This window comes from Cryobacterium sp. PH29-G1, assembly GCF_030063365.1.
Lineage (GTDB): Bacteria > Actinomycetota > Actinomycetes > Actinomycetales > Microbacteriaceae > Cryobacterium.
In genome coordinates, this window is the sequence record NZ_JASISY010000007.1 from 1 (window position 1) to 115,343 (window position 115,343).

General features: G+C 65.7%; 96 protein-coding genes and 1 tRNA gene (1 of these 97 running past the window's edge). 44 read left to right on the forward strand and 53 right to left on the reverse strand.

The window, feature by feature from the left end; all coding sequences use genetic code 11:
* Positions 1-3: 3 nt before the first annotated feature.
* Positions 4-777 (reverse strand): nucleoside triphosphate pyrophosphohydrolase, encoded by a 774-nt coding sequence (locus tag QMK22_RS10545; protein ID WP_283497601.1) that lies wholly within the window; start codon positions 775-777, stop codon positions 4-6.
* Between the two features lie 167 nt (positions 778-944).
* Between QMK22_RS10545 and nhaA the strand changes: the two genes are divergently transcribed.
* Positions 945-2,318, forward strand: coding sequence for a Na+/H+ antiporter NhaA (gene nhaA / locus QMK22_RS10550; RefSeq protein WP_283497602.1), 1,374 nt, complete (start codon positions 945-947; stop codon positions 2,316-2,318).
* Positions 2,319-2,394: 76 nt separating this feature from the next.
* Here the strand turns inward: nhaA and mfd are convergent, their stop codons facing one another.
* The 11 genes from mfd to QMK22_RS10605 form a co-directional block, all read right to left on the reverse strand.
* Positions 2,395-6,024: a transcription-repair coupling factor gene (gene mfd, locus QMK22_RS10555; RefSeq protein ID WP_283497603.1), complete on the reverse strand. Its 3,630-nt coding sequence runs from the start codon at positions 6,022-6,024 to the stop codon at positions 2,395-2,397.
* Between the two features lie 71 nt (positions 6,025-6,095).
* On the reverse strand, positions 6,096-6,680 hold the full coding sequence (pth, locus tag QMK22_RS10560) for an aminoacyl-tRNA hydrolase (protein WP_283497727.1): 585 nt from the start codon (positions 6,678-6,680) through the stop codon (positions 6,096-6,098).
* A 44-nt stretch (positions 6,681-6,724) separates the two neighbouring features.
* A complete protein-coding gene (locus tag QMK22_RS10565) occupies positions 6,725-7,336 on the reverse strand; it encodes a 50S ribosomal protein L25/general stress protein Ctc (protein ID WP_283497604.1) in 612 nt (203 codons plus the stop codon).
* A 247-nt stretch (positions 7,337-7,583) separates the two neighbouring features.
* Positions 7,584-8,813 (reverse strand): D-mannonate dehydratase ManD, encoded by a 1,230-nt coding sequence (manD, locus tag QMK22_RS10570; RefSeq protein WP_283497605.1) that lies wholly within the window; start codon positions 8,811-8,813, stop codon positions 7,584-7,586.
* A gap of 64 nt (positions 8,814-8,877) precedes the next feature.
* A complete protein-coding gene (locus tag QMK22_RS10575; RefSeq protein WP_283497606.1) occupies positions 8,878-9,852 on the reverse strand; it encodes a sugar kinase in 975 nt (324 codons plus the stop codon).
* Positions 9,849-10,502, reverse strand: coding sequence for a bifunctional 4-hydroxy-2-oxoglutarate aldolase/2-dehydro-3-deoxy-phosphogluconate aldolase (locus tag QMK22_RS10580; protein WP_283497607.1), 654 nt, complete (start codon positions 10,500-10,502; stop codon positions 9,849-9,851). The genes QMK22_RS10575 and QMK22_RS10580 overlap by 4 nt, the downstream gene beginning before the upstream one ends.
* Before the next feature lie 5 nt (positions 10,503-10,507).
* Positions 10,508-11,656 carry a galactonate dehydratase gene (gene dgoD / locus QMK22_RS10585; protein WP_283497608.1) on the reverse strand — a complete coding sequence of 383 codons (1,149 nt, stop codon included), beginning with the start codon at positions 11,654-11,656 and terminating at the stop codon, positions 10,508-10,510.
* Positions 11,634-12,176: a gluconokinase gene (locus QMK22_RS10590; RefSeq protein WP_283497609.1), complete on the reverse strand. Its 543-nt coding sequence runs from the start codon at positions 12,174-12,176 to the stop codon at positions 11,634-11,636. The genes dgoD and QMK22_RS10590 overlap by 23 nt, the downstream gene beginning before the upstream one ends.
* 2 nt (positions 12,177-12,178) lie before the next feature.
* Positions 12,179-13,060 carry a carbohydrate ABC transporter permease gene (locus QMK22_RS10595; RefSeq protein ID WP_283497610.1) on the reverse strand — a complete coding sequence of 294 codons (882 nt, stop codon included), beginning with the start codon at positions 13,058-13,060 and terminating at the stop codon, positions 12,179-12,181.
* Positions 13,057-13,980: a carbohydrate ABC transporter permease gene (locus tag QMK22_RS10600; protein WP_283497611.1), complete on the reverse strand. Its 924-nt coding sequence runs from the start codon at positions 13,978-13,980 to the stop codon at positions 13,057-13,059. Before QMK22_RS10600 ends, QMK22_RS10595 begins: the two co-directional genes overlap by 4 nt.
* A 95-nt stretch (positions 13,981-14,075) precedes the next feature.
* A complete protein-coding gene (locus QMK22_RS10605) occupies positions 14,076-15,368 on the reverse strand; it encodes an ABC transporter substrate-binding protein (protein WP_283497612.1) in 1,293 nt (430 codons plus the stop codon).
* Between the two features lie 137 nt (positions 15,369-15,505).
* Here QMK22_RS10605 and QMK22_RS10610 point away from each other — a divergent pair, with 137 nt between their 5' ends.
* Positions 15,506-16,297, forward strand: coding sequence for a FadR/GntR family transcriptional regulator (locus QMK22_RS10610; protein WP_283497613.1), 792 nt, complete (start codon positions 15,506-15,508; stop codon positions 16,295-16,297).
* Between the two features lie 7 nt (positions 16,298-16,304).
* On the opposite strand, the gene QMK22_RS10615 is transcribed toward QMK22_RS10610, so the two are convergent.
* Positions 16,305-17,705: a GntP family permease gene (locus QMK22_RS10615; protein ID WP_283497614.1), complete on the reverse strand. Its 1,401-nt coding sequence runs from the start codon at positions 17,703-17,705 to the stop codon at positions 16,305-16,307.
* Positions 17,702-18,280: a gluconokinase gene (locus QMK22_RS10620; RefSeq protein ID WP_283497615.1), complete on the reverse strand. Its 579-nt coding sequence runs from the start codon at positions 18,278-18,280 to the stop codon at positions 17,702-17,704. Before QMK22_RS10620 ends, QMK22_RS10615 begins: the two co-directional genes overlap by 4 nt.
* A 196-nt stretch (positions 18,281-18,476) precedes the next feature.
* On the opposite strand from QMK22_RS10620, the gene gnd reads away from it, so the two are divergent.
* Both gnd and QMK22_RS10630 read left to right on the forward strand, forming a co-directional pair.
* On the forward strand, positions 18,477-19,934 hold the full coding sequence (gene gnd, locus QMK22_RS10625) for an NADP-dependent phosphogluconate dehydrogenase (RefSeq protein WP_283497616.1): 1,458 nt from the start codon (positions 18,477-18,479) through the stop codon (positions 19,932-19,934).
* A gap of 68 nt (positions 19,935-20,002) precedes the next feature.
* A complete protein-coding gene (locus tag QMK22_RS10630) occupies positions 20,003-20,368 on the forward strand; it encodes a hypothetical protein (protein ID WP_283497617.1) in 366 nt (121 codons plus the stop codon).
* Between the two features lie 259 nt (positions 20,369-20,627).
* Here QMK22_RS10630 and QMK22_RS10635 read toward each other — a convergent pair whose 3' ends face one another.
* The 3 genes from QMK22_RS10635 to QMK22_RS10645 form a co-directional block, all read right to left on the reverse strand.
* Positions 20,628-21,605 (reverse strand): ribose-phosphate diphosphokinase, encoded by a 978-nt coding sequence (locus tag QMK22_RS10635; protein WP_283497618.1) that lies wholly within the window; start codon positions 21,603-21,605, stop codon positions 20,628-20,630.
* The gene (glmU, locus tag QMK22_RS10640) at positions 21,606-23,066 is read right to left on the reverse strand and encodes a bifunctional UDP-N-acetylglucosamine diphosphorylase/glucosamine-1-phosphate N-acetyltransferase GlmU (protein WP_283497619.1); all 1,461 of its coding nucleotides are present in this window, start codon (positions 23,064-23,066) and stop codon (positions 21,606-21,608) included.
* 49 nt (positions 23,067-23,115) lie between these two features.
* Positions 23,116-23,187 (reverse strand) — tRNA-Gln (locus QMK22_RS10645).
* A gap of 122 nt (positions 23,188-23,309) precedes the next feature.
* On the opposite strand from QMK22_RS10645, the gene QMK22_RS10650 reads away from it, so the two are divergent.
* A complete protein-coding gene (locus tag QMK22_RS10650) occupies positions 23,310-23,801 on the forward strand; it encodes a MarR family winged helix-turn-helix transcriptional regulator (protein WP_283497620.1) in 492 nt (163 codons plus the stop codon).
* 84 nt (positions 23,802-23,885) lie between these two features.
* On the opposite strand, the gene QMK22_RS10655 is transcribed toward QMK22_RS10650, so the two are convergent.
* The 9 genes from QMK22_RS10655 to rsmI all read right to left on the reverse strand — a co-directional run bounded on the left by QMK22_RS10655 (position 23,886) and on the right by rsmI (position 34,210).
* Positions 23,886-24,545, reverse strand: a complete 660-nt coding sequence (locus tag QMK22_RS10655; protein WP_283497621.1) for a methionine ABC transporter permease — start codon at positions 24,543-24,545, stop codon at positions 23,886-23,888.
* A 1-nt stretch (position 24,546) separates the two neighbouring features.
* Positions 24,547-25,575, reverse strand: a complete 1,029-nt coding sequence (locus QMK22_RS10660) for a methionine ABC transporter ATP-binding protein (RefSeq protein WP_283497622.1) — start codon at positions 25,573-25,575, stop codon at positions 24,547-24,549.
* Between the two features lie 99 nt (positions 25,576-25,674).
* Positions 25,675-26,565 (reverse strand): MetQ/NlpA family ABC transporter substrate-binding protein, encoded by an 891-nt coding sequence (locus tag QMK22_RS10665; protein WP_283497623.1) that lies wholly within the window; start codon positions 26,563-26,565, stop codon positions 25,675-25,677.
* Between the two features lie 252 nt (positions 26,566-26,817).
* Entirely contained in the window at positions 26,818-28,611 is a 1,794-nt protein-coding gene (locus QMK22_RS10670) for an ABC-F family ATP-binding cassette domain-containing protein (protein WP_283497624.1), read from the reverse strand.
* 130 nt (positions 28,612-28,741) lie between these two features.
* Complete coding sequence (locus tag QMK22_RS10675; RefSeq protein ID WP_283497728.1) at positions 28,742-29,674, reverse strand: 4-(cytidine 5'-diphospho)-2-C-methyl-D-erythritol kinase; 933 nt, start codon at positions 29,672-29,674, stop codon at positions 28,742-28,744.
* A gap of 50 nt (positions 29,675-29,724) precedes the next feature.
* Positions 29,725-30,522 (reverse strand): 16S rRNA (adenine(1518)-N(6)/adenine(1519)-N(6))-dimethyltransferase RsmA, encoded by a 798-nt coding sequence (rsmA, locus tag QMK22_RS10680; RefSeq protein ID WP_283497729.1) that lies wholly within the window; start codon positions 30,520-30,522, stop codon positions 29,725-29,727.
* A 170-nt stretch (positions 30,523-30,692) separates the two neighbouring features.
* The gene (locus QMK22_RS10685; protein WP_283497625.1) at positions 30,693-31,676 is read right to left on the reverse strand and encodes a TatD family hydrolase; all 984 of its coding nucleotides are present in this window, start codon (positions 31,674-31,676) and stop codon (positions 30,693-30,695) included.
* Positions 31,669-33,255 carry a methionine--tRNA ligase gene (gene metG, locus QMK22_RS10690; protein ID WP_283497626.1) on the reverse strand — a complete coding sequence of 529 codons (1,587 nt, stop codon included), beginning with the start codon at positions 33,253-33,255 and terminating at the stop codon, positions 31,669-31,671. Before metG ends, QMK22_RS10685 begins: the two co-directional genes overlap by 8 nt.
* Before the next feature lie 91 nt (positions 33,256-33,346).
* Positions 33,347-34,210, reverse strand: coding sequence for a 16S rRNA (cytidine(1402)-2'-O)-methyltransferase (gene rsmI, locus QMK22_RS10695; protein ID WP_283497627.1), 864 nt, complete (start codon positions 34,208-34,210; stop codon positions 33,347-33,349).
* Between the two features lie 60 nt (positions 34,211-34,270).
* Between rsmI and QMK22_RS10700 the strand changes: the two genes are divergently transcribed.
* From QMK22_RS10700 to QMK22_RS10740, 9 genes are all read left to right on the forward strand, one after another.
* On the forward strand, positions 34,271-35,827 hold the full coding sequence (locus QMK22_RS10700) for a dolichyl-phosphate-mannose--protein mannosyltransferase (RefSeq protein WP_283497628.1): 1,557 nt from the start codon (positions 34,271-34,273) through the stop codon (positions 35,825-35,827).
* Positions 35,828-35,982: 155 nt separating this feature from the next.
* Positions 35,983-37,083: a fatty acid desaturase family protein gene (locus tag QMK22_RS10705; RefSeq protein ID WP_283497629.1), complete on the forward strand. Its 1,101-nt coding sequence runs from the start codon at positions 35,983-35,985 to the stop codon at positions 37,081-37,083.
* Between the two features lie 130 nt (positions 37,084-37,213).
* A complete protein-coding gene (locus QMK22_RS10710; RefSeq protein ID WP_283497630.1) occupies positions 37,214-37,843 on the forward strand; it encodes a WxL domain-containing protein in 630 nt (209 codons plus the stop codon).
* Between the two features lie 209 nt (positions 37,844-38,052).
* Complete coding sequence (locus tag QMK22_RS10715; RefSeq protein ID WP_283497631.1) at positions 38,053-39,255, forward strand: WxL protein peptidoglycan domain-containing protein; 1,203 nt, start codon at positions 38,053-38,055, stop codon at positions 39,253-39,255.
* An 89-nt stretch (positions 39,256-39,344) separates the two neighbouring features.
* Positions 39,345-41,684: an ice-binding family protein gene (locus QMK22_RS10720; protein WP_283497632.1), complete on the forward strand. Its 2,340-nt coding sequence runs from the start codon at positions 39,345-39,347 to the stop codon at positions 41,682-41,684.
* A 262-nt stretch (positions 41,685-41,946) separates the two neighbouring features.
* Positions 41,947-42,534 (forward strand): WxL domain-containing protein, encoded by a 588-nt coding sequence (locus QMK22_RS10725; protein WP_283497633.1) that lies wholly within the window; start codon positions 41,947-41,949, stop codon positions 42,532-42,534.
* A 137-nt stretch (positions 42,535-42,671) separates the two neighbouring features.
* A complete protein-coding gene (locus QMK22_RS10730) occupies positions 42,672-44,057 on the forward strand; it encodes an L-serine ammonia-lyase (protein ID WP_283497634.1) in 1,386 nt (461 codons plus the stop codon).
* A 172-nt stretch (positions 44,058-44,229) separates the two neighbouring features.
* The gene (locus QMK22_RS10735; protein WP_283497635.1) at positions 44,230-44,679 is read left to right on the forward strand and encodes a LysM peptidoglycan-binding domain-containing protein; all 450 of its coding nucleotides are present in this window, start codon (positions 44,230-44,232) and stop codon (positions 44,677-44,679) included.
* 247 nt (positions 44,680-44,926) lie between these two features.
* On the forward strand, positions 44,927-45,808 hold the full coding sequence (locus QMK22_RS10740; protein ID WP_283497636.1) for a sulfurtransferase: 882 nt from the start codon (positions 44,927-44,929) through the stop codon (positions 45,806-45,808).
* 17 nt (positions 45,809-45,825) lie between these two features.
* Here the strand turns inward: QMK22_RS10740 and QMK22_RS10745 are convergent, their stop codons facing one another.
* On the reverse strand, positions 45,826-48,324 hold the full coding sequence (locus QMK22_RS10745; protein ID WP_283497637.1) for a DEAD/DEAH box helicase: 2,499 nt from the start codon (positions 48,322-48,324) through the stop codon (positions 45,826-45,828).
* A 161-nt stretch (positions 48,325-48,485) separates the two neighbouring features.
* Between QMK22_RS10745 and QMK22_RS10750 the strand changes: the two genes are divergently transcribed.
* Positions 48,486-50,063, forward strand: a complete 1,578-nt coding sequence (locus QMK22_RS10750; protein ID WP_283497638.1) for a molybdopterin-dependent oxidoreductase — start codon at positions 48,486-48,488, stop codon at positions 50,061-50,063.
* An 89-nt stretch (positions 50,064-50,152) separates the two neighbouring features.
* Here QMK22_RS10750 and QMK22_RS10755 read toward each other — a convergent pair whose 3' ends face one another.
* The 5 genes from QMK22_RS10755 to QMK22_RS10775 all read right to left on the reverse strand — a co-directional run bounded on the left by QMK22_RS10755 (position 50,153) and on the right by QMK22_RS10775 (position 57,719).
* On the reverse strand, positions 50,153-50,308 hold the full coding sequence (locus QMK22_RS10755; RefSeq protein WP_283497639.1) for a hypothetical protein: 156 nt from the start codon (positions 50,306-50,308) through the stop codon (positions 50,153-50,155).
* A 4-nt stretch (positions 50,309-50,312) separates the two neighbouring features.
* Positions 50,313-51,995: an HNH endonuclease signature motif containing protein gene (locus QMK22_RS10760; RefSeq protein ID WP_283497640.1), complete on the reverse strand. Its 1,683-nt coding sequence runs from the start codon at positions 51,993-51,995 to the stop codon at positions 50,313-50,315.
* A gap of 529 nt (positions 51,996-52,524) precedes the next feature.
* The gene (locus tag QMK22_RS10765) at positions 52,525-54,156 is read right to left on the reverse strand and encodes an FAD-dependent oxidoreductase (protein WP_283497641.1); all 1,632 of its coding nucleotides are present in this window, start codon (positions 54,154-54,156) and stop codon (positions 52,525-52,527) included.
* Positions 54,149-56,287 carry a molybdopterin oxidoreductase family protein gene (locus QMK22_RS10770; protein WP_283497642.1) on the reverse strand — a complete coding sequence of 713 codons (2,139 nt, stop codon included), beginning with the start codon at positions 56,285-56,287 and terminating at the stop codon, positions 54,149-54,151. The genes QMK22_RS10765 and QMK22_RS10770 overlap by 8 nt, the downstream gene beginning before the upstream one ends.
* Positions 56,288-56,294: 7 nt before the next feature.
* Positions 56,295-57,719, reverse strand: coding sequence for an MFS transporter (locus QMK22_RS10775; RefSeq protein ID WP_283497643.1), 1,425 nt, complete (start codon positions 57,717-57,719; stop codon positions 56,295-56,297).
* A 295-nt stretch (positions 57,720-58,014) separates the two neighbouring features.
* Between QMK22_RS10775 and QMK22_RS10780 the strand changes: the two genes are divergently transcribed.
* Complete coding sequence (locus QMK22_RS10780) at positions 58,015-58,833, forward strand: RNase H family protein (RefSeq protein ID WP_283497644.1); 819 nt, start codon at positions 58,015-58,017, stop codon at positions 58,831-58,833.
* A 90-nt stretch (positions 58,834-58,923) separates the two neighbouring features.
* Here the strand turns inward: QMK22_RS10780 and QMK22_RS10785 are convergent, their stop codons facing one another.
* On the reverse strand, positions 58,924-60,168 hold the full coding sequence (locus tag QMK22_RS10785) for an exonuclease domain-containing protein (protein WP_283497645.1): 1,245 nt from the start codon (positions 60,166-60,168) through the stop codon (positions 58,924-58,926).
* A 178-nt stretch (positions 60,169-60,346) separates the two neighbouring features.
* On the opposite strand from QMK22_RS10785, the gene QMK22_RS10790 reads away from it, so the two are divergent.
* Positions 60,347-61,267, forward strand: coding sequence for an oxygenase MpaB family protein (locus QMK22_RS10790; protein ID WP_283497646.1), 921 nt, complete (start codon positions 60,347-60,349; stop codon positions 61,265-61,267).
* Between the two features lie 171 nt (positions 61,268-61,438).
* Here the strand turns inward: QMK22_RS10790 and QMK22_RS10795 are convergent, their stop codons facing one another.
* On the reverse strand, positions 61,439-62,770 hold the full coding sequence (locus tag QMK22_RS10795; protein WP_283497647.1) for a M18 family aminopeptidase: 1,332 nt from the start codon (positions 62,768-62,770) through the stop codon (positions 61,439-61,441).
* A gap of 42 nt (positions 62,771-62,812) precedes the next feature.
* A complete protein-coding gene (locus QMK22_RS10800; RefSeq protein WP_283497648.1) occupies positions 62,813-63,550 on the reverse strand; it encodes a hypothetical protein in 738 nt (245 codons plus the stop codon).
* A 217-nt stretch (positions 63,551-63,767) separates the two neighbouring features.
* Between QMK22_RS10800 and QMK22_RS10805 the strand changes: the two genes are divergently transcribed.
* The 4 genes from QMK22_RS10805 to QMK22_RS10820 all read left to right on the forward strand — a co-directional run bounded on the left by QMK22_RS10805 (position 63,768) and on the right by QMK22_RS10820 (position 68,449).
* Complete coding sequence (locus QMK22_RS10805) at positions 63,768-65,915, forward strand: RecQ family ATP-dependent DNA helicase (protein WP_283497649.1); 2,148 nt, start codon at positions 63,768-63,770, stop codon at positions 65,913-65,915.
* A 215-nt stretch (positions 65,916-66,130) separates the two neighbouring features.
* A complete protein-coding gene (locus tag QMK22_RS10810) occupies positions 66,131-66,940 on the forward strand; it encodes an amino acid ABC transporter substrate-binding protein (RefSeq protein WP_283497650.1) in 810 nt (269 codons plus the stop codon).
* 11 nt (positions 66,941-66,951) lie between these two features.
* Positions 66,952-67,620, forward strand: coding sequence for an amino acid ABC transporter permease (locus QMK22_RS10815; RefSeq protein WP_283497651.1), 669 nt, complete (start codon positions 66,952-66,954; stop codon positions 67,618-67,620).
* The gene (locus QMK22_RS10820) at positions 67,607-68,449 is read left to right on the forward strand and encodes an amino acid ABC transporter ATP-binding protein (protein ID WP_283497652.1); all 843 of its coding nucleotides are present in this window, start codon (positions 67,607-67,609) and stop codon (positions 68,447-68,449) included. Before QMK22_RS10815 ends, QMK22_RS10820 begins: the two co-directional genes overlap by 14 nt.
* Positions 68,450-68,493: 44 nt before the next feature.
* Here the strand turns inward: QMK22_RS10820 and QMK22_RS10825 are convergent, their stop codons facing one another.
* From QMK22_RS10825 to QMK22_RS10840, 4 genes are all read right to left on the reverse strand, one after another.
* Positions 68,494-68,790 (reverse strand): hypothetical protein, encoded by a 297-nt coding sequence (locus QMK22_RS10825; RefSeq protein WP_283497653.1) that lies wholly within the window; start codon positions 68,788-68,790, stop codon positions 68,494-68,496.
* Positions 68,787-69,086, reverse strand: coding sequence for a hypothetical protein (locus tag QMK22_RS10830; protein WP_283497654.1), 300 nt, complete (start codon positions 69,084-69,086; stop codon positions 68,787-68,789). The genes QMK22_RS10825 and QMK22_RS10830 overlap by 4 nt, the downstream gene beginning before the upstream one ends.
* 445 nt (positions 69,087-69,531) lie before the next feature.
* Entirely contained in the window at positions 69,532-72,537 is a 3,006-nt protein-coding gene (locus QMK22_RS10835) for an AAA family ATPase (protein WP_283497655.1), read from the reverse strand.
* Positions 72,534-73,700, reverse strand: a complete 1,167-nt coding sequence (locus QMK22_RS10840; protein WP_283497656.1) for an exonuclease SbcCD subunit D — start codon at positions 73,698-73,700, stop codon at positions 72,534-72,536. The genes QMK22_RS10835 and QMK22_RS10840 overlap by 4 nt, the downstream gene beginning before the upstream one ends.
* Before the next feature lie 209 nt (positions 73,701-73,909).
* Between QMK22_RS10840 and QMK22_RS10845 the strand changes: the two genes are divergently transcribed.
* The 7 genes from QMK22_RS10845 (at position 73,910) to QMK22_RS10875 (ending at position 81,409) form a co-directional block, all read left to right on the forward strand.
* Complete coding sequence (locus tag QMK22_RS10845) at positions 73,910-74,698, forward strand: DeoR/GlpR family DNA-binding transcription regulator (RefSeq protein WP_283497657.1); 789 nt, start codon at positions 73,910-73,912, stop codon at positions 74,696-74,698.
* Positions 74,695-75,696, forward strand: coding sequence for a 1-phosphofructokinase family hexose kinase (locus QMK22_RS10850; RefSeq protein WP_283497658.1), 1,002 nt, complete (start codon positions 74,695-74,697; stop codon positions 75,694-75,696). Before QMK22_RS10845 ends, QMK22_RS10850 begins: the two co-directional genes overlap by 4 nt.
* On the forward strand, positions 75,693-77,729 hold the full coding sequence (locus QMK22_RS10855; protein ID WP_283497659.1) for a PTS fructose transporter subunit IIABC: 2,037 nt from the start codon (positions 75,693-75,695) through the stop codon (positions 77,727-77,729). The genes QMK22_RS10850 and QMK22_RS10855 overlap by 4 nt, the downstream gene beginning before the upstream one ends.
* Before the next feature lie 121 nt (positions 77,730-77,850).
* Positions 77,851-79,578, forward strand: coding sequence for a phosphoenolpyruvate--protein phosphotransferase (gene ptsP / locus QMK22_RS10860; RefSeq protein ID WP_283497660.1), 1,728 nt, complete (start codon positions 77,851-77,853; stop codon positions 79,576-79,578).
* A gap of 84 nt (positions 79,579-79,662) precedes the next feature.
* Positions 79,663-79,941, forward strand: coding sequence for an HPr family phosphocarrier protein (locus QMK22_RS10865; protein WP_283497661.1), 279 nt, complete (start codon positions 79,663-79,665; stop codon positions 79,939-79,941).
* 146 nt (positions 79,942-80,087) lie between these two features.
* Positions 80,088-80,360 (forward strand): hypothetical protein, encoded by a 273-nt coding sequence (locus QMK22_RS10870; protein WP_283497662.1) that lies wholly within the window; start codon positions 80,088-80,090, stop codon positions 80,358-80,360.
* A gap of 116 nt (positions 80,361-80,476) precedes the next feature.
* The gene (locus QMK22_RS10875; protein WP_283497663.1) at positions 80,477-81,409 is read left to right on the forward strand and encodes an FHA domain-containing protein; all 933 of its coding nucleotides are present in this window, start codon (positions 80,477-80,479) and stop codon (positions 81,407-81,409) included.
* Positions 81,410-81,475: 66 nt separating this feature from the next.
* Here the strand turns inward: QMK22_RS10875 and QMK22_RS10880 are convergent, their stop codons facing one another.
* The gene (locus QMK22_RS10880; RefSeq protein WP_283497664.1) at positions 81,476-82,285 is read right to left on the reverse strand and encodes a TspO-related membrane protein; all 810 of its coding nucleotides are present in this window, start codon (positions 82,283-82,285) and stop codon (positions 81,476-81,478) included.
* A 106-nt stretch (positions 82,286-82,391) separates the two neighbouring features.
* On the opposite strand from QMK22_RS10880, the gene QMK22_RS10885 reads away from it, so the two are divergent.
* The gene (locus QMK22_RS10885) at positions 82,392-84,248 is read left to right on the forward strand and encodes a gamma-glutamyltransferase family protein (RefSeq protein ID WP_283497665.1); all 1,857 of its coding nucleotides are present in this window, start codon (positions 82,392-82,394) and stop codon (positions 84,246-84,248) included.
* A 770-nt stretch (positions 84,249-85,018) separates the two neighbouring features.
* Here the strand turns inward: QMK22_RS10885 and QMK22_RS10890 are convergent.
* On the reverse strand, positions 85,019-85,798 hold the full coding sequence (locus tag QMK22_RS10890; protein WP_283497666.1) for a gamma-glutamyl-gamma-aminobutyrate hydrolase family protein: 780 nt from the start codon (positions 85,796-85,798) through the stop codon (positions 85,019-85,021).
* A 221-nt stretch (positions 85,799-86,019) separates the two neighbouring features.
* Here QMK22_RS10890 and QMK22_RS10895 point away from each other — a divergent pair, with 221 nt between their 5' ends.
* From QMK22_RS10895 to QMK22_RS10915, 5 genes are all read left to right on the forward strand, one after another.
* Positions 86,020-86,751 (forward strand): PspA/IM30 family protein, encoded by a 732-nt coding sequence (locus QMK22_RS10895; RefSeq protein WP_283497667.1) that lies wholly within the window; start codon positions 86,020-86,022, stop codon positions 86,749-86,751.
* Between the two features lie 161 nt (positions 86,752-86,912).
* Complete coding sequence (locus tag QMK22_RS10900) at positions 86,913-87,689, forward strand: arginase family protein (RefSeq protein ID WP_283497668.1); 777 nt, start codon at positions 86,913-86,915, stop codon at positions 87,687-87,689.
* 226 nt (positions 87,690-87,915) lie between these two features.
* Positions 87,916-88,704 carry a crotonase/enoyl-CoA hydratase family protein gene (locus QMK22_RS10905; protein WP_283497669.1) on the forward strand — a complete coding sequence of 263 codons (789 nt, stop codon included), beginning with the start codon at positions 87,916-87,918 and terminating at the stop codon, positions 88,702-88,704.
* A gap of 130 nt (positions 88,705-88,834) precedes the next feature.
* A complete protein-coding gene (locus tag QMK22_RS10910) occupies positions 88,835-90,298 on the forward strand; it encodes a dihydrolipoyl dehydrogenase family protein (protein WP_283497670.1) in 1,464 nt (487 codons plus the stop codon).
* 3 nt (positions 90,299-90,301) lie between these two features.
* Positions 90,302-90,661 (forward strand): Fe-S oxidoreductase, encoded by a 360-nt coding sequence (locus QMK22_RS10915; RefSeq protein WP_283497671.1) that lies wholly within the window; start codon positions 90,302-90,304, stop codon positions 90,659-90,661.
* 70 nt (positions 90,662-90,731) lie between these two features.
* On the opposite strand, the gene QMK22_RS10920 is transcribed toward QMK22_RS10915, so the two are convergent.
* Complete coding sequence (locus QMK22_RS10920; RefSeq protein ID WP_283497672.1) at positions 90,732-92,222, reverse strand: catalase; 1,491 nt, start codon at positions 92,220-92,222, stop codon at positions 90,732-90,734.
* Between the two features lie 46 nt (positions 92,223-92,268).
* Positions 92,269-92,769, reverse strand: coding sequence for a Fur family transcriptional regulator (locus QMK22_RS10925; RefSeq protein ID WP_283497673.1), 501 nt, complete (start codon positions 92,767-92,769; stop codon positions 92,269-92,271).
* Positions 92,770-92,869: 100 nt separating this feature from the next.
* On the opposite strand from QMK22_RS10925, the gene QMK22_RS10930 reads away from it, so the two are divergent.
* On the forward strand, positions 92,870-94,936 hold the full coding sequence (locus QMK22_RS10930; protein ID WP_283497674.1) for an MMPL family transporter: 2,067 nt from the start codon (positions 92,870-92,872) through the stop codon (positions 94,934-94,936).
* 60 nt (positions 94,937-94,996) lie between these two features.
* Here the strand turns inward: QMK22_RS10930 and QMK22_RS10935 are convergent, their stop codons facing one another.
* Positions 94,997-96,427 (reverse strand): amidase, encoded by a 1,431-nt coding sequence (locus tag QMK22_RS10935; protein WP_283497675.1) that lies wholly within the window; start codon positions 96,425-96,427, stop codon positions 94,997-94,999.
* Positions 96,428-96,504: 77 nt separating this feature from the next.
* Here QMK22_RS10935 and QMK22_RS10940 point away from each other — a divergent pair, with 77 nt between their 5' ends.
* On the forward strand, positions 96,505-97,329 hold the full coding sequence (locus tag QMK22_RS10940; RefSeq protein WP_283497676.1) for an SDR family NAD(P)-dependent oxidoreductase: 825 nt from the start codon (positions 96,505-96,507) through the stop codon (positions 97,327-97,329).
* 222 nt (positions 97,330-97,551) lie between these two features.
* On the opposite strand, the gene QMK22_RS10945 is transcribed toward QMK22_RS10940, so the two are convergent.
* The 8 genes from QMK22_RS10945 to QMK22_RS10980 form a co-directional block, all read right to left on the reverse strand.
* Positions 97,552-98,130 (reverse strand): GNAT family N-acetyltransferase, encoded by a 579-nt coding sequence (locus tag QMK22_RS10945; protein ID WP_283497677.1) that lies wholly within the window; start codon positions 98,128-98,130, stop codon positions 97,552-97,554.
* Positions 98,123-98,845: a uracil-DNA glycosylase gene (locus QMK22_RS10950; RefSeq protein ID WP_283497678.1), complete on the reverse strand. Its 723-nt coding sequence runs from the start codon at positions 98,843-98,845 to the stop codon at positions 98,123-98,125. The genes QMK22_RS10945 and QMK22_RS10950 overlap by 8 nt, the downstream gene beginning before the upstream one ends.
* 102 nt (positions 98,846-98,947) lie before the next feature.
* Positions 98,948-99,655: a Type 1 glutamine amidotransferase-like domain-containing protein gene (locus QMK22_RS10955; protein WP_283497679.1), complete on the reverse strand. Its 708-nt coding sequence runs from the start codon at positions 99,653-99,655 to the stop codon at positions 98,948-98,950.
* On the reverse strand, positions 99,652-100,230 hold the full coding sequence (locus QMK22_RS10960) for a phosphoribosyltransferase (protein ID WP_283497680.1): 579 nt from the start codon (positions 100,228-100,230) through the stop codon (positions 99,652-99,654). Before QMK22_RS10960 ends, QMK22_RS10955 begins: the two co-directional genes overlap by 4 nt.
* A gap of 140 nt (positions 100,231-100,370) precedes the next feature.
* Complete coding sequence (locus QMK22_RS10965) at positions 100,371-101,522, reverse strand: bifunctional 2-methylcitrate synthase/citrate synthase (protein WP_283497681.1); 1,152 nt, start codon at positions 101,520-101,522, stop codon at positions 100,371-100,373.
* A 9-nt stretch (positions 101,523-101,531) separates the two neighbouring features.
* Positions 101,532-102,461, reverse strand: coding sequence for a methylisocitrate lyase (gene prpB / locus QMK22_RS10970; protein ID WP_283497682.1), 930 nt, complete (start codon positions 102,459-102,461; stop codon positions 101,532-101,534).
* Positions 102,461-103,996: an MmgE/PrpD family protein gene (locus QMK22_RS10975; protein WP_283497683.1), complete on the reverse strand. Its 1,536-nt coding sequence runs from the start codon at positions 103,994-103,996 to the stop codon at positions 102,461-102,463. Before QMK22_RS10975 ends, prpB begins: the two co-directional genes overlap by 1 nt.
* 39 nt (positions 103,997-104,035) lie before the next feature.
* Positions 104,036-104,725: a GntR family transcriptional regulator gene (locus QMK22_RS10980; RefSeq protein WP_502857518.1), complete on the reverse strand. Its 690-nt coding sequence runs from the start codon at positions 104,723-104,725 to the stop codon at positions 104,036-104,038.
* A gap of 88 nt (positions 104,726-104,813) precedes the next feature.
* On the opposite strand from QMK22_RS10980, the gene QMK22_RS10985 reads away from it, so the two are divergent.
* The 3 genes from QMK22_RS10985 to QMK22_RS10995 all read left to right on the forward strand — a co-directional run bounded on the left by QMK22_RS10985 (position 104,814) and on the right by QMK22_RS10995 (position 108,793).
* Positions 104,814-106,739 (forward strand): AMP-binding protein, encoded by a 1,926-nt coding sequence (locus tag QMK22_RS10985; protein ID WP_283497685.1) that lies wholly within the window; start codon positions 104,814-104,816, stop codon positions 106,737-106,739.
* 87 nt (positions 106,740-106,826) lie between these two features.
* Positions 106,827-107,174, forward strand: a complete 348-nt coding sequence (locus QMK22_RS10990; RefSeq protein ID WP_283497686.1) for a DUF485 domain-containing protein — start codon at positions 106,827-106,829, stop codon at positions 107,172-107,174.
* A complete protein-coding gene (locus QMK22_RS10995; protein WP_283497687.1) occupies positions 107,171-108,793 on the forward strand; it encodes a monocarboxylic acid transporter in 1,623 nt (540 codons plus the stop codon). Before QMK22_RS10990 ends, QMK22_RS10995 begins: the two co-directional genes overlap by 4 nt.
* 188 nt (positions 108,794-108,981) lie before the next feature.
* Here the strand turns inward: QMK22_RS10995 and QMK22_RS11000 are convergent, their stop codons facing one another.
* Positions 108,982-109,761 carry an SDR family NAD(P)-dependent oxidoreductase gene (locus QMK22_RS11000; protein ID WP_283497688.1) on the reverse strand — a complete coding sequence of 260 codons (780 nt, stop codon included), beginning with the start codon at positions 109,759-109,761 and terminating at the stop codon, positions 108,982-108,984.
* 29 nt (positions 109,762-109,790) lie between these two features.
* Between QMK22_RS11000 and QMK22_RS11005 the strand changes: the two genes are divergently transcribed.
* The 5 genes from QMK22_RS11005 to QMK22_RS11025 form a co-directional block, all read left to right on the forward strand.
* Positions 109,791-110,891, forward strand: a complete 1,101-nt coding sequence (locus QMK22_RS11005; RefSeq protein ID WP_283497689.1) for an acyltransferase family protein — start codon at positions 109,791-109,793, stop codon at positions 110,889-110,891.
* A 126-nt stretch (positions 110,892-111,017) separates the two neighbouring features.
* Positions 111,018-112,349: a bifunctional o-acetylhomoserine/o-acetylserine sulfhydrylase gene (locus QMK22_RS11010; RefSeq protein ID WP_283497690.1), complete on the forward strand. Its 1,332-nt coding sequence runs from the start codon at positions 111,018-111,020 to the stop codon at positions 112,347-112,349.
* Between the two features lie 118 nt (positions 112,350-112,467).
* On the forward strand, positions 112,468-113,670 hold the full coding sequence (metX, locus tag QMK22_RS11015; RefSeq protein ID WP_283497691.1) for a homoserine O-acetyltransferase MetX: 1,203 nt from the start codon (positions 112,468-112,470) through the stop codon (positions 113,668-113,670).
* A gap of 131 nt (positions 113,671-113,801) precedes the next feature.
* On the forward strand, positions 113,802-114,911 hold the full coding sequence (locus QMK22_RS11020) for a sensor histidine kinase (protein WP_283497692.1): 1,110 nt from the start codon (positions 113,802-113,804) through the stop codon (positions 114,909-114,911).
* Positions 114,908-115,343: the 5' portion of a hypothetical protein gene (locus QMK22_RS11025; RefSeq protein ID WP_283497693.1), read on the forward strand. 902 nt of this gene lie beyond the right edge of the window; only the first 436 of its 1,338 coding nucleotides appear in the window; its start codon is at positions 114,908-114,910; its stop codon lies off the right edge, out of view. The genes QMK22_RS11020 and QMK22_RS11025 overlap by 4 nt, the downstream gene beginning before the upstream one ends.

The following is a 115,343-nucleotide window of genomic DNA, read 5'->3' on the forward strand; positions in this document are numbered from 1 at the left end:
GGGTTAGGAGGGGAGGGCTATTATTCCGGCGTCGAAGGCGTCTTCGCCCGGCTCGGCCCGGGAAACCTCGGCCAGGGAAACCTCAGCCCGGGAGACCTCAGCTCCGCGAATCTCGGTCTGCAGGTCGCGCACGGCGGTGCGCAGCGCCCGCTCGGCGTCAAGTCCCTGGGCCCGGGCCGAGGACACAATGGCCAACAAAAGCGGGCCGAGGTCAGCTTCGGATTCAATCGGCAGCGGGAACCCGGCATCCGCTTCGAGCAGGCCGATCTTCTCGGCCCGACCGAGCACCTTGTCGGCAAGGGCGAGCGCCGGCATTCCCGCCGGAATACCGTCGAGCACGCTCGTGCGACCGGGCTTCTCTGCGGCTTTGAAACCGTCCCAGGCTGCCGACACTTCGGCCGCAGTGTCGAGCGTGACATCGCCGAACACGTGCGGGTGCCGCCCGACCATCTTCTCGGTCAGCCGCGCCGCGACGTCCTGAATATCAAAGTTCTCCTCGGGCGTGTGCGCGGCCAGATCGGCGTGGAAGAGCACCTGGTAGAGCACGTCGCCGAGCTCTTCGAGCAGGTCATCGCGGCTGCCGGCTTCAATCGCTTCGATTAGTTCGTGGGTCTCCTCGACCAAGTGGCGCACGAGCGAGGCGTGCGTCTGGTCGGCGTCCCACGGGCATCCGCCCGGCGCTCGCAGCCGAGCGACGGTTGCCATGAGGGTGTCGAGCGCGGTCTCCGGTCGGCGGGGTGATCCGTCGTGAGCGGATGAAAACAGCGGATTCGTCATGGTCTGCACTCCTGGATCGGTTCCATCGTCGGTTCTATCGTAGGCGGGCCTTCCGAGGCCGGTTCAGACACCTCGTGTATTCTGGGTTGCGGTGAGCCGGGAAGTCTGGTCGGCACAGATATGTGCGCGCCCGAAGATGCGTGCCCACAAGACCAGAGGATTTTTTAATGACCGAACCGTCCCACGCACCGACTCCCCCGACCGGCCCCGTCTCGACCCGCACAATTCTCCGCCGCGGTACCTACCGCGAATTTATTCGCGTGTCCGCCATTCTGCGCAAGGAAACCGTCGGCGGCGCGATTCTGCTCGCCGCGACCGTGGCCGCACTGATCATGGCCAATTCCGGCTTCTCCGACAGCTACTACGCCTTTCGCGATTTTGAGTTCGGCTATGAGCCCTGGCATCTCAAGCTGAGCCTGGGCACCTGGGCTGCCGACGGGCTGCTCGCCCTGTTCTTCTTCCTGGCCGGACTCGAACTCAAGCGTGAGTTCGTCGCGGGCGATTTGCGCAGCGTCAACCGGGCCATCGTGCCGGTGGCCGCCGCCGTCGGCGGTGTCATCATCCCCGCGGTCATCTTCGTGCTGATCAATCTCCAGTCCGGCTCCGAAACGCTGCGCGGCTGGGCTATCCCCACTGCAACCGATATCGCCTTCGCCCTGGCCGTGCTCGCCGTGATCGGGTCGAAGCTGCCGCCCGCCCTGCGCATCTTTCTGCTGACCCTCGCCGTTGTCGATGACCTGCTCGCCATCGCGATCATCGCGTTCTTCTATACCTCCGACATCTCCTTCCCGCCGCTGCTGATCGCGATCATTCCCCTGGCCCTGTACTGGTTCGTGGCACACAAGTACTCCCATTTCTTCAAGAACCAGACCTGGGCGGCGTGGGTCATCCTGCTCCCCATCGGCTTCACGACCTGGGCACTCCTGCACAGCTCAGGGGTGCACGCCACCGTCGCCGGTGTGCTCCTCGGATTTGCCGTGCCGGTGCTGCGCAGCCAGCGCAGCGGAGGCCCCGAGGCTGGGCCCGGCCTCGCCGAGATCCTCGAGCACCGCCTGCGCCCGCTCTCCAGCGGATTCGCCATTCCGATCTTCGCGTTCTTCTCCGCCGGCGTCACCCTCGGCGGCGCGGAGGGGCTGCTCAATGCGCTCACCGACCCGGTGGCCGTCGGCATCGTCGTCGCCCTCGTCATCGGCAAGCCAATCGGTGTGCTGCTGGCCACGTTCATCGTGACCAAGACCACCAAAGCCACCCTCGACCCCGACCTGGCCTGGATCGACGTCATCGGAGTCTCACTGCTCGCCGGTGTCGGCTTCACAGTGTCGCTGTTGATCAGCGAACTCGCGTTCGGGCAGGACAGCCCGCACGACGACCACGCCAAGGTTGCCATCCTGGTCGGTTCGCTCCTGGCTGCGCTGCTCGCTACGGCGGTTCTGCGCGGACGCAACCGTCACTACGGGCGCATCGCTGATCGCGAGGCCGTGGACAGCGACGAAGACGGTATTCCGGATGTGTACCAGAGCAACGAGGCGTCGAAGAACTAAGCGCAGCATCCGCTGCCCCGAGCCGAGGCGCGCAGCACCGTTGCCGTTTACGCGACGGTGCTGCGCGCTTTAACGACTATTTCGCCGGCAGCGCACTCGGCACCGCCGGCGGGAAAATCGCCGCGAGCAGCGTCTTGGTCCACTCGATCAGGGCCTTGTCGCCCAGTGCTTCGCCGTTCGGCCGCGGCATCGGCACGCTGAGCGCTCCGGTGGACGAGACATAACGCGAGCCGGGATACATCCGCTGCAAACGCACCTGAATGGAATCGGCCAAATCGGCTGGAGCCACGCGCAAATTCGAGCCCATGGCCACGACCTCGCCGAGCCCCGCTTGCTGCGCCTGCCAGCGCAGCCGCGACACGGCCACGAGGTTCTGCACCGGTTCGGGCGGTTCGCCATAACGATCGGTGAGTTCCTCCACCACGAGGTCGATCTGATCGTCGGTCGCGGTGGGCGAGCTCGCGCTGGACAGCTTCTGGTACGCCTCGAGGCGCAACCGTTCACTGTCAACGAAGTCGTGCGGAATGTGCGCATCAACGGGCAGTTCGAGCCGAAGCTCGGTCTGCCCCTCGGCCACATCGCCGCGGAACGCACTGACGGCTTCACCGATCATGCGCAGGTACAGGTCGAAGCCGACGCCCGCGATGTGCCCGGCTTGCTCACCACCGAGAAGGTTGCCGGCGCCGCGAATTTCGAGGTCCTTCAGCGCCACCTGCATACCGGCACCGAGCTCGTTATTGGCCGCGATGGTGGCCAACCGGTCGTGCGCGGTTTCTGACAGAGGCTTGTTTTCGTCGTACAGGAAATAGGCGTAGGCACGTTCCCGCCCGCGACCGACCCGACCGCGCAGCTGGTGCAGCTGGCTCAAACCGAATCTGTCGGCGCGATCGATGATGATGGTGTTGGCGTTGTTGATATCGAGCCCGGTCTCAATGATCGTGGTGCAGACCAGGATGTCGAATTTACGCTCCCAGAAATCCCCCACGACCTGTTCCAGCTGCGCCTCCGGCAGCTGACCGTGTGCGATCGCGATACGGGCCTCCGGCACCAGCTCAGCCAGCTGCGACGCTATCCGGTTGATGCTCGTGACCCGGTTGTGCACGAAAAAAATCTGCCCCTCCCGCAACAGCTCCCGCCGGATAGCCGCGGCCACCTGACGCTGCGAGTATGGTCCGACGAAGGTCAAAATGGGGTGGCGATCTTCGGGTGGCGTGGCGAGAGTCGACATTTCGCGGATGCCGGTGACCGCCATCTCGAGGGATCGCGGGATGGGCGTGGCGCTCATCGCGAGAATGTCGACGTTGGTTTTGAGCTTCTTCAGAGCGTCTTTGTGCTCAACACCGAACCGCTGTTCCTCGTCGATGATGACGAGGCCGAGGTCCTTGAAAATGATCGACGGCGACAGCAGTCGGTGCGTGCCGATGACGACGTCCACGGTACCGTCGAGCATGCCGGCGATCGTCTCCCGCGCCTCCTTGTCGGTCTGAAACCGCGACAGCGCACGCAGGTGGATCGGGAATCCGGCGAAACGTTCCTTGAACGTTTCCATGTGCTGGCTGACCAACAGGGTGGTAGGAACGAGCATCGCCACCTGCTTGCCGTCTTGCACGGCCTTGAACGCCGCGCGAATGGCGACCTCGGTCTTACCGAAACCGACGTCGCCACTGAGCAGCCGGTCCATCGGGATGGGCCGCTCCATATCGGCCTTGACCTCGTCGATGGTGGTGAGCTGGTCGGGGGTCTCGACGAACGGAAACGCCTCCTCGAGCTCGTGCTGCCACGGGGTGTCCGGCCCGAAGGCGTGCCCCTTGCTGGCCATGCGCGCCGAATACAGCTTGACCAGTTCAACGGCAATGTCACGCACCGCCTTGCGCGCCTTGGTCTTGGCGCTCGACCAGTCACTGCCGCCCATCTTGCTCAGGGCAGGTGCTTCACCACCGACATAACGGGTGACGAGGTCAAGCTGATCGGTCGGCACGTACAACCGGTCACCGGCGTGCCCGCGCTTCGACGGGGCGTATTCCAACACCAGATACTCGCGGGTGGTCTTCACCGGGTTGCGGCCGCCGCTGGACACCTCCCGCTGCGTCAGTTCCAGAAAACGGCCAATACCGTGCGTCTGATGCACGACGTGGTCGCCGGCCACGAGCTGCAACGGGTCAACGACATTCTTCCGGCGGCTGGCGAGTTTTTTGATCTGCCGCGCGTCATAGCCAACCGTGCGGCCGTAGAACTCCGATTCGCTGATCAGCGTGAGTTTGGCCTGCGGCAGTTCAAAACCGTGATCGACGGATGCCTTCAGCAGGTAGGCAATACCCGGTTCCGGCGCCAGCGGCCAAACGTCCACCACCCGCACCGGCAGCTCGCGCTCGGCGAGTACCTGCGCGGCCCGCTCGACCAAACCGGCTCCCTGGGCGACGATTCCCACCACCCAGCCGTCGTGCAGCCGGGAGGCGACGTGACCCACCGCACCGTCGACATTGCCCGCGAAGGTGGGAACGGCATCCGCTTCGATGCGAATGGTGAGCAGTTCGTCGAGCTCGAGGTCTTCGGGCAATACGGGCAGATCGGTCGGCGCCGCCTGAAAGGTGCTGAGCGTCCACCAGTTGTGTGCGCTGGCCGGCGCACCCGGAGCGGAGTATTTCACGCTGTCCCGGAGGTGCCCCAGCGTGAGAAAATCGCCGGATTCCAGGTCGATCGGCGCATCGGCACCCGCCGTGGCCGCGCTCCAGGCCGCACCGAGAAACTCCCGGTTGGTCTCGGCGAGGCTGATCGCGCGACTGGCCACGCGTTCCGGTGAGATGACGGCGACGGCCGCATTGGTCGGTAGATAGTGTGTGACGGGTACCAGCCGGTCGACCAGAGCGGGCGCCAGGCTTTCCATTCCCTCCACCGGAATGCCCTCGGCGACCTTCGCGAGCAGATCGGACAGGCTCGGAAATTCGTGCTGCATTTCGCGGGCGCGCTGCCGTACGGCGGGACTCAGCAACAGTTCCCGGCTCGGTGGCAGGCTGACGCTCGTGATGACCTCGGGCAGGGACCTCTGGTCAGCGACGCTGAACAGGCGAATCTGCTCGACCTCGTCGCCGAAGAATTCCACCCGGTACGGGTGCGAGGCGACCGGGGGGAACACGTCGAGAATTCCGCCGCGCACGGCGAATTCGCCGCGCCGGGTGACCATGTCGACGCGAGCGTAGGCAATATTGACCAGTTGCAGCACGATCGCCGAGAGGTCGTGGCCGCGCCCGCCGACGGCGAGCTCGATCGGTTCGAAGTCGGTGAGGTTGTCAGCGACCGGCTGCAAGGCGGCGCGCACCGAGGCGACGACGATGAGCGGATGCCGGGTGCTCGGGTCGGATTCCTGCCACTCACGCATGCGGCGTAGCGCGTGCAGCCGTCTGCCGACGATCTCCGCGCTCGGGCTGAGACGTTCGTGCGGCAGCGTTTCCCAGGCCGGAAAGTCAATGATCTCGGCATCCGTCGCGAAGCAGCCGAGGTTGTCGCGCAGGGCTTCAGATTCGCGGCCGGTGGCCGTGATGACAAACAGCATCTGGGCGTCATCGCGGCGCAAATCGAGCAACGCGGCGAGCAGCGGGGCGCGGAGGCCCTCGGTGAGCGAGAAATCAGCGTCCCGGCTGGCATAGGCGAGGGCATTATCGAACGTGGAGGCGCGCGCGAGCGCTGCGATTAAGCCCTGAAGGATCACTGGACGAGTCTACGCACTGGTACCGACAGCACCGAACCGGGTTCAGCCCCACTCGGTGGGTCCAAGGAGCCTTAGGACGGCGCGTGAAACTTCTGCTGCGCTGCCACGACGCCGTCGGAGGCGATCAGTTCGATCGCGTCGGCGGCATCCGCTATCAGATTGGGCAGAATGCTGCGTTCGGCGGCAACGAAGTCATGCAGCACGAAGTCGGCCGGGCTCTGTCGCCCGGGCGGACGGCCGATGCCCATTCGAATGCGAACGAACTCGTTCGTTCCGGTGGCGGCGATAATGTCGCGCAGTCCGTTGTGGCCGCCGTGCCCACCACCGACCTTGATCTTCAGCGTGTCAAACGGTAGGTCCAGGTCATCGTGCACCACGATGAGCCGGGAGACCGGCAGGGAATAGAAGCGCAACAGTGCGGCCACCGGGCTGCCGGAAACGTTCATGAACGTGGTCGGTTTGGCCAGCACGAGTTTCGGCCCGCCCGGGGCGATCCGCCCCTCGGCGACCAGCGCGGCCGTCTTGTGCCGCTTGAAATTGCTCGACAGACGGCCGGCGAGCTGCGCGAGAACCATCTGCCCCACGTTGTGCCGGTTGCCGGCGTAGTCGGGCCCGGGGTTACCGAGCCCGACTACGAGCCAGAGGTTCGTATCCAGGGGAAGCCTCCGTCTGAACGAGAACCAGCTGATGAGGGTTGCTACTACTCGGCGGGCGTGGCGGCGGGCGTGCCAGCGGTGATGACCTCGGTCTCGTCGTCTTCTTCAGCCTCGCCACGCGGCGTGTGCACGTAGACGACGAGGGTGTCAGGGTCGGAGATGAGCTCGGCACCGGCCGGAAGCGTGACGTCGGCGGCGTGGATTTGGGCGCCTTCTTCGAGGCCCTCGACGGAAACTTCGAGGTTCTCGGGGATGTCGGTGGCTTCAACCTCAAGCAGGAGCGACTTGGTGTCGAAGGCGGCCATCGTGCCGGCGAAAGACTCGCCGGTCATGTGCACGGGAACCTCAACTTGAACCTTTTCGCCCTTGCGCACGACGATGAGGTCGATGTGCTCGATGATGTACTTCACCGGGTCCTTCTGCACGTCCTTGACCAGAACGAGCTGCTTCTTGCCGGCGATGTCCAGTTCGAGGATCATGTTGGTGCGACGCAGCAGCAGGCCGATGCGGTGCGACGGCAGCGACACGTGCACCGGCTCGGTGCCGTGGCCGTAGATGACGGCCGGGATCATGCCCAGCACGCGCAGCTTGCGGGCCGCGCCCTTGCCGAAGCTCTCGCGGAGTTCAGCGGTAACGGCGTTTACTTCTTTAGCCATGGTGTTTCTCCTTGCGGGGCGGGGAGCCCAGGTAGTTGTCCGCGTGCCGAAGCCCGCGGTGATGGGGTACTGATTCAACTCGAACGCATGTCAGCGTGAGGAAAAGCCCAAAGTCTCGTCCGCCGCGTCGATAACGGATTCCGCCGGTCCAATAGTCTGGCCCGGCGCTATCCCTCGCCGAAGTTCGAATCTCAAGCTTACACAGTTTGAGTGCCCCCGGCAGCCCGGGCGTGTCGCGCCCCGCCGCTCACCAGTCGTGCACGGTACCGTCGGCGAGCCGATTGAACGGCAAATACGCCGTCTGGTACGGGTACTTCCCGGCCTCATCAACGTTGAGCGTCACACCCAGGCCCGGCTTGTTACCCGGGTGCAGGTAGCCGTCGGCAAAGCTGAACGACTGCTCGAAAACGCGGTTGGTGGCCTCACCGTGCTGCATGTACTCCTGAATACCGAAGTTATGAATGGCCAGGTCGAGGTGCAGGGCGGCCGCCATGCCGACCGGGGAGATATCCGTCGGTCCGTGGATGCCGGATTTGATCTGATACTGCGCGGCGTAGTCCAGAATTTTCTTCATCGGCGAGATGCCGCCGGTGTGGGTGACGGCCGATCGCACGTAGTCGATCAGCTGGTCCTTGATCAGGGTCTGGTAGTCCCACACGGTGTTGAATACCTCGCCGATGGCGAGCGGTGTGGTGGTGTGCGAGCGCACCAGGCGCAGGGCATCCTGGTTTTCGGCCGGAGTGCAGTCCTCCAGCCAGAACAGGTCGTAGGGCTCGAGCGATTTACCGAGTTTCGCGGCCTGGATCGGCGTCATCCGGTGGTGTCCGTCATGCAGCAGGGGCAGCTCGGTGCCGAACTCGGCCCGCACGCCTTCGAACACCGTGGGGAGGTGCTGGAGATAGGCGCGAGTGTCCCAGTCTTCTTCAGCGGGGCGGGCCGCGCGCTGGGCCGGCTCGTAGTCGTAGCGTTTGCCGCTGGTTTGGGTTTGGGCCGCGACGCCGTAGACCGCCTTGAGGCCAGGAACGGCCGTCTGCACCCGGATGGCCCGATAGCCGAGGGCCTGGTGCTTACGAATGGAGTCGAACAGTTCCGGCAGGTCACGACCGGAAGCATGGCCATAGGCCAGGATCTTGTCGCGACTGGCACCGCCGAGCAGCTGGTACAGGGGCAAGCCGGCCGCCTGCGCTTTGAGATCCCACAGGGCAACGTCCACGGCGGCGATCGCGGCCATGGTGACCGGTCCCCGACGCCAGTAGGCGCTGCGGTACAGAAACTGCCAGGTGTCTTCGATGCGGTGCGCGTCGGCACCGAGCAGCAGCGGAACGACATGCTCCTGCAAGTAGGCCACAACCGCGAGCTCGCGGCCGTTCAGGGTGGCGTCGCCGAGTCCGACGAGACCGTCGTCGGTGGTGAGCCGGAGGGTCACAAAATTGCGATCCGGGCTGGTGACGATGACTTCTGCTCTGTCGATCTTCATGATTCTCCTTGGTTGTGCGCGTCGTAGGGTGGTGGGGTCGTGCCGGTGCGAGAGCGAGTGCCCGCTATCGCAGTGTCAGTCCGGCGGGAGCAGCCAGCAGGGCGAGTTCGGCACGGTTGGGCGCTCCCTCCCAGTCGCCCAGAGCGCCAACGGCGAAGGCGCCCGTGACCGTGCCACGGTAGAGCGCCTCGGCGGCGCTCCGTCCGTCCAGCACGGCCGACAGGTATCCCGCGGTGAAGGCGTCGCCGGCACCGATGGTGTCCCGCACGGTCACCGGAATCGCCGGGGCATGCGCCACCGTGCCGGCGAAGTAGACGCTCGCCCCGCTCGCGCCGCGTTTGACCACGAGCGTGCCGACACCGGATGCCGCGAGCTCGGCCGCGGCGGCCGCCTCTCGATCCGGTGTGGTTGCGCCTTGCACAACCAGCGGGAGTTCATCGTCGGAGGCGATCACGATGTCCGCGCTGCGGGCCAGGATTGACAGGCTCTCCCGCGCCGCGTCAACGCCCCACAACTTTGATCGATAGTTCACGTCAACGCTCACCAGGGCCCCGGCGGCGCGCGCCAGCTGCACGGCCTCGGTAATGGCCTCCGCGGCCGAGGGAGACAGCGCCGGGGTGATGCCGGAGACGTGCAGGAGCCGCGGCGGCACCGCGAGGCACGCGGCGGCATCCGCTGGGCAGAGCGCCGAGCCGGCAGAATTGCTGCGGTAGTAGGTCACTCGCGACAGGTCGTTGATGCGGCGTTCGGCCAGCATGAGACCGGTCGCCCGGTCGGGGTCGATCGCGACAGTGTCAACGAGCACTGATTCTGCGCGCAGGGTGCGCAATAGGTACTCCCCCGCTTCGTCGCGGCCGACGCGACCACCCCACCGTACGGAGTGGCCGAGCCGGGCCAGTCCGATGGCGACGTTTGATTCGGCGCCGGCCATGGTCATCTGCAGGGTGCCGCCCAGGCGCACCGGTGTTCCGGTGCGCAGGCTGACCATGGTCTCGCCGAGGGTGACAACGTCCGGCCCGGTCAAGAGATTGCCGGTCATGTGCGTGCCGGTCGGTTCGCTTCATCGCGAACCAGCAGGAAGGCGGCAACCCGGGCCTGCAGATCGTCCAGGTTTCCCCCGCGCGCGGCATCCCCCAGCAGCGGGCTGCCAATGCCCACGCCGACGGCGCCGGCCGCGAAGTATTCCCGGGCCAGCCCGGCATCGACACCGCCCACGGGTATGAACGGCACGTCGGGTAGCGGATCGCGCAGCGCCTTCAGATAGGCCGGGCCGCCGAACGATCCGGGAAAGAGCTTGACCACGGTGGCGCCCGCGCGCCGGGCCGCCACGACTTCCGTCGGCGTCAGCGCTCCCGCGCAGACCGGCAGCCCCAGGCGCGCCGATTCGTCGATGGCCTCCGTCACGGCCGGCGTCACCATGAAGGTCGCACCGGCGGCGGCCGAGCGGTGCACGTCGTCGATGGTGAGCACGGTTCCGGCACCGACGACACAGTCGCGTGGGGCGAGCCGGGCCAGTTCGGCGATGATGGCCAGCGCATCCGTTGTTACCAGCGACACTTCGAGAAAGCGGATGCCGCCGGCGAAGAGTGTCAGCGACGCGGCCAGAGCCGCCTCCGGGTTGTCGCCGCGAACGATAGCCAGTAGGCGTTCCCGGTGGAGTCGCGCGAGGAATTCGGTCGGGGTCGTCATGGCCGTCACCACTCCGCCAGCGCGCCGTCGGCGTGGCGCCAGACCGGTGACCGCCAGGTGTGCCCGCGAGAATCGGCGGCTCGTACGGCTGCCTCATCGACCTCAATTCCCAGTCCCGGGCCCGTCAGTAGCTCAATGTTGCCGTTCACGAATTTCAATGGCTCCTTGTCGAGCACGTAGTCGAGTACCTCGGCGCCCTGGTTGTAGTGAATTCCGATGCTCTGCTCCTGAATGAGGTAGTTGGGCGTTGCAAAACCCACCTGCAGACAGGCTGCGAGCGCGATCGGGCCGAGCGGGCAGTGTGGCGCCAGTTGCACGTCATACACCTCGGCCATCGCGGCGATGCGGCGCACCTCGGAGATGCCACCGGCGTGCGACAGGTCGGGCTGCGCCACGGCGATACCGGCACCAAAGACCGGGAGAAAATCCTGCCGCGTGTAGAGCCGCTCCCCGGTCGCGATCGGTATGGACGTAGCCTGGGCGAGTTGTCCGATCAAGTGAGAGTTCTCCGGAACGACCGGCTCCTCGATGAAGAACGGTCGCAGCGGTTCGAGCAGCGGGGCGATCCGGCGGGCATTGGCGAGCGTGAATCGACCGTGAAAGTCCACGGCCACATCCCGGTCGGGGCCGAGGGCGGCACGGGCTGCGGCGACCCGCTCCAGCACGCCGTCAATTTCGGCGACGGTGCCGACGCGGCTCATGATGCCGGAGGCATTCATCTTCACTGCCGTCAGTCCTACCTCTATTTGCGCCGCAATAGCGTCGCTGATGCCGCTCGGATCATCCCCGCCGACCCAGCCGTACATGCGGATGCGATCGCGCACGGCGCCACCGAGCAGCTGGTACACGGGCACTCCGAGGGACTTGCCCTTGATGTCCCAGAGCGCCTGGTCGATACCGGAGACGGCACTGCCGAACACCGGACCACCCCGGTAGAAACCACTCTTGGTCAGGACCTGCCAGTGATCTTCAATGCGATCGGGGTCGGCACCGACGAGGTATTCGGCGAACTGTTCGACGACCGTGCGCACGGCATCGGAGTGCCCCTCCAGGCTGGCCTCGCCCCAGCCGACGATGCCATCGCTGGTCTCAAGCCGCACAAACAACCAGCGCGGTGCGACGAGAAAAGTTTCAACGCGGGTGATTATCGACACTGTCGACCTCATGACCTTCTGTTTCAGCGGCCAGGGCCGCGAGGATCCGTTCGACGATGACGCCGGGCGATTCGACGATGTCGACGGTCACGCCGCGTTCATCGTCGGTTCGTACTTCGAGGGTGTCGTACTGCGACTGCAGCAACGCCGGTGGCATGAACTCATGGGTGCGGGCGCGCAGTCGGGCCGCGATCACCTCGATCGCACCTTCCGGATCGACGATGAACAGGTCGGCGGCATGGGTGCGTAGGAGGTCGCGATAGCTGAGCTTGAGCGCCGAGCAGGCGATCACGATGCCCTCACTCTGGCCCAGGGCCAGTTGTCGCCCGACCTCGTGCAGCCATGGCATCCGGTGTTCATCCTGCAGCGCCTGCCCGGCGGCCATGACGGCTTTGTTGGCGGCGGGGTGCAGGGCATCACCGTCGAGAAACCGGGTACCGAGCTGCTCGGCCAACAGTTCGCCGATGGTGGATTTGCCCGAGCCCTGCACGCCCATGACGACGATCGGTGGGAAGCGCACTGCTACCCCTTGGTCGCCCCGGCGGTCAGGCCGGACACGATGTATTTCTGGGTGAACAGGGCAATCACCATGATGGGAACGGTCACGACAACGGCCGCGGCCATCAGGCTGCCCCAGTCAATGCTCGCGTACGAGACGAAGTTGAAGATTGCCACCGGCAGGGTCTTGGTGTTCGCTCCGGAGAGTACGAGCGCAAACATGAAGTTGTTCCACGAAAAGATGAACGAGAGGATGCCTGCGGTGGCGAGTCCGGGAACCGACAGCGGAAGCGTGATCCGCAGGAACGCGCCGATGTGGGTGAGCCCGTCAACCTGGGCCTGTTCCTCCAATTCGAGCGGAGTCGAGTCGAAGTAGCTGATCATGATGTACACGATGAGCGGCAGGGCAACGAACATATGCGAGAGGATCAGCACGCCGAAGCCGCCGACCATGCGCATGTTGGCGAAGATGAAGTACCACGGTACGAGCAGGCTGACGCCCGGGATGATGCGTGCCATGAGCACGACCAGCGCGGAACGATGCATGGCGAACCGACTCATCGCATAGGCAGCAGGAACACCGATGAGCAGGGAGAACAGGGTGGACAGCAACGCAACCCAGAAACTATTGAAGATGAAGATCAGATAGTTGTTGCGGCTGAGCACATTGTCGTAGTTGTCGAGGGTCGGTGTAAAGAACAGCGTCTTGCTCGCGTCGAAGATGTCAACGTTGGATTTGAGCGACGCAATCAGCATCCAGGCCAGGGGCGCGATGAACAAGAGCACGGTCAGCGTGAGCGCGACCACCCGGAAGGTCTTGTAGGCGCGCGGTTTGCGGCGCCGCGGTGCAGATGCAACCGGGGTCGGTGTCTTTGCTGCGGAACGAGTTGGCAGTGTCGTGGTCATGACCGGTTCGCCTTTCTGCGGTAGGTGAGTACCCACATGATCGCGATGATGAGCAGGAAGAACAGGACCAGCACGGTGGAGGCGATCCCGTAGTCGTTGTAGTCGAAACTCAAGCCGAAGGCATAGATATTGAGTGTCTCGACCTCGTGGAACGAGCCACCACCCTTACCCTTCGTGGCATACAGAATGTCGAAGGTCTTCAGGGCATCGATGCCGCGCAGCACGACGGTGACAATGACGGTGGCCCGCATCAAAGGCAGCGTGACAAACCAGAAACGCTGCCACGAGTTGGCACCGTCAATGCGGGCCGCTTCGTCGGGTTCGTCGGAGAGCGAGGTGAGGCCGGCGAGCAGCATCAGCACCACCATCGGCGTCCACTGCCAAATGTCCACGAACATCAGTGTGGGCAGCGCGGTGTACTGGCCGGAAAGCCACGGCTGGGCCGGTATACCGATCCAGCTCAAAACCTGGTTGGCGAAGCCGATGTTCGGATCGAAGATAAGGCGCCACATCATTCCCACGGCGACGGGGGTTGCCACCAGTGGCAGCAGGATCGCCACGCGCACCCATTTCTCGCCGCGGAACGGACGCCAGAGCAGCAGGGCAATGCACATGCCCAGGACCAGTTCGACCGCGAGGGCTCCACCGGTGAACACGAAGGTGCGCATCACTGCCGGCCAAAAGCGGTCCGTGTCGGTGAGAACCTCAAAGTAGTTACTGAGCCCGACCAGGTTGGACGCAGCGCGAACCGACCCCTCGGAATCGGTCACGCTGAGATACAGGGTCCAGCCCAGTGGCACAGCAATCAGCAGTCCAACAAATATCATCGCGGGAGCGGCGAAAAGCCACTTGCGATACCGGTTTGCCCACGTGGAGTAATTCGTCCACATCGAGGGCTTGGTGGTGACCATCGTGGTCATCGTTCACCTCACACTTGGTGTTACGCCTTCAGAAAATGGTGGGTCCGTGGGGCGGACGATCCACATGATCGTCCGCCCCACGTGCGTGCTGCTGACTATTCGTCGTCGAGGATGCCCTGGAAGGCATCGCTCGCGGCATCCGCTGCAGCGTCGGAGTCTCCGCCGGTGATGGCAATGACGATCGGGTCGCCGACGATCTCGCGTGCCTCGGGCACCTTGATCACGAGCGGCCGGTCATGACCGACACCGTTCTTCGTGCTCGTGGCGATCGCTGCGGCCAGATCGGCCGGGTAGTTCGAGGTGCCGGCTGGGTCTTCCCAGACCGACTGACGTGCGCCGGGAACGCCGTCCTGCTGCACCGCCAGGGTGAGGTCCTCACTGGTGGCCCATTCAATGAATTTCCACGCCTCGGCCGAGTTCTTCGATTCGGCATTGATGCCGAGCGCCCAGGACGGCACGTTGTAGGCGACGGAGCCGCCGGGGCCGGCGGGCATCGGCGCGAAACCGACGGTGTCAGAAACCTTGGAGGTCTCGGGGTCGGTCGCGTTCTTGTAGAGGCTGTCAGCCTCGGTGTAGAAGCCGGCCTGGCCCTGCGTGAAGATGGCCATGGCCTCGGGCCAGCTCATGTCGGTGCTGACGTTTTCGGGCCCGTACTCGCGAATGAGTTTGCCGTAGAAAGCGTAGGCTTCCTTCGCTTCAGGGCTGGCGACTCCCGACTTACCGTCCTTGTCGATGAAGTCACCGCCGAAGCTGTACAGAAAGCTGGAGAACTGCGTGACGGCGGCAGACTTGCCGGTGCGGGCGACGAATCCGGCAACGCCCGGGTTCTGTTCCTTGACGGCCTGTGCCGCGGCTTCGAGTTCGTCCATCGTTGTGGGAACTTCGAGTCCGGCTGCGGCCAGCAGGTCCTTGCGGTAGTAGAGCACTTCCTGCTCGGTGATGATCGGTACCCCCACCACGTTGCCGTCGTAGGTCGTTGATCCGACCGGACCGGATTGGAAGTCGCTCCAGTTCCAATCGGCATTGGACTCAACGTCGTCGCTCAGATCAGCGAGATAGCCGTTCTTGGCGAACAGCTTGCCCTCCTGGAGCGGGCGATACATCATCACGTCGATCTCGTCGGTGCCCGCATTGAGCTTGACGTTGTACTGATCGGACAGCTGGTCTTCGCCATACTGGCTGAGCTCGACCTTGAGGCCGGTGGCCGCCTCGAATTCGGGCAGCTTCGCCTTGATGGTGTCGGTCCAGACGTGGTTGGCCAGAGTGACCCGAAGAGTCTTCGAGCCCCCGTCGTCGCTGGAACCGGTGCTGCAGGCGCTGAGCGTTCCCGCCGCGATAATTGTCGCTGCGGCGATAGCCGCAACACGAATAACTGAATGACGCTTCACTGTGTCTCCAATTCGCAAACCCGTGCATCGTCACACAGATCCCCGACCGATGCATCTTTACATCTGTCTCGTTGGAAGACATTACAGAATAAAACATACTTATTCAACCCTGAGATCAAAACGATATGATGTGTGGCATGACGGATAACGTAAACGCAGTGACGCGGGCGACGGAGCCCGACTCACTGGAAGCCCTTCCCCGGGCGCTCGACGAAAACTCCGCCCTGCACGGCCTGCACGCTCAGATTCTCGATCTGCTCGGCCTCGCGATCTGCGCCGGAGAGCTGCCCACCAAATCCGTCTTTCGGATCGAGGAACTCGAGGAACGCTACGGCGTCTCCCGTTCCGTCGTGCGCGAGGCCATCCGGGTACTCGCCTCGATGGGCATGATCGCCTCACGTCGTCGCGTGGGCGTGCAGATTCTTCCGGAATCCGACTGGAACCTCTACGATCCCCAGGTCATCCGTTGGCGCCTGGCCTCCCCCGCCCGAATCAGTCAGCTGCGCTCACTGACCGAGCTGCGCACCGCGATCGAACCAGAGGCAGCACGTCTGGCGGCCACCAGGGCCCCGCTGGCCGATGCGAGCGAGCTCATGGGCCTGGCCGGCAAGCTGTGGGCGGCGGGACAGGCCGACGACCCGGCCGAATTCCTCATTCTGGACATTGAGTTTCACCGCCTGGTGCTCGCGAGCTCGGGCAACGAGATGTTCGCCAAGCTCAACTCGCTCGTGGCCGAAGTTCTGACCGGCCGCACAAACTACGGGCTGATGCCGGAGCATCCGCACAACGATGCCCTACAACTGCACGTTGATGTCGCCAGCGCCATTCAGCGCGGTGACGCCGCCGCCGCCCAGACCGCCATGCTCGGCATCATGGAACGAGCCTTCGACGAGATGAGTTCGATCTGGGCGGACGGCGAGCCGGGCTAGGTTCTATCTAGAACAGCCCCGCAACGATGTAGATCGCCAGGGCGATGGCGAAGCCGATGACCCCGACGAGGGCCTGGCCGACCGTCCAGGTTTTCAGCGTGGTCTTGGTGTCCATTCCGAAAAACCGGCTGACCAACCAGAAGCCCGAGTCATTGACGTGACCGGCGAACACCGATCCGGCGGCGAGTGCGAGAACGATCGCGGCCAACTCCACCGGGTTGAAACTCGCATTGCCCATCACGACCGGCTGCAACAGGGCAGCGGATGTCGTCAGCGCGACGGTCGCCGAACCCTGCGCGATGCGCACCACAGCGGCAATGACGAACCCGGCGATGATGACCGGAAGCCCGACGGCGTCGAGCGACTCGGCAATCGCGTTGCCGATGCCGCTGGCCCGTAGCACTCCGCCGAACATGCCACCGGCGCCCGTGATGAGAATGACGGACGACACCGGACCGAGGGCACTGTCGACAACAGCTTCCACGAGGTTGGCGGACTTGCGCTTCTTCCAGCCGAGCAAAATCATGCCGAGCAGCACGGTGATGAGCAGGGCAACCGGGGTCTCACCCAGGGTGCGCAGAATCTGCACCCAGGTGCTGTCGAGCGAGACCAGGTCAGCGCTGGCGGCCATGTTGAGGCCGGTGTTGAGAAAGATCAAACCGATCGGAAGCAGCAGCAGCGTGAGCACGGTTCCGACCTTGGGTGTCGATTCGAACTCGGCGAAGTTTCCGGTGCTGCCGCTCAGGATCGAGGGAACGGGAATGTCGTACTTGCGTCCCACGTACCGACCGAAGAGATAGCCCACGAAGTACCAGGTGGGCAAGGCAACGATCAGTCCGAAAATCAGCACGAGCCCGACATCAGCACCCAGAAGCCCGGTGGCCGCGACGGGCCCGGGGTGCGGCGGTACGAAGATGTGCATCACCGAGAAGGCGATGGCCGAGGGCAGCGCGTAGCCGAGGAACGACCCGCCCAGGCGACGGGCGACCGCGAAGATAATGGGCAGCATGACGACGAGGCCAGCGTCGAAGAAAATCGGGAATCCGAGCATCAGCGAGGCCACGGCAAGGGCGAGCGGGGCTCGCTTCTCACCGAACCGGGTGATCAGGGCATCGGTGAGCACCTTCGCGCCCCCACTGGTTTCCAGCATTCGGCCCAGCATGGCGCCGAGACCGACGAGCAGGGCAACGCTCGCGAGCGTTCCGCCGAACCCGTCGAGCAGCGTCGCCATCAGTCTGGCCGTCGGGATTCCGGTGCCCACTGCGGTGAGCAGGCTCACGATAATCAAGGAGAGAAAGGCATGCACCTTGAACTTCATGATCAAGACGAGCAGGAGCGCGATGGCGCCGGCGGCAACGCCCAGCAGAGCGGGTGTCGACAACACCCAATTCATTTCAAGATCGGTCATGCGTCGGCTATCTCTTTCTTATCGGGGAATCGTGTGTGCTGCAGAAACTCAACGGCGAGTTCAACGATTTCGTCGGGAGTATTCATGAGGTTGATGCGAAGACCGGCCTCGTCGCGCGCAAGCGGCTCGAGGGCGGCAAACTGCGAGTCGAGCAGCGCGGCGGGCATGTACTCGTGGTTGCGATGGGTCAACCGCTCGGCGATGAGCGCCTGGTCACCGAACAGCTCGATAAACACCAGCGTCGGAGCGATGCTGCGCAGCAGATCGCGGTAGCTGCGCTTGAGCGCCGAGCAGGCCACCACGATGGGCTCGCCGTGCTCAAGGGACGCGGCAATCGTTTCGGCGATGCGGGTGAGCCACGGGATCCGGTCGGCGTCGGTGAGCGGATGCCCGGCCGCCATTTTGGCGCGGGCCTCGAGGCTGTGCAGGTCGTCGCCGTCGGTGAACCGCAGTCCCAGGGCGTTGCCCAGGCCGCGGCCGACCGTCGATTTGCCGCATCCCTGCACTCCCATTACCACGATCGGTTTTTCGGGAGAGGAAATACGGGGTGTACGGTTCAGGATTTCATCAGTCATTGACGCTCCACTCCATGGGCCGTTGCTTCATTACATCGGATCATTTCGCAATATACGCGCAATAAATCTGATTACATTGATCAAGCGTACCCGTAATGCTCATCGCATTCAACGACCGATCGTGCGAGGTGCGCGTCACGCAGGCACCGACTAATCTGGAGATTGGTCTGGAGATAACAGCCCCAAAGGAGAAAACGTGTCAGAGTCCGGTTCAGCACAGGCAAATATTGGCGTCGTCGGTTTGGCGGTGATGGGCTCGAATCTCGCCCGCAACCTCGCCGGCCGCGAGGGAAACACCGTGGCGGTCTACAACCGCTCCCCCGAACGCACACGCCTGCTCACGACCGAGCACCCCGAGGCGAACTTCGTTGCTTCCGAGAGCATCGCCGACTTCGTCGCCTCGCTCACGAAGCCCCGCACCGCCATCATCATGGTGCAGGCCGGCCGCGGAACCGACGCCGTTATCTCGCAGCTCTCGGAGTTGTTTGAGCCCGGCGATATCATCGTCGACGGTGGCAACGCCGAATTCACCGACACCATCCGTCGCGAAAAGGAACAGAGCGCCAAGGGCCTCAACTTTGTCGGTGCCGGCATCTCCGGTGGCGAAGAGGGCGCCCTCAACGGCCCGAGCATCATGCCCGGTGGCTCGGTGGAGGCGTACAAGACCCTCGGCCCCATTCTCGAATCCATCGCCGCCGTTGTCGACGGCGTGCCCTGCGTTACCCACATCGGCACCGACGGCGCCGGCCACTTCGTCAAGATGATCCACAACGGCATCGAGTACGCCGACATGCAGCTCATTGCCGAGGCCTACGACCTGCTCCGCAAGGTTGGCGGCCACTCCCCCGAGGCCATCGCCGACGTGTTCACCGACTGGAACGGCGGGGAGCTCAACAGCTACCTGATCGAAATCACGGCGGAGATTCTGCGCCAGGTCGACGCGAAGACCGGCAAGCCGTTCATCGACGTGGTGCTCGACGAGGCCGGTTCCAAGGGCACCGGCGTGTGGACCGTGCAGAACGCGCTCGACCTCGGGGTTCCCGTCGGCGGAATCGCCGAGGCTGTCTTCGCCCGCGCCGTCTCGAGCCACCCGGAACAGCGCGGACCGGTGCGCGCCACCATCACGGCTCGCCCCGAAATTGCCGTGGTCGGCCACACGTTCCAGGAAGACGTTCGCCAGGCGCTCTACGCGTCGAAGATCGTGGCCTACGCGCAGGGTTTCGACGCCATCATCGCCGGTGCGGCCAAATACAACTGGAACATCGACAAGGGCGCCATCGCCACCATCTGGCGCGGCGGCTGCATCATTCGGGCGCAGTTCCTCAACCGCATCGTCGACGCGTACGCCAACGACCCGTCGATCCCGTCCCTTCTCGTTGACCCGTACTTCGCCCAGGCCGTGGCCGACGGCGAGTCGGCCTGGCGCCGCGTGGTGTCGACGGCGACGCTGTCGGGCATCCCGGTTCCCGGATTCGCGTCAGCCTTGAGCTACTTCGACTCGCTCGCCAGCGAACGACTGCCGGCGGCCCTGGTACAGGGACAGCGGGACTTCTTCGGCGCCCACACCTACCACCGGGTCGACCTGCCCGGAACGTTCCACACCCTGTGGTCGGGCGACCGCACGGAAATCGTGACCGAGGCATCCACGCACTAGCCACCCGCCGGCCTGTTCTGTACTCAACCCGTCACTTCACACCCGGGTCTGGAACAATGGGGTCACCCATGACTGATAACCACCCCGAACTCTCCGGCTACGAACCCAACGACGACTACCGTCCACTCCGCGGGAAACACTTTACGTCGATCCTGCGCGTCGTGGTGGTGCTCGGCATTCTCGCCCTCGTCGTACCGGGCGTGCTCACGACGATGCGCGTAGCTTCCGACACCGCCGCCAATGCCTGCGTGAGCGCGGTGGCTCGGTATTACCCCTCCGCGGTCAACTTTGATGCCCGCTTCGAGCTCACCGGAGCGGGCGGGTTCGGCTGGCAGTGTTACGCGATCGACCAGAACGAGCGGGAGACCTTTGTGACGCCACTCGGCGTCATCCCGTCGGCGCCACGCCAACTCGCCCCCGGCACACCCACCTAGCGAGCACGCCGCCGAGCCGTGAGTTTCGTCGGACCCGCGCCGCCGAGCCGTGAGTCTCGCCCCGAAAACGGCCCGAAACGGGCTTAACCTCACGTCTCAGCGATTGAAACTCACGTCTCGGCGAGAACGCGAGAACGCGAGAACGTTTGCGTAACGCGCAAGCGCAGCATCCATTCTTGGCGCCGTTAAAGAAGCGGAGGCGGCGGCCATAGCCACCGCCTCCGAAATCAGCCCCGTGCGCGGCTGAGCAACCTACCTGTTACGCGGCGCCGTCAAACATTGAGGTGACCGAACCCTCGTCGAAGACCTCGTGGATGGCGCGGGCCAGAAGCGGCGCGATCGGCAGCACGGTAAGGGTCGGGAAGCGCTTCTCCGGCGGAATCGGCAGGGTGTCGGTGACGACGACGGCGCTGATGGCTGGGTTCTGCAGCATGTCCACGGCCGGGTCGCTGAACACGGCGTGGGTGGCGGCGACGACAACGCCGATGGCGCCGGCCTCACGCAGAGCTTCGGCGGCGAGGGCGATCGTGCGGCCGGTGTCGATCATGTCGTCGACCAGCAGGCAGACGCGGCCGCGAACCTGGCCGACAATCTCGTGCACGGAGACCCGGTTCGGCACGAGCGGGTCGCGACGCTTGTGGATGATGGCCAGCGGCACGCCGAGGCGGTCGCTCCAGATGTCGGCGACACGCACGCGACCCATGTCGGGCGAAACCACGGTGAGGGTAGCGGGGTCAAGCTTTTCGCGGAAGTGCTCGAGCAGCACCGGCATCGCGAACAGGTGGTCGACGGGCCCGTCGAAGAAACCCTGAATCTGGGCGGCGTGCAGGTCGATCGACATGATGCGATCGGCGCCGGCGACCTTGAACAGGTCGGCCACGAGGCGGGCCGAGATCGGCTCGCGGCCGCGACCCTTTTTGTCCTGTCGGGCGTAGGGATAGAACGGGGCCACCACCGTGATGCGCTTGGCCGAGGCCCGCTTGAGCGCGTCAACCATGATGAGCTGTTCCATCAGCCATTCGTTGATCGGCGCGGTGTGGGACTGGATGACGAAAGCATCCGAGCCACGCACGCTCTCGTCGAACCGGGCATACAGCTCGCCGTTGGCGAAGGTGCGTGCGTCGGTGTGGAGCAGCTCTGAACCAAGCTCCGTTGCGATATCGAGCGCGAGCTGCGGGTGTGCTCGCCCCGAAACCAGTACTAGTCGTTTATCGCCGCTGGTCTTGATTTCCGACACCTATTCTCCAGTCTTCGTGCTGTCCACGCGTTCTGTGTTGCTCAGGCTGGCGGCCGCGGCGGTCGCCGCGGCTGTACCCGGACGGTTGGCGTGAACCCAGCCGTCCATATTGCGTTGCGGGGCCACGTTGATGGCCAATGCGCCGGCCGGCACGCTCTTGCGAACGACCGTGCCTGCGCCCGTGTACGCTCCGTCTCCAATTGTAATCGGCGCGACGAACACGTTGTGCGACCCGGTGCGCACGTGCGACCCGATCGCCGAGTGGTGCTTGGCCACGCCGTCGTAGTTGGCGAAGATTGTTCCCGCGCCGATATTCGATCCGACGCCCACGGTGGCATCGCCCACATAGCTCAGGTGCGGCACCTTGCTGCCTGCGCCGATCTGGGCGTTCTTGGTCTCGACGAAGGCGCCGATCTTGCCGTCAGCACCGAGCACGGTATTGGGACGCAAGTAGGAGAACGGGCCAACGGATGCCCCGGATTCGATCACCGCGAGGGTCGCGTCGGTGCGATTCACGCGGGCACCCTGGCCAATCTCGCAGTCGCGCAGGGTGCTATCCGGGCCGATGATGGCGCCGGTGGCCACCACGGTGGCCCCCACGATCTGGGTGCCCGGCAGCACGGTGACATCGGCCGCGAGCACCGCCTTCAGATCGATCCAGGTCGTGGCCGGGTCTTGCACGGTCACGCCGGCGAGCTGCCAGCCGCGCACGATCAGTGCGTTGAGCTTCTGCGCGGTGTCACCGAGCTGGGCGCGGTCGTTGATGCCGGCGACGATCCAGGCGTCTGCGACGGGAACGGCGCTCACCTCCGAACCGGCCCGGCGCAGCAGCTGCACCACATCAGTGAGGTATTTCTCACCCTGAGCGTTGGCGGTGGTGAGCTGGGCGAGCTGCTCGCGCAGGGCACTCAACCCGAACAGGTACACGCCGGCGTTGATCTCGGTGACGGCCAACTCGGCATCCGTTGCATCCTTCTGCTCAACGATGCGGTCAAAAACACCCTCGACCGAGCGGATGATGCGGCCATAGCCGGTCGCGTCGTCCGGGTAGGCGGAGAGAACGGTACCGGCGGCGGCTCCCTTGCGGTGGGAGGCGATAAAGGAGGTGAGGGTGGCCGCGTTCAGGAGCGGCACGTCACCGTTGATGACGAGTACGTCACCGTCGAAATCGGCCGGCAGCGCGGCGACGGCCTGCTCGACGGCCCGGCCGGTGCCCGGAATCTCGTCCTGATCGACGATCGTGCTCTCCGGCAGGTCTTCCGCCACGACGGCGGCGAGCAGGTCACGTTCGTGGCGCACAACCGTGACGACGTGTGCGGCGTCCAGTGCGCGCGCGGTGGCCAGCACATGGCTGACGATCGGAACTCCAGCGAGCGGATGCAGCAGCTTCGGCAGGCTGGATTTCATACGGGTACCCTGACCGGCGGCTAATACGATGATGGCGAGGCGGGCATCTGTCACAGTATTCCTAACGCTGGGATGAGAGAGAGAAGCGCGCAACGAGTGCGTGCTCCGCCACCAGGATTCGAACCTGGACCGAACAGCTCCAAAGGCTGCCGTGCTGCCGTTACACTATGGCGGAACGTTCCGGCCGAGGCCAGTAACTAGTCAAGTGTGCCAGATTCCAGCGGCCCCCGGCACCGCCGACGCCGTCGCAGCGGTCTGCGGGCGAAGAAACCCCCCGGTAAGCGCGATAATGGAGCAATGCCTGGCAATGATGAAGTCGACCGAATCGTCGATTCGTGGCTGCGTGAACGGCCCGATCTAGATTTTGCGCCGCTGCAAGTACTCAGCCGGGTGGCCCGATTGTCCAAGCACCTCGACCGGGCCCGTCGCACGGCGTTCTCCCGCTCGGAACTCGCGTCGTGGGAGTTCGACGTGCTCTCGGCCCTGCGCCGGGCTGGCACGCCCTACGAGCTCAGCCCTAAGGCTCTGTTGCTGCAGACGCTCGTCTCCAGCGGCACCATGACGAACCGCATCGACGGGCTCGTTGACCGCGGGCTGGTCAAACGCCGCTCCGCACCCAACGATGGCCGCGGCATCCTGGTGGGCATGACGCCCGCCGGCCTCACCCGAGTGGATGCCGCCATCACCCGGCTGGTCGACGCCGAAGCTGATCTGCTCGACACCCTCTCAGCGGGCGACCAGGAGCGATTGGCCGGTCTGCTGCGCAAGCTCAGCTTGGACTTCGACTGAGATTTCGCTGAGCTCGAGACGCCGGCGTGTTTCGACAGCCTCAACAACCGGCGTGCCGGCTCCTCGACCAGCGCGGCACGCCAACTACCGGCGCAGGGCCTTGCGGGCGAGGTAGTTGCCGAAGAACTGCACGAATTGCACGAGCACAATGATCAACAGCACCGCAGCCCAGGTCACGATCGGGTTGAACTGACGGTAGCCATATTGCAGGGCGAAGTTACCCAGGCCGCCGCCGCCGACATAGCCGGCGACCGCTGACATATCCACGAGCGCGACAAAGATAAAGGTATAGCCCAGAATCAGCGGTCCGAGCGCTTCGGGCAGCAATACCGTGGCAATGATGCGAATCGGTCCGGCACCGACGCTGCGCGCCGCGTCGATCACGCCGGGTGTCACGGTGAGCAGGTTCTGTTCCACGATACGGGCCATCGCGAAGGACGCCGCGAGGGCGATCGTGAAGACGATGGCGTTGTTGCCGATGCCGCTGCCGGTGACCGCTCGGGCGAGTGGTTGCGCCGCCGCGAGAAAAATAATGAACGGAATAGGACGAACGAAATTGACCAGCAGGTTGAGCACGAAGAACAGCGGCTTGTTCTCGAGAATGCTGCCGGCTCGGGTGAGGTAGAGCCCGAGGCCCACCAGCAGGCCGCCGAGTCCGCCGAAGAACAGGGTGAGCGCCACGATGTACAGGGTCTCGTAGGCGGCCGTCCAGAGTTCGGGCAGCAGATCGATGAGTGCATCCATGTCAGCGCACCTCCGTAACTGTCGTGAGCGTTCGAATGTGCTCGAGTACCCGGTCGATGACCGGGTCGGCGCCAGTCAGGGCGAGTGTGAGGTGCCCGAACGGGCGCCCCTGAATTTCATTGATACCGCCGTAGACGACCTCGAAGGTCACCCCGGCCGCCGACAACTCGCCGAAGACCTCCTTCTGATCGACCGCGCTGTCACGAAAAGCCAGCGTGACGATGCGCCCGGCGTGCCGAAGGCGCAGCACGGCGAGTTCCGCGGGCGAGGGAACCCCCTTGACCACGGTCGAAACGAAACGAGCGGATGCCGCGCATTGCGGGTTCGAGAAGACGTCGAAGACGGGTCCGCGTTCGATGACCCGGCCCTGATCCATCACGGCGACCTTGGTCGCGATGGTCTGGATGACATCCATCTCGTGCGTGATCACGATGATGGTGACACCAAATTCCGCATTGACCCGCTTGAGCAGCGCGAGTACCTCATGGGTGGTTTCGGGGTCAAGGGCGCTCGTCGCCTCATCGGCGAGCAGGATGCTCGGCTGGGTGGCGAGGGCGCGGGCGATGCCCACCCGTTGCTTTTGCCCGCCGGAGAGCTGGTCGGGAAAGGACCCGGCCTTGTCTGCCAGGCCGACGAAATCAAGTAGTTCGGCCACGCGGGCGGCACGCTGCTCCTTGGGGTACCCGGCGACTTCAAGCGGATAGGCCACGTTGCGGGCGACCGAGCGGGAGCCGAGCAGGTTGAACTGCTGAAAGATCATGCCGATACCGAGGCGTACCTGGCGCAGGTCGCGCTCAGGCAGGGGAGCGATGTCTTGCCCGTTCACCCAGATCTCACCGGAAGTGGTGCGTTCCAGCGCGTTGACGAGCCGCACCAGGGTGCTCTTGCCGGCACCCGAGTAGCCGATGATGCCGTAAATGTCACCGGCCTCGACGTCGAGGCTCACGCCGTCGATCGCCGTGACGCTCGCGCCGTCCTTGGTCGTGGGCGGGTACACCTTGCCCACATTTCGCAGACTGACTACAGCCATCCGTTTGCCTCGCTCTTCTTCTCGCCGATTACTGCCGGACACAACAGCGCAGTCCGGGGCGGTGCTTCCCCCGGACTGCGCTGTGCGTGACGCGGATGTTTACTGGGCGGCCTTGATCTCGGTCTGAATCCCGGCCAGGGACTTCTCGAGGTCGGCCACCGGGGTGCTCAGCAGCACAGCGGTGTCGCCGGACACTGCATACACGCCGTCCTGAACGGCCGGCGTATTTTGGAAGATCTGCACGAGCTTCTGGAAGGTCGTGTTCGTTTTGTCTTCGTCGCGTGAGACGAAGATGTTCGCGTAGGGCAGGGCCTTGGGGTCGGTCGCGTCGTCGGTGGCGATGGCCTCGTCAAACCTGAGTCCGGCTTTCTCGGCGAAGTCGTTGTTGATGATCGCGGCTGCAACGTCGGGCAGGGAGCTCGCGGTGATCGAGGCCTCTAGCGCCGTGACCTTGACCTTCGACGCGTCTTCGTCGATATCGGCGAGGCTCGAGTAAATGGTGCCGCCATCGGTCAGCTTGATCAGTCCGTTGGACTGCAGGATGACGAGCGCACGGGCCTGGTTGCTGTCGTCGTTGGGTACGGCGATGGTATCGCCCTTGACGATGTCGTCGATGTTGCTGTACTCAGTGGAATACAGGCCGAGCGGGTAGATCGCCGTGGCACCGATCGGGGCCAGGTCTTCACCGCTGGCCTCGTTGTATTCGGCGAGGTAAACGATGTGCTGAAACTGGGAAAGGTCAATCTCACCGGCGGTGAGGGCGGGGTTCACCTGCTCGTACTTCGCGAAGTCGACGATCTCGATCTCGATGCCCTCATCCGCGGCGGCCTCCGTGAAAACGTCCCAATAGGGGTCGCTGGCACCGACGACGCCGATTTTGATGGCGTCACCGTCGGTGCCGGTGGCGGGCTGGGTGGAGGCTCCGGCGCAGCCGGCCAGCAAGGCGACGAGGGGGACGACCGCGAGGGCGGCGAGCAGGTTCTTCTTCACGGGAGTTCCTTCGGAAAGTGGCAGTTGGGAGTATCGGTTCGGTCTCGGCGGGCGCAACGCAGCGAGATGATTCCGTCAACGGCGTGACGAAATGCACCGACGCTGTACCGGCGCGAAAGAATGACCGGTCAGACTACGAGGCTGGCCCACGAGAGGCTGGGTACCGCGGCTGCGCGGATACCCGTTAACGATACGTGCCGAAGCTGCAACGCGTGGCCGACTTCGACACACTACGTCACAGCTTCTGCGATGCTAGCCCTCGATCAACTCAGTAAGTTCGACCCAACGGGTTTCGAGCGTGGCGATGGTCTCTTCGAGCTCGGTCAGCTTCACCCCGAGCGCACCCAGACCGGCGAAGTCGGACTGGTCGTGCGCGGCCAACTTCTCGTGCTTGAGCGCGATGCGTTCCTGCAGCTTGACCACCTTGCGGTCGATCGAGCCAAGCTCCTTCTGGGCGTTGCGCAGTTCGGCGCCACCCAGGTTCGGGATCTTTTTGGCCGGGCCGGACGCATCCGCTGGTGAACCGGATGCCGGCCCTGAGACAGCCTTACGACGCACCTCGAGGTACTGATCGACGCCGCCCGGCAGGTGTCGAAAGCCGCCGTCCATGACCGCGTACTGGTTGTCGGTGACGCGCTCGATCAGGTACCGGTCGTGCGAGACGACGAGCAGGGTGCCGGGGAAGGAGTCGAGCAGGTCTTCCATAGCCGCCAGCATGTCGGTGTCGAGGTCGTTAGTGGGCTCATCGAGGATGAGCACGTTCGGCTCGCTCAGCACAATGAGCAGCAACTGCAATCGGCGCTTCTGGCCACCGGAGAGTTCTTTGACCCGGGTGGAGAGCTGGGCGCTCAGAAACCCCATGCGCTCGAGCATCTGGCCGGGTGTGATCTCTTTACCGCCGGCCATGTAGCTGGTCTTCTGACGCCCGATGACCTCGCTCACCTTGTCGTTGGCGATGTCTTCAAGTTCGAAAAGCTGCTGGGTGAGCACGGCCACCTTGATGGTCTTGCCGCGCTTGACCGTGCCGGTCGTTGGCTGCAACACGCCGGCCACGAGGTTCAGCAGGGTGGACTTGCCGGCACCGTTGACGCCCATGATGCCGGTGCGCTCCCCCGGCGCGATGCGCCAGGTGATGTCGTTGAGCACGGTCTTGTCGCCGAACTTCACGCCGATGTCGATGAGGTCGACAACGTCCTTGCCGAGGCGCTGCATCGCCATGGACTGCATCGTGACGGTGTCGCGGGGCGGCGGCTCGTTTTCGATCAACTCGTTGGCGGCGTCGATGCGGAATTTGGGCTTGGCGGTACGGGCCGGGGCGCCGCGGCGCAGCCAGGCGAGTTCTTTCTTCATGAGGTTCTGGCGCTTGGCCTCGACCACCGAGCCCATCCGGTCGCGCTCAACGCGTTGCAGGATGTAGGCGGCATAGCCACCCTCGAAGGGTTCGATCAGACGGTCGTGCACCTCCCAGGTGATGTTGCAGACCTCATCGAGGAACCACCGGTCGTGGGTGACCACCACGAGGCCACCGCTCTGGGCCGCCCAGCGGGTCTTGAGGTGCCCGGCGAGCCAGGAAATGCCCTCCACGTCGAGGTGGTTAGTGGGCTCGTCGAGAAAGATGACGTCGTAGTCGCCGATGAGCACGGCGGCGAGGGCCACCCGACGGCGCTGGCCACCGGAGAGGTCGTCGACCAGGGCATCCCACGGGATATCACGCACCAGGCCGCCGATAACGTCGCGCACCTTGGCGTCGCCCGCCCAGACGTGTTCTTCGATGCCGCCAACGATGGTGTGGCCAACGGTTTGACCGGATGCGAGGTCATCAGCCTGATCCAGCATGCCGATGGTGACGCCGCGACGGCGGGTGACGCGGCCCTCGTCGGGCTCCATCCGACCGGCCAGCAGGCGCATGAGGGTGGACTTGCCGTCGCCGTTCTTGCCGACGACGCCGATGCGGTCGCCTTCGTTGAGGCCGGCGGTGACGCTGTCGAAGATGACGCGGGTGGGAAATTCGAGGTGCAGGGACTCAGCCCCGAGAAGATGTGCCATAACCTCCGAGTTTACGGCACGCCCTAGCCCCCCGCCGATCCTCCCCTATCTGCCCGGGCCCGGACACTGGGGGCGCTCGGGCAGGGGAGCTCGGGCAGAGGCGCTCGGGCAGAAGTGCTCGGACGGGGCGCTAGTCGTGGATGAGGCGGGCGCCGTGCACCGGGCCGGTGACGCGCACGACGCGCAGCCGGGAGGCGGAGAGCGCGACCTGCAATTCGAGCGCGCTGTCGGCATCCGCTACCAAAAAGGCCACGGTGGGGCCGGAGCCAGAGAGGATGCCGGCGAGGGCGCCGTTCTCTTCGCCCAGTTGCAGCACCTTGCCGAGGCCGGGTGCGAGGTGCAGTGCGGGGGCCTGCAGGTCGTTGTGCAGCACGTCGGCGAGCATGTGCGGGTCGCCGGCCCGCAGCGCCTGCAGCACGTTCGCGTCAACGGAGGGCTGATGCTGGGCCGGAAAAATGTCTTGCGCATGACGATCGCGGTGCCGGTCCAGCTCCTGGTACACGCCGGGCGTTGACATGCCGAAGTCGGCGAGGGCGAGCACCCATTGAAATTTGCCCTTGGCCAGGGCCGGGCTGAGCTGGTCGCCACGGCCGGTGCCGATGGCGGTGCCACCGGTGAAGGAGAAGGGCACATCGGCGCCGAGCTGGGCGGCAATGGCGAGCAACTCGTCTTTGGAGGCGTTGGTGCCCCAGAGCGCGTCGCAGGCGAGCAGGGTGGCCGCCGCATCTGCCGAGCCGCCGCCCATTCCGCCGGCGATCGGCACGTTCTTTTCAATTTCGAGGTGAACGCCGCCGCGATAGCCGGCCTTGCGGGCAAGGGCCTGGGCGGCCTTGATCGCGAGGTTGCTGCCATCGGTGACGAGGTCGGACGTATCGATGCTGCCGCTGAACTCGACCGAGAAGTCACTCGCCGCGCTGGCCCGCACCTCTTCGAACAGTGAGACAGCCTGATAGGCGGTCGCGAGGTCGTGGTATCCGTCTTCCATGACGGCGCCGACCTTGAGAAAGACGTTGATTTTACCGGGCGCCCGCGCGTGCACAACGGTGGTGGCGGCGCTCGTCATCATGCTTTTAACTTAGCCCAGCCTGTCGGCCGCACCGACCGCCGGTCTCGCTACGCCGGCGTCCAGACCCGCGCTATGGCGAGAAAGTCGTGCACGGTGAGCTGCTCTCCACGCGTTGTCGGGTCGATTCCGGCGGTCGTCATAACAGCGGATGCTGTCGCCGAATCTCCGAGAACGGCCGACAAAGACTGCCGCAGCATCTTGCGGCGCTGCTGAAAAGCGGCGTCGACGAGCGCGAAGGTCTTGAGACGCAGCTCTTCGGATTCCAGCGGCGCGGCACGGCGTTCGAAGGCGATCAGGATCGAATCGACGTTCGGAACCGGCCAGAACACTTGGCGGCTGACCTTGCCCGCGGTGCGAAAATCGCCGTACCAGGCGGCCTTGACGCTCGGGCTGCCATAGATTTTATTGCCGGGCGGGGCAGCGAGGCGCTCCCCCACCTCGGCCTGCACCATGACTACACCGGCGCGAATCGACGCGAAGTGTTCGAGCAGGTAGAGCAACACCGGAACGGAGACGTTGTAGGGCAGGTTGGCGACGAGCCGGGTGGGGTCGCCGGGCAGTTCGGTGATCTTGAGCGCGTCAGCGCGGATGACCGTGAGGCGGGCGCCGGGCTGCATCAGTTCAACGGTCAGCGGAAGCTGCTCAGCGAGACGATCGTCGATCTCGACGGCGACGACGGCCGCGCCGATTTCGAGCATGCCGAGGGTGAGGGAGCCGAGCCCCGGGCCGACTTCGACCACGGTATCGCCGGGCGCGACGCGGGCGACCTTGACGATACGCCGCACGGTGTTGCCGTCGATGACGAAGTTCTGGCCGAGCTTCTTGGTGGGGTTGACGCCGAGCATCTCGGCGAGGTCGCGGATCTCGGCGGGGCCGAGAAGAGTCTTGACGGCAGCAGCAGTCGCGGCGGGCTCGCCCAGCTCAGCGGGCTCGCCCAGCTCAACGGCCTCGCCCAGCTCAACGGTCTCACTCGGCTCAACGGGAGCACCCGGCTCGTCGGCACTGTGTCGGCCGGTCATGCCAGGCCTCCGCGAGGCGTCAGGTCGTGACGCGGCTCATCGTGAGCGGCGGTGACGGGCTCGGCGTCCCAGCGGCCGTAGACCAGCTCGGTGTTGGCGGTGATTTGTGCGGAGAGCAGGGAGATATCCGTTTCGAGGTGAGCGGCCATGCCGCGCAGTGTGTTCGGCAGCAGGTACGGCGCGTTGGGCCGGCCGCGGTAGGGCAGGGGGGTGAGGAACGGGGCATCCGTTTCAACCAACAGCAGGTTGCGCGGGGCAGCAGCGAGGGCCTCCCGCAAGTTGCCGGCATTTTTGAACGTGACATTACCGGCGAAGGACATGTACCACCCGTGTTCGGCGCAGAGCCTGGCCATGTCGGCGTCGCCGGAGAAACAGTGAAAGACGGTGCGTTCGGGGGCACCGACCCGCAGCAGCGTCTCAATCACGGCCTCGTGGGCGTCGCGATCGTGAATCTGCAGTGCGAGGTTGTGCTCCTTGGCGATACGAATGTGGGCCTCGAAGGAGCGAAACTGGGCGGCACGGCCGTCTTCGGAGGTGCGAAAGAAGTCGAGGCCGGTTTCGCCGACCGCGACCACGCGGCTCTGCCCGGCAAGTTCGTTGATCACGGCGAGGGCGTCGTCGAGGGTGCCAGCCGTTTCCAGCGCGGGTGCCTCATTGGGGTGGATAGCCACGGCGGCGAGCATGCGCGGCTCGATCAGCGCCGCGGCGGCCGACCAACGTGACGTTTCCACGTCGCCGCCAACCTGAATCACCCCGCGCACGCCCACGCTCGAGGCGCGGTCGAGTTGTTCCCGATAGTCGAGCGGATGTTCTCCGTCGGCGATTTCCAGATGGGTGTGGTTGTCGTAGACGGGAACCGTGAGCGGCTCGGGCAGCGGTGGGTAGCTCAGGTCGCGGCCTTTCGTGTTGTCGCGGCGGCGAATGGCACTGCCGTATCCGTCGATGCCGCCGTCCAAGCCCACCAGCGAGTCGCTAGCCATCGGTCGGCTCCACGATCGATTCGATGCGCGGGAACAGCGGTTCCAGAGCGCTCACCTGCGCGCCGCCGGTCCACTCCCAAGCGCGGTCGACGCGCTGATCGACGAGAGCACCGTCGCCGCCGAGGGCGGTCCACAGTTTGCCGGTGGCAATGGGAATGACCGGGGAGAGCAGCACGGCGAGGGTGCCCAGTCCGCGCACTGCGGTGTGCAGCACGGTGCCGAGGCGTTCGCGGCTTTCCGGATTCTTGGCCAGCGCCCACGGTTCCTGCAACGTGATGTAGCCGTTGAGCTCGTCGACGAGTTCCCACACCGTGGCGAGGGCGTCGTGGATGGCGAGTTTGTCGATGGCGGCGGCCGCGGCATCCGTCACCCGCCGTTCGGTGGCCGCAATGGCCAGATCCTCGGCCGTGAACGCGCCGGCGGTGCCGGCAGAGAGCGCGGGCACTACGCCGTCGCAGTAGCGCACGACCATGGCGATCACGCGGGAGGCGAGGTTGCCGAAGCCGTTGGCGAGCTCCGACTGGTAGCGCGCCGACAGGTCTTCCCAGCTGAAACTGCCGTCCTGGCCGAAGCTGATGGCACGCATGAAGTAGTACCGGAAGGCGTCCGAGCCGAAGGTGTCGGTGATCTGGCTCGGGGCGATACCGGTGAGCTTGGACTTGCTCATCTTTTCGCCGCCGACCAGCAGCCAGCCGTGCCCGAAGACCTGCTTGGGTACCTCGATGCCGGCGGCCATGAGCATGGCCGGCCAGATGACGGCGTGAAAACGCAGAATGTCTTTGCCGACGATGTGGGTGGCGGGCCAGCGGCTCGCGAATTCCTCATCGTTCTGGCCGTAGCCGGCCGCGGTGATGTAGTTCAGCAGCGCGTCGAACCAGACATAGACGACGTGCGATTCGTCCCACGGCACCTTGATGCCCCAGTCGAAGCTCGACCGGGAGATCGATAGGTCGCTCAGGCCACGCTTGACGAAGGACATGACCTCGTTGCGGGCCGCTTCCGGCTGCACAAAGTTGGGGTTTTCTTCGTACAGGGCCAGCAGGCGGTCGGCGAACGCGCTCATCTTGAAGAAGTAGTTCTTCTCGTGCAGCAGTTCGACCGGCTTGGAGTGGATCGCGCAGACCAGTTGGCCGGCGTAGTCACCGGTACCGTCGACGAGGTCGCTGGTCTGCTTGTATTCCTCGCACCCGACGCAGTAGTAACCCTCGTACTCGCCGGTATAGATGTGGCCCTCGTCGTGCAGGTGCTGCAGAAACTTCTGCGCGTTCACCTCGTGACGTTCGTCGGTGGTGCGAATGAAGTCGTCGTTGGCGATATTGACGGTCTCCAGCAGCGGCTTCCAGGCGGTCTCGACCAGACGGTCGGCCCATTCCTTCGGCGTCACACCGTTGGCGATCGCCGTGCGCAGAATCTTCTGGCCGTGTTCATCGGTGCCGGTAAGCAGCCAGGCGTCATCGCCCGACTGCCGGTGCCAGCGCGCGAGCACGTCGGCGGCCACCTCCGTATAGGCGTGGCCGATGTGCGGCACATCATTCACGTAGAAAATGGGCGTGGTGATGTAAAAAGAGCCAGCGGACATGCGTTCATCTTATGCGGCGAGCGCTCGGCGCCTTGCCGAGTTACGCCCGGCGCGTGCCGATCAGCCCCAGATCAACCGAGATCGACCCGGATCAACCCAGCGGAAAGGCCGACCGGTCGGGTTTCGGCGCCGGCACCCCGGTCTTGGCCTGCAACGCGTGCTCGTAGAGTTCGCGCTTGCCGAGCCCGCTCGCCGCCGAGACGTCGGCCGCAGCGTCCTTCAAGCGGATGCCGCCGGCCACCAGATCGAGAACCTCGGCCACTCCCATGGCCAGGTCCAGTACGCGCACTTCGGCGCCGGCCACGACGACACAGATTTCGCCGCGCACTCCGGCCGCCGCCCACTCGGCCAGTTCAGTCGCCGTACCGCGCTTGACCTCCTCAAAGAATTTGGTCAGTTCCCGGCACACCACGACCCGACGGTCAGCGCCGAGCGTTGCGGCCAGGTCGAGCAGCGAATCGGCCAGACGATTGGGCGATTCAAAGAACACCATGGTGCGGCGTTCGGCGGCGAGGTCACGCAGCAGCTTGACCCGTTCGCCGTGCTTACGCGGCAGAAAACCCTCGAAGGTGAACCGGTCGGTCGGCAGTCCGGAGACGGCGAGGGCGGTGAGTACGGCGGACGGGCCGGGCAGGGCGGTAACCTGCACGCCGGCCGCCACCGCGGCATCCACTAAATGAAAGCCGGGATCGGAAACTGTGGGCATTCCGGCGTCACTGAGCACGAGAATGTCCGTGTCGCGGGCCAGTTCAACGAGCTCAGCCGCCTTACCGCGCTCATTGTGATCGTGCAGTGCGATGAGCTTGGGGCGGTTTTCAATACCGAGGGCTTTGAGCAGGTGCACGGTGACACGGGTGTCTTCGGCGGCCACGATAGTGATGGTCGTCAGGGTCTCGATCAGGCGCCGGGAGGCGTCACCGAGGTTTCCGATCGGGGTGGCAGCAAGGATGATCATGGTTCAATTCTCGCAGTCCGCGCCACCGAGCGGTCGACGGACGCTCGGTACGATGGTCAGGTGCTCGCAACTAGTCGATGGGTTCGTTGGGGCGCGCCCCTCGCTGTGGTCCTACTGGCCGCTGGCTTGCGCTTGTGGAACCTCGGCGCGCCACACGCGCTCGTGTTCGACGAAACCTTCTATGTGAAGGATGCCTGGACGCTGTTCAACAACGGCTACGAGTCCACCTGGCCGGCCGATGCCAATCCCCAGTTCGAAGCCGGCCAGACCGAGATTTTCACGACGGATCCCTCGTTTGTGGTGCATCCGCCGCTCGGCAAGTGGCTCATCGCCCTCGGCATGAATCTGCTCGGGCCCGGCAACCCGTGGGGCTGGCGCCTGGCGACGGTGGTCGTCGGTGTGTTGGCGGTCGTGCTCATCATGCTGATCGCTCGAAAACTGTTTCAGTCACGGGTCCTGACCTTGATCGCCGGTTTTCTGCTCGCCATCGACGGTCACGCCATCGTGATGAGCCGGGTGGCTCTGCTGGACAACTTCGTCATGTTCTTTGCCCTGCTCGGCGTCGGCGCAATACTGATGGACCGGCAGTGGCACGCGACGCGATTGGCCGGGCGGCTGGCTACACTGCCGGATACCGGCTGGGGCCCGGCCCTGTGGTGGCGGCCCTGGTTGCTCGCGGCGGGCCTCGCCTTCGGTCTGACCAGCTCGGTGAAATGGTCGGGACTGTACTTTCTGGCTGCCTTCGGAATCTATCTGGTCGTCGTCGACGCGCTCGCCCGGCGCCGGAACGGCGTGACGTTCTGGATCAGTGCGGCGATCCTTAAACAGGCTCCGGCCACTTTTCTGCTGCTGGTGCCGATCGCGGTGACGACGTTCATGGTGTCCTGGACGGGGTGGTTTGTCACTCGCGGCGGCTACTACCGCGAGTGGGCCGACGGGGTGGGTGCCGCTTGGACCGGGCCGCTCGCCTGGGTTCCCCACAGCCTGCAAAGTTTCTGGCACTACCAGGCAGCGGCGTATACCTACCATGTGGGCCTGGCCACTCCGCACCCCTACCAGGCCAACCCGTTGACCTGGCTGTTCATGATTCGCCCGACCAGCATGTACTACCGCGGGTCGAGCGCGGGCGAATTCGGCTGTCAGTTTCAGACCTGTTCGGAGGCCGTCACTTCGGTGGGCAATCCCCTGATCTGGTGGGCGGCCACGGCCGCCCTGTTCTACCTGGTCTACCGGCTGGCCCGGTATCGGGAATGGCGGGTCGGTTTCATCATGATGGGCATGGTCGCCGGTTACCTGCCGTGGCTGATGTACCTGAACCGCACGGTCTTCCAGTTTTATACCATCGCCTTCGAGCCCTATCTCCTGCTGGGGCTCACGTTCGTCATCGGTATGGTGCTCAAGCAAATTCCCGAGCTGTCCCGGCCGCAACACAGGCTCTCAGCACATTCTCAGGTACCGGAATACGACCCCCGCCCGCATGCCGGAGCCCCCACTGCGGTGGCCGTCGGCCTAGGATTCACGCTCCTGCTCACGGTATTTTTCTTCCCCGTGTGGACCGGAATGCAGACTCCGTTCGCGTTTTGGCAGCTTCATATATGGATGCCAAGTTGGCGATAGATCGGTCAGATACATTCCATTTTTGGCATATAATCACTGGGAAACCCGTGTGAATTACGAGCCAAACGGGCATTCAGAAACGTAGACTGACGGCTATCTGCACCACGAGTAATTGCTCACGTCCCGGCTGAGAAGTCCCGAACCACTAAGGCCTCATGTCGGAAGCACTAGCCGCACCCTCGGTCCGCATCATCAGGACCCGGCCGGGTGGAGATAACAAGAACCCCACAACCGAATATTCGGCGCTCCTGCACACCGTGCGCAATCTCGGCCTTCTCGGCCGTCGCACCGGCTTCTACTGGATGGTCTTTTCCATACTCGTCGTGGCCACCCTGGGCGCTGCTGCCGGTTTCGTTTTGCTCGGTGACACCTGGTACCAGTTGATCATCGCCGCCGCTCTGGGCCTCATCTTCACCCAGTTCGCTTTTCTGGCCCACGAGGCCTCGCACCGCGCCGTCTTTACCTCTGGTAAGGCGAACGACCGCGCCGGCCGCATCCTGGCCAACCTCTTCGTCGGCATCAGCTACGCCTGGTGGATGACGAAGCACAGCCGTCACCACGCCCAGCCGAACGTCATCGGCAAGGACCCCGATATTGAACCCGACTTCATCGTGTTCACCGAGAAGGATGCGAAGGAAGTCAGCCGTCTCGGTGCATTCGTCACGCGCAAGCAGGGTTACCTGTTCTTTCCCCTGCTCATGTTCGAAGGCATCAACCTGCACATCCAGGGCTTCAAGACCGTCTTCGGTAAGGACAAGGTCAAGGAACGTTGGGTGGAGATCACGATGCTCGTCACCCGCATCGTCGCCTACTTCGCCGTTATCTTCTACTTTCTGCCGCTCGGCATGGCGTTCGCCTTCGTCGGCGTGCAGATGGCCGTGTTCGGCGTCTACATGGGTGCGTCCTTCGCTCCCAACCACAAGGGGATGCCCCAGCTTCCGGCCGAGAGCAAGGTCGACTTTCTGCGCCGCCAGGTGCTCACCAGCCGCAACATTCGCGGTGGCACCTTCATCGACACCTACATGGGTGGACTCAACTACCAGATCGAGCACCACCTGTTTCCGAACATGGCCCGCCCGCACCTGCGCAAGGCGCAGGAAATCGCCAAAGAATATTGCAACTCGCACAACATCAAATACACCGAAACCGGCGTCTTTGAGAGCTACAGCATCGTGATCGCCTACCTCAACAAGGTCGGCTTGGCCGCACGCGACCCGTTCGATTGCCCGATGGTGCAGCGCTTTCGCACCCACTGATACCAGGCAGCAGGAGCCAGGCCGTTTCCCTCCGGGGAAGCGGCCTGTTTCTCGTTTTATGGGTATCTGGGTATTGGTACCCAAGGCCGAGCCGGGCTTGTTAGGATAAAAATCCAAATGGGGGATGGTCATGGCCGGTAGCAGTGTTCACCCGCATGTCCGCGCGGTTCGCGCTGCCCTATTCGGGTTGACGAGCCTCGCCCTCGCCGTGGGCCTGGGTGCCGCGCTCTCGCCGATGGCGACCGCCGACACCTCGTCCGATACGATCAGCGCTGCCATACTCGGCGGATCGCTCTCGGCCGTCGTCTCGGCACCCACGCAGATGTCTCCCGTCATTATCGACGGCCTCTCCAGCCAAGCATCCGTCGGACGCCCGGCCGAGTGGACCATCACGAACGCTCGCGGTTCCAGCGCAGCCTGGAGCCTCTCGGTCAGCGCCACGGACTTCGTCAGCGCCCCCGGAACGCTCGACACGATGTCGCGCACGGTCGCCGCGGAAAACCTCACCATCACACCGGGAATCGTGTCGGCCCGCACCAGTGAAGGCGCCGACGCTGCCCCCACAACCGATCCGGTCATCGTTTCCGCCCGACCGCAGTCGCTGGTCTGGACGGACACGCTTGGCAAAGGCACCTTCACCCTGACTCCCGAGTTCAGCCTGAGTGTTCCCGCGAACGCCTACCGGTCAAATTTTTCGGGGGCCATCGATGGGTCCGCCGTGAACCCCTTCGTCTCGACCCTGACGTTCACGATCGCCTAGTTACGATCGCCTCGTTCACGATCGCCTCGTTCACGATCGCCTCGTTCACGATCGCCTAGCTACGATCGTCTCGTTGCGATCGTCCGGGGGCGCTGCGCGAACCTTGAGCCAACGCTGATCTCCTCGTTGGCCCGATTCGTCAGCTCCCGTGTGAGAATAGCGGTATCGCCTCTTTCGGGGGTCATGCCGAATACCAGCTAGGGCGCCCCATGTCATACCGCACCACCGCACCAGCACCTCGCACGCAACACGACACCGCACCGCGCCGATTCGCACCACACCGCACGGCACCACACCGCACGGCACCACGCCGCACTGCACTGCACCGCATCGCCCTCCTCGTGGCCGCCGCCGTGTTGGCCCCGGTGTTGGCCACCCTCGTCGTCGCCGCACCGGCGTCGGCCATCGACGATGGCACCCTCGGCATCCGCCCGGAACTGGAATCGGATTTCTTTCACATTGATCTTGCTCCCGGAGCCGCGATCGAAGCCAACGCGATCGTCAGCAACCATTCGGACGCCGCGGTCACTCTGCTGAACTACGCCGTCGACGGCCAGAGCACCGAGCAGGGCGCCTTTGCCCTCGCCGCGCAGGCCGACGTGCAGACGGCCGTGGGCAGTTGGGTCACACTCGATGCCGAATCGATCACCGTCCCCGCCAATTCCGACCTCACCGTGCCGTTCCGGTTGAGCGTTCCCCTCACCGCTACTCCGGGCGACTACGCCGGCGGACTGATCATCCAGAGTCCGCCCGTCGAGGGTGAAACAACGACTTCAGACGGCGATGCTGCGTTGCGCCTGGACGTCATCCAGCGCCAGGGCGTGCGCATCTACCTCACCGTTGCCGGCACCGCAACGACCGCGCTGGGCCATGGCGACCTCAGCTGGGAACGCTCGGGTGACGCGGTCACGTTCACCCTGCCCATCGAGAACACCGGCAATACCATCCTGTATCCGACGGCCGACCTGAGCTTGAACAGCGCGATCGGGGTCACCACGACGCTGCAATTTGACGCACCGGAGAGCATTCTTCCCGGCGCCACGCTCAATCTGGAGGCAACACTGCCCCAAGCAGCGTTCATCCAGTTCGGCAGCGCCGACGCCGAGCTGGTCTCGGCCGCCGGCACCGAGCAGGTCAGCGCCACCTTCACCTACGTGCCGTGGTGGATCCTGCTGATCGTGCTGCTGCTGGTTGTGGCGATCGCCTTCGGAGTCTGGCGCACCACCCTGTTTGTGCGCCGCGCCCGTCGAGCGCTGGCCCAGGTGGCCGGTTCTGCAATGCCAGCAGTGCCAGCCACGTCAGCCACGTCAGCCACCACTACCCCCGACGCCGCTACGCTCACCCACACGCCCGATACCGATACCCCCGACACCGACGACAGCGACGCCCCCCTCCGTCGACCCCGCAGGTGAGCCGCACGCCACCACCCCGCAGCCGCGCACGGTGGCCCGGGGGTCGCCGAACACACCTCCTTGCCCTGCCAACGCTCACAATTCTGGTGTTGCTGTCCGGTTTGCTCGTGCCGGCGACTCCGGCGCAGGCCGCGACCTCCACCGTCGCCCTCAAGACCGCCGGAAGCTACTCCGTGCTGGCCACCAACGCCATTGCGAGTATCGGCAATACTGCGCTGAGCGGCAACGCCGGAACCAGCCCGGGCACGGCCATTACCGGATTCCCTTCGGGAATCCTCACCGGCAGCATCCATGCCGGTGACAGCCATGCCCTGGCAGCCCAGACCGACCTCGTCGCCGCCTCCCTCGATGCCGCCGGCCGCGTGCCGACCGGCACCCTCGCCGGCGATCTGGCCGGACGCACACTCACCGCGGGCGTCTACCAGTCCACGGCTGCCCTCGCCGTGAGCACCACGCTCACCCTCGATGCGCAGAACGACCCCACCGCCGTATTCATCTTTCAGATCAACGCGGCCTTCAACACGGCGGCGGCGAGCACCATCGTGCTCGCCAACGGCGCCCAGGCGTCGAACGTGTTCTGGCACGTCGTCGGGGCGGTCTCGCTCGGGGCCGCTTCGTCGTTCACCGGAAATATTCTCGGCCGGGCCGCCATCTCCGTCGGTGCCGGCACGAGCGTCACCGGCCGGGCGCTGACCTCGAACGGCGCGATCGCCCTGGCCGGCAACATCTTCCTGACCGAACCCCCGGTAGCCCTGAAAACCGCCGGAAGCTACTCGGTGCTGGCCGGGGCATCCGTGGTCAATTCAGGCGGAACCACCCTGAGCGGCAGCCTGGGCGTGAGCCCCGGCACGAGCGCGACCGGTTTTCCCCCCGGCCTGGTCACCGGCAGTACCCAGATCGGCACCGCTGCGAGCGCCCAGGCCCAGCTCGACCTGCAGACCGCCATCAATGATGCGGCAGCGCGCACGCCCACCGCGACGCTAAGCGGTAATCTGGCCGGTCAGACTTACAACGCCGGCGTCTACGCCGCACCGGGACCGCTGAGTCTCAGTTCCTCGGTCACCCTCGACGGGCAGGGCAACCCGAACGCCGTCTTCATTTTTCAGATTGACGGAGGCCTCACCACGAGCGTCGGCAGCGCCGTGCGCCTGATCAACGGTGCACAAGCTTCCCGGGTGTTCTGGCAGATCGACGGCGTCGTGCAACTCGGTGCGTCGTCATCGTTCTCGGGAATCGTCCTCGGCCAGGTCGCAATCACGATGGGCACCAACTCCAGCTTCCTGGGCCGTGCCCTCACCCGCAGCGGAACGATCACCCTCTCCAGCACGACCTTCACCACCGAACCTCCCGTTGATCTAGGCAGCGCGAGCACCTACGCGATCCTCGCGACCACCTCGGTGGCCAACACATCCAACTCATCTTTCGATGGCAATATCGGCGTGAGCCCGGGAACAGCGGTCACCGGGTTTCCGGCGGGAACGCTCACGGGCACCATCCACGCCGGCGACGCCGCCGCTGCCGCCGCGCAGGTCGACCTCACCGCTGCCTACAAGGATGCCGCGGCTCGGCCCGCGACCGCCGCCATCGCCGGCGACCTCGCCGGTCGCACCCTCACCTCCGGGGTCTACAAATCGGCCGCGGCCCTCGCCATCAGCACCACCCTCACCCTCGACGGCCAGGGCAACCCGAACGCCATCTTCATCATTCAAGTGGATGCTGCCTTCAACACGGCGGCCGGCAGTAGCGTCGTTCTGGCCAATGGCGCGCAGGCCTCGCGGGTTTTCTGGCAGGTCGCCGGGGCGGTATCGCTGGGGGCGTCATCCGCTTTCACCGGCACGATCATCGGCATGGCGGCGATCTCGATTGGTCAAAAAGCCAGCTATGTGGGCCGCGCTCTCACCGCGAACGGCGCTGTCAGCATGAGCAAGGTCACGTCCACCAGCCCGTCGCCGGTCACCGGTGACCTCAGCGCCATAACCAGCGGGGCGCTACTGCCCATGGTCACCCTGCTGGGCACTCAGACGCAGTTCGCGACCGGTGTCTCAAACCAGTGGTCGATCACCGACTCGCGCGGTACCGGTGCGGCCTGGAGCCTATCGGTGAGCGCCACCGAACCCACCAGCGCGGCCGGCACGGTCGAAACCACCACCCGGGTTCTGCCCGTACAGAACCTGAGCATCACCCCGGGCACCATCACGGTGGGCGCAAATACCGACAGTGCGAGTGGGATCACGGCGCCGAAGCTGTCTCTGTCGACGACCCCGCAAACACTCCTGAATGCGCCGGGACCGAACCGGGGCACCTACCTGCTGACGCCGACATTCAGTCTGATGATCCCGGCCAATGCGTACCGGTCGAACTATTCGGGAGCCATCGACAACTCGCCGATGAACCCCTACGTCACGGTTCTCACGTTCACCATTTCGTAGCGGGCGCGGCGCTTCCCGGCGTGAAGCCCAACCCCCATTCTGGGCATTGCGCCAACCTTGAGCTAACGCTGATTCAACCCTGCGCGACGAACCCACACTTTGAGCGCGGCCCGTGTCAGGATTGATTTATCGCCACCGGAACTTAGTTTTCAGCGGATAACGAGTTCGGTCACACCCTGCGACATCCGTTTCACCCACACTTCCCGTGGACACGCTATTTGGCGTGCCCGCACCCACCAGTACCAATCAGAGGACATCCACCATGCACGCTTTCACCAAGACTGCCGGAATCATCATCACCACCGGCATCCTGTTCGGCGTGGCCCTCTCCCCGGCTCAGGCGGTTGACAACACCGACACGATCAACGCTACGGTCAGTGCGGGCAACCTCACCGCCAACCCGACCGCACCCACCGCCATGACCGCGGTCGTTCTCGACGGCATCAACGCGAAGACGTCGACCGGAACCGCCGCGACCTGGACCATCACCAATGCCCGCGGCACCAACACGGCCTGGTCGCTCTCGGCCAGCGCCACCGACTTCGTCAGCGCTGCCGGAACCGTCGATACCACCGCACGCGTGCTGCCCGCCTCCAACCTCGTCATCACGCCGGGCGTCATCGTCGCCGGTGCGGGCTCCGACGTTGCGCCCACGGCTTCGGCCCTCACCATGAGCAATGTCGCGCAGTCGCTCGTGTACACCACGACCCTCGGCAAGGGCTCTTTCGCGCTCTCCCCCGCCTTCAAACTGAACGTGCCGGCCAACGCCTACCGCTCCAACTACTCGGCCGCGGTCGGCACCACCGCCGTCAACCCCTACGTGTCGACCATCACGTTCACCATCGCGTAGCCAACGCGCTTCGGTCTTGGGGCTGCCCCGGTAGACTCCGGCCGGCTCCGCTCAACACCGCTCAACAATGCCTCGCACCCTATGGTGCGGGGCATTGGTTCGTTACTCCCCGCATCGCGTGGCGTAGCATGTTGACCGTGACAGCGTACGTCTCAGCCCTGGACCTGTTTTCCATTGGAATCGGCCCCTCCAGTTCCCACACGGTGGGTCCCATGCGTGCTGCCCGCGTGTTTGCCGAAAACCTCTTGGCGACCGGCCGGCTGAGCGAGGTGAGACGCATCCGCTGCTCACTCTTTGGATCGTTGGGGTCAACCGGCCTCGGCCACGGCACGCCGGATGCTGTTCTCGCCGGCCTCACCGGCCTGCGACCAGAAACCTGCGACCCCGACGCGGTGCGCGCCGCGTGGTCGGGGCTCACCGACGGCGCCACGCTCACCCTGCTCGGCGGGCACAGCATTTCGATCAGCCCCACGGACGTACGATTCGAACCGCGCACCCGACTGCCGGGACACCCCAACGCGCTCACGCTCACCGCCTGGACAACCGACACCGAAGCGGATGCCGCTGTGCTGCTCGAGGAGACGTTCTACTCAATCGGCGGCGGGTTCATTCGCCGGGGCACCGAAGCTTCGAGCGCCCAGGCCCGCATCGCCCAGCCACTCCCCTACGATTCCAGCGCCGAACTCCTCGCCCTCTGCGATTCCCACGATCTGACGATCTGCGAGGTCGCTCGCCGCAACGAAGAAGCCATTCACGGTGCCAAAGCGCTGAATGCGGGACTCGACGCGATCTGGGACGCCATGCACAGCTGCGTGGAGGCCGGACTCGCCGCGACCGGGCTGTTACCCGGCGGCCTCAAAGTCAAACGCCGGGCAGCCGCGGTCCGAATCCGTCTGGAGGAGTATGACGTTCTGCCGCTGCGCGACCGCGACACCTCCACCGAATGGCTGCATGCCTTCGCGCTCGCGGTGAACGAGGAGAACGCCGCCGGCGGGCGCGTCGTCACCGCGCCGACCAATGGCGCGGCCGGCATCATCCCCGCCGTCGGCCACTACTATCTGCGATTCGTTCCCGGAGCGGATGCTGCCGGCATCCGTCGCTATCTACTCACGGCCGTCGCCATCGGTTCCCTGGTCAAGGCCAACGCGTCGATCTCCGGCGCCGAGGGAGGTTGCCAGGCCGAGGTCGGCGCCGCGTGTGCCATGGCGTCGGGTGCGCTGTGCGCCGTGCTCGGCGGCACGCCCCGACAGGTCGAGAACGCCGCCGAGATCGCGATGGAACACCACCTCGGCCTGACCTGCGACCCGGTCGGCGGACTCGTGCAGGTGCCCTGCATCGAACGCAACGCGATCGCTTCCTCCACGGCGGTGTCAGCGGCCCGCCTGGCGCTGCACGGCGACGGCACCCACCTGGTCTCGCTCGACACGGTCATCGAAACCATGCGGCAGACCGGCCTGGACATGATGACGAAGTACAAGGAAACCAGCGAGGGCGGACTGGCTGTGAACGTCATCGAATGCTGAACGGGCACCCGAACAGGGGCCGTCGACGCCGTCGTTGCGCTACGGTGACAGCCTAAGCTGGCTGAACGCGCGCGCATCGTCGAGAAGACAGCGCGATCAGGAAAAGGGGTGAATCATCCGCAGCATACGCTCACGCCGCTCGTGGGGCATCAGTGTCGCCGCAGTTCTGCTCGTGACCGTGGCGGGCTGCGCCGGCGAACCGGCACCGGCCGTTACGGTGACCATTACGCCGACGGTTTCCCCCACGCTCACGCCTACTCCCACACCCACGCCCTCGCCCTCGCCCTCGCCCTCGCCCTCGCCGACGGTCGCCCCGGAAGCGGCACTCATTCCCAATCCCGAGGTTCCCGAAATCGTTCCCAATGCCGAACCCGTGCCGCTGCCGCAGGGACCGGCCGTTGACCTCGGTAGCACGCCGGGGGCCCGCGGCACCACAACGGCGGATGGTGCGGGAGCGTTGCTCACCTACACCGTCATCGAGGGCGACGCCTTTTTCGATATCGCCCAGAGATTCAATATTCCGGTACAACTACTCCTCACCATGAACCCCTCCGTGCCCGGGATCGGCGAGAACATCTATATCAAACAGATCATCAACCTGGACTGGACGACGACTCGCTAGCCTTCGGCGGCGTATTTCGCCGGTACTGTATCTCGCAGGCACTGTATGTCGCCGGCACTGTATGTCGCCGGCACTGTATGTCGCCGGCACTGTATGTCGCCGGCACTGTATGTCAGGCACTGTATGTCAGGCACTGTATGTCAGGCACTGTATGTCAGGCACTGTATGTCAGGCACTGTATGTCGCCGGATGACCCGGCAGCCTACCGCGTTCAGCCAGTGTCAGCGGCCCCCGCTAGCCTTGCAGCATGAGTTCACCCGTTCCGTCTTCGCCCGTCGTCTCGACCCAGTGGCTAGCCGACCACCTCGGTTCCGACAACCTGGTCATTCTCGACGCCACCGTGTTCGCCCTGGCGCCGTCCGAGGAGGGGCCCCGCTACCTCAGCGGACGGGACGACTATCTCACCAAGGGCCACATTCCGGGCGCCGTGTTCGCCGACCTGTTCGATGTGTTCTCCGACCCGGCCGGTGCCTTCGATTTCTCCCGACCGAGCGCCGAACAATTTGAGGCGGCCGCAGCATCCGTCGGCATCGACAACGGCACGACCGTTGTCGTCTACGACGCCGTCGTCGGCCAGTGGGCTGCGCGCATCTGGTGGCTGTTCCGTGCCTTCGGCTACGACGATGTCGCGGTGCTCGATGGCGGCCTCACCAAATGGCACGCCGAAACGCGCCCGTTCAGCACCGGCGGGGTGCGCCCGAAAAGTGTCGCCGGCTTCACCGCGCAGTCTCGTCCCGAGCTGTGGGTCGACAAAAGTTTCGTCGAGTCAATCGTCGCGGGCGTTGCGGATGCCGCCCTCGTCTGCTCTCTGCCGCCCGCTGAATTCGACGGTACGGCGGGGTCCCGTCCGCGCGCCGGGCACATTCCCGGCAGCCTCAGCCTGCCCGCCGCGCAGCTGGTCGACCCGGCCACCAATGCGTTCCTGCGCGGCGATCGGCTCGACGAGACGGTCGCCGCGGCCGTCGCGGCGTCCGAGCACCTGGTCACGTACTGCGGCGGCGGTATCGCTGCGGCTGCCAGCGCCCTCGCGCTGACCCGCGCTGGCAACGACCACGTCTCGATCTACGACGGTTCGCTCAATGAGTGGGCCGCCGATGCCGATGCTCCCTTGCAGGCCCCGGGCGCTTAGCGGCCCGGTGATCCGCACTACAGCCGGTTGACGCCGGTCACGCGCACAACGGCCGCGCCGAGGTCGTCGGAGTCGGCGAGGTTCACGCTCGCGCTGATCCCCCAGTCGTGGTCCCCGGCCGGATCGTCAAGAATCTGGCGCACGGTCCACTCGTTGGTACCCTCTTCGATCAGGAGCAGGTCGGAGCTGCGCGCGTTGCCGCCGGTGAGCACCTCGTCGTGCTCGGCGAAGTAGCCGTCCATCGCATCGGCCCAGACATCGCTCGAATAGCCGTGTTCCCGGTCGAGTTCGCCGAGCTCGTCGTAGTGCTCCAGTGCGGCCAGCTGCACCCGGCGGAACAGTTCGTTGCGCACCAGAATGCGAAAGGCACGCACGTTGGTGGTGAGCCGCCGCGGTGGCGGCGGCAAGAGAGCGTGCGCCTCAGCCTCGTGCGCGGCGAGATCGGGATGGAGCAGCTCTTCCCACTCGTCGAGCAGGCTGGAGTCCACTTGGCGCACGAGCTCGCCGAGCCACTCGATGAGGTCGAGCAGGTCTTCATTCTTGGCTTCGTCGGGAATGGTCTGCCGGGCGGCCCGGTAGGCATCGGAGAGGTACCGCAGCACCACTCCCTCACTGCGGGCCAGTTTGTAGAACGCAATGAACTCGCCGAATGACATCGCTCGCTCATACATGTCCCGCACAACGGCCTTGGGTCGCAGCTCGAAGTCCGCTATCCACGGCTGAGAGGCCTTGTAGGTGTCGAACGTGTAGTTGAGCAGCTCTTCGAGCGGCTTGGGATGCGTGATTTCCTCGAGCAGCGCCATCCGCTCGTCATATTCGATGCCCTCACGCTTCATCGCATTCACGGCCTCACCACGGGCCGCGAACTGCTGCCCCATCAGCACCGGCCGCGGGTCGTCGAGGGTCGACTCCAGAATCGAAATCATGTCCAGCGAGTAGGTGGGCGATTCCGGGTCGAGCAGTTCGAACGCGGCCAGGGCGAACGGGGAGAGCGGCTGGTTGAGCGCGAAGTTCGCTTGCAGGTCAACCGTCAAGCGGATGGTGCCACTCGCGCTCTGCTCCACAATGCCGGCTTCGCGCAGGGTCTTGTAAATACCCAGAGCCCGTCGAGCCAACACCAACTGGCGCCGCCACGGTTCGTGATTGTCGAAGACGAGCGAATACACGTGGGCAAACGCGTCGCCACCGCGTCCGATCACGTTGATGAGCATTGCCGCGGTCATCTGCATGCTCGACGTGAGAGTTTCGGGCTCCGCATCGACCAGCCGGCGAAAGCTCGGTTCGCCCCACGACACGAAGCCGTCCGGCGCCTTCTTACGCACAATCTTGCGCTTCTTCTTCGGGTCGTCGCCGGCCTTCTCCACGGCCTTGAGATTTTCGGTCTCGTGCTCCGGCGCCTGAATGACGACGGTCCCGGCCGTGTCGTAGCCGGCCCGCCCGGCCCGCCCGGCGATCTGGTGAAATTCGCGCACGTTCACTTGGCGCATTTTCACACCGTCGTACTTGGTGAGGGCCGTGAACAACACGGTACGAATAGGAACGTTGATGCCCACACCGAGCGTGTCGGTGCCACAAATCACACGCAGGTAGCCGCGCTGGGCAAGTTGCTCCACCAGCCGACGGTACTTGGGCAGCATGCCGGCGTGGTGCACGCCGATCCCCATGCGAATCAGCCGGGACAGCGTTTTGCCGAAGCTGGTGGTGAACCGAAACTCACCAATCAGCTCGGCGATCACGTCGCGCTGTTCACGGGTGGCGACCTTGGCACTCGCGAGCGCCTGAGCCCGTTCGAGGGCCGCTGCCTGGGAGAAGTGCACGATGTAGACCGGTGCTTTGTCGGTGTGCAGCAGCTCCTCGACGGTCTCGTGCACGGGAGTCTGCTCGTAGTAATAGCTGAGCGGAACCGGGCGTTCCACCCCGGTGACGACGGCCGTGGGCCGGCCGGTGCGCCGAGTGAGGTCGTCGCTGATGAACTTCACGTCGCCGAGCGTGGCCGACATGAGAATGAACTGCACGCGCGGCAACAGCAGCAACGGAACCTGCCACGCCCACCCGCGTTCCGGGTCGCCGTAGAAGTGAAACTCGTCCATCACGACGAGGTCGACCTCGGTGTCTTCACCGTTGCGCAAGGCGAGGTTGGCCAGAATTTCGGCGGTGCAGCAAATGATCGGGGCGTCGGCGTTGACGGAGGAGTCTCCGGTCATCATGCCGACGTTCTCCGCCCCAAACGTTTCGACCAGCGAGAAGAATTTCTCGCTCACCAGGGCCTTGATCGGCGCCGTGTAGAAGCTGCGCTTGCCGGCCGACAATGCCGCGAAGTGCGCGCCGACGGCCACGAGCGACTTACCGGTTCCGGTCGGCGTGCTCAGGATCAGGTTGGCGCCGGAGACGATCTCAATGACCGCTTCCTCCTGCGCCGGGTAGAGCGTGAGGCCCTGCTCGGTGGCCCAGGTTTCGAACGCCTCGAAGAGAACGTCGGGGTCGGTTTCGTTTTCGAGGCGCGCAAGCAGAGACATAGTCCCTCAAGACTGCACTACTTGAGCTGCTCCCGCCTGCCGAACGGGCCCGCGGGGGCCTGCGGGGGCCTGCGGGGGGCTAAATATAACGGATGTCTGACGAAATCGCGCCGGAGCCTCGGTGGGGTGGTAATCACAGCCGCTCGTTCTAGGCTGACGATATGGCCTCCCCCGACACCTTGAGCCCCCCGACTCGGCCGAGCCCTCTCCCGGTGCTGGGGTTCTGGCGCCCGGCCGCCGCGGGAGTCGCCGCCGCACTGGCCGGTCTCGGTCTGGCCGAGTTGACCGCGGCGTGGATTGCCCCCGGCGCAAGCCCGGTGCTGTCTGTCGGCGCGCTCGTCATCGATATTGTTCCCGCCGGTGTCAAAGAACTCGTCATCGGCCTGTTCGGCACCGCAGACAAAATCGTGCTCATCGTGACCATCATTCTCGTGCTGATCGTGATCGCGGCCCTCGCCGGCGTTCTGGAGAGTCGTCGACCGCCGTATGGTCGCGTGCTCGTTGTACTTATCGGTGCAATCGCCCTTTTTGCCGCTCTATCCCGGTCCAGCGCCTCCACCTTCGACGCGGTGCCCGCCGTTGTCGCCATGGGAGTCTCAGCCATCGCTCTGACCTTTCTCACTACCCGACTACCGTTGGGTGTTTCGGCAGCGGTCGAGTCGGACGGGCCCGACCGCCGCCGCTTTCTGGTGTACACCGGTGCCACCGCCGGCGTCGGTTTGCTCGCACTCATCGGCGGCCAACTCAAGGCAGCGGCGACCCGGGCAGCGGATACCGCGCGCGCGCTCTTCACACTGCCGGCAGCATCCGTACCGGCGGCCGCCATTCCGGCCGGAGCGAGCTTCGATGTCGCCGGCATCACCCCGCTGATCACGCCGAACGCCGATTTCTACCGCATCGACACCGCTCTGAGCGTGCCACGCATCGACCCGAACACGTGGCGGCTGAAAATTACCGGCATGGTCGAAAATGAGGTGGAACTGAACTTTGCCGAGCTGCTGGCCCTGCCGCTCGAGGAGAGCACGACCACCCTGGCCTGCGTGTCGAACTACGTGGGCGGCGACCTGATCGGCAATGCCACCTGGTTGGGCTATCCGATTCGCGAGCTGCTGGCTCGGGCGAAACCCACGAGCGGCGCCGACATGGTTCTCTCCACCAGTCAGGACGGATTCACCGCAAGCACCCCGATCGAGGCATTGACCGACGAGCGCAACGCTATTCTCGCCGTGGGCATGAATGGTGAGCCGCTGCCGCTCGAGCACGGCTACCCCGTGCGCATGGTGGTTCCCGGGCTGTACGGCTACGTCTCAGCGACGAAGTGGGTTGTCGAGCTCAAGCTCACTCGCTTTGATCAGGAGCAGGGATACTGGACTCCGCGCGGCTGGTCCGAGCGAGGACCGGTCAAGCTCTCCTCCCGCATCGACGTGCCCCGCGCGGGATCATCCGTGCCGGCCGGACCCGTCGTGATCGCCGGCGTTGCATGGTCCCAGCACGTGGGAGTGAGCGCTGTCGCCGTGCAGATCGATGACGGCCCGTGGCAGGACGCTACTCTGGCCGATGCGATCTCGGTCGACACCTGGCGCCAGTGGGCCTTCACCTGGACGGATGCGACCGCCGGCCAGCATTCGGTTCGGGTGCGGGCCACCGACTCAGACGGCCTCGTACAGACCTCGGTCAGTGCCGATGTCGCCCCCGACGGTGCCACCGGTCTGCACGAGGTCTCCGTGACGGTCTCGTAGAAGACGTCTCGACTACGGGCAGAAAAGTGCAGGATACGGCCCTCGTCATGGGAACCGTTCATATTGTGACTCGAATGAATCTTTTCGTTTCATACCCGATCCTGCTCGTACAGTACGTGCTCCTGAGCTCGCTGTTCGTGCTCTAACCCGCTGTGCTCGAGGTCGCTGTGCTCGACGTCGCTGTGCTCGACGTCGCTGTGCTCGACGTCGCTGTGCTCGACGTCGCTGTGCTCGACGTCGCGCAACCATCTAGAACGGAACGTCGTCAGTGTCGGGGTTGGGGTCGTTCCCGTTGGGGTCGTTCCCGTTGGGGTCGTTCCAGTTGGGGTCGTTCCAGTTGGGGTCGATGAGGTTGTTCCAGATGTCGATGGGGCGTTGTGCGGTGTTGCTCGGTCCGGGGTCGGGGCCTGGTTCGCTCGCCGTGGTGGTGGGGTGGGGGCTGAGGCGGGTGGCGGGGTGGGTGGCGTAGTGTTTGCCGGCGGGGCTGGTCCAGTTCATGGTGCCGTCGGGGGTTTGGGTGACGGTCCAGCCGGTTTCGGTTTTGAGTCGGTGGCTGCGTTTGCAGAGGTGGGCGAGGTTGTCCCAGCGGGTTTGGCCGTTGTATTGCCAGTCGTGGGTGTGGTCGATGTCGCTGTGTCTGGCTTGTCGGGTGCAGCCGGGGAATCGGCAGGTGCCGTCGCGAATTTCGAGCCATTTCTTGAGGTCGGCGGGGACGGTGTAGCGGGTGGTGCCGACGCTGAGCACGGTGCTGGTCTCGGGGTGGATGAGGATTCGGGTGAAGCTTTTTGCGGTGGCGGCGACGCGGCGGGCGGTGTCGGCGTCGAGGGGGCCGAAGCCGTCGAGGGTGCCGGGTTGCTCGCTGAGGCCCATCAGGGTGAGGACGGGCACGGTGACGTTGACCAGTCCCTGCACTCCGGCACCGAGGCCGGTTTCGGTCACTCCGGTGAGGAGGAGGTCGACGGCCACGTCGAGGCGTTGCTGGCCGAGGGTGCGGGTGTCGACGGGCTCGGCGGCGGCGGCGTTGTGCAGGCTGCGGGCGAGGGTGTCGACGCGGTCGTTGATCGCGGCGGCGTCTTCCTGGGTGAGGATGAGTTCGAGGCAGGCCATGCCGTCGCGGTTGGGCATGACGGCGAAGCTGCGCGCGTTCAACGCGCTGCGGTGGCGGGTGAGGATGGATTCGGGGTGGGAGAGTTCGCGCACGGTGCTGGCGCGTTTCTTCAGCTGGTTCACGGTGAGGTCGTCCGCGCCGGTCAGCGCTTCGGCTTCAAACGCTGCTCGGGCCGTTTCGGGTAGGGAGAGGGCGTTGTTGACGATGACTTCTGCGTGGCGGTAGCTGATGGAGCCGGTGGCGAGGAGGGCGCGGGTGGCGGGCAGTTCGTGTTGCAGCATCGCGCTGACGCAGAGCAGGTTGCGGGCGGTGTTTTCGTGCACCCGCAGCAAACAGCCCAGCTCGGCGACGAGGCCCTCGGTGGCGGCTTGTTTCTCGGACCAGCGCTGCAACGGGCGGCACTCTTCGCCGGTGTCTTGCGCGTGCTGGGTGAGGAGCGCCCGGGGTAGGGGCCGGCCGGTTTCGGCGGTGCTGGCCACCCAGCGGGCGACGTCATCGATCGCGGCCGCCCGTGCGGCATGGGCCCGATTGATGGCCAGGTCGCATTCCCGCACCGCGTCAAGCAGCCGGACCTGCTCCGCATCGACGGGTCGTTTCTTCCAGTCATCGAGCGAGGCCGCGACCACATAATCGAGCGCCTGCACCCCGGAGATCGCTTTCGTGCCCGCTGAACGGTGCGTCGGCGCCGGCTTACCCGGCCGGATACCCGCCGCCGCCATCTCCGCCACATACGCAGCAGTCGCAGCAGTCGCGGCGGCCTCCACAGCATCAGCAGCCCGAGCTCGCTCAGACTCAGCCGCCGTTTCAGCCGCAGCCTCAGCCACCGCAGTCTCAGATTCAGACGCAGACGCAAACGCAAACGCAGCCTCAGCCACCGCAGTCTCAGATTCAGACGCAGATGCCGTTTCAGCCTCAGCCGCAGACGCTGCAGTCTCAGATTCAAACGTAGCCGCCGCAGTCTCAGATTCAGACGCAGTCTCAGATTCAGCCGGAGTCTCAGATTCAGCCGCCACAGCCTCGCCGCGACTCGCCTGCGGGGGCTCAGAGGGTGGAGGTGGATCGTCGTGGATCGCCATGCATCCATTATCTCATGAATAGAACACAAAGTCGAGACTGGCTCAGGTTTTCATGGCTTGAAGAGTCCCGAGATTAGTAGTCAAATACTAAAAATCTGTAGCTTCTGGCCGAGCCCCGCCGAGCCTGACCCCACCGGTCCGAGCCCTGCCGAGCCTGACCCTGCCTGGCCTGACCCTGTCGTATCGGGGTGGTCCCGGGCGATCTCGCTCTTGAAAATTTTCATCGACTGGCCGAGACTCCGAGCGAGCCCCGCCTATTTCGGCTGAGTGCATCCGCCTACCCGGCAGATCCGGTGGCGGGTTCGGTCGCCCCGAAGCGCTCGAGAACCTCCCCGATTCGCGCTTTGCAGCCGCCGCATCCGGTGCCGGCTCGGGTGGCCGTTCCGATGCAGGCGACGCTCGTGTTGCCGGCCGCTGCGGAGTCGGCGATGGCGCCGACGGTGACGCCGTTGCACCAGCACACCGTGGCGCCATGGTCCAACGCGCTTCCGGCCGCGGGTTCGTAGTCCGGTCCGTCATAGCGCAGCAAAACCGAGCGGTCGGCCGGCAGTTCGCTGCCGCGCTCAAACAATAAGGTCAGTTCGGCGGCCGTACGGGGCATGCCGACACAGACGAAACCCTCGAGAATGCCGTCGCGGGTCACCATTTTCACGTACCGGCCGTGTTCGGGATCGGCCCACTGCGCCACCCGCAGCGGGGCGGATGCGCACCCCGCCGTATGGTTGTCGGTCGCCAGATCCCACGGGTCCGCCCCGGTGTCGCCGACCGACACCACGTCGATGCCCTCGGCCTTGAGCATGACCACGGCAGAACCGGAAGCCGGGAGTTGCCCGGTCTCGCCCAGGCCCAGTATTTCGTTGCGGAACCGCGCGGCCAGCCAATCGGCCTGGCGCCAACCCGGCCCGATCAGGCCGCTCGGCCCACCCGCCGGCAACACCGTGGAATCGCCGACGCGCGGCGCTGGCGCCACATGCGCGCAGTCACCGATCGCGTAAATGCGCGGGTCGGCCCAACTCTGCAGATTGTCATCAACGAGGATTCCGGTGGACACCGGCAGACCGGCCAGCTGGGCCAGTTCGGTGCGAGCACCGACACCGCACGAGAGCAACAGCAGATCACCGTGAATCTGTTTGCCGTCGGCGCAGATGAGAGCATCGAAGCGGTCGACCCCGTCGTCGTCCTGGTGAAAGAGCAGGCTCTCGGCGCGGGAGTGATTGACCATCGTGACGCCGGCACGCCGAGCGCTCTGCGCGAGCACAGTGCCGCCGCCGCGGTCGAGGTTTCGCGCCATGGGAATCTCACCGTGGTACACCACGCAGGTCTGGCTCCCGGCGGCGGCCGCGGCGAGCGCGATCTCCATACCGAGCACGCCGGCGCCGAGCACGACAATGCGAGCCCCGATCATCACGGCCGCGAGCACCCGTTCCGCATCATCAAGGTCCCGCAGCACGGTGACCCCGCGCGGAAGCGGAGCGTCGCCGCTGTCGAGGGTCGCGGCATCCGCTGCCGGCAGCTTTCGGTCGCGACGCACCCGAGTGACACCGTCGAGCGTGGGCACGTTGGCGCGTGCGCCGGTCGCGAGCACGAGCCGGTCGTAGGGCAGCACGGTGCCATCGCTGAGCGATACCGCACGGCGGCTGCGCAGAATGGCCGTGACGCTCACGCCGCGGTGCAGGTGAACGCCGGCCTCGCGCGCGGCGAACGTGTCGGTGATCTCGAGGCTGTCCCGATCGACGTGACCGACGGCGTATTCGGCGATGAGCACCCGGTTGTAGGCGTCAGCACTTTCGGCCCCGATTACGGTCAACGTCGCCGCCCCTTGACGCACGAGCGGCAGCAGTTCTTCCACAAATCGAGCACCGACCGGGCCGTAGCCGACTACAACGATGCGTTGGGGTCGCTCAGACACGGGCGCCTGCTTTCACGAGTGCACGCACTCGAACGGTCGTTTTCTTGAATTCGGGCATGCCGCTGATCGGATCGGTTTCGTCGTCGGTCAGCAGGTTGGCTCGCTGATCCGCGGCGAAGTGAAACGGCAAAAACACCGTATCCAGGCGGATGTCGGTACTCACCGTGGCCCGGCAGCGCACCGCACCGCGGTCGTTGCTGACCTCGACCCAGGTCTCATCGGCAATGCCGAGCTGCTCGGCGGTAGCCGGGTGCAGTTGCAGCCGGGCGTCGGGCTGGGCGTCGGAGAGCTCCCGCACCCGACGGGTCTGGTTGCCGCTCTGGTAATGCTCGAGCAGGCGGCCGGTGATCAGGGTGAGGGTGCCGCCGACCTGTGCCGGGGCATCGAGGCGCCGCACCGTGACGGGCACCAGCCGGGCCAGACCGTCGGGGTGGGCGAACCGCTCCAGAAATAGACGTGGCGTTCCGGCCGACCCCTGCGGGTAGGGCCAGAAGGCCGGTTCTTCGGAGTCAAGCAGGGCATAGCTCAGGCCGGAATAGTCGGCCAGCCCACCCGCCGAGGTCCGGCAGAGTTCATCAAACACCTCGGAGGCCTGCGCGCTGTAGTCTCCGGCCGAGTCGAGCCGGCGCGCAAGTTCCTGCCAGATCCATAATTCACTGCGCACACCGGCGGGTGCGTCGACGGCGCGACGGCGGCGGATGACACGCCCCTCAAGCGAGGTCATCGTGCCGTCCTCTTCCGCCCACTGGGTCACCGGCAACACGATGTCGGCGAGCACCGCGGTTTCGGAGAAGAAGAAATCGGCCACGACCAGAAAATCAAGGGTTTTCAGGGCTGCGCGCACCCGGTCGGCGTTCGGTGCCGAGACAACGGGGTTGGAGCCGTGCACGAGCAGGCAACGGATGCCGCCCGGCTCACCGAGCGTCGCCAACAGCTCCACCGCGGGCAGGCCTACGCCCGGGAGGCTGTCGGGGTCGACGCCCCAGACCCCGGCAACGTGCGCGCGAGCGGCGGGATCGGTGATCTTGCGGTAGCCGGGCAGCTGGTCGCACTTCTGCCCGTGTTCGCGCCCACCCTGCCCATTGCCCTGGCCGGTCAGGGTTCCGTAGCCGGAATGGGTGGTGCCGACGAGGCCGAGTATCAAGCTGAGGTTGATGGCCGCGGTGGCAGTGTCGGTGCCGTCCGCGTGCTGTTCCACTCCGCGCCCGGTGAGAATGTAGGTGCCACTGCCCGTTGCAGCCCCGCGCGCGGCTCCGGCGGCCAGGCGCCGGGCCAGTTCGCGCAGCTGCCAAACCGGAACGCCGGTCTGTTCCTGCACTCGGGTCGGCCACCACGCACTCACGCTGCGCCGCAGGGCATCGAAACCCGCGGTGCGCGAGCGCAGATAGTCGAGGTCGGCGAGTTTTTCGGCGATGATGATTTGGGTCAGTCCGAGCAACAGCACGAGGTCGCTGCCCGGGGTGGGCTGCACGTGCATGCCGGCGCCATCGTCGGTGAGCCGAGCGGTCGCCGTGCGTCGAGGATCGACGACCACGAGACCGCCAGCGGCCCGGGCGCCCTCCAAATGGCCGATGAAGGGTGGCATGGTCTGCGCCACGTTGGAACCGAGAATCAGAATGGTGTCGGCGTCGTCGAGCTCGTCGACCCGAAACGGCAGCCCGCGGTCGAGGCCGAACGCCCGGTTGCCGGCCGCTGCGGCACTGGACATGCAGAACCGGCCGTTGTAGTCGATGCGGCTGGAGCCGAGCGCCACCCGGGTGAATTTGCCGAGCTGGTAGGCCTTTTCGTTGGTGAGCCCGCCTCCGCCGAAGGCGCCGACCGCGTCGGACCCGTGCGCGGCTCGAATCCCGCGCAGCTTGCCGGCGACGTGGTCGAGCGCCTCCGTCCAAGTCACCGCCTCGAAGGTGCCGTCGGCCTGCCGCAGCAGCGGTTCGAGAATGCGATCCGGCGACACGAGCAGTTCGGCGGAGGTCCAGCCCTTTGTGCACAGACCGCCACGGTTGGTCGGGAATTCGCGCCCGGTGACCGTCACCGCGCCGGACGGAGTGGATTCGGCATCCGCTGTACCCGGGGTCAGTGTCATGGCGCACTGCAGGGCGCAGTACGGGCAGTGCGTTCGGGTGCCGGTCATGTCAGGCCTAGATCTTCTGACCGGCGACGGACGACCCGCGGCGCAGGTAGACGAAGGCGGTGACACACATCATCACGACGTAGGCGATGGCGAAGGCGTAGATCGCGCTCGAGTAGTCACCGGTCGAGGTCTTCGAGAAGCCGAGCACCTGCGGGATGATGAATCCGCCGTACGCACCGACGGCCGAGATGAGGCCGAGCGCCGCGGCGCTTTTGCGCTGTGTGGTGACGTCTCCAGAATTCCGGTGGGCGTCTTTCACCCCGCTGCGGGCCGAGAACACGCTCGGAATCATTCGGTAGGTCGAGCCATTGCCGATTCCGGTGGCGATGAAAATCACCAGGAAGCTGGCCAAAAAGGCCCAGAAATTGCCGAGGGGCAGAACAGCCACGACGGCGAGGGCACCGACAGCCATAACGCCGAAAGCGGCGACGGTGACGGATGCCCCACCGAAGCGGTCAGCGAGGCGTCCGCCGGCCGGCCGGGCCAGCGAACCCACGAGCGCACCGATGAAGGCGAGGGAGAGCGAGGCGGAGGCCACCTGGAAGGTGGAGTAGGCCGGAAACTGGTCGGCGATGAGCTTGGGGAATACGCTCGCGAAGCCGATGAACGAGCCGAAGGTGCCGATGTAGAGCACGGCCAGAATCCAGAAGTGCGGTTCGCGCACTGCGGCGATCGAGCCGGCGAAGTCGGCCTTGGCGTTGCTGAGGTTGTCCATATACTTCCAGGCGCCCCACATGGCGACCAGAATCAGTGGCACCCAGAACCAACCGGCGAGTCGGATATTGAGCGTCCCGACGGCGCCGAGGGTGATCACGATCGGAACGATCAGCTGGGCCATGGAGGCGCCGAGGTTACCGCCGGCAGCGTTGAGACCGAGGGCGTAACCCTTCTGACTCTGCGGGTAGAAGTAGGTGATGTTCGACATCGAGCTGGCGAAGTTGCCTCCGCCGAAACCGGCGAGCGCGGCCACGAACAGCATCACGCCGAAGGGGGTGTCCGGGTGGCCGACGCAGAAGCCGAGGGCGATAGCGGGGATGAGCAACAGACCGGCCGAGATGATGGTCCAGTTTCGGCCGCCGAATTTGGGCACCATGAAGGTGTACGGAAACCGCAGGGTCGCTCCGACCAGGCTCGGCATCGAGATCAGCCAGAAGACCTCGGTGGTGGAGAAGGTGAAACCGGCCGCCGGCAGCGAGACCACCACGATGCTCCACAGCTGCCAGACTACGAAGCCGAGGAACTCGGCGACGATCGACCACTTGAGGTTGCGGGCGGCGATGAGCTTGCCGCCCCGTTCCCACTGGTTCGCGTCCTCAGGATTCCAATTGTCGATCCATCGCCCCGCACGGTGCACGAGCACCGCCTCGTCGGCGATCGTTGCTGCAGTGCCTATGGTCGTGCCGGCTGCTGATTCGACGGTGCTGAATGTCATGGCGTCCCCCTCGGGAATGGAATGGCGGTGCGACGATTTGCAGGCAGCCCGGTCGGCTTCCTGCTTCGACGTTAGCCAGCGCGTGTTTCCGGCAACCGTGGCACCCGTTACCTTTCGATCACCGGATGATCACAGGTCGGTGGAGCAGGTGTTGGGGCGCTGTTACATGACGGACACAATGGCACTCGCACCGTGGCGGGCGCTGCCACGGTACCGGGGACACGGGCAATAGATGCCGAGGTGGCAAAATGGTAGGACCTGCGCCCGCGCGCCACCCTGTTTGAAAGGCCTACCCATGACGATCACCGCCGCCGCCGACGGTTCTGCCCTTGGAAACCCCGGACCAGCCGGCTGGGCCTGGTACGTCGATGACACCTGCTGGGCGGCCGGCGGCTGGAAGCACGCCACCAACAACCAGGGCGAGCTCAAGGCCGTACTCGAATTGTTTCGAGCGACCGCGCACATCGACGACGACCTGCTCGTACTGTGCGACAGCCAGTACGTGATCAACTCGGTCACGAAGTGGATGAAGGGGTGGAAGGCGAAGGGCTGGCGCAAGGGCGACGGCAAACCGGTCATGAACCTCGATCTGCTCAAGGAGATCGACGAGGCCATCGCCGGGCGTCGGTACCGGTTTGAATGGGTCAAGGGGCACGTCGGGCATCCGCTGAATGAGGCCGCCGACGAGCGCGCGCGCGGCGCGGCCGAGGCATTTCAACGCGGTCGCCCGGCTCCGGCCGGACCGGGTTTTCACGGCGCGGCTGGTCACGGCGCGGCTGGTCACAGCGCGGGTGGTCACAGCGCGGGTGGTCACAGCGAATCGTCGGCCCCGGAGCCGACCGCGGCGAAAGTCACCGAACGGCCCGCCGAACGAGTCACCGAGAAAGCCACGGCCTACCCGCACTCCGAATTGTTCTCCTTCGAGGAGCTCGGTGACGATATCGGCGAGGATGACGGCGCTCTGACCGATCTGCACGGCGCCGACGTGCTGCGCAGCACCGGTGAGCTGCACCGGGTGACACTGGCGCTCAGCGCCGAGGAACACGGGCGTCTTGTGCAGCGGTCCGCGGCCCGCGGTGTGACCATCGAGGAATTCCTGCGCGGCCTGATCTGAGCGACCGGATCTGAGCTGCAACAGCGCCTCCTCAGCGGCGCATTCTGACCAGAATGCGTTGGTCAGAATGCGTTGGTCAGAATGCGCTGGTCAGCGCACGCCGATCAGCGAGCGTAGGCCGAACTCGGAGACGATCGGAATGCCGTAGTCACGCGCTTTGACGGTCTTGCCGGTGACCGATGCCGGATCGGCCGCCACCAGCAGTCGCGTGCGCAGGGTGACCGCCGCTTCCAGAGCAAGCCCTCGAGCGACCAGTTCCCGGGCCCAATCGGAGCGGGCCCTGGCCATGTCACCGGTCAGTACGACGACGTCGCCCTGTTCCAGCAGCATCGCGTCGACCGGGGCGACTGCTGGGCGCGTCACCGCCGATGGCTCAGTCAACGCCGCGGCCACAACCTCAGGATCGACGTCGAGCATGCGCCCCACCGCGATCACGTCAGCGCAATCGGACGTGCTGAGGGCACCGTTCAACCACGCCACGTGCACGAGGTCCTCGAAATAGCGGCGGTGCAGCGCGATGCGCTCCTCCGGGCCGATGCCGCTGAACTCAGCCAAGAACCGTACTTCGGTCGATTCCCGGGGCGAGAGCACGCGATCCACCAGACACAGATCGAGTAGGGCCAGATAATCGAGGTGTTCCTCCGGACCGGCGTAGTCCGGCAGTTTCACCGCAGCCCTGGCCAAAAAGCTCGGAATCGGCACCATACTCCGGGCCGTGACGGGGTCGCGCTCCACCCACTCGGCCGCTGGCGCACCGGTAGCGACGATGGGCAGCAAGACGCGCCGTTCCGCGCGGTCGAGCGCGTCGATCCACGGTGCCGCACTGGGCGAACCGTGCACGTACGCCGCCAGGAGGCTCGCGCACGCGACGGCCTGAACCAGGGCACTGGGGCCGGGCCCGATCTCAATGTCGTAGGCCGCGCAACAGTCGATGAGCAGCCGGCCCGCCCCCGGCAGATACCTGCGGGCCAGGTGCATGGTGCACACCGCCTCGAGTCCACCGCCCGAGGCATAGTCGATGAGCTCGAACTCACGCATCAGAAACCCGGTGACGAACTGGGCATTGTGCGTCACCAACACTCGTCCGCGAAGCAGATCGACCAGTCGCGGTGCGATCTGCTCAAACGTCGGCGCGCGCAGCAATTCTGCCGTGCTGACGCCGTGACTCGCGACGTCACCCGCGTTGATTCCGGGGTTGACGACGGTCTGCCAGCGCGCGGTCGTGCGACCACCCTCGTCGAGGTGCACCACGGCAATTTCGACGACCCGATCCCGCTGGTACGGGAACAGTCCAGTAGTTTTTAGGCATATAACGGCGTATCCACGTTCGGGCATGGTCACACTCCACAATCTTGTTCTGCGAATTTAGCCTCAATTCAGCTCCTATGCGACCGCCCGTTTGGGGGGGTTGCGAGTCTCCCGAAACGCTGTAGGCATGCTCCAGACCGGCGGATATTCACCGGCTGGGCGCATTCGCGGCGGGAACCCAGCGAGCCCGATATACCATCCGAGAATGGGCAGATTTACAGACAGCTGGCGCTCTCACCTCCTGGTGACGCTCTCGGGCAATAGCGAGGGGCGACCGCGGTGGGTCAATCAGATAGCCACGGGCGATGACGCCGGATTTTTCGGACCGGACAGCGCCGCCTGGGCCGTGCACGGTGGTATGGCGACGATGGTTGCCGGCATCCGCGCCCTGTTGATGCAGACCCTGCACCCGGGGGCAATGGCCGGTGTGCACGACTGGTCGCGCTACCGCGAGGATCCGCTCGGCCGGCTCTCCGGCACCATTCAGTGGCTCGTCACGGTGACGTTTGCGGACACCGTCGTGGCCGAACGGGAATCCGGCCGGGTCGGGCATTTTCACCAGCGTGTGGTCGGAACCTATCTCGATGCCCAGGGCGCCGAACGCTCATACACCGCGGGCGACCCCGAACTTTTGTCCTGGGTGCACGTTGTGTTCACCGACGCTTTTCTGCAATCTCATGTGCTCTGGGGCGACGCCATCCCCGGCGGCGCCGACGGCTACGTGCGGGAATGGGCAACCGCCGGCGAACTCATCGGGGTGCGCAATGCCCCGCATTCGGCGCAGGAGCTGGCCGCCCAGCTCGAGGCTTTTCGTAGTGCCGGAACGCTCAAGAGCGACGCCCGCGTCGCCGAGGCCGTGCGATTCATTCGCAACCCGCCGCTCAGCCGCGGCATGCTGCCGTTCTACCGCATCATGTTCGCCGGCGCCGTGGCGTCGATCCCCCGTGAATACCGCGACCTGCTCGGATTGAAACGATCCCGTCTACCCGTCATCTGGGGCACCCGTTTCGTTCTCAGCACCGTCCGGTTTCTGCTCGGCCCGTCGTCGACATCGGAGGATGCCGCCCGCGCGCGGCTCGCGCGCATCGCTGCGGCTGTCGAACTGAACCAAACTACGGCACGATGAGGTGATCATGGTGGCCAGACGGGTGCGCTCGGACCGCAGCACCGGCATCCGCTTGTCGAGCAGTTCGAGCAGTTCGAGCAGTTCGAGCAGTTCGAGCGGCAACGCTGCGATCGGCCATTGTCCATTGTCCATTGGCCTGGAGGAAGTATCTGCAGCGAACGGCGACCCTGTCTAGGGTTCGGGGGCGAAGAATGCAGCGGTCGCCGCACTGAGTGCCAGCGGATCGTTGACGTGACACAGTTCCCGGGCGGAGTGCATCGACAGCAGCGGCACGCCGACGTCGACTACCCGAATGCCCAGCCGCGTTGCGGTCAACGGTCCGATGGTTGAACCGCACGGAACCGTGTTGTTGGAGACGAATTCCTGGTAGTCGACGCCCGCCTGCGCGCAGGTGCGCGCCCAGAGGGCGGCGCCATGGGCATCCGTCGCGTAGCGCTGGTTGGCATTGATTTTCAGCAGCGGTCCACCGCCAAGAATGGGCATATTGGCCGGATCGTGGCGTTCCGGATAGTTCGGGTGCACGGCATGGCCGGCGTCGGCGGAGAGGCACCACGACTGGGCGTAGGCGCGCAGTCGTTCCGACACCGTCGCGCCGAGACCGTGACCGATGCGGGTGAGAATATCGTCGAGCAGGGGGCCGCTCGCGCCGGAGCGGGACTGGGAGCCAAGCTCTTCATGGTCGAAGGCGGCGAGCACGCTGATCGAGCCGGTATCGGCGGAGCTCGTGCTCGTGCTCGTGCTCGTGCTCGTGCTCGTGCTCGTGCGGATCAAGGCCTGCAAGCCGGCGTACACCGACGACAAATTATCGAGGCGGCCGGCGGCGAACAGCTCGCGGCCAAGACCGAAGGCAGCGGGCGGATTGGTGTCCGCGGTGAGGATGTCGTAGCCGGCGACATCCTCTGCCGCCAGCCCGGCCAGACCGGCCAGGTGGGCGACCAAATCGACTTCGCACGCCGCACCGACACCGAAAACGGGCGTTAGATGACGTTGCCGGTCGAGGGTGAGACCGTTGTTCACCTCACGGTCGAGGTGCACGGCAAGCTGTGGAATACGCAAAAACGGCCCGGTGCGCACGAGGTGCTCGCTGCCGTCACGGGTTACCAGCCGGCCGGCCAGTTCGAGTTCGCGGTCGAGCCACGAGTTCAGCAACGGGCCGCCATAGACCTCGACGCCGGCCTGCAGCCAGCCGTGTGAGCCGATCGTGGGCTTCGGCTTGAGCTTGAACCCCGGGGAGTCGGTGTGGGTGCCGAGAATGCGAAACGGCGTCGTAGGGCCCGCTTCGGCCGGCTGCGACCAAGCGATAACGGCGCCGTCCCGCACCACGTAATGGCCGGTCGCCGCCGGAGCATCGCCCCAGTTCTGCGCCTCGCTCAGCCGGGTGAACCCGGCCGCCGTTAGGCGCCGAGCAACTTCGGCGGCCGCGTGATACGACGACGGTGCCGCCTGAAGAAAGGCAGAGAAATCGGCGGTGAACTCGGCAATGTACTCGGGCGTTGCATCCATTCATCCATCCAACCACCCTCACGGTGCGGCGGATGCCGGTAGTCAGGCGTCGGTCGGTGCGTCGGCCTGCAGAGCAGCGCGCGCGAAAGCAGCGCCGCCCACGGTGACCGTGCCGCGATCGCCGTGCCAGGCTTCGGTCTGCTCGAAAGCTCCGAGCCGGTCCAGGAGCCGCCACTTAGTGTCAACGAGCCGCCACACCGATTGCGTCGTCGGTTCCTGGCCGTCGGATTGCACCCAGCTCAAAGAGCCGAGAGCACGCGACAGGGTCGTGAGGTAGTCCTCGCGGCGAGCCAGGCTGCGGGTCGCCACGAACAACAACAACAGTCGGGTGGCGTCGCTCACCGCCGGCGTGCGACTTTGGTGGATGGTGCGGGCCAGATGCCACCAGAGTGCGCGGGGGGAATCGGAGAGGACACGGCCCTTTTTGGTCAGGACGAGCATCCCCTTGCTCACCCGCAGCAGTCCCACGTCGCGCAGCTGCCCGCGCAGTTCCTGCAGCGGGCGCAGGTGCACTTCGCGGTTGACGCTGATCGGCCAGCCCCAGTCGAGCTCGGCCGACGCTTGCATAACCACCGCCGGCGGCAGATGTCCCGCCTTCGTCAAGCGGATGCCGTCGACCCCGACCCGGGTCAGGATCCACTGCGCCGGAGCAACCATGCGCGCCATCGCCCGCTCCTGCAGCAATATCGGATCGCCGACTCTGGCCTGCCCGATGAGACGACGAAAACCGACGACGGCCTCTTCCGGCAGTCGTGTTTCGATCTCCTGAATCACGTTCACCCAACGAGCCTAGTGAGCGATCCCGTCGGAGCGCGGCGGATGCGTTGCGACACGCACGGTGAACCGGTCGCGAGCCGGCTTCAGCGGCACAGACAGGTGATTCGAGTTTGGTGTTTCGGGTTTGGTGTTTCGGGTTTGGTGTTTCGGGTTTGGTGTTTCGGCGCAGGGATGGTCGGTGCCGGGCGGGCTTGTCAGCGGCATCTGGCACCCTTGAAGAATGACCGATACCCGCGCATCCGCCCTGGCCATTCTGCGCACCCTCGTGGGGCGGGACGATGCCTCTTGGCACGACGGACAGTACGAGGCGATAGAAACTCTCGTCGACCAGCGCAAGCGTGCGCTTGTGGTACAGCGCACCGGATGGGGCAAGTCGGCCGTCTACTTTGTGGCGACCCTGCTGTTGCGGCGTCAGGGCGCCGGGCCCACCATTCTGGTCTCCCCGCTGCTGGCCCTGATGCGGGACCAGGTCGCCGCTGCCGCCCGCGCCGGCGTGCGGGCGGTGTCGATCAACTCGTCGAACGCACACGAATGGACCGACGTGTTGCGCCAGCTCGACGCCGACGAGGTAGATGTGCTGCTGGTATCGCCCGAACGGCTGAACAACCCGTCTTTTCGCGATGAGCAGTTGCCCGCTTTGATCGCCCGCGTGGGTTTGCTCGTGGTCGATGAGGCACACTGCATCTCGGATTGGGGTCATGATTTTCGCCCGGACTATCGCCGTCTGCGCGACCTGATCGCCCAGATGCCGACGGGAGTGCCCGTGCTCGCCACGACGGCAACCGCCAACAGCCGGGTGGTGCAGGATGTCGCGGAGCAGGTCGGTATGGTCGCCGCCGGTTTCGACGGCGCTGATACCACTGCGGAGGTCGCCGAGGTGGTCACCATTCGCGGCCCGCTCGCCCGTTCGTCGCTGCGGCTCGGCGTGCTGCGCCTGCCCGATTCGCGCGCACGCCTGGCCTGGCTGCTCAGCCACCTCGGCGAGCTGCCCGGCAGCGGCATCATTTACACCCTCACCGTGGCGGCCGCCGAAGACACCGCCCGCCTGCTCCGCGGCGCCGGGCACGCCGTGCGCGCCTACACCGGGCAAACCGACACGGCCGAACGTGAAGAATCCGAGGGTCTGCTGAAGACCAATCAGGTGAAAGCACTCATCGCGACGAGCGCGCTCGGTATGGGATTCGACAAGCCCGACCTCGGCTTCGTGCTGCATTTGGGTGCGCCGTCCTCCCCCGTGGCCTACTACCAGCAGGTTGGCCGTGCCGGCCGTGCCACCGCCTCCGCCGACGTACTGCTGCTGCCGGGCGCCGAAGACGAAGCGATCTGGCACTATTTCGCGACGGCCTCGATGCCCGACCGGGCCAAGGCCCTGGCCGTGATCGGCGCTCTCGAAGCCGCCGGTGCACCACTGTCCACCCCGGCGCTCGAGGCCAGGGTCGACCTGCGACGCACCCCGCTCGAACTCCTGCTCAAGGTTCTCGACGTGGACGGCGCCGTGCACCGGGTCAAGGGCGGCTGGCAGTCCACCGGAGTGCCCTGGGTCTATGACCAGGAGCGCTATGAACGCATCGCGGCGGCCCGGCTCGGCGAGCAGCGGTCGATGCTCGAGTTTGAAAGCACCACCGGCTGCCGCATGGAATTTCTGCAGCGAGCCCTCGATGACGACACCGCCGTGGCCTGCGGCCGGTGCGATAACTGTCAGGGTGCGTGGTACCCGGTTGACGTGGCAGCGGAAGCGACCGCGACGGCAGCGCAGTCGCTTGACCGGGTCGGTGTCGCCATCGATGTGCGGGCTCAGTGGCCCACCGGAATGAGCAGCCTCGGCGTTGCCGCCAGCGGCAAGATCCCGCTCACCGAACGCGCCGAACCCGGCCGCGCGCTGGCCCGGCTGACCGACCTCGGCTGGGGTGGGCCCCTGCGTGAGCTATTCGCTTCCGGGGCAGCGGATGCCCCCGCGCCGCCGGCCATGCTGGCCGCCTGCGTGCGGGTGCTCGCCGAGTGGGGCTGGGCCGAACGACCGGCGGCCATCGTGTCGATGCCGTCGCGGCGGCATCCGCTGTTGATTGATTCGGTGGCGCGCTCGCTGGCCGACGTCGGCCGGTTGCCGTGGCTCGGCGCTCTGGATTGGGCCCAGGGCGGTCCCACGGGTGAGCCGGGCGGCAACAGCGCCTACCGGCTTTCGAGCGTCTGGGACCGCTTCACGGTGGGCCCGGAGCTCGCCGCGGCGTTGGCGCCGTTCGCGGGGCGCCCGATTCTTCTCATCGACGATCTGGCCGACAGCCGGTGGACCATGACGGTAGCCGCCCGGGTGCTGCGGCGGCACGGAGCATCGGCGGTGCTGCCGTTCACCCTCGCCCTGCGCTCGTAGCAACGACACCGCACTGCTGCACCGATACCGCGCGTGCTGCACCGACCGAGCCGGCGGCAAGAAACCGAGCCGGCTGCTTCACCGGGCGTAATCGGAATATTCGCGGTGGCTGACGCCTTGTTATCCTAGGACGCCGCCACTCGCGGCCTACCCCCGTTCTGGGGCGGCACCCGCACGACCCGCGCTCGCCCCATCTAGTTCGTAAGGCATTCGTCATGAAGCTCAGATTGTTCCCGGCCGCCGTGCTGTCCGTCATCGCGCTCACCCTCACCGGCTGCTCCGCGTCGAATGGTGCTGCCGATGCCACATCCGGCACCGACGACTCCCTGAGCAGCGTTCTCGACTCGGGCACCCTGGTGATCGGCACCGAGGGCACCTACCGGCCGTTTTCGTTCCACGAAGACGGATCGGGCGACCTCACCGGCTACGACGTTGAGGTGGCCCGCGCTGTTGCCGCCGAGCTCGGTGTCGATGCGAAGTTTGAAGAGACCCAGTGGGACGCCATCTTCGCCGGCCTCACCGCCGGCCGCTGGGACACCATCGCCAACCAGGTGTCGATTACGCCCGAGCGCCTCGAAGCGTACGAGTTCTCGACGCCGTACACCTACTCCACCGGCGTCATCGTCGTTCCCGCCGACAATACGTCGATCACGTCATTCGCCAGTCTCAAGGGTCTGACCACCGCCCAGTCGCTGACCAGCAATTGGAACACGCTGGCCACCGAGAGCGGCGCAACCGTTCAGGGCGTCGAAGGCTGGGCCCAGTCGGTCACCCTGGTCGAGCAGGGTCGAGTGGATGCCACGGTCAACGACAAGCTGACCTTCCTCGACTACCAGAAGTCCAACGGCGCTGACAACCTGAAGATCGCCGCCGAGACCGAGGAGCGCTCCGAGAGCGCCTTCGCCTTTGCCAAGGCCGGCACCGCGCTGGCCGACGCCGTGAGCGAAGCGCTCGCGACTCTCACCGCTGATGGGACGCTGGCGCAAATCTCCGATAAGTACTTCGGCGCCGACGTCAGCCAGTAGCCCGACACTCAATGATTCAGCCTGATTGGGATTTGTTCTTCAGTTCGTTCTGGCCGCTGCTTGACGGCGCGCTGCGCGGCACGATTCCGCTTGCCCTGACGTCGTTCGCGATCGGTCTCGCACTCGCCCTCGTGCTCGCCCTCATGCGGTTGTCGGCGAAACGTTGGCTCGCTGGCATCGCCCGCGTCTATATCTCCATCGTGCGCGGCACGCCCCTGCTCGTGCAACTGTTTGTGATCTTCTACGGGCTCCCGTCAATCGGCGTGACAATCGATCCGTGGCCGAGCGCCGTGGTGGCTTTCTCGATCAACGTCGGCGGCTACGCCGCCGAGGTCATTCGTGCCGCGATTCTCTCCGTGCCCAAGGGCCAGTGGGAAGCCGCCTACATGATCGGTATGTCGCGCAGTCGGGCCCTCACCCGCATCATCCTGCCGCAGGCAGCCCGAGTCTCGGTGCCGCCGCTGTCGAACACGTTCATCAGCCTGGTCAAGGACACCTCCCTGGCCTCGCTGATTCTGGTCACCGAACTGTTCCGTGAGGCGCAGCAGGTGGCGGCATTCAGCCAGGAATTCATGCTGCTCTACCTCGAAGCGGCACTTATTTACTGGGTCATCTGTCTGGTGCTCTCCACCGGTCAGGGTTTTCTCGAGAAGCGATTGGACCGCTATGTCGCCCGCTGACCTTTCTGCCGAATCGTCGTCACCAGCGGACGCCGCGGCATCCGCTCCCCTGCTGCGCGTGCGCGGGCTGCAGAAGAGTTTCGGCACCAACCGGGTACTGGAATCGGTGGATCTCACCGTGGGCCGCGGCCGAGTGCTCGCGCTGATCGGCCCGTCCGGCTCGGGCAAGACCACGATTCTGCGCTGCCTGAACGGGCTGGAATTGCCCGACGGCGGCACGATCGAGGTCGCCGCGGCCGCCGACACCGCGGGCCGTAGTGCGTCCGGGGCGATGACCATCGATTTCACCAGGAAGGCCTCACCGAAACAGCTCGGGGCTCTGCGTGACCGTTCGGCCATGGTGTTTCAGCACTACAACCTGTTTCCGCACAAGACCGTGCTGCAAAACGTCATCGAGGGACCGGTGGTCGTGCAGCGCCGCCCGGTCGCCGAGGTGACGGCCGAGGCGCTGGCGCTGCTTGAACGTGTCGGGCTGACCGCCAAGCGGGACAGCTACCCGTTTGAGCTCTCCGGCGGCCAGCAGCAGCGGGTCGGCATTGTGCGAGCGCTCGCGCTTCGGCCACAGCTGTTGTTGTTCGACGAGCCGACATCCGCTCTGGATCCGGAGCTGGTCGGTGACGTGCTTCGCCTGATCAAGGAACTCGCCGACGAGGGGTGGAGCATGGTGATCGTCACGCATGAACTCGAGTTTGCCCGCGAAGTCGCGCACGAGATCGCGTTCGTCGACGGTGGAACGATCGTCGAGCACGGCGACCCGAAACAGCTGCTGCGGCACCCCCAGCACGAACGCACCCGCCAGTTCCTGCACCGCCTCTTGAACCCGTTCTAACCTCCCGCGACCCGGCGCCGCCGCGCCGGGACGGCTCGGCGGCGCTATGGGTGGGGTGTGATGATCACCACGGTAATCCGGTCAAGGCCCGGCCCGTAGTGCCAGTAAATGCGGCCGGCTGTGGGGGTGCGGTGTTCGATGTAGGAATCCCAGACCGCCTCCCCTTTCTTGCCGGCGAGCGAGACGTATTTATGGGAGCGCAACGCCGGATCGTCGGGGTTCAGCTGCAAGCGACCGAGCGCGGTGCGCACTCGCTTGAGGCGCCCCACCAGCGCAGGCTTGGCTTCGAGAATGGATAGTCCCGAGGCCGCTTCCTTCGTGAGAAGGAGCGTGAAACTCATGATTGGGGCTCGGCGGGCCCAGCCATTTCGTCAACCGAGTGTTCCTCCGCCGCGTAGCGGGTGAAGTCGCCCCCCTCGCTCGTTTCTTCCTGACTGCTGTGTTCGAGGCCACGCACCAGAGCGGCGCGGATGCCGTCGTCATCCCAGATCAACAGCTCACGACGAGGAATGGACACCAGCGGGGTAAGCAAAATCTCACCCTCGGCGTTCACGGCAACAGCGTAGCGGTCGTCGCGGTGCACGCCGGCCTTGCCGAAGGCCATTCTGGAGCGCTCGTCGGCGCTTACTTCGCCCATTGGTACAAAATCCGATTTCAGATCTGACATCTTCTTGAGTTGCACCATCGTCGTCGCCCCATCACCTTGATGACGCGCATCGATCCGGGTGGAAACCGGGACCCATCCGCGCCTGCGTGAAAGTGAGATTACCCCAGATTTACATATGGGTAAACCCCTCACAGGATATTTTGAGATTGCGTTGTCGCCGTGCTATTTCGGCGGGTCAGCGAGCAGGTGGACCACGAACATTCTTCGATAAACGACGAGACCAGTCCGGTCGGTAGGGCAATCGGACTGGTCTGGGCAGAACCAAACTACAGCGCGGCGCGGACCTGCTCAAGGGCAAATTCACCTTTTCTCTTGCAGAACTCGCCAAAATGTGCGGACCATCTTCAAATCAGGCCGTACCGACTCCGCGCCCGCGCCTTGAGGTCGGCATCCGGCGAAGCAAACGTCGCGTCGCTCAGCTGTCGTCCGCCTCGATTCGGCTGTAGCCCGCGTCGGTGACGACAATCTGCAGCGTCGCCGGAATCTGCTCTTTCATGGAGTCGACGTGGCTGATCAGGCCGATCGTGCGACCTCCGGCGCGCAGGGTATCGAGCGTGCTCATCGCGGTCTCGAGGGTTTCGCTGTCGAGCGACCCGAAACCCTCGTCAACGAACAGCGTGTCGAGCGTAATGCCTCCGGCCTGGCCGGTCACAACCTCGGCCAACCCGAGGGCGAGGGCCAGGGAGGCCAAAAAGGTCTCGCCTCCTGACAGGGAGTGTGTCGCTCGGGCGCGACCGGTGTATTCGTCGCGAATGGCCAGGCCGAGCCCCGACCGCGCCCCGCCAAAAGCAAGCGAATCGTCGTGCTCGAGGGTGTAACGGCCGCTCGTCATGGTACTCAGGCGCGTGTTCGCGGCCGCGACGATCTGTTCCAGTTGAGCGGCGAGCACGTAGTTCTCCAGCCGCATCCGCTTGGTATTCGGTTCGTCACCGTGCACGACGTCGGCTAGTTGTCGAACCTGCTGGTACTCGGCCTGCAGCGCGCCCGACGCCGCAAACAAGGTGGCCACTCGACCAGCGATGGAGGCCAGGGTACGGGTTCGTTCGAGCAGGGAACTGTGGGTTGTCAGCGCGGCGTCGCGAGCCGCGCTGGCAGCGATCACAGCGAGCCTCGTCGGTTCCAGATCGACGAGTTCGTCGGGGAGGTCGGACAGGTCGGGGTGGGCCAGGGCCGCGCTGACTGCAGCCAGGGCGTCATCGTGCACGCGCAGCGCGGTCGTGCGACGTTCACTCTCGGCACGATCGAGCCTCGCGTGCTGAACCTCCCCCACGCTAGCAAACCCTTCGTCAGCAAGCTGCACCCGCACGCGTGCTTGCGCGGCCTCGCGCACGGTGTTGCACTGATCGACCCGCACCAGCGCGGCAGCCAATGTGCGTGCGATGACGAGGTGGTTCTGCAGGTGGGTGACCTGACCGTGAACGCTGTCGAACTCGCCGCGCTGCACGGCGAGCCGCTCAGCAATCGTCGTACGGTGACTGACCCGGTCGGCATGCGCCGTGACGGCGCGATCCCGTTCGGCGCCAATGACCTCGAGCTGGGCAGTCGCCGCGGTCATTGCGGCGCGCAGCTCGATCAGTTGCGCTTCCAGGCGCGGCAGCAGGGCGGCTGCCTGTCCGGCCAGTTCGTGTGCCGCGGTCGCCGCAATGTGCTCGGCCAGAAGCGCGGGCAGGTCGCCACCCCGGGTCACGGCCCGAGCTTCGGCGAGGCGAAGGTCAACGGTTTGCACGGCGGTCTGGGCCGAGAGGAGTTGCCCCTGCCTGGTCGTGACGGCGTTGCGGGCGCGGTCTAAATCTTCTGCGGTGACCGGCTCGTGCTGGTGGCGTGCTGGCTCGGGGTGGGCGGTAGACCCGCAGACCGCGCACGCATCACCGGTGACCAGACGCGTGGCCAGTTCGGCGGCGAAACCCGAGAATCGGCGCGCCAGCATGGCCTCGTAGTGCGCGGCCGCAGCCGTATTGTCACCACTCGCGGTCAGTTCTTCGCGCTGGGCGATGAGCAGCGAGGTGCTGAGCTGCTCAACGGTTTCGGCCGCCTCGAGGGTGAGCACGGCACGATCGAGCGCATTGGTCGTGTCAACGCGCCGCGCCGCCACCAGCAGGGTCGCTGCTTGTTCGGCGACAAGGGTCTCAATCCGCTCGGGCAGGGCCTGCACCTGTGCCCGCGCCTCGACCTCGGCACGGGAGCGTTCCTGCTGCACGGCAAGCAGGTGCGCGATCTCGGCATCGAGAGCGGGGAGCGCGCGCTCGCTCGTCAACGCGTCATCCAGCGCTCCGAGCTGACCGAGCAGTCCGTCACGAACGCCCTGGATCTGCTCGAGCGTTTCGTCGAGTGCTGTAGCCGGGTGTTCAGCTGCACCGCCGGCTGCTTCGCCGGTCGCGACCGGGGTGCGCACGCGGTCACGTTCGACTCGCGCGGCCACCAGGGCTGCCTGCGCCACCTCGAGCGCGACTTCGGCATCTCGGTCGGCACAAATTTGTGGCCAGACCAGGGCCGCGCGCGCGGCGGCATGCAGGTCGGTGCGTTCGCGATGGATGTCAAAGTGCCGGGATTCCAGCGCGCCGAGCTCGGTGATCGCGCGCGACCGGCGAACTTGGCCTTCGTGCGTCTGTTGGAGGGAGTCGTGCCGATCGGTGGCTGAGGCCAGCTCGGCATCGCTGAGGGCAACCCGCATGCTCGCCGCGTCGCGATCGGTGCTGAGTTCGTGCTGTGCGGCAGCGAACCATTCCGCGGTGGGGGCCCCTGGCAGGCCTTCGCGCTGAAGCAGCTGCGCGGCCGCCGCCTGGTGTGCGTCGAGATCGCGCGCGGTTTCGACGACCCGCTCTTCGAGGCCTTTGCGGCGCACAATCAACGCGGCTTCGAGCTGGTCGAATCGACTCGTATTGAACAGGGTGCGCAGCACGGCACGGCGCTCTTCGGTTTTAGCCAGCAAAAACCGTTGAAATCGGTTCTGCGCCAGCAGAATCACTTGCAGAAACTGGTCGACTTTGAGCGGCAAAATGGCGTCGAGCTCGTGCCCGACGGCTCCGGGTTTGGCCGCCACTCCGCGCCACCCCTCGGCGTCCAGCACCTGAAGCACCGCGGTGGGCGCCGCCGTGGTCACGCCGGTGCCGCTCTTCTTGGGTCGTTCATAGGCGGGGCTGCGGCGCAGGCGGTATCGGCTTTCGTTGATACTGAAATCGAGTTCGACGAAGGTGGGATCGCCGGGCTCGCAGTGGTCGCTGCGCAACTTGAGTTCGCCGCCGTCAAAACGTGGCACCTGGTTGTAGAGAGCAAAGCAGATGGCGTCGAGAATGCTGGATTTGCCGGCCCCGGTTTTTCCCGAAATGAGAAAGATGCCGTCATCGTCAAAGCGTTCGAAGTCAACGACCTCTTCGTTCTTGTACGGGCCGAATCCGGCGAGCCGCAGGCACAGTATCTTCATGAGTTGGCCGCCCGGGCGGACTTCTCGGTGAGAAGTTCGGCCACGAGGGCACTTTCAAAGTCGGTCGGACCGACCCCGTTGCGCACGAAGGCAAGGAAACCAGCGATGATCTCGGGGTCGGTCGTGGCCGAACCGATGCGCTCGGCATAGCTGGTACCGACCGGATCAACCCGAATAGACGGACGATGCTCGAGCGCGACCGCGTGTGCAAATCGGGCTTGCAGGGCACGCATGGCATCGAGTGGGCGCACCTGGTCGGTGAGGATGGCTTTCACCCAGTCGCCCTCGTGCTCCACCAGCGAGGCGTCGTCGAGCAACTCGGCGAGCTCGCCCGTGAGCACCACGAGACGGCGCGGTACGGGCAGGTCGACCCATTCGACCGCGCCCAGACCCTCGGGGCCGAGTTCGACCAGCCAGGCCCCGCGCGGCTTGCCGGCCTCGGAGAAGGAATAGTGCAGGGGCGCACCGGAATAACGCACCCGTTCGGTGAGGGTCGCGCGCCCGTGAATGTGGCCGAGCGCGACATAGTCACAGCCGTCGAAGACCCCCAGCGGCACGACGTCGAGCCCGCCGGCGGTTATGTCGCGCTCCACATCGCTCGATTCGGCGGCCGGGGCGATGCCGGCGGCGAAACAGTGCGAGAGTACAACGCTGCGACCCCCGCGGCGGGCGAGGTCGTCACGAATCTGCGTCATCGCGTAGTTCAACACCTGCTCGTGGGTTTTCAGCAGCACCCCGGGGTGCAAGTGCCGGATCAGTGCGGGCTCCAAATATGGGATGCCGTAGAAGTGCACCGGTCCGTGCTCGTCAGTGATGGTGATCGGCTCCCGGTATTGTTCGGGCCGCGTCACCACGTGAATGCCGGCCAGGGCGGCCCATTCCGACTGAAAACCGAGCCGAGTGGCCGAGTCATGGTTACCGCTGGTCATCACCACGGATGCCCCGGCGTCTTTCAGCCGTCGCAACGTGCCGGTCAGCAGCGCGTAGCTCTCTTTCGATGGCATCGCCGAATCGAACACGTCACCCGCGACCGCCACCACATCCACACCGTGTTGCCGCACCAGCGCCACGAGGGCGTCGAGCACGACCGCCAGGTGCTCGAGCGTGGAATGCGTGTGGAAGGTGCGCCCGAGGTGCCAGTCCGAGGTGTGCAAAATCTTCATATTCATTACGGTACCGGCGTGCACCGACAGGGCTGAGCGGCAGGACTTGTCCCCGGCCGCCCCAGAGGATTCCCGGACCCCGACACTGACCGGTTTCCCGGACCGATTCTTTGTTTATCTTCTTTTTTCTTGACAAACAAAAATAAACACAGCTAAAGTCAATGAAACCAACTTCGTGACCTCGGTCACTCATCGTCGAGGAGGCAGCCATGTTCGCCGAAGAACGTCAGCTCGTGATCGCCGCGCTCGTGGCGGCTGAGGGTCGGGTCACCGTGACCGACCTCGCCACCCGATTCGGGATCACCGCCGAGACGGTTCGCCGTGACCTCGACGCCCTCGAAGCGGCCCGCCAGCTTCGTCGCGTGCACGGCGGCGCCGTCGCCATCGACCACCTGAGCCTGTCCGAGCCCAGCCTGGAGGAGCGCCAGACGCAGCACCTCGACGAGAAATCGCGCATTGCCGACGCGGCGATGCGCATGCTCCCGGCGAGCCGCACCGGTTCGATCCTGCTCGACGCCGGCAGTACCACCGAACGCCTCGCCGACCACCTCGCCAGCTGGTCACCGGCCGTTACCGGCGACCAGTTGCTCGTGATCACCAATGCGGTGCCGATCGCCGGCCAGCTCTCGCACAATGAGGCGATCCAGTTGCACGTGCTCGGCGGCCGGGTACGGGGGTTGACCAGCGCCATCGTCGGTGCCGGAACGGTTGCCCAGCTCGGGATGCTCCGACCCGATATCGCCTTCATCGGCGCCAACGGCATCAGCGCCACCTTTGGACTCAGCACTCCCGACACTGTTGAAGCGGCCGTCAAGTCGGCCATCGTCATGTCGGCCAGGCGCGTCGTCGTGCTGGCCGATGCCAGCAAGCTGGACCAGGATACGCTGGTCTGCTTCGCCGCCCTCGCTGCGATCGACACCCTGATAACGGATGCTGCGCCATCCGCTGAGCTGGCCGCCGCGCTGTGGGCCGCCGAGGTCGACGTGGTGATCGCATGATCGTCACCCTGACCCCCAACCCGAGCCTGGACCGCACCATCGAGCTGGCCGGCCCGCTGGAGCGCGGCGAAGTGCAGCGCGCCGTCGCCGCCCACAGCGAACCCGGCGGCAAGGGCGTCAATATCTGCCGCGCCCTCAACGCGAGCGGTATCAGCACCCTCGCCATCCTGCCCGGCGACGCCGATGACCCGGTGCTGCTCGCCCTGACCAGCAACCACATCCCGCACGTCGGCCTGCCGATCGGTGCCCCACTGCGCAGCAATGTCGCGATCACCGAACCCGACGGAACGACGACCAAGCTCAACGAGCCCGGCCCCGCACTGAGCGCACAGCAGCAGCAGTCGCTGATCGAGCTCGTCCTCGATCAGGCGGTCGGCGCCAGCTGGCTCGTATTGGCCGGCTCGGTGCCGCCGGGTGTGCCCGACGATTTCTATGCCAGCATCATCAGCGAGGTACGCGACCGACTCGGTGCCAACGCCCCGAAGATCGCCGTGGACTCCTCGGGCGGGCCGCTCGCCGCCGCAGCACTGGCCCACCCGGACCTGCTCAAGCCCAACGCCGAGGAGCTCGCCGAACTGAGCGGGCAATTCGACGCTGACACGCTCGAGGCAAACCCCGCACGAGTCATCGAGGCGGCCCGCCCACTCATCGCGGGCGGTGTGGGCGCCGTACTGGCCACTCTCGGAGCCAAGGGTGCCGTGCTCGTCACCGCAGCGGGCAGCTGGCTTGCCAGCACTGCCCCGATGGTCGCCGTGAGCACCGTCGGTGCAGGGGACTCGGCCCTGGCCGGCTACCTGCTCAGCACCAACGCCGGAGCGAGCGCCCCCGACTGCCTGCGCCAGGCCGCCGCCCACGGCGCCGCCGCAGCGTCCCTCCCCGGCTCCACCGTTCCTGCCCTGCACCAAACCGACCCCAGCACCGTCACCGTGACGGACCTTGCACCGGAACCGGCCCTGCCATCGGTGCCGGCCACCCATCCAAAGGAGGATGACCAGTGAGTGCACTGATTACCCCGGAGCTCGTCGCTCTGGACACCGACCTCGGTACCGAACCGAAAGACGTCATTCGGCACCTGGCCGAGCTCGTCGTCGCGTCGGGCCGGGCCACCGAGATCGACGGGCTCTATGCGGATGCCCTCGCCCGCGAGGCAAAGACCGCCACCGGAATCCCGGGCGGACTCGCCATTCCGCACTGCCGTTCCACGGCCGTACTCGAGCCAACGCTCGCCCTCGCCCGCCTGTCGAGCCCGGTCGATTTCGGATCGAAGGACGGACCGGCCGACCTCGTCTTTCTCATTGCCGCGCCGGAGGGTGCCGACCAGGAGCACTTGAAGATTCTGGCCAAGCTCGCCCGGTCACTCATGAAGAAGAACTTCACCGCCGCGCTGCGGGAAGCACCGACCGCGCAGCAGATCGTCGAACTCGTCACCAACGTCGTTGCCCCGGTTCCCGCACCGACGGGATCCCCGGCCGCCGGCACTCAGACCGGCGCCGCCGCCGACAATGGCAATGCCAATGCCGGCACCGGGCCGGCGTCGACGGGCATGAAGCGCATCGTCGCCGTCACCGCCTGCCCGACCGGTATCGCGCACACCTACATGGCGGCCGATTCCCTCGTCGCGGCGGCCAAAGCGGTCGGCGTTGACCTGCAGGTTGAGACGCAGGGTTCCGCCGGGGTCACCCCACTCGAACCCTCGGTCATTGCCGCCGCCGACGCCGTCATCTTCGCCGTCGATGTCGACGTACGCGGCCGGGAACGCTTCGCCGGCCTCCCCGTCATCAACGCCCCGGTCAAACGCGGCATCGACGAGCCGGGCCGATTGATCGAGGAGGCCCTCGCGGCCGCCCTCAACCCGAATGCCCGCCGGGTCAGCGGCACCGTCGACCTCGGCGGCGCATCCGAGGAGAAAAGCGAGCACCTGGGCCAGAAACTCAAGCGCGCCCTGCTCACCGGCGTCAGCTACATGATCCCGTTCGTCGCCGGCGGCGGGCTGCTCATCGCCCTCGGTTTCCTATTCGGCGGCTACGAGATCACCAAGGTGGCCGACGACGTCGTCATCAACAACAGCCTGTTCAACCTGCCCGAGGGCGGCATGCTCATTTATCTGGGGGCGGTCTTCTTCAAGATCGGCGCCCTGTCGATGGGCTTTCTGGTACCGGCACTGGCCGGCTACATCTCCTTCGCCATCGCCGATCGCCCGGGCATCGCACCGGGCTTCGTCGCCGGCGCCGTCGCCGGATTCATGGGCGCCGGGTTCCTCGGCGGCATCGTGGGCGGTTTGCTCGCCGGCGTCGTCGCGGTGAGCATCGCAAAAATCGACGTGCCACGCTGGCTGCGCAGCCTGATGCCCGTCGTGATCATTCCCCTGATCGCGTCGATCGTCGCTTCCGGGCTCATGTTCGTGGTGCTCGGCGGACCGATCGCACTGCTCACGGTAGGTCTGGGCGATTGGCTGAACGGCATGACCGGCGCATCCGCTGTTATTCTCGGCGTGATTCTCGGCCTCATGATGGCCTTCGACCTCGGCGGACCGGTCAACAAGGTCGCCTACGCCTTCGCCGTCGCCGGCCTCGGCGCGGCAACGCTGGCCAACCAGGCACCCTGGCAGATCATGGCCGCGGTCATGGCCGCCGGCATGGTTCCGCCGCTCGCCATGGCGCTCGCCACCGTGGTGGACAAGAAGCTGTTCAGCCTCGCCGAGCGTGAAAACGGCAAAGCGGCCTGGCTGCTCGGGGCGAGCTTCATCTCGGAGGGGGCAATTCCGTTCGCCGCCGCGGACGTGTTCCGGGTGATTCCGGCCAGCATGCTCGGGGCTGCGGTCACCGGTGGACTGTCGATGGCGTGGAACGTCACCAGCAAGGCGCCGCACGGCGGAGTGTTCGTGTTCTTCGCGATCGACAACTTCTGGCTATTCCTGCTCGCGGTTGCAATCGGTACGGTGGTATCAGCGTTCGCCGTGGTCGGACTCAAGCGCTACGCCGTGCGGAAGAGCCCGGTTGAGGCCGGGGAAGCCGCTCTCGTCAACGCCTGAGCACCCATCCCGCGCACCGCGCACACCACACACAGCGCACACAGCGCACACCACGACCGCACCACGACCGCAGCATGGCGCCACCAGGCGCACGCTGGGGTTTCAGGAATCGAGGATGATCATGCAGACGCTTTCCGGCAGTTCCGGTACGAAGCAGAACCCCGCCAGCCGTTTCGCCGGGGTCGGGGTTAGCCCCGGGCGGGTCATCGGCCCCATTCTTCTGATGCCCCAGGCCGTACCAGAACCGGCCGTGGGCGAGCGGCTGGCCGCAGGCACGTCGCCGGAGGAAGCATGCGCTGCCCTCCGCACTGCGGCGCAAGCCGTGCAGGTCAACCTCACTGCCCGTTCGGCCGGCGCCTCAGGCGCCGGCCGAGCGGTGCTCGAGGCTACTGCCCTGATGGCGAACGACCCGATGCTGGTGAAGGCCGCCGTCAAACTGATCACCAACGGTGCCTCCCCGGAACGCGCGATCTGGGACGCGGCTGCTTCGGTGGCCGAAATGCTGCACAACCTCGGCGGCTACATGGCCGAGCGGGCGACCGACATTCTGGACGTCCGCCGGCGGATCGTGGCCGAGCTGCGCGGCGTTCCCGCCCCCGGAATTCCGCATTCGGACACGCCGTTCATTCTGGTCGGCGAAGACCTCGCACCGGCCGACACCGCCACCCTCGACCCGGCGAAAGTGCTCGCACTCGTCACTTCGAGCGGCGGTCCGCAATCACACACGGCCATCATCGCCCGGGCCCTCGGGCTTCCGGCGGTGGTCGCGGCGGTAGGCGTCGACGGCCTCACCGATGGCACCGAGGTGTTCATCGACGGGGCCGCCGGAACCATCCTGGTCGACCCCGGCGCCGACGAGGTCGCCCTCGCCGCAGCGTGGAAGACGACCTCCGCAGCCCTGGCCGTGTTCGATGGAACCGGACGACTGGCAGACGGCCACCTGGTTCCGCTGCGCTCCAACGTCGGCGGCGCGCAGGACGCGGTCAAGGCCGCGGCCGCTGGTGCGCAGGGCGTTGGCCTGCTGCGCACCGAGTTCTGTTTTCTGGAGCGCGACACCGAACCGACCCTGGTCGAACAGGTGGCGGCCTATCGCGGTGTCTTCGACGCGTTCCCCGGAGAAAAAGTCGTCATCCGCACCCTCGACGCCGGCGCCGACAAGCCCCTCCCGTTTTTGACGGATGCCTCAGAACCCAACCCCGCCCTCGGCGTGCGCGGGTATCGCACCGATTTCACCTCACCGGGCGTACTGGCTCGTCAGCTCGAAGCCATCGCGCAGGCTGCCGACGGGAGCGAAGCGGATGTGTGGGTGATGGCCCCCATGATCTCCACCGCCGAAGAGGCCGAGCATTTCGCCGGACTCTGCGCGGCCGCCGGACTGAAGACCCCCGGGGTCATGATCGAAGTCCCGTCGGCGGCGTTGACCGCCGCGAGCATTCTTCGGTTCGTTGATTTCGTCAGTCTCGGCACCAACGACCTCACCCAGTACGCCATGGCGGCCGACCGCCAGCTGGGACCGCTCGCCGCCCTGAACACACCGTGGCAGCCCGCGGTGCTTCAGCTGATTCGGCTCACCGTTGCCGGGTCGCGCGACGAGGGGCACAACAAACCGGTCGGCGTCTGCGGCGAGGCCGCTGCGGATCCGGCCCTCGCGGTCGTGCTGGTCGGCCTCGGTGTGGCGACCCTATCGATGACCGCCCGGGCTCTGGCCGCCGTGGCCGCTGTTCTCGGCAGCGTGACCCTCCCCGAGGCGCAGCAGCTGGCCGCGCTCGCCCTGACGGCGCACTCGGCAGCGGATGCCCGACGCATCGTTCGCGACAAGTTGCCTATTCTTGATCGACTCGGCCTGTAAACCGTTCGGTTCGGGCCGGTCACCCCGTTACACCGCACCACTGGCCCACCCCCCTGCTTGTCCACACTTATCCTGGAGGATCCCTTGTCTGAACGAACCGCCGTCATCGCCAGCCGCGTCGGCCTGCATGCCCGCCCGGCCGGAATATTCGTCGCCGCCGTCGGCGCCCTGCCCCTTGAAGTCACCATCGCCATGGCCGGCGAACCGGCCGACGACGCCATGGATGCCTCGAGCATCCTCTCGATCATGAGCCTAGGCGCCTCCAACGGAGACACCGTCGTGCTCCGCGCCGATGGGGAGGGTGCCGACGAGGCCCTCGACTCCCTCGTAAAGATTCTGGAGACTGACCTCGACGCCGAATAGATCCTGCCCCTATTTCGCAACATTCCTTGGACTCTCGCACTTAGGTAACTAAGCTAGGTAAATCTCGACGGGGCGATTATCCCCTCGAGGTCGGCGAAGCGGCCGAACCCGGCACCATCCTGCCTGCGAGTGAAAGGGAACGTATCGTGACTGAACGACAGACGTATCTGGGCAACGTTGAGAGCACACCAGACTTCGAGGAGCACAGCATCAAGGACTGGGCCGATCTCGGTCAGGAGATGTGGTCTTATCTCACGGGCAAGGGGGCGGCCATCAATTACAGTTTCATCGACATGATGGTCGAGGTGCCCCGGGATATCGGCCCCGACGCCCCCCGCGCAGTGTGGAAGCTCAACGGCACCCTGCGGGTCACGACGAGTGACGAAAAATCTCTCGGCTCAGACCCCTTTCGGAGCTGACCATGAGCTCCTCGGCGAGCTCTACAGACCCGGGTTCTAAAGTAGCGGGTTCCAGGACAGCGAGTTCGAAGACGGCCGGTTCGAAGACGGCCGGTTCGAAGAGATCGCCGTCCGCCGTGAACCTGCACATCGATCTGGCCTTTTCCCTGGTTGAACCGGCGGCGGCGTTCGGTTCGTCGCGCGCAGATTCAACCAGTGAGTCGACCGGGGCGCAGTTCGGCGACTCCTTCGGGGCAGCGGATGCCATGCAGGGCACGGTGACCGCCGATGGCACGGAGATCAGCATCTTCACGAGCAACCCCGAAATGTTCGTTCAGGGTCGCTCCCTCAACCTGGAACCGGTGCGCACCCTCGCCGCCGAATTGGCCGCTCGCGGCCTGACCGTGTCGATCACCGGCCCGGTCGGGCTGATCGCCCGCCTCGGCGACGTGCCGGCAAACGTCACGCAGCGACTGCTCACGCGGTCGCCGCACATCATTCTCGGATCGCGCACCGCGCTGGCACCGCTCGTACAGGCGCGTGTCCGCGGGCAGGCACGCATGCCCGTTGCCATCCCCCTACCGCCATCAACCGTGTTTCCGCTGGCACCGACCTTCGAGAGGCGCAGCCGCCGCCGGGTGACGACGACCCACTACACACCGGGAAGCGGACGCCCCCGTCTCATCTTCGTCGTGGGATCGGAAAACTGGAACGGGCAGATGCCGCGGGAATTCAATCTGCTGCCCGGCACCACCACGATCGGTTCCTCCGCAGACGCCGACCTGAACTTGCCCGGATTGAAACCGATACACGCCGAAATTCGCCACGACGACAATGACGAGTACCGGTTGTTTGCCATCGGCGACGTCGCCGGCAGTTCCCGGCCGAACGACGACGGTCCCATCAGCCACGCCGGTCAAATTCTGCGCACCGGCTCCCGCCTCGAAATGGGACCGTGGCGCATGGGCTACTTCCGGGAGGAGTTTGCCGACCACGGCCGCCCCTTCGGCGGCCGGGTGGGCGGCGAGCTGGCCGTTCAGAAGCCGCAGCCGCCGAGGCCCAGAGCCTAAAATCCCGGCTGCGTTCGGTCGGCCGACCGGAGCAGTCAGCCCAGAGCAGTCAGCCCACCGGTTCGCTTAGGCCAGGCGCGACGGACGGGAAGCCCCATGCAGACGTTCGCGTACGGTGCTGGCGATGACCACCACGACCGCCAGGATCGCGGCGATCGCGGTCGGTACCGACAGCGTGTCGCCGGCCAGCCGGGCCACCGCCACCCAGGCCAGGCCCCAGGCCAGCGCTGCCGACGGCGCCAACCGTCCGCGGCCGTAGGCGGCGAGCCCCACGCCGACCAAACCGGCAACAACGATCACGAGCACACCCCAGAGATCGGGGCTCAGCCCGAATCCCAGGAATCCGTAGGCGACCAGCACGGCCGCGATATTCGCCGCCGTCGCGATTGTGACCCAGCCCAAATACAAGCCCATCGTGCCGTCGACGAGGATCGTTTCGACCAGGTTCCTGGGCCTGGAGCGCAACACCAGACGAAAAAATCCCACCAACACGAGCAGCAGAGCAACGATGACCGGCACGCTCAGTGCGAGCAGTCCGAATTGAACGCTGAGAATCCAGAAGGCATTCAGCACGAGCGACAGCGCGATCAGATAGCCGAGTCGGCGCTGGCGGGCATCCGCTTTCTGCGCCGGCAGCGCCTGCCAGATGGCATAGCCGACCAGTCCGAGGTAAATCGGCGTCCAGATCGCGAACGCCGATCCGCCCGGCGCGATCAGGGTCGCGTCGGCGGCGAGCGCTCCACCGGATGCGTTCTGAATGGGCGTTCCGCCCGCGGCACCGGACCCGACGAACGACCCGACAACGGCGAAGGCCGCGCTGCTGATCACGACCACCTGGCGCAGCCGATCGAACCCCTCAGTCGAATAGTTACCCATGAGTTGCTCCCGCCTGTTGGCCCGATCATTGCACGATTCAACTCAAACCGAACCGCACCCGTTTTGCAAGGTACGCAGCATACCTGCCTCGTGCGAGGGTAGACGCGTGACCTATACCGCACCGAACGACTTCACCACCCGCCCGACCCTGCAAGGCACCTTCGGCATGACAGCCTCGACCCACTGGCTCGCGACGGCGTGCGCCCAGGCCGTGCTCGAGCGTGGCGGCAATGCCTTCGACGCCGCAGTTGCCGGCGCCTTCGTGTTGCACGTCGTGGAACCGCACCTGAACGGACCGGGCGGCGACCTGACCGGTGTGTACGTGACCGCGACCGCACCGAATGCCCCGCGCGTACTCATGGGCCAGGGTCCAGCCCCGCAAGCGGCGACCATCGAGCATTACCGGGCTGAAGGCCTCGATCTCGTTCCCGGGTCTGGAATGCTGGCCGCCGCCGTTCCCGGTGCCGTAGACGCCTGGCTCCTGCTGCTGCGCGACCACGGCACCTGGGAGCTGTCCGATGTGCTCGGCTACGGCCGGGGATACGCGCGCGAGGGGCATCCGATTCTCGGCCGGGTCGTTGCCACGATCGGCGCGGTGGCGACGTTGTTCACCGAGCACTGGCCCACCTCCGCAGCACAGTGGATGCCGCACGGTGAGCTACCCGACGCCGGCGACCTCGTGACCAACGAGGCGTGGGCGCGCACCATCGATCGTTTGCTGGTGGCGAGCGCGGACTCCAACGAACCCAGCCGCGAGGGGCGCATCGACGCGGCCCGCCGAGAATGGCGGGAGGGATTCGTGGCCCGTTCCATCGTGGATTTTGGTCGCGCGCCGCACCGGCACTCCTCCGGCACCGACCACGCCGGCGTCATGACCCTAGCCGATCTGGCCGGTTTCGAAGCCCACACCGAAGTGGCCACGACCGTCAATTTTCGCGGCCGCACCATCGCCAAAACCGGCGCCTGGGGCCAGGGACCAGCCCTGCTGCAGACCCTGATGATTCTCGAGGGATTCAGCGACGAACACCTCGACCCGTCGACCGCGCTCGGAGCGCACACCATTCTCGAAGCGCAGAAGCTGAGCTTGGCCGACCGGGAGGCCTACTACGGCGACGGCGACGTGCCACTGGATTACCTGCTCTCGGCCGACTACGCGGCCACCCGCCGGGCGCTCATCACCGATCAGGCGTCGCACGAGTTTCGCCCGGGGATCGTGCCAGGGCACACGCCGTACTACCCGGTGCTGCGCACCGAGTACACGACGGAGGTGCTGTCGAGGCAGGGCGCAGCGGCATCCGCTGCGGTCGGCGAACCGACCGTCACTGCCCCGGCCCGTGCAGATTCGGAGCCCGCGGTGCACGCGAGCGGCGAAATGCGCGGCGACACCTGCCACATCGACGTGGTCGACCGTTGGGGCAATATGGTGTCGGCAACGCCCTCGGGCGGCTGGCTGCAGTCGTCACCGACCATTCCCGAACTCGGTTTTTGCCTCGGCTCCCGGCTGCAGATGACCTGGCTTGAGCCCGGTGCCCCCTCAGGCCTGACCGGCGGCAAACGTCCACGCACGACTCTCACCCCCACCCTCGTGCTGCACAACGGCCACGCCGTGACAGCGCTAGGCTCCCCCGGTGGCGACCAGCAGGACCAGTGGCAGCTGCTCTACCTGTTGCGCACCCTCGTCGGCGGGTACACGCCGCAGCAGGCCATCGATGCGCCGGCCTTTCACAGCACCTCGTTTCCGGGGTCGTTCTGGCCGCGCACCTGGCAGCCCGGCGGCGCCGTGGTCGAGGACCGGTTGGGCGAGGCGGTCATCGAGCAGTTGGAGCGGCGCGGCCACCGAATCACTCGTGCCGGCGACTGGTCACTCGGCCGCATCTCGGCGGTTACCCGCGACCCGCGAACCGGGCTCCTGCAGGCGGCGGCCAATCCGCGCGGTGCCCAGGGGTACGCCGCCGGTCGCTGATCGTTCGCTGAGAGTAGTCATCAACCACTGGCAGCTCACAGGAAAATACCACCGTTTCGGGCTTTTTTCTGCCCCCACGAAGGGGTGGACATCGACCTGTCTATCCCCACTAGGTTGGAGCTATCGAACCGATCACCCGAGTCGGCGATGGAACGGACTATCGTGAAAATGTTGCAGACAGAATGCCCTGAATGCCAGCAAATGGTGTGGATCACGTCCGATACTCGCTTCGCGACCTACCATTCTCTGGCGGACTCCACCAAGGATTGCCCCGGTTCCCGCATGATTATTCCGGTACCCCCCAAACAAACAGCGGCGAGCCGTCGTCGCGCGCAGGCCGAGAGGCAGGAGTGGTCCCACGCCACGAGCGCGGTGGGCACCGCCAAACATCAGGCGGCCTGAGCCAGCGTCTGGGATCGCGCTGTCGGCTCGTATCCCGGCTGGGCAGCTACCGCGGTGTGCAGTTGCCCATTTGCAACAGATGGGTAACAAACCAACCGACCGGGCCAGGTCAGCCGATCAGCGGGGGTAGACTCCCTTTTCCATTCTTATCAGCCTCTTCTCAGGCCATCCCCCGTACGGTTAGACACGGAGTTCCCCCACTCCAACGATTGGCCCCGGCATAGTCTCACCTCCCCCCAGGCGAGAAGTGCCGGGGCTTTTTCGGTCCCTGCTGACCTTCGGTTCGTGCGGGCCTCAGCGCTTCAGGGCCTTCATTCTTCCGGGCCACCGGGTGCGCGAAGCGACGACCCAGAAACTTGAGTCGAACGCTAGGCGGCGAGCGCCGCGCCGAACCGCAGGGCGGCGAACGAGCGGGAGTCGTGCTGCGCGGCCAGCCCGGCCAAGAGCAGAGCGAGCTGGTCGACCGGCGAATCGGGCGCTTCGGGGTGCCACTGCACACCGGTAATCGGTGCACTGACGTGTTCGATGGCTTCGATCAGACCATCGGGGGCGTGCGCGGCGGCGACGAGCCCGACGCCGAGACGGTCGACGATCTGGTGGTGAGCGCTCTGCACCGAGATATCAACCCGGCCGAGGCTCGAAGCGAGGAGGCTGTCGGCGGCCAGGGTGACATCGTGGGTGGACAGGATCTGATCGATCGGCACCCCGATGTTCTTGTGGATGCCGTCGTCGATGTGCTGCACGAGGTTGCCGCCGAGGGCCACGTTGATGATCTGCAGGCCGCGGCAAATGCCCAGCAGGGGCGTGCCGAGCGCCACGGCGCGCTGTACGAGGGCGATCTGCCCCTCGTCGGCGGCGCTGAAGTGCGCCGTTTCGCCCTCGTAGCCCGCAGCTCCGCCGTAGAAGCGCGGAGTGACGTCTTCGCCACCGACGATCACGATGGCGTCGGCATCCGCTGTGATGCGCAGCAATTCGGCGGGCGTGACGTCGGCCGCAGCAACCCGGGAAACGGTCCAACCGGCCGTTTCGGCGTCGGCCGCCACGCGAGAATTGAGCACCTGTACCTTGGCGTGGTAGGCGGGGCGGTCGGGACGTGCGGCGGTGACCTCGATGACGACGAGCATCCGGTTGGTGAATTCTTCGTTCATGCCGGGCTCCCGTCGGTATCGATTGTGTTGTGCTGCTTCCAGTGTGGGCGGAGCGGGGCGAGCAAGCGAGCAGCCCCGTAACACAGGGCAACATCAGTACCGACACGGATTTTCGGCCGTTCCCAGACGCGTGCCTGCCGGTCGCCCTAAACTTTGGTCATGCACACACGTTCCCGGCCGAAATTCTCAGCCAGGACCACTCTTATGGAAGGGACCCCCGAATGACCAAGCAGTCCATCTTCGGCCGCATTTCCCAGCTCGCGAAGGCGAACATCAACGCCATCCTCGACTCGGCAGAGGACCCCGAGCGCATGCTCGACCAAATGGTGCGCGACTTCTCAAGCAGCATCTCCGACGCCGAGAGTGCGATCGCCGAAACCATCGGCAACCTGCGACTGCTCGAGGACGACTATCGCGAAGATCAGGAAGCGGCTGTGGAGTGGGGCGACAAAGCCCTCGCCGCGAGCCGCAAAGCCGACGAACTGCGCAAGGGCGGCGACGCTGCCGGCGCCGACAAGTTCGACAACCTCGCCAAGGTTGCGCTCGGTCGCCAGCTCACCTCGGAGAAGGAAGCCAAGACCGCCGAACCACAGATTCAGTCCCAGACCGCGGTGGTCAACCAGCTCAAGACCGGTCTGAACGCCATGAAGGAGAAGCTGGTTCAGCTCACCAACAAGCGCTCCGAGTTGGTGGCACGGTCCAAGACCGCGAAGGCGCAAGCGCAGGTGATGGACGCCGTCAAGAGCATCGACATGATGGATCCCACGAGCGAGGTCAACCGGTTCGAAGACAAGATCCGTCGCGAAGAAGCCCGGGTGCGCGGTGCGCAGGAGCTCTCCGCATCAAGCCTCGACGCCCAGTTCGAAAGCCTCGACGACCTCGGCGAACTCACCGAGGTGGATGCCCGTCTGGCCGCTCTCAAGGCCGGTTCAACCGCAGCTCTGGAGCGCTAGCCCGGGCAGGCGACCGGCAGCATCCGTTTCGACGGGACTCCGCAAGAAATTCGCTGCTGGCGAAGCGGATGCTGACCGGCCCGGTCGCTGCGCCATACTGAGGTATGGCTCCCACCTTCGTTGTAGTGCCGCAGTGGCAGGGTTCGATTTCTCCGCGTGCAATGCGCCTGGTTGACGGGGCGGCGGCCATTCAGGGCGACCTGCCCTTCTCGGCCACTCGTCTGGTCGACGTGCCCGTTGAGGCCGGTGACTCGCTGGATACCGGTGTGCACCGGTTCTCGGCGATTCACCAGGTGCGCGAGCGCCACACCAAGGTCTTGAACGAGGCCACCGATTGGGCCCTCTCCATCGGCGGGGACTGCGGCATCGCCCTGGCCGCCGTCGAACACGCGGCACGCACCCATCCGGGCGATCTGGCCGTGGTCTGGTTCGACGCCCACCCCGACCTGCATACCCCCGAATCTTCCCCGTCCGGCGGATTCTGCGGCATGGTGTTGCGCGCGATCAGCGGTGAAGGACCGGCCGAACTCGAACTGGCCGACGAAAGCCGCGTGCCGCTGCACAACGTGGTGCTGGCCGGCATTCGCGACGTCGACGACGCCGAAGATGTACTGCTGCAGGAACGCGCTCTGGTGAGCGTGTCGTGTTCGGAGCTGGCCGACCCGGCCGCGCTGGTCGCGCTGGTCACAGCAATCGGTGCCCGGCACGTGTTCATTCACATCGACCTCGACGTGCTCGATCCCTCAGCCATTGACGGTTTGAGTGACCTGATTCCGTTCGGGCTGAGCGTGGCCGATCTCGGCGGCGCGATCACCGCACTCCGCGCCGAGTTCACCCTGGCCGGGGCGACCATCACCGGGTTCTCCCCCGCGTCGCCCGAGGCGGCGACCGATGATTTGCCGAGCATCCTCCGCATTATCGGAGCCCTCACGCGCTAGGCATCGGCTGGGCACCCCGCCGGATCGGCCTGGTCCGAAAATGCCAGAGCCGGCGCATAACTCCTGCAACTTCTGGTCACCCGGCTGCACACCCGCGTCATCCCGGGCAGCTGGCCGGGCGCCGGCTCGAATTGCAGGAGTTATGCACGGGCCGGGCCGGGTCTGCGACCTAGTCGGGCCACCGAAACCGTCCAGATACACCCACACACCCAACGATGGAGGCCATATGACCGACCAGCCCCGCATTCTCACCGAGCGTCGCGGCAACATTCTGCTGATCGGGTTCAACCGGCCCGAGAAACGCAACGCCGCCGACTTCTCCCTGCTGCAGCAGCTGGCACTGGCCTACGGTGAGCTCGACCGCGACCCCGAACTGCGCGTCGGCCTGGTCTACGCCGTCGGCGAGCACTTCACGGCCGGACTCGACCTCGCCGACATCGGTCCCCGGCTCGGTGCGAATGGGCTCGAGATGGTGCCGGAGGGCGGCATCAATCCGTGGCAAGTGGATGGCGAATCCCTGAGCAAACCGGTCGTGATCGCGGTGCAGGGCACCTGCCTCACCCTCGGCATCGAGCTGATGCTCGCGAGCGATATTGTGGTCGCCGCCGAGTCAACCCGGTTCGGGCAGATCGAGGTGGCCCGCGGCATTCTGCCCTTCGGCGGCGCGACGATTCGTTTTCCGCGCGCGGCCGGCTGGGGTAATGCCATGCGCTGGCTACTCACCGGCGACCTGTTCGATACCGCTGAGGCGCACCGGATGGGGCTCGTGCAGGAAATCGTGCCCGACGGAACCCAGCTCAACCGGGCGATCGAGCTCGCCGAGAAGATCGCCGCCCAGGCTCCCCTCGCCATCCAGGCCACCCTCGCCAACGCGCGTCTGGCCCAACGCGACGGGGCGGCATCCGCTGAAGCAGCGCTGCAGCCGGCCCTGGCCCGGCTGGCGCAGACCGAAGACAGCCGAATCGGCATGCAGGCCTTCATCACCCGCACCCCCGCCGTCTTCGTGGGCCGCTAGTCTTTTTGCCCGGGCCCGGGCCCGGAAAGCGGGCCCAGGCTAGATCATGGGCCCCCTTGCATAAGGTGGGCCCGGACATACCTCAGGGGTAGGCTTCCCCAAACCAGCAACAACCCCGTCAGGAGTTTCAATGTCGAGTCAGACCTACGACGTCATCGTGATCGGCGGCGGTGCCATCGGCGAGAACGTTGCCGACCGCACCGTGCAGGGCGGCCTGAGCACGGTCGTTGTGGAGAGCGACCTCGTCGGCGGTGAATGCTCCTATTGGGCCTGCATGCCATCGAAAGCATTGCTACGCAGCGGCGCCGCTCTCGCTGCGGCCCAGCGAGTACCGGGGGCGGCCGAGGCCGTCACCGGAACCGTCGATGTGCGCGCCGCCCTCCAGCAGCGTGACGCCATTGCCAGCCATTGGAAGGACGACGGCCAAGCGAAGTGGCTCGACTCGGCCGGGATCGGCCTCGTGCGCGGCCACGCCCGCATCACCGGCGTGCGCGAAGTAACCGTGACCGGCGATGACGGCACCGTGACCGTGCTCACGGCCACGCACGCCGTCGTGGTCAGTACCGGATCGGCGGCGCTGTTGCCCGATGTTCCCGGTCTGAAGGACATCGAACCGTGGACCAGCCGGGAAGCGACGAGCGCCCAGCAGATCCCGCCGCGCCTGGCCATCATCGGCGGCGGGGTAGTCGCGGCCGAGATGGCCGCCGCCTATGCGTCGCTCGGGTCAGCGGTGACCATGATCGCCCGCAGTCCCCTGCTCGGCGGGCAGGAACCGTTCGCCGGAGAATTCGTCACCACCGCCCTGCGCGACAACGGTGTGACCGTTCTCGTTGGCCCGTCAACGACCGGAGCGCACCGGGAAACCGACGGTGCGCTCACGCTCACCCTCGACGACGGCACCACGGTCACGGCCGACCAGGTGCTCGTGGCCATCGGCCGTACACCGCGCACCCTCGACCTCGGCCTGGACACGGTCGGCCTCTCCGACGGCGACTGGCTCGGAGTCGACGACACCCTGCTCGTGCAGGGCGACTCGCCCGCGCTGGCTGGCGACTGGCTCTATGCCACCGGTGACGTCAACCACCGGGCATTGCTCACCCACCAGGGTAAATACCAGGCCCGCGCGGCCGGTGACGCGATCGTGACCCGGGCGGCCGGCACCCCGGTCGATGACGCACCGTGGGGCGCACACGTGGCAACCGCTGATCACGCCGCCGTACCGCAGGTGACGTTCACCGACCCCGAGGTCGCTTCGGTGGGGCTGACCGCCGCATCCGCGGTTAGGGCGGGCTATCGCATCCGCATTCTGGACTATAACCTCGCCAATCTGGGCGGCGCCTCGGTGCTGGCCGTCGGCTACGTCGGCCGGGCCCGGGCCATCGTCGATCTCGACCGGGAAGTGCTGCTGGGCGTCACTTTTGTCGGGCAGGATGTTGCGGAGCTGCTGCACTCGGCCACGATCGCCATTGTCGGCGAGGTGCCGATCAATCGGCTCTGGCACGCTGTGCCGAGCTACCCTACGCTGAGCGAGGTCTGGCTGCGCCTGCTCGAAGCGTACGGACGCCCCGGCTTCACCGAACACGAATCACGATAGCGGATGCACCGCATCCTCTTTGATTCGCCCGTCAGCCGCGCCGGTTATCTGTACGCGACCGCGTTCGGATTGGTCTGGGGCTCGATCTGGAGTACCGGGCGGGTCGAGAAGCGTGCGGGCCTGTACGTGTTTCGCGGCATGCCGAAATGGACCTTCGGCCGCGGCGGCTCCTGCGTGGGCGGCTGCTACCTCACCAGCCAGAACGCCACAGCGGATGTGCTGGAGCACGAGGCCGTGCACAAGCGCCAGTGGCAGCGATTCGGCATGCTCTTTCCACTGCTCTACGCGCTGGCCGGGCGCAATCCCCTGAAAAACCGTTACGAAATCGAGGCCGGCCTGAAAAAAGGCGGCTACATTCGTTAGGTTTTTCGGGACCACAAAACCGCCCGGCCTGCATGCAGGCCGGGCGGTTTTGTGGTGGTGCGGGGTAGTGCTACTGAGCGGCGACGAATTCGGCGTCGACCGCGGCGGCCTCAGCGAAGACGGCGAGGTTGGCACGCAGCTTCGCGCCCAGGTCGGCGTCAACACTGGTCCAGTACCAGATGGCACGCTCGGTGACCTCGGGACGAGTCACTCCGCTGATGGCACCGGTGATGGTGTCGAGGAACCGCGCCTTGGCAGCATCATCGAAGATGTCGCGGTACAGGGTTCCGGCCTGGCCGAAGTCGCTGTCCTCGCTGCGCAGGGTCGCGGCGGCACGCAGCAGCGTTCCGTCGCCTTCCCAGGCGCCTTCACCGGCAGCGGCCGCGTCGGCGACGGGGCCACCGAGGGAGTTCGGCGCATAGTTGGGCTCGCTCGGTGCGTTGAAGGCGTGACGCTGCGCGCCATCCTGCGAGTAGTTGTTAATCGGGACTCGGGGCGCGTTCACCGGGATCTGGGTGAAGTTGGTGCCCACGCGGTAACGCTGCGCGTCGGGGTAGGAGAAGATGCGCGCCATGAGCATCTTGTCGGGGCTCGCCGCGATGCCGGGCACGAGGTTGGCCGGCGAGAACGCCGCCTGCTCGATCTCGGCGAAGAAGTTGTCGGGGTTGCGGTTAAGCGTGTGCGTTCCGACCGGGATCAGCGGGAAATCACCGAACGGCCAGACCTTGGTCACGTCAAACGGGTTGAACCGGTAGGTGTTGGCCTGCTCGTAGGGCATGATCTGCACGGAGACGTCCCACGACGGGAAGTTGCCGGCCGCGATGGCGTCAGACAGGTCGCGACGGTAGTAGTCGGCATCCGCACCGGCAATGAGCTCGGCCTCTGACCCTTCCATCTCGACGTTGCCCTGGTTGGACTTGAAGTGGTACTTCACCCAGAAGCGCTCGCCTTCGGCGTTGATCCACTGGTACGTGTGCGAACCAAAGCCGGGCATTTCACGCCAAGAACGCGGCAGGCCGCGGTCCCCCATGAGGTAGGTGACCTGGTGAGCCGACTCCGGGGAGAGGGTCCAGAAGTCCCACTGCATGGTCGCGTCGCGCAGGCCGGTGCCCGGCAGTCGCTTCTGCGAGTGGATGAAGTCGGGAAACTTGATGCCGTCGCGGATGAAGAACACCGGGGTGTTGTTTCCGACGATGTCGTAGTTACCCTCCTCGGTGTAGAACTTCACTGAGAAGCCGCGCACATCGCGCCAGGTGTCAGGACTGCCCTGCTCGCCGGCAACGCTGGAGAAACGCTGCAGGGTGTCGGTGACGGTACCGGGCTGAAAAACTGCCGCGCGCGTGTATTTCGAGACGTCGCCGGTCACGACGAACTGGCCGTGCGCTCCGCCGCCCTTGGCGTGCACGATACGCTCCGGGATGCGCTCGCGGTTGAACTGGGCGAGCTTCTCGACCAGGTAGCGGTCGTGCAGCGCGGCAACGCCGTTGTCTCCAACGGTGAGCGAGTGCTCGTCGCTGGCGACAGGCGTTCCCGTCTGGGTGGTCGTGGGCTTAGTGGTCATGATGCTCCTTGGTATGGATCAGCAACGCGCGGTTGACGGAGAAAATTTAGGGGGCGGCCGTCTCGGCCTGACTGCCAATATCGAGCTGGCACTGTGCGCAGAGACCCCAGTAGATGACCTCGGCGGCGCGCACGTCGAAACCGAGGGCATCCACCGGGGTGAGGCAGGGAGCGTGGCCGACGGCGCAGTCGACGTCGTGCACCACGCTGCAGCGGGTGCAGACGATGTGGTGATGGTTGTCGCCGACGCGGCGCTCGAACAGGGCGGGCGAACCGGCCGGTTCAATTTTGCGCACGAGCCCGGCGGTACCGAATGAGGCGAGCACTCCGTAGACGGCCTGCAGCGAGGTGCCGGGCAGATCGGAGCGCACCGCGCCGAACAGGGCGTCGGCATTGGAGTGCGGCAGGTCGGTGAGGGCACGCAGCACGGCCAGGCGCGGCGCCGTGACCTTGAGACCAGCCGAGCGGATGCTGTCGGCGAGTAGGCTGGCGTCGGCCGCGGCCAGGCGCAGGCCAGCGTCGTCGTAGCTTGCCTCGGTCGCGGTCATGATTCGACCTTACCAGTTGTTTTGAACGAATCAAAACAATGTGCACATCGAGCTTTAAGTAGCTAGCTAAGATAGCAATTATCGAGTTTTTGGAGGAACTGTGCTCGCGATCACGCGTTTCATCACGGGCAAGCGCACGGCCTGGGCGGTACTGCTCGGCACCGTCATTGCCGTCGGCCTGCTGTTTTCACTGCTGCCGGCCAATGAATCCGAGGACTTTCCCACCGCCGGCCTGCCCGACAGCAGCCAGGCCGCGCAGGTCACGGCGCTCTTGGCCGAGTTTCCCTCCGCCGACCAGACCGCCGCGATCGTGGTGTGGAGCCGGGATGGTGCCACGCTCACGACGGCCGACCGTGACGCCATCACCGCCGCGGCCGAAAACCTCGGCGTCGCCTCGATCGCGCCACGCGCCACGACACCGCAGTTCAGCGACAACGGCCAGGCCGCCCTGAGCGTGATGCCCCTGGATGCCGGGGCAGCGACGGCCGACATCGCCCAGACGGCCACCGACATCCGGACGACCGCGTCGACGGCGCTGCCGGACGGGTTGACCGCCTATGTCACCGGACCGGTTGGTTTTCAGGCCGATATTTCCAACGCTTTCGCCGGCGCCGACTTTCGCCTGCTGCTCGTCACGGTGATCGTGGTCGCGGTGCTGCTCATCGTGACCTACCGCAGCCCGGTGCTCTGGATCGTGCCGCTCGTCGTGGTGGGACTGGCCGACGGGCTCGCCTCGGTGGTCGCCGGGGCACTGGCCAAGCCGCTTGGCTTCGCCCTGGACGCCTCCATTTCGGGCATTCTGTCGGTGCTCGTGTTCGGTGCCGGCACCAATTACGCTCTGCTGTTGGTGGCCCGCTACCGGGAGGAGCTGCTGCGCACCGAAAACCGCAACGACGCCATGCGCACCGCGGTGACGAGCGCCGGCCCGGCCATCGCGGCCAGTGGCGGCACCGTGGCGCTGAGCCTGCTCACCCTGGTCTTCGCCGAATTGGCCGGCAACCGAGCACTCGGCATTGCCTGCGCTATCGGCGTCGTGATTGCCATTCTGTTCGCCCTGATCGTGCTCCCCGCCGCGCTCGTGGTGTGCGGTCGCGGCCTGTTCTGGCCGTTCATTCCGCGGGTGCAGTCCGAGACCACGCCGACGCGCACCGGCTTCTGGTTCCGGCTCGGCCGGGGAGTGTCCCGGCATCCGGTGGTCATCACCATCGTGTCGGTGCTCGCCATCGGCTCGCTCGCGTTCGGCCTGTCCGGCGCCTCGGTCGGACTCTCTCAGGCGGACCAGCTGCTCGGCAACCCGGAGTCGGTCGTGGCGCAGGACATCGTGGACACGTCTTTTTCGGCGGGACTGACCAGCCAGACCATTGTGCTGGCGCCGGATGCGGCATCCGCTGAGGCCGTGGCCGTGGCCCTGGCAACCACGGGGGTCTCCTCAGCGGTGGCCGGCGAGAACGCCGGCGGGCTCACCCGCATCGACGTCACTCTCGGCAGCGAACCGGGCAGCGACACCACGTTTTCAACGATCGCCCAGCTGCGCACCGACTTAGCGGATGCTCCCGGAGCGGTCTCGCAGTCGTTGGTCGGCGGCAGCGATGCCACGGCCCTGGATACCAAAACCAGCGCTGAGCGGGATCAAGACCTGATTCTGCCGCTCATCCTCGGGATCGTCTTTCTGATCCTGGCGCTGCTGCTGCGCTCGCTCGTTGCACCCGTTCTGCTCATCGCCACCGTGCTCGGCACCTTCTTTGCCAGCCTCGGTGCCTCCAACCTGATCTTTCAAAACCTGCTCGGCTTCGCCGCGTTCAACACCAACGTGGTCTTGTTTGCGTTCCTGTTTCTGGTGGCCCTCGGCGTGGATTACAACATCTTTTTGACGACGCGGGCCCGCGAGGAGGCCATGCATTACGGCACCAGGGACGGCATGGTGCGGGCGCTCTCGTCGACCGGTGCGGTGATCACGAGCGCCGGCATTCTGATAGCGGCGGTTTTCGCCGTGCTCGGAGTGCTTCCGGTGGTGGCGCTGACCCAGATCGGGGTGATCGTCTGCATCGGTGTGCTGCTCGACACCCTCGTCGTGCGCACCGTGCTGGTGCCGGCCATCGTATTCCTGCTCAATGACCGCTTCTGGTGGCCGTCGCGGCCGGCCTCCGCGCGCCCCTTCACCCGGTAGCTGAACCGGCTCGGGCTAAACCGGCTCGCACTGAACCGGCTCGGGCTAAACCGGCTCGGGCTAAACCGGCTCGGGCGGCACCCGATCCTGCCAGCGGATGCGTCGCTCCAGTTGGGCGCCGAGGGCCAGCAGGGTGGCTTCGCCGCCCGGGCGACCGATGAGCTGCACACCCATCGGCAGGCCATCCTTCGTCTGATGCACCGGCAGCACGATCGCCGGCAGGCCGCTCACGTTGATCATCGAGGTGAATGGCGTGTACTGCACCTGCTGCTCGAAATTCGCCTCGGCGTCGACGGCGTCATACCAGCCCACCGGGCGTGGCGTCATCGCCATGGCCGGGGTCAGCACGGCATCAAACCGGGACAGCTGGCGAATGAACGACCGCTCGTACGCGGTGAGCGCGGCGAGCGCCTCGGCCAGTTCCCGAGCGCCGAGCGCACGGCCACGGGCCAGCAGCCACTGCGTGAGCGGTTCGAGCAGGGCGATCTCGGCCTCGGTGTCGGCCGGGATGCTCGCGGCTCCGGCCTGCCAGATGGAGCGGAAAGCCGGCACATAACTCGAGTCGGGAACGAGCGAGACCTCGTCCAACCCGTGCTGCAGGGCAGCGAACTCGGACACGGCCAGATCGAGAGCGGTCTGGGCTTCGGGTGCGATCGTAATGGGGTAGTCGTTGTCCCACGCCGACGTGGTCATGACGCCGAGCTGAAAACGTCCTTCACCGCGCACCGCCGCGGCCAGCAGCGGGGTCTCCTCACCCGGAGCTCGCAGGGCGTAGTGGTGGTCGGGGTGGCCGTCACGCGGCGCGATCATCGCGTCCAGCAGCAGCGCGGCATCCGCTACCGTGCGGGCGAGCGGGCCGCCGACCGCGAGGCCGCCGAGCTTGTCGATCCCGGAGGACGACGGCACCCGACCGCGGCTGGGCTTGAGCCCGACCAGGCCGCACGCGGCGGCCGGAATACGAATGGACCCGCCACCGTCGGAGCCGGGCGCGAACGGCAGCAAGCGTGCGGCGACCGCCACAGCGGCGCCGCCGCTGGATCCACCGGCACCCAGCGCGAGGTTCCACGGGATACGAGCCGGCGGGGCAGCGAGGCTTTCCGTGTACGAGGCGAGGCCGAATTCCGGCGTGTTGGTCTTGCCGAGGCTGACTCCCCCGGCGTCATCGAGGGCCTGCACGAGGTCGTCCGATTCTTCGGGAACATAGTCGGCGAAGAGCCGTGAGCCGAATCCGGCGGGTACCCCGGCACGCAATTGCAGGTCCTTGTCGGCGAACGGGAGGCCCCAGAGCGGTGCGGTGCGGGGCATCCGCTCTTCAACGTAGCGGGCCCGGGCGCGAGCGGCGTCGGCGGTCACGGTGACGAACGCGCCGAGCATCGGATTGAATTTCTCGATGCGGGCGAGATAGTGCTCCGTGAGCTCGCTCGGACTGATATCGCGGTTCTGCAGTGCCTGCCATTGTTCCAAGGCGGTCAGTTCGTGTGGATCAGCCATGTCCCGAGCATAGTTCGAGCGGGGCCGGCGACCCGCCAACTCTGGTTTTGCCGGCTCGGGAAGGCTACCCTCAGTCCATGGCCAGCGCTGTGTATAACCCCATCGGCACAACCGCACTCATTACCGGAGCGTCGAGCGGACTCGGCGTCGGGTACGCTCACGAGCTCGCCCAACGTGGCGCGGACCTCGTGCTCGTCGCGCGCCGCCAAGCCCGCCTCGAAGCCCTCGCCGTGGAACTGGCCGAGAAATACGGCACGGTCTCCACCGTCATTCCGCTCGACCTCACCACGACGGATGCCGTCACCGAGTTGGTCTCCGACCTCCGCGAGCGAGCCGTCACCGTCGGCACCCTCGTGAACAACGCCGGCTTCGCCACCTTCGGCACCGTGCTCGACTCGGACGAGGCGCGGGAACGCGAGCAAATCGCCCTCAACGTGCACGCGCTGACCGCGTTGACCCACGCGCTCCTGCCCGATCTGGTCGAGACCGCCTCGCTCCATCCGCACACCGCGGCACTGGTCAATCTGGCCAGCACCGCGGCGTTTCAGCCGGTGCCCCGCATGGCGGTCTACGGCGCGACCAAGGCCTACGTGCTCAGCTATACCGAAGCCCTCAGCTACGAGACCCGGGCCAGCGGTCTCAAAGTCACCGCGATCTGCCCGGGCCCCGCCGACACGGAGTTCTTTGAGGTCGCCCAGACCCGCAGCGACAAGAAGGGCACGCCGCTCACCGTCGATGAGGTGATGCGCGCGTCGTTCGCCGCCCTCGACCGTTCGGTCACGCCAGCGGTTGTGCTGGTCGGCACCCGCAACGCCCTGCTGGCCCGGGCGGCCGGCATCTTTCCGCGGCGGGCCGTGCTGGGAGCCGTCGGCCGCCTGAACGTCCCCCGCCGCGCGCGCTGACCGGGACTCCCCGCCGCGAGACGACAACTTCGGCCCCATGGTCTGCGCGAGACGACAACTTCGGCCCCATGGCTGGCTCTGATGGGGCCGAATGCGTCGTCTCGCGAACCGCTGAGCAGGTCCAAGGGGCAGAATGCGTCCTCTCGCGCCGCGCACCACCCGCCGCGCACCACGAGATGCCGACTACAGGCCCGTCCCGAAACAGCACACGGGCCGACGACGCTACTTGAGGCTTTTTTGCAGCAGGACCGTGCCGAGCCAGCGCTCGAATTTGAAACCGACCTTACCCATGCGACCGATCTCTTCGAAGCCGAAGTCGTGGTGCAGCTTGATCGAGGCATCCGCTCCCTGATCGGCGATGACGGCGATGATCTCTTTCAGTCCGGCCGCTTTGGACCGGTTGATGAGTTCGGCGAGCAGTTCGCGCCCGAGTCCCTTGCCGGTCGACGCGGCGCCGAGGTAGATCGAGTTCTCCACCGTGAACCGGTAGGCTTTCTTCTGCTTCCAGGGGCTGACCAGGGCATACCCGAGAATCTGGCCGGCCGGTGACACGGCGACGATGAACGGCATACCCTGCTTGGTCAGGTAGTAGAACTTGTCCCGCCACTCGGCCAGGGTCATCGCATCCTCGTCAAAGGTGACGGTGCTGTTGGCTACGTAATAGTTGTAAATCTCACGGATATGCGGCAGGTCGGTCGCCCGAACCTCGCGCATCGTGTACTCGAATGGCGTCTCGACAGCATCTGCGGGTCGCAAGTGACGGGGCAGCCGACGACGAGGCTCGTATTCTTCCTCAAGCACCGGGCACTCCCCTTTCTGGTTGCTTCCAGATTACCGGAAGAGCCCAGGCCACCGGTGCCGCACCCTGCTCGATCAAGAGCTGGTTCGCCCGGCTGAACGGCGCGGAGCCGAAGAAACCGCGGCGGGCCGACAGCGGGCTGGGGTGCGCCGATTCAATCACGGGCGTATCGCCGAGCAGCGGCCGCACAGCGCCGGCGTCTTTGCCCCACAAAATCGCGACGAGCGGATGCCCCCGCCCCACGAGCGCACGAATGGCCTGGTCGGTCACCCGTTCCCAGCCGTGTCGCCGATGCGAACCGGCCGCCCCGGCCCGCACGCTGAGCACCCGGTTGAGCAGCAGCACGCCCTGATCGGACCAGGCCGACAGATCGCCGTGCTCGGCACGCGGCAGGCCGAGGTCGTGGCTGAGCTCGGTGTAGATATTGCCCAGGCTGCGGGGCAGCGGCCGCACGTCGGCGTTGGCGGCGAAGGCCAGGCCGATCGCATGCCCCGGCGTGGGATACGGGTCCTGTCCGACGATGAGCACCCGCACGGCGTCGAACGGTTGCCGAAACGCGCGCAGCAGGTTCTCCGGCGCGGGCAGCACTTCGTGGCCGGCCGCCCGTTCGTCGGCCAGAAACTCGCCGACCCTGGCCAGTTCGTCGGCCACCGGGGCGAGGGCTCGCGCCCAGCCCGGGTCGAGCTGACCGGTTGCGGCCAGGGCGTCCAGGTTCACGAGGTCACCGATGATCCGGCTCGGCCGTCAGGTGGGGCAGTACGGAACGCGCCGGCGACCGATCGCTGCGGCGGCATCCGCTTCTGGGCACTCACGAGCAGGTCAGGCTCCGATGGTGCTCACGAGCACACCGCCGTCGGCCTGGCTGACCCGCCAGACGCTGCCGGCTCCGAGCACGCCGAGGGCGCCCTCGCCGACCACGAGCACGGTGTCTTCGTCGATGGCGAGGCCGCCGTCGATGAGGCCGGCCTCGGTCGCCGCGATCAGGCGCGACAGGCTGCCGGACTGGGCAGCGTGCACGTCCACCGTGACGTCGAGCAGTCCGATGCCCTGGGCGAGGGTGATTTCGTCGAGACCCTCCGAAACGTGTTCGGGTGTGACCTCGACCCCGCCAATGCGCCAGCCGCCGATCAGGGCACGTTCGGCTGCGATCATGGCTCCGGCCGAGAAACCGAGATAGGGCACGCCGGCGGAGATCTGGCGGCGGATCTCGCCGAAGATCGGCAGCAGGGCGGCCAGGTAGTCCGGCGTGACGCCGCCGCCGATGAGAATGCCGTCGACCGCGGAGATCGCGGTGAGAGCGGCGATGTCGCCGGGGGCGAGCGTGCTGCGGCGAGTCTGCACGCTGCCACCCAGCGATTCGGCGAGTTCCTCAGCGTGGGCGGTACCCGGGCCCACGGTGACGATCGCTACGAGCGGTTCGTCGCGACCGGATTGAGCGGCCCGTTTCGTGACTTCAGACAGAAAACTTCCGAACACCTCGGCGTCGTGCGCGGGGTCTCCCCCACCGCCGACCAGGTGCACGCTCATGCGGACACCGTGCTCGTCGCGCCGAGAAGAGCAGGGTCGGCGAGCGCTTCGGGCGCAATATCTTCGGGGGCACCGGGCACCGGCGGCAGTGCAGACCAGGGAAACACAATCCACTTGTCGGTTTCACGCCAGGTGAAATCGGGCACGTGCACGGTGCGCGGCTTGGTATACAGGGTCGCGGTACGCACCTCCAGCGCGGTCTCGCCGAGCAGACGCAGCACGAGCGCGAGGGTGTGACCGGAATCGGAGACGTCGTCCACAAGCAACACCCGCTTGCCCGCGAGCGCCGGGGCGTCGAGCATCGGCGCCGACAGCACGGGCTCGGGCAGGCGCTCGTCAATGCCGGTGTAGAACTCCACGTTGATGCTGCCGCAATTCTTGGTGCCGAGCGCGTACGACACGGCGCCGGCCAGCAGCAGGCCGCCGCGCGCGATGGCGATCACGACGTCCGGGTGAAAATCGCTCGCCCGCACGCGCACGGCCAGCTCGCGGGAGGCGTCGGCGAAGTCCGTCCACTGCAAAACTTCGCGGTCAATCACGGGCGGAGTGGGCAGAACCTCGGCGTCAAGTATCATCCGTCAATGTTAGCCAAATCTCGGCTCGTCGCCTCCCGATGCGCACCCGGCTCCCTGCCCCCACGCAGAACGGATGCCGCGCACCCAGCTGGTCGCGCGGCATCCGTTCTGACTCATTGTCGGCTGTAAAAGAACCTGCGTTAGGGAACCTGGCGCTGGTCGGGGCCATTGTAGGCCGACAGCGGTCGAATCAGCGCGTTGCTCTTCTTCTGTTCCATGATGTGCGCGGTCCACCCGGTGATGCGCGCCGCAACGAATAACGGCGTGAAGGTGAGGGTATCGAACCCCATCAGATGGTATGCCGGGCCCGACGGATAGTCGAGGTTGGGCAGAATCGCCTTGCGCGAGGTCATCGCCGTCTCGAGGGCTTCGTAGAGTTCGAGCAGTTCAGGCTTCTGATAGTGGTCAACGAGGGTGACCAGGGCGGCACGCATCGTGGGCACGCGCGAGTCGCCGCTCTTGTACACCCGGTGCCCGAAGCCCATGATCTTGCGCTTGGCGGCGAGCGCCTCGGCCAGCCACGGTTCGGCACGAGCCGCCGACCCGGCGCCGAGACCGATCTCGGTGAAGGTGTGCATAACGGCCTCGTTGGCACCGCCGTGCAGGGCACCCTTGAGCGCCCCGACCGCACCGGTCACCGCCGAATAGAGGTCGGACAGGGTCGACGTGATCACGCGCGCGGTGAACGTCGAGGCATTGAAGGAGTGCTCAGCGTAGAGAATCATCGACACGTCGAACGCGTTCACCACAACGAGCTCGGGCACCTCGCCGAAGCTCATGTGCAGAAAGTTTGCCGAGTAGCCGAGGTCGTCGCGTGGTTCGACCAGGTCGAGCCCGTGCCGACGACGCTGGTCGTAGGAGACGATCGCCGGCAGTTGGGCGAACAGGCGAATCGACTTGGCGAGGTCGGATTCCGCCGACGGGTTCTCCGCCTCCGGATCGCTCGCACCGATGGCGCTCACCGCGGTGCGCACAACATCCATCGGATGCGCGGTCAGCGGCAGCTCGTCGATGATGCGCTTGACCACCGGGTTGAGGTGTCGCAGCGATCGCTCGAGCCCTTCAAAGTCGGCGAGCTGCTGCTCATCGGGAAGTTCGCCGTGCCAGAGCAGGTAGGCGACTTCTTCGAAGCTCTTCTTCGCGGCCAGCTCCTGCACCGGGTAGCCCCGGTAAAGCAGCGAGTTGGTCTCGGGATTGACCTTGGAAACCGCAGTCGTGTCGACGACGACGCCGGTCAGTCCCTTGTAGATGTGCGGAGTGACGTTGGGGTCGACAATTTGAGTGTCAGGCATTGTGCTCCTTTAGACCTGTGACGCGCTCGGCGTCGAAATGTGCGGGTTCAGGGTGAAGTCGAAGATACCCGAATCGAACTGGCTATACGACGCGTAGTCCAGCAATTCGTACAGATCAGCGCGGTGCTGCATCTCGGGCAACATTGTGGTGAGCGAGCCGCTGTCCTCGATCGTGTCGAGTCCGCGCGCGGCCGCGCCCATGGCCAGACGCAGCAGCGACACCGGAAAAATCACGAGGTTCATGCCCACGTTTTCCAGCTGCTGCACGGTGAACAGCTCGCCCTTGCCGAATTCGGTCATGTTCGCCAGGATCGGCACCGACACCGCGGCCCGAATCGTTTCGAACTCGGCCAGGCTGCCCATCGCCTCGGGGAAGATCGCGTCGGCCCCAGCATCCTGCAGCTGCTTCGCGCGCGTGACCGCCGCGTCCAACCCGTCAACGGCACGGATATCCGTGCGCGCCATCACGAGAAAGTTCGGGTCCCGGCGTGCGTCGACGGCGGCGCGGATGCGCTTGATCGCGGTGTCGGCATCCACGACCTGCTTACCGTCCAGGTGGCCGCAGCGCTTCGGGTTGATCTGGTCCTCGATGTGCATCCCGGCCAGGCCGGCGTCTTCGAGGGTTTGGATCGTGCGCGCCACGTTCATCGGCTCGCCGAAGCCGGTGTCGGCGTCGACGATCGCGGGCAGGTCGGTCATGCGGGCGATCTGCTGCGACCGGCCGGCCACCTCGGTGAGGGTGGTCAGTCCGATGTCCGGCAGACCGAGGTCGGCCGAGAGCACGGCGCCCGAGATGTAGACCCCCTCGAATCCCTTCTGCTGAATGAGTTTGGCCGAGAGCGGGTTGAACGCGCCGGGGAAGCGCAGAATTTTGCCACTCGACAATTGCGTTCGTAGGGCGATGCGCTTGTCGGCAGCGCTGGTTCCGGCGTACAGCATTAGAAGATTCCGTTCGGGGTGGCGATGGAGGAGAGCAGTCCCGGCTTGGCCACGATGGTCAGGCCGCCGAGGTCCGCGGCGCCAAGCTCGGGCAGGCGCTGGGCGAGGGCGAGAAAGCGTTCAATCTCGGATTCTTCCATGACCGGCGCAGCCAGGGTACGGAACTTGTTGATGTATTCCGCACGGGCGAACGGGCGAGCGCCGAGCGGATGCGCGTCGGCGACGGCGATTTCGTCGACCAGACGGGTTCCGTTGCTGAGCTCGATTTCGACGCGACCGCCGAAGGCCTTTTCGGCCGGGTCGAGGGAGTGGTACCGGCGCGTCCATTCCTTGTCTTCGGTGGTGGTGACGGTGTTCCACAGGGCGATGGTGTCGGGTCGGCCGGCCCGCTCGGGGCTGTACGAGTCGACGTGGTTCCAGCTGCCGTCCTGCAGGGCCACGGTGAAGATGTAAGGAATGGAGTGGTCGAGGGTCTCCCGGCTCGCGGTGGGGTCGTACTTCTGCGGGTCGTTCGCGCCGGAACCGATCACATAGTGCGTGTGGTGGCTGGTGTGGATGACAATGCTCTTGATAGCACCGGCCACGAGCAGTTCGGGGTGCTCGTTGTGCAGCTTGCGGGCGAGGTCGATCCAGGCCTGCGCCTGGTATTCGGCGGAGTGTTCTTTGGTATAGCTGTCGAGGATGGCGCGCTTGATACTGCCGGCGGCTGGCAGCGACACATCGTAGGAGCCGTCCGGACCGTCGAGCAACCAGGCGATAACGCCGTCTTCGCCCTCGTAAATCGGGGTCGGGCTGGTCTCGCCGCGGAGCGCGCGGTCAACGGCTTCGACGGCCATCTTGCCGGCGAAGGCCGGGGCGTGCGCCTTCCAGCTGGAAATTTCACCCTTGCGCGATTGGCGGGTCGCCGTCGTGGTGTGCAGCGCCTGGCCGACGGCTTGAAAGATGGTTTCCTTGTCGAGGCCGAGCAGGGTGCCGATTCCGGCGGCGACGGACGGGCCGAGGTGGGCGACGTGGTCGATCTTGTGGGCGTGCAGGCTGATCGATTTCACCAGGTCGATCTGAATCTCATAGCCGGTGGCGATACCGCGAATCAGGTCGTTTCCGCTCAGTCCACGCGAAGCGGCGAGGTGTTGGGCCACGGCCGTGATCGGCGGAATATTGTCGCCCGGGTGGGAGTATTCGGCGGCCAGAAAAGTGTCGTGGTAGTCGAGCTCACGCACGGCGACGCCGTTGGCCCACGCCGCCCACTCCGGGGATACGCGCTGGGCCGGTGCGAGGCCGAACACGGTCGAACCGTCGCCGCCGTTGGAACGGGGGTGAGCGAGTGCCTGCGAGCGTGCGGCGATCACCGGGCGACGGGTGAGGCTGGCCGCGGCGACCGAGGCATTGTCGATCACGCGGTTGATGACCATCTCGGTCACCTCTTCGGAGACCAGGGCCGGGTCGGCGGCGACCTCCGCGATCTTCCAGGCCAGCTGGTCCTCGCGGGCCAGATTCTCGTCGCTCTTGTGAACTCGAACGTGGTGCAGCTGCACGGTAAATCCTTTCGTTGGATGGCCGCAGTCGGTGGTCGACTACAGTGCCGGTTCCTCGTCGATCGCCGCAAGGACGCTCACGAGGCTTTGGTGAAGATGAATATGGGTGGCATGGGCAGCCAGCGACGGGTCGCCGGCAATGATGGCGTCGATAATCAGCAGGTGCTCGGCCGCTGCGGCGAGAAGTCGCAGCGGATTTCTCCGGGCCAACCGGCGGATACGGGCCAAGTGGGTGCGAACGGCGCGCAGGGCGCCGACGAGAAAGGGGTTTTCGACGGCAAGGTCGATGGCGTCTTCGAGTTCGTCGATGAGCACGTAGTAACGGCGCACGCCGATATCGCCTTGATCCAGCAAGCCCGGGGCGGTGCGAAACTCCTCACGGAGCGCAATAAACGGTGCGGGATCGCGCCGGGTCGCGGCCAGGCGAATGGCTTGCACCTCGAGGGCTTGACGGAGTTCGTACAACTCGGAGATGCTGTCGACCGAGATTTCGGTCACTTCGAAACCGCGCCCGCGACGCCCCACAACGAGGCCGTCGGCGATCAATCGGGCCACCGCTTCGCGCAGTGGAGTGCGGGAGACGCCGATCCGCTCCGCCTGTTCAACTTCCAGCAGCGCAGTCCCCGGGGCGAGCACGCCATCGAGAATTTCCCCGCGCAGCTGACGGTACGCCCGCTCACTGGCTCGAAGCGGAACGTCTAACCCCAACATCGCGGTTTCTGTATACACAAGAGTCATTCTATTCCACATTGATGGGTTCTATGCAATACTTCAACCACTCTTTGTATACAGAAGAGCTTCGATGGGGAAGGCAGACATGAACGGCGAATCAGGCGGGGGCTACCGGGAGGCTTGGCGACGCAGCATTTCGTCGCCGGAGGAGTTCTGGTTGGAGGCCGCCGCGGGCATCGACTGGATCACCCAGCCGACGAGCGCCCTGGCCGCGGATGGCGCAGCAACCGGTAGCTGGTTTCCCGGAGGCACACTCAACACGAGCTACAACGCCCTCGATCGTCATGTTTTGGCCGGTCGCGGCTCCCACACCGCGTTGATCTACGACTCCGCCATGACCGGAACCCGCATTCAGCTGAGCTATCTGGATCTGCTCGGCCGCGTCGCCAAGTTTGCCGGCGCCCTCCGCGCCAACGGCGTCGGCATCGGCGACCGCGTCATCATCTACCTGCCGATGATTCCTGAAGCGGTCGTGGCAATGCTCGCCTGCGCGCGCATCGGCGCGGTGCACTCGGTCGTCTTCGGCGGATTTGCCGCCACCGAACTGGCCGTGCGCATTGACGATGCCCGTCCCAGTGTCATCGTCACGGCATCCGGTGGTATGGAACCGGGCCGCACGGTGGGATACCTGCCGCTGGTCGAGAAGGCTTTGGCGTTGAGCCAGGGTTCGGTGCACACGGTTATCGTGCGCAACCGCGATTCCGTTCCCGGTTCCGCGGCCGACTACCCCAACCGTTCCGAGACGGATGCCCAGTGGCTGGATTGGGCCGACGAGGAAGCGAAAGCCGCACCGGCCGACCCGGTTGCTGTGCGCTCCGATGACCCGCTCTACATTCTCTATACCTCCGGCACGACCGGTAAGCCCAAGGGCATTATCCGCGACAACGGCGGTCACGCGGTGGCCCTCAACTGGTCGATGCGCAACGTGTACGACGTGGGACCGGGCGACGTCTATTGGGCGGCATCCGATGTGGGCTGGGTGGTTGGACACTCCTACATTGTCTACGCCCCCCTTCTGGCCGGGGCGACCACGGTTATTTACGAGGGGAAACCCATTGGAACGCCCGACGCCGGTGCCTTCTGGCGAGTTGTCGACGACTACAAAGTCAAGGTGTTGTTCACCGCGCCGACCGCCATTCGTGCCATTCGCCGGGTCGACCCCGAGCTGCGCGAGCTGAGCAACCACGACGTATCGAGCCTGACCAGCCTGTTTCTCGCCGGCGAACGCCTCGACCCCGAAACCTTCCACTGGGCCAACAACGGGTTGCACTGCCCGGTCGTTGACCACTGGTGGCAGACCGAGACCGGCTGGGCGATCTGTGCCAACCTGCTCGGCATTGAAGAATTACCGACCAAGCCGGGCTCGGCCACCGTGCCGGTGCCCGGGTATGACATCGCGATTCTGGATTCCAAGGGCAAGCCGATCACTAAGGTGGGCAAGGACGGCAACATCGCCATTCGGCTTCCGTTGCCGCCCGGCACCCTGCTCGGGGTGTGGGGCAGTGCTGAGCGATTCAGCAGTTCCTACCTCCTGGCCTTTCCCGGCTACTACGCCACCGGAGACTCCGGTCATTTCGACGCCGACGGCTACCTGTTCGTAATGGGGCGCACCGACGACGTCATCAACGTGGCCGGGCACCGGCTGTCGACCGGTTCACTCGAAGAAGTCCTTACGCTGCATCCCGCCGTCGCCGAGTGCGCGGTGCTCGGCGTGCACGATCCCCTCAAAGGTCAGCGCGCTGCGGGATTCGTCACCCTCAAAGCCGGCAGCACCGTCGACCACGACGTTCTCGCCGCAGAACTCGTCGCCCTCGTCCGGGAGCATGTCGGCCCGGTCGCAGCGTTTCGCGACGTCACCATACTCGACCGACTGCCCAAAACGCGGTCGGGCAAGATTCTTCGCAAAACTATTCGGCAAATAGTCGACGGTGAAGAATATTCCGTTCCGCCCACCATCGAAGACCCCACCGTTCTTGACGATCTGAAACGGGCACTGTCCGCCGTTTCCTGATTCGGTCCAGACCACTCTGTACCCAGACCATGCACCCTCAAGTTTTTCCACGACCGGTATTTTTCGTCCCTGAGGCAAGGAGGCCCCATGAGTGAAGCAGTGAAAGACGCCCCACCGAAGTCCACCATCGATTACGAGGCGTTTGAAAAGACTCCGCGTTTTCGGGAATTGAAGCGCACCCGCAACTCGTTCGTCGTGCCGCTGGCCATCTTCTTTCTGGTCTGGTACTTCGCCTATGTGCTTGCCGCGGCCTACCTGCCCGAATTCATGGCAACGCCGGTCGTCGGCCGAATCAACCTGGGCTTGCTGCTGGGTCTCGGCCAGTTCGTGACGACATTTGCCATCACGATGAGCTACGTGACCTTTGCGAACCGCAAGATCGACCCCCGCACCGAAGAACTTCGACTTGAACTCGAGCGGATGGAACAGCGATGAATGCACTGCACTCCCTGGCCACCCTGGTCAAACCGGTTGAGAACAACCCGGTGCTGAACATCTCGATCTTCCTGGCTTTCGTCGCGATCACACTGGTGATCGTGATCCGCTCCGGCCGCAACAACAAGTCCGCCGCGGATTACTACACCGGTGGTCGTTCCTTCACCGGACCGCAAAACGGGTTCGCCATCGCCGGTGACTATCTCTCGGCGGCGTCGTTCCTGGGAATCGTCGGTGCGATCGCCATTAGCGGGTACGACGGATTCATGTACTCGATCGGGTTCCTCGTCGCTTGGCTCGTGGCCCTGCTGCTCGTTGCGGAGCTCATGCGCAACACCGGTAAATTCACCATGGCCGACGTGCTCTCCTTCCGGTTGAAGCAGGGCCCCGTGCGTGTCGCCGCGGCGACGACCACGCTGGCCGTCTGCTTCTTCTACCTGCTCGCCCAGATGGCCGGAGCCGGCGGACTCGTCTCGCTGCTGCTCGGCATCAACGACAAGCTCGGCCAGTCCATCGTGGTCACCGTTGTCGGCGCGCTGATGATCGTCTACGTTCTGGTCGGTGGCATGAAGGGCACCACCTGGGTGCAGATCGTCAAGGCGTTCCTGCTCATCCTGGGTGCGCTCGCGATGAGCATCTGGGTTCTCGCCCTGAACGGCTTCAACCTGTCGGCACTGCTGGACAGCGCCGTCGCCGTGTCGACCTCCGTTCCGGCCGACGCGATCCTGGCTCCGGGCCTGAAATACGGCAGCAACCCGCTCGACTTCATCTCCCTCGCCCTCGCTCTGGTGCTCGGAACCGCCGGCCTGCCGCACGTGCTCATGCGTTTCTACACGGTTCCCACCGCCAAAGAGGCTCGTCGCTCGGTGGTCTGGGCCATCTGGCTCATCGGTGCGTTCTACATCTTCACCCTGGTGCTCGGTTTCGGCGCGGCCTCCCTCGTCGGTGCTGACACCGTTCTCGCCGCTCCGGGTGGCGTGAACTCCGCAGCGCCGCTGCTCGCGCTGGCCCTCGGCGGTCCGCTGTTGCTCGGCTTCATCTCGGCCATCGCCTTCGCGACGATCCTGGCCGTGGTGGCCGGCATCACCATCACGGCGGCCACGAGCTTCGCGCACGACATCTACGGCTCCGTAATCAAGAAGGGCAAGGGAAACCCCGACGACGAGGTCAAGGTCGCCCGCCGCACCGTCATCGTGATCGGGGTCCTTGCCATCGCCGGTGGTATCGGTGTGCAGGGGCAGAACATCGCCTTCCTCGTGGCACTGGCCTTCGCCGTCGCGGCGAGCGCCAACCTGCCCACCATTCTCTACTCCCTGTTCTGGCGTGGCTTCACCACCCGGGGCGCGGTCTGGAGCATGTACGGCGGATTGGCATCGGCCATTCTCCTGATCGTCTTCTCGCCGGTCTTCTCCGGCACGGAGACCTCCATGTTCGGTGCTGACGTGAACTTCGCGTTCTTCCCGCTCAGCAACCCCGGCATCATCTCCATCCCGCTCGGCTTCTTGCTCGGCTGGCTCGGATCGGTCACCAGCACCGTGAAGGAAAGCCCGAAGCTCGCCGCCGAGATGTCGGTGCGTTCGCTCACCGGTCACGGCGCCGAAAAGGCTGTGGAGCACTAACTCCCACCACCCACAACGAACGGGCCGGTCAGGATCTCACGATTCCGACCGGCCCGTTCTCTGCTATGGCTTCACGGTGCGCGCGAGTTGCGCCGGTGCGCGGGAGGCGGAACTCCCGCGCACCGGCGCAGGTCCCGCGCATCGCGTTGCGCGGGAGACCCGACGCGGGCCGCGGACCGGACCGGTAGTTACTCGCGCATCTTGAGTTCCCCACGGGCGATGCGCGTCGGCGCCGCCTGGGCTACCGGCTTGATCACGATCAGGTCGAGGTTCACGTGCGCCGGCCGTTCCACGCTCGACACGATGGTCTCGGCGATATCCTCGGCCGAGAGCGGGTCGGGCACATTGTCGTAGGCCGCAAAGGCCTTGTCGGCGTCACCGTTGAAACGAACCAGACCGAACTCATCCGTCTTCACCATGCCCGGCGCGATCTCGATCACTCGAATCGGCTCCCCCGACAGTTCCAGCCGCAGCACCTCGGTCATGGCGTGCGCGGCGAACTTGGCCGCGTTGTAGCCGCCACCGCCCAGATAAGCCACGTGCCCCGCGATGGAAGTCACGGTGACGATGTCGGCCGACCCGGCTCCCGAATCGATGCCGGCGCGCAGCAGCGGCAGGATAGCCGTGGTGACCCGCTTGACGGCGAGCACGTTGATCTCAAACATCCAGGCCCAGTCCTCGATGCTGCCGGCCTCGACGGTATCGAGTCCCTTCGCGCCGCCGGCGTTGTTGACCAGGGCGTGTATCGGACCGGTTTCGGCCAGGTAGTCGCGCAACGCGTCAACATCCGCTTGCACGGTGAGGTCAGCGGTGAAGACGTCCGCGCCGGTTTCTGCCTGCAGGGCGGCCAGGCGATCGGCACGCCGGGCGACACCGACCACATCCCACCCGTGCTCACGGAAGAGGCGCACGCTCGCGCGGCCGATTCCTGAACTTGCGCCGGTAACCACAACTCGTCGAGTACTCATTTCTCCATTGTGCCGGGAGAATGGGTTCAATGAGCGCACTGGGCACAACCTCCACTCCCACGACGAAGCGTCGCGTTCCCCTCTGGGACAACGCACGCTGGATCGCGATCACCCTCGTCGTGGTCGGGCACGCCATTCTTAAACTCATCGGTGAAGCGGATACCGCGTACACGATGTACCTGTTCATCTATGCCTTCCACGTTCCGGTCTTCGTTGCCGTGAGTGGCTATTTTGCGAAATCGGGACCGCCCGGCGCGAAACAGATGCACCGGCTGCTCACCGACCTGGTCCTTCCGTACGTCATTTTCGAAACGATCTGGACGGTTCTGCGCTGGATTCTCGGCGGCAAATTCGTGCTCGATTACTCGACCGCGAGCTGGACCCTGTGGTTTTTGCTCGCGTTGCTGGTGTGGCGTATCGCCCTGCCGTACCTCGTCCTGCTGCGCTATCCCCTCACGATCAGCATCATGATCTCCATCGGCGCCGGCTACATCTCGTCGATCGACGGAACGTTCACGCTGGCCCGTACCCTCGGGCTCCTGCCGTTCTTCGTGTTCGGCTGGAAGCTGCGGCAGTGGCTGCTGACCGATACCTGGCTGGACCTGCGCGCGGGGCTGGTGTGGCGCTGGCGGGCGGGAGCGATCGGGCTGTTCGCCGCGCTCTACCTGCTCATCGCGCTCAATATCGAGACCCTGCGCGCCCTGCAGGTGCGACAATTTTTGCTGTACGACGAGTCATACGCCACGTTCGACTATTCCGAGTTCTGGGCCGGCGGCATCCGTTTGGCGGTCATGGTGCTCGCTTTCGCGCTCATTGTGGCCTTCTTGATACTCATTCCCCGGCGCACCACCTGGTTCTCCAGCCTCGGCGGTGCCACGATGTACGTCTATCTGATGCACACCTTCGTGTTGTATCCGCTGCGCGAATCGGGGGTTCTGGACGGCCCGCAGCCGGCCTGGGTGCTGCCGGCGATGATTGCGCTGAGCGTGATGACCTCGGTCGTGCTGTCGTTGCCCGCCGTGCGGCGGCTGTTCCGCCCGTTGATCGAGCCGCAGGCGCGATGGCTGTTCCGGCCGACCGCGGCGACGCCGACCGGAACTATCGTGTTGCCACACCACGATCGCAAGTAGCTACCGGCACGCCCTGACGAAACCAGATGACGCCGTGTTGCGCCGGCCCTTGCACGGCCATTCGGGCATCCTTAGGCTCGGGAGCAGAGCGTTGGAAAGTCCGCGCCGTGTGAGCCGGAGGCTATCGTGACCGACAATTCTTCATCGTGGAAGTTTGAAACCAAGCAGGTCCACTCCGGCGCCCGGCCCGATCCGGTGACCAACGCGCGGGCAACGCCGATCTACCAGACCACGTCCTATGTGTTCAACAGCGCCGAGCACGCCCAGAATCTGTTCGCTCTGGCCGAGTTCGGCAATATCTACACCCGCATCCAGAACCCCACCCAGGCTGTCGTCGAAGAGCGCGTCGCTGCCCTCGAGGGCGGAACGGCCGCGCTGTTGCTGTCCAGCGGACAGTCAGCATCCACTTTTGCGGTATTGAACATTGCGCAGGCCGGTGACCATATTGTGTCGTCGAGCTCGATCTATGGCGGCACCTACAACCTGTTCAAGTACACCCTGGCCAAGCTCGGCATCGACGTGACCTTCGTTGAGGACCAGGACGACGCCGCCGAGTGGGAGCGCGCGGTACGCCCGAACACCAAGCTGTTCTTCGCCGAGACCATCGGCAACCCGCGCATCAACGTGCTCGACATCGCACTGGTCGCGGATGTCGCCCACGCCGCCGGCATTCCGCTCGTCGTCGACAACACCATTGCTACTCCCTACCTGATTCGCCCGTTTGAGCACGGCGCCGACATCATCGTGCACTCCGCGACGAAGTTCCTCGGCGGCCACGGCACCATCATCGGTGGCGTGCTCGTCGACGGCGGCAAATTCGAGTGGTCCAAGAACGTGGAAAAGTTCCCTGGTTTGACCGAACCCGACCCGTCGTACCACGGGGCAAGCTACACGACCGCGGTCGGCGACGGCCTTGCCTTCGTCGTGAAGGCCCGCGTGCAGCTGCTGCGCGACCTGGGGTCGGCCATCGCCCCGGCGAGCGCCTGGCAGCTCATCCAGGGCATTGAGACGCTCAGCCTGCGCATCGAACGCCATGTTCAGAACGCCCAGGACATTGCTGAGTGGCTCGACAACCACGACGACATCGCATCGGTGAACTACGCCGGACTGCCCTCGAGCCCCTGGTACGCGGCTGCCAACAAGTACGCGCCGCTCGGCGTCGGTGCCGTGCTCTCGTTCGAACTCAAGGGTGGTGTCGCGGCCGGCCGCGCCCTCGTCGACAACCTGAGCCTGTTCAGCCATCTCGCCAACATCGGCGATGTGCGCTCCCTGGTGATTCACCCGGCGTCGACCACGCACGCCCAGCTCACCCCCGAGCAGCAGCTCACCGCCGGAGTCACCCCCGGCCTGGTGCGCCTCTCCGTCGGCATCGAGAACGTCGTGGACCTGAAAGCCGACCTGGAGGCCGGCCTGGCCGCCGCCCGCGCCGTCGTCAAGCGCGATCGCGCCGACGCCTAAAGCACGCCGGTCGTCTGGCACGATCGTACCGGCCGGAAGTTGCTTCCGGCCGGCTCCGCCCGGGCGCATTACGTAACATGCGCCCGGGCGCTCCAATCAACCGCCACAATGGACGTGTATGGAATGGCAATCTTCAGCAGACACGGTCCCGTCGAGCTTCATCACCGAAGCCCAGGCGCGCTCGGTGCTTGGCAAGCCTCCGGCGACCGGCGCCTGGCGTGACGGAGACCCGGTCGAACACCGACTCTTCGCCCTGCTCGGCCCCCTCACCTTCGAGGGCGGTGGCAGTCTGCCGACGGCCCGCCTCGCCTACGAAACCTGGGGCACCCTCAACGCGGCCGGCGACAACGCCGTTCTCGTACTGCACGCCCTCACCGGTGACAGCCACGTGGCCGGAACGCCCGGACTCGAGCAGGACACCGGCGGCTGGTGGGACGGCATCGTCGGTCCCGGCCTCGCCGTCGACACCGACGTGTGGTTCGTCGTCGCCCCGAACATGCTCGGCGGCTGTCAGGGCAGCACCGGGCCGGCCTCGCTCGCGCCCGACGGACTCGAGTGGGGCATCCGCTTTCCCTACCTGACCATTCGCGACCAGGTGAACGCCCAGCGCGTCTTCAGCGACCGGCTGGGAATCGGCCGCTGGGCCGCCATCATCGGCGGCTCCATGGGCGGCATGCATGCCCTCGAATGGGCCGTCGAGACACCCGACCGGGTGGAACGCCTGATCATTCTGGCCGCACCGCCCGTCACTACCGCCGACCAGATCGGCCTCAACTCGGTGCAGATCGAGGCCATTCGCACCGACCCTGCCTTTCACGCCGGCGACTACTACGACGAAGCGGATGGCGACGGCCCGACCCGCGGACTGGCCCTCGCCCGGCGTATGGCCCTGTTAAACTACCGAAGCCCGGCCGAGCTGAACACCCGGTTCGACCGCGGCTGGCAAAGCGGCATCAGTCCGCTCGGCGCCAACGGCCGCTTCGCCGTGGAATCGTACCTCGACTTTCACGGCAATAAATTCACCCGACGCTTCGATGCCAACAGCTACATCGTGCTCGTCGAAGCGATGAACTCCCACGACATCGGGCGCGATCGTGGCGGTGTAGCCGAAGCCCTCGGCCGGGTGACCGCACGCTCGGTTGTCGTGGGAATTGACAGCGACCGCTTGTTTCCAGTCGATGGCCAGCGCACGATCGCCGCCCACCTGGGGAACAATATCGACGGCCCCACCGCGGTGGTCTTGAAATCCGGATATGGTCACGACGGCTTTCTCATTGAGAACGAAGCGATCGGTGCCCAAATTCGGCGGGTGCTGCACTAGGGCGAACCCGCAGGAGTCCCGCCCGGTATGGTGCTGGTAAGACACGTTCATTTCCAACCGGACAGGCACCCATGCAACGCATTCTCAGGGAGCGCGACCGCCTCCTTCGAAGAGCGGTACAGGCGGCCGGATTGAGCGGATCGGTCACGGCACTGGCGTGCCTTCTCGTGCCCGGCGGAATCGCCGACGATACCCGCCTCTGGGCGACCGCGCTCGTGCTCGTCCTGGCCGCTGCTCAATACCTGCTCGGCAACACCGGTGCCCTGCGTTGGGCCGTGGTGATCGTGCTCAGCGGTATGGCAATCATTTTACTTGTCGGACTGAACCGGCCCGTGGGCGTTTCGATGAACCTGATTGAGGAGAGCATCATCGGAACGGTCTCGACTGCCCCCGTGTGCGCGGTGGCCGCAGTGCTCCTGACCAGCCCGCGCCGGGTGCTTCTGCTCGCCTTGTTCTTCGGTCTCATCTTCACGAGCGTGACCGTGGTGACCGTTGATGCACCCGATCGCACGGTCATGCTGGTCCTCACGGTCAGCATGTGGGTGGCCTTCACCCTCGTATCCTGGTGGATCGCACAGAGCGTGCCACGGGTGATGCACCGCATCGCAGCGATCGGGCGCGCACACCGCGCCGAACGGCACGCGAGCGAGCTGGAAGCCCAGCGCCGACAGGATGCCCGGCTACTGCACGACACCGTGCTGGCGACCCTCACCCTGCTGGCCCACTCCGGTGTGGGGGTGAGCCCGGCCGCCCTGCAAAAACAGGCCGGCGACGACGCCCGACTGCTGCGTCAGTTGCGCCTCGGCGGTCTGCCCACCCCGCGCCGTTCCGGCGGATACAATCTCGAGCCGGCAACGGTGCTCACCCTCGGCGACACCCTCGACGCCGTGCGCCAACGTTTTGAACGACTGGGACTCACGGTGCACTGGCACGGCAGCGGCCAGGTGCAGTTGTACAGCAACGTGCTGGATTCTTTCCTGCTCGCCCTCTCGGAATGTCTCGAAAACGTGCGCCGTCATTCCGGGGTTGACGAGGCTGACGTGACGATAACGGATGACGACACCACCGTTCGCGCCATGGTCACCGACACCGGGGTCGGCTTCGACCTCGGTCAGGTCGGTTCCGAACGGCTGGGAGTGGCCGAATCGGTCGTCGCCCGGCTGCGGGATGTCGGCGGCAATGCCCGTCTGTTCTCCTCGCCCGGCTCTGGAACGACGGTTGTGTTGGAGGTTCCCAAGTGAGCCCCCTCAGCGATACCGCCCCCATCCCGATCCAGCCGCGGTCACGTGGCGTCGGCGCCCGTCTGCTCGGTGGCCCATCCGAACGCAGCTGGCCGCCGGCATCCGCTAACCGGAGAACGCGGGGTGACCTCTCGCCGCTGCGGTTTCCGAACACGATTCTGCGCGGCGACGGCCGGATCACAGTTTTCCGCTCGGACCAGAACGGATTGGGTGCGCGTCACCTCGGTATCGGCATGAGCATCAGCGGCGCCTGCATCGCGTTGTTCTTGCTCGTGCGGCTGCTTCTGCAGTGGGACCCGACGAATGTACCGGTGCTGAGCCTCCTCGCTTGGGCGATTCTGCTGGCCACCGCGGTGACCGTGAACCTCGTGGTGCACAAATTGGCATCCCGCCTGCCGCTCTGGCTGTTTGTGGCGGCCCTCGGCGCCTGCA

Coding starts and splice junctions, on each gene's coding strand:
- rsmI (WP_283497627.1), bottom strand. CDS start 34,210: ATGATCATCCTTGCTGCCACCCCGATCGGAAACCTCGGTGACGCCTCC.
- QMK22_RS10650 (WP_283497620.1), top strand. CDS start 23,310: ATGCCTGGCAATGATGAAGTCGACCGAATCGTCGATTCGTGGCTGCGT.
- QMK22_RS10815 (WP_283497651.1), top strand. CDS start 66,952: ATGATTCAGCCTGATTGGGATTTGTTCTTCAGTTCGTTCTGGCCGCTG.
- QMK22_RS10880 (WP_283497664.1), bottom strand. CDS start 82,285: ATGGGTAACTATTCGACTGAGGGGTTCGATCGGCTGCGCCAGGTGGTC.
- QMK22_RS10825 (WP_283497653.1), bottom strand. CDS start 68,790: ATGAGTTTCACGCTCCTTCTCACGAAGGAAGCGGCCTCGGGACTATCC.
- QMK22_RS10565 (WP_283497604.1), bottom strand. CDS start 7,336: ATGGCTAAAGAAGTAAACGCCGTTACCGCTGAACTCCGCGAGAGCTTC.
- QMK22_RS10655 (WP_283497621.1), bottom strand. CDS start 24,545: ATGGATGCACTCATCGATCTGCTGCCCGAACTCTGGACGGCCGCCTAC.
- QMK22_RS10620 (WP_283497615.1), bottom strand. CDS start 18,280: ATGACTGATGAAATCCTGAACCGTACACCCCGTATTTCCTCTCCCGAA.
- QMK22_RS10595 (WP_283497610.1), bottom strand. CDS start 13,060: ATGACCACGACACTGCCAACTCGTTCCGCAGCAAAGACACCGACCCCG.
- prpB (WP_283497682.1), bottom strand. CDS start 102,461: ATGCTGTACGCCGGAACCAGCGCTGCCGACAAGCGCATCGCCCTACGA.
- QMK22_RS10660 (WP_283497622.1), bottom strand. CDS start 25,575: ATGGCTGTAGTCAGTCTGCGAAATGTGGGCAAGGTGTACCCGCCCACG.
- QMK22_RS11005 (WP_283497689.1), top strand. CDS start 109,791: ATGAGCGCACTGGGCACAACCTCCACTCCCACGACGAAGCGTCGCGTT.
- QMK22_RS10775 (WP_283497643.1), bottom strand. CDS start 57,719: ATGACATTCAGCACCGTCGAATCAGCAGCCGGCACGACCATAGGCACT.
- QMK22_RS10725 (WP_283497633.1), top strand. CDS start 41,947: ATGCACGCTTTCACCAAGACTGCCGGAATCATCATCACCACCGGCATC.
- QMK22_RS11000 (WP_283497688.1), bottom strand. CDS start 109,761: ATGAGTACTCGACGAGTTGTGGTTACCGGCGCAAGTTCAGGAATCGGC.
- QMK22_RS10940 (WP_283497676.1), top strand. CDS start 96,505: ATGGCCAGCGCTGTGTATAACCCCATCGGCACAACCGCACTCATTACC.
- QMK22_RS10810 (WP_283497650.1), top strand. CDS start 66,131: ATGAAGCTCAGATTGTTCCCGGCCGCCGTGCTGTCCGTCATCGCGCTC.
- QMK22_RS10750 (WP_283497638.1), top strand. CDS start 48,486: ATGGCCTCCCCCGACACCTTGAGCCCCCCGACTCGGCCGAGCCCTCTC.
- QMK22_RS10805 (WP_283497649.1), top strand. CDS start 63,768: ATGACCGATACCCGCGCATCCGCCCTGGCCATTCTGCGCACCCTCGTG.
- metG (WP_283497626.1), bottom strand. CDS start 33,255: ATGTCCGCTGGCTCTTTTTACATCACCACGCCCATTTTCTACGTGAAT.
- QMK22_RS10960 (WP_283497680.1), bottom strand. CDS start 100,230: ATGATACTTGACGCCGAGGTTCTGCCCACTCCGCCCGTGATTGACCGC.
- QMK22_RS10615 (WP_283497614.1), bottom strand. CDS start 17,705: ATGACCGATCTTGAAATGAATTGGGTGTTGTCGACACCCGCTCTGCTG.
- QMK22_RS10995 (WP_283497687.1), top strand. CDS start 107,171: ATGAATGCACTGCACTCCCTGGCCACCCTGGTCAAACCGGTTGAGAAC.
- QMK22_RS10910 (WP_283497670.1), top strand. CDS start 88,835: ATGTCGAGTCAGACCTACGACGTCATCGTGATCGGCGGCGGTGCCATC.
- QMK22_RS10670 (WP_283497624.1), bottom strand. CDS start 28,611: ATGGCACATCTTCTCGGGGCTGAGTCCCTGCACCTCGAATTTCCCACC.
- QMK22_RS10840 (WP_283497656.1), bottom strand. CDS start 73,700: ATGAAGATTTTGCACACCTCGGACTGGCACCTCGGGCGCACCTTCCAC.
- QMK22_RS10905 (WP_283497669.1), top strand. CDS start 87,916: ATGACCGACCAGCCCCGCATTCTCACCGAGCGTCGCGGCAACATTCTG.
- QMK22_RS10915 (WP_283497671.1), top strand. CDS start 90,302: ATGCACCGCATCCTCTTTGATTCGCCCGTCAGCCGCGCCGGTTATCTG.
- QMK22_RS10795 (WP_283497647.1), bottom strand. CDS start 62,770: ATGGATGCAACGCCCGAGTACATTGCCGAGTTCACCGCCGATTTCTCT.
- QMK22_RS10935 (WP_283497675.1), bottom strand. CDS start 96,427: ATGGCTGATCCACACGAACTGACCGCCTTGGAACAATGGCAGGCACTG.
- QMK22_RS10955 (WP_283497679.1), bottom strand. CDS start 99,655: ATGAGCGTGCACCTGGTCGGCGGTGGGGGAGACCCCGCGCACGACGCC.
- QMK22_RS10890 (WP_283497666.1), bottom strand. CDS start 85,798: ATGAACGAAGAATTCACCAACCGGATGCTCGTCGTCATCGAGGTCACC.
- manD (WP_283497605.1), bottom strand. CDS start 8,813: ATGAAGATCGACAGAGCAGAAGTCATCGTCACCAGCCCGGATCGCAAT.
- QMK22_RS10820 (WP_283497652.1), top strand. CDS start 67,607: ATGTCGCCCGCTGACCTTTCTGCCGAATCGTCGTCACCAGCGGACGCC.
- QMK22_RS10600 (WP_283497611.1), bottom strand. CDS start 13,980: ATGACCACGATGGTCACCACCAAGCCCTCGATGTGGACGAATTACTCC.
- rsmA (WP_283497729.1), bottom strand. CDS start 30,522: ATGCTCGGCGTCAACCCCACCAAGAAGCTCGGCCAGAACTTCGTCATC.
- QMK22_RS10610 (WP_283497613.1), top strand. CDS start 15,506: ATGACGGATAACGTAAACGCAGTGACGCGGGCGACGGAGCCCGACTCA.
- QMK22_RS10900 (WP_283497668.1), top strand. CDS start 86,913: ATGCGCCTGGTTGACGGGGCGGCGGCCATTCAGGGCGACCTGCCCTTC.
- QMK22_RS10770 (WP_283497642.1), bottom strand. CDS start 56,287: ATGACCGGCACCCGAACGCACTGCCCGTACTGCGCCCTGCAGTGCGCC.
- QMK22_RS10740 (WP_283497636.1), top strand. CDS start 44,927: ATGAGTTCACCCGTTCCGTCTTCGCCCGTCGTCTCGACCCAGTGGCTA.
- QMK22_RS10705 (WP_283497629.1), top strand. CDS start 35,983: ATGTCGGAAGCACTAGCCGCACCCTCGGTCCGCATCATCAGGACCCGG.
- nhaA (WP_283497602.1), top strand. CDS start 945: ATGACCGAACCGTCCCACGCACCGACTCCCCCGACCGGCCCCGTCTCG.
- QMK22_RS10710 (WP_283497630.1), top strand. CDS start 37,214: ATGGCCGGTAGCAGTGTTCACCCGCATGTCCGCGCGGTTCGCGCTGCC.
- QMK22_RS10965 (WP_283497681.1), bottom strand. CDS start 101,522: ATGCCTGACACTCAAATTGTCGACCCCAACGTCACTCCGCACATCTAC.
- QMK22_RS10925 (WP_283497673.1), bottom strand. CDS start 92,769: ATGACCGCGACCGAGGCAAGCTACGACGACGCTGGCCTGCGCCTGGCC.
- QMK22_RS10580 (WP_283497607.1), bottom strand. CDS start 10,502: ATGACGACCCCGACCGAATTCCTCGCGCGACTCCACCGGGAACGCCTA.
- QMK22_RS10835 (WP_283497655.1), bottom strand. CDS start 72,537: ATGAAGATACTGTGCCTGCGGCTCGCCGGATTCGGCCCGTACAAGAAC.
- ptsP (WP_283497660.1), top strand. CDS start 77,851: ATGCAGACGCTTTCCGGCAGTTCCGGTACGAAGCAGAACCCCGCCAGC.
- QMK22_RS10780 (WP_283497644.1), top strand. CDS start 58,015: ATGACGATCACCGCCGCCGCCGACGGTTCTGCCCTTGGAAACCCCGGA.
- QMK22_RS10685 (WP_283497625.1), bottom strand. CDS start 31,676: ATGGCTAGCGACTCGCTGGTGGGCTTGGACGGCGGCATCGACGGATAC.
- QMK22_RS10715 (WP_283497631.1), top strand. CDS start 38,053: ATGTCATACCGCACCACCGCACCAGCACCTCGCACGCAACACGACACC.
- QMK22_RS10990 (WP_283497686.1), top strand. CDS start 106,827: ATGAGTGAAGCAGTGAAAGACGCCCCACCGAAGTCCACCATCGATTAC.
- QMK22_RS10745 (WP_283497637.1), bottom strand. CDS start 48,324: ATGTCTCTGCTTGCGCGCCTCGAAAACGAAACCGACCCCGACGTTCTC.
- QMK22_RS10790 (WP_283497646.1), top strand. CDS start 60,347: ATGGGCAGATTTACAGACAGCTGGCGCTCTCACCTCCTGGTGACGCTC.
- QMK22_RS10830 (WP_283497654.1), bottom strand. CDS start 69,086: ATGGGCGAAGTAAGCGCCGACGAGCGCTCCAGAATGGCCTTCGGCAAG.
- QMK22_RS10545 (WP_283497601.1), bottom strand. CDS start 777: ATGACGAATCCGCTGTTTTCATCCGCTCACGACGGATCACCCCGCCGA.
- QMK22_RS10630 (WP_283497617.1), top strand. CDS start 20,003: ATGACTGATAACCACCCCGAACTCTCCGGCTACGAACCCAACGACGAC.
- QMK22_RS10675 (WP_283497728.1), bottom strand. CDS start 29,674: ATGACGAGCGCCGCCACCACCGTTGTGCACGCGCGGGCGCCCGGTAAA.
- QMK22_RS10920 (WP_283497672.1), bottom strand. CDS start 92,222: ATGACCACTAAGCCCACGACCACCCAGACGGGAACGCCTGTCGCCAGC.
- QMK22_RS10850 (WP_283497658.1), top strand. CDS start 74,695: ATGATCGTCACCCTGACCCCCAACCCGAGCCTGGACCGCACCATCGAG.
- metX (WP_283497691.1), top strand. CDS start 112,468: ATGGAATGGCAATCTTCAGCAGACACGGTCCCGTCGAGCTTCATCACC.
- QMK22_RS10845 (WP_283497657.1), top strand. CDS start 73,910: ATGTTCGCCGAAGAACGTCAGCTCGTGATCGCCGCGCTCGTGGCGGCT.
- QMK22_RS10785 (WP_283497645.1), bottom strand. CDS start 60,168: ATGCCCGAACGTGGATACGCCGTTATATGCCTAAAAACTACTGGACTG.
- QMK22_RS10575 (WP_283497606.1), bottom strand. CDS start 9,852: ATGACCGGCAATCTCTTGACCGGGCCGGACGTTGTCACCCTCGGCGAG.
- QMK22_RS10985 (WP_283497685.1), top strand. CDS start 104,814: ATGAACGGCGAATCAGGCGGGGGCTACCGGGAGGCTTGGCGACGCAGC.
- QMK22_RS10895 (WP_283497667.1), top strand. CDS start 86,020: ATGACCAAGCAGTCCATCTTCGGCCGCATTTCCCAGCTCGCGAAGGCG.